A 115,343-nucleotide genomic window follows, 5' to 3' on the forward strand; every position below is an offset into this window, starting at 1 on the left:
GTCCAGCCGGCCTCCATGGCGATCGCCGAGGTGTACGGCTCCACGCCGTGCGCCTCGTCGTCGTGCGGCAGCGCGTACGCCACCGCCCTGTCGCACAGCAGGTGGTCGCTCATGTCGACGAAGGGTTCGGCCAGGGCCTTGTTGATCAGCAGCCCGCGGAAGCCCGAGCAGTCGATGAACAGGTCGCCGTCGAGGACCGCCCCTGACTTGGTGCGCAGCGCCGTGACGTGCCCGCGCTCGTCGCGCAGCGCCTCCGTCATCTCGTCCTCGACGTGGACGACGCCCTGCTTGTCGGTGGCGTACCGGCGCAGGAAGTCGGCCACCAGGTGGGCGTCGAAGTGCCAGGCGTAGCGGGTGACGGGCTTTCCCTCGTGGTCGCGCGGCGACCTGCGCTCGTCCATGATCGCCACGCCGGGGAAGCAGGAGTAGTCGAACGGGAGGTCCGTGACGCCGTGCTTGCGGTTGTGGACCCAGTAGTGCGAGAGCGGAAGACCGTCGTGCTCGGGCAGCAGACCGAAGGGGTGGTGGAAGTGGTCCGGGCGGCCGTCCCTGTCGCGGGCGGTCGCCTCGCCCGGCCCCGGAGTGGTCCAGTTGACGAATTTGACGGCCACTTTGTAGGCCGCGTTGCATTCGGGCATCCACTCCTCCTCGGAAAGTCCGAGGTGGTCGAAGAACACCCTTTGGAGGTTCGGCACGGTGGCTTCGCCGACGCCGATCTTCGGAATGGAAGGCGCCTCAAGGACCGTGATGTCCACGGTCCCTGCGAATGATTTGGCGAGATAGGCGGCGGACATCCAGCCCGCCGTTCCGCCGCCCAGAATGACGATCTTTCTGATCCGCCGGTCCTGGTTTTCCTGGTCCCCGCTGGTCTGGCCCATGACAGAACCTCTCGAATCGCGACTCGTCGTCTTCCGGATAGCCGCTCGATGGAAACCTGTGCGGCTGGACGCGAACCAGCGTAGGCACGGGTCACGGGGCCTGGACGCAGTCGCCCCCGCAACCTACTTGAACGCGCGGGATGCCTTCCGGCCTGCGTGAACACGCGTCTTCGGGACGTCCGGACGCCTTTCTCCGGCACACTCGTCCAAGGGATGTGGCGGGCCGGGGAATGGCGCACAGTCGTCTGCCATGTGGACAACAACTCCAGCGGAACGGAATGCGTCCGAATCGGCACCGCCGACGGATCCCCGTGCGCACATCGCGGTTCTCGGTGCGGGCATCGCGGGTCTGGTGGCGGCCTGCGAACTGGAGTCGCTCGGATATCGCGTGACGATCCTGGAAGGCAGCGAACGGATCGGCGGCCGGATCTACACGCACCGTTTCGGAACCACGCCCGGCGCCCCCTACGCGGAACTCGGCGCGATGCGCATTCCCGCCACCCACGAACTGACTCTGCGCTACGTCAAGGAACTCGGCCTCGAACCGGATCTGCACCCGTTCCGCACCATCCTCAGCGACGAGAACAATTACCTCGCCACCAAAGAGGGCCACGTACGAGTGAAGGACGCCTCCGGTCCGCTGCTCGCGGACCTCAGGCGCGAGATCCCCACGGAGTCCTACCGGACGGCCACCGTGCTGTTCGGGGCGTGGCTGGCGGCCATGGTCCGCGCGGTCGCCCCGGCCGAGCTGCGCGACAATCTCGTCTCCGACCTGACGGCACTGCTCCCGCTCGCCGACAGCATCGATCTGACGCCGTACGTGTACGGCGACGAGGCCGACCGGATCCGGCTCGGGCCCGTCTTCCGCGACCATCCCGAGCTGCGGGCGGCCTGCAGCCCGCGGCTCTACGGCTTCCTCGACGACCTGCTGCTGGAGACCGACACCGACCTGTTCCACCTCGCGGGAGGCATGAGCCGGATCGTCGACCGCCTCGTCGCCCGGATCCGCGGCCCGATCCTCCTCGGCCACGAGGTGACCGGAGTGCACGCCGGCGGCGACGCGGCCGGCGTCGAACTGCGCACGGGCGGCCGGACCGAGACCCTGCGGTATCCGGCCGTCCTGTGCACCCTGCCGTTCTCCGTACTGCGCGGCCTGACGCTGACCGGTTTCGACGAGGACAAGCGCGACATCGTCGCCGGCGTCGAGTACGGGGCGGCGACGAAGGTGGCGCTGCACTGCCGGGACGCCTTCTGGGAACGGGACGGCATCCGCGGCGGGGCGTCGGCGACGGGCGGACGCACCCGGCAGACCTACTACCCGCCCCGGGAGGGCGATCCGGCCGAGGGAGCGGTGCTGCTCGGCTCGTACGCCATCGCCGAGGACGCCGACCTGCTCGGGCTGCTGCCCGCCGAAGCCCGGCACGCCGCCACCGTCGAGGAGCTCGCCCCGCTGTACCCCCAACTCAAGGAGCCGGGCGCGGTCCTGGGCGCGGCGAGCATCGCCTGGGCCGGGCACCCGTGGAGCAAGGGGTGCACCGCACGCCGCTGGCGCTGGGGCAACGACGCCGACGGGTGCGCGCGGGAGGTGCGGCGCGCTTCCCGTCCACAAGGGCGGCTGTTCTTCGCCGGGGAGCACTGCTCGACGACCCCGGCGTGGATCAACGGCGCCATCGAGTCCGCGCTCGCCGCGGTGGCCGGGATCGGGTCGACGCTGAAGGGAGCGCGGTGAGCGTCTTCGACCTTCCCCGGCTGCACTTCGCCGGTCACGCGGTCACCCGGCTCCCCACCGGACCGCGCGGCGGGCTGTACGACCTCGCGCGCCACCGCGCCCTGACCGGCGACGGCCGGCCCTTCCCCGTGGACCGCCCGGCCGAGGAGTACCACCGCCATCTCGACGGGCTCGGCGACCGCTTCGAGCCGGACGGACGGAGCGCGCCCGACGGCCGGTTCGGCACCGTCAAGGGCTGGAACTTCGGCGGCAACGGCCACTTCTGGCTGGACGCCCGGATCACCGGCTGGGAGCGCGCCGCGGGCGACGTCGACACCGGCGACCCGGTGGTCGGCCGGCACGTGGACGTCTGGGGCCACTACAACGACCACCTGGCGACCACGCACAACCGCGCCCGCGTCTTCGACGTCGACCCGGCGTCCGACTGGACGACCACGGTGCTGGCCGGACAGTTCGGCTTCGGCCGGCGGGACCGCTCGCACGAGACCGGCTATCTGGCGATGGGCGCGGTGACCGGGCCGCAGCCGCCCCGCTGGCACAACTCCCGGTACGTCCTCGACGTCGGCGAGCACCCGCTGGCCGACCGTTTCCGGCGCTCGGTGGTCCACCAGTTCGCCGTCGACGCCGACGACGGTCTCGAATGGTTCGCCGGTACGGAGACCTCCGAAGCGGCCGGACTACTGCGAGCACGCGTCACCGGGGACGACTTCGCGGGCCTCGTGGTGCGCTACGCGCTCACCAACATGGCCACCCCTCGGGCCAACGACGCCCCCGACGTGTGGCAGGTGCGGGGCACCATCGCGCCGTGGCGCCGCGAGGAGGAGCGGACCTGGCCGGCGGGCCGCCTGCTCAGCGCCCGCGGGCCGCGCCGGTCGGGCGCCGCGACCCCGCTGCACAACGCCGCGGTGCATGTCACCCCCGGGCACACCACGTTCGACCTCGTCACCGCCGTCCCGGTCACCCACCGGGCGCCCGCGGCCGGGCCAGGACCCGTGCACCGGCTCGGTCCGCGCCTGGACGTCGGGGACCTGGAGCTGCGCACCCGTGACTCCGGCCGGCTGGTCGCCCGCGTACCGGCCGCCGCCTACCTCGCCGACACCGATCCCACCGGCGGCCTGGTCACCGTCCCCACCGACCCCGTCCTCGCGGCCCAACTCGCGGAAGACGCGGGGCCGGACGAGCCCCTCGTCCTGATCGCCGCCACCCCGGGAGAGCCGGCCGGGGTGCTGCTGACGGAAGAGGAAGTGGTGATCAGAACCGACGACTGCGCGCTCTTCCTGGAGCCAACGGATGCCCCGGATTTCCTGGACCCGCGGCACGCCTCGGTTCTCCGGGAGCCGCCGCACGCCCCGAATCGCCTGGGGCCCCGGCACACCCCGGCCGACGGCGACCACGGCACCTGCGTGCGCCTGCGCGCCTACCGTCTGGGCCGCCCCGCGCCGGCGACCGAACTGCGGGTCGCGCAGTTCTTCAACCCCCGCGCCCTGCCCGCCGATCCGCGAGCGGGCGGCGGCGCGAAGTCCGGCGACGTACGCACGGTGGACCTCCGTCCCGGTGCGCCGCCGCACGAGGGGGCCGACGACGGCGGGTGGGCCGCGGCGTGCGCCGTGACGACCGACGCGGACGGACGCGCGTCCTTCGCCGTCCGGTGCGCGTCCCCCGGCGCCGCCCGGCTGCTGGTCCTGCCGGCCGGGGACGACCTGCCGTGCGATCCGGCCGAGCCCGGCTCCGCCGCCCGCGCGTACGACGGTGACGACCGCCTCGGGTACTGGCCGGCGGTGTGCGCCGTGGACGTCCGCGTCCTGCCCGACACCCGGCACCTGGACTCCGTCCCCCGCGCCGAGGTCACCTTCGACCTGCTCCACCGCGAGGTGTTCGCCCCCTACGAACTGCTGTACTCGTTCATGAAGGACGAGATCTTCAGCCTGGCCGACGCCTCCCGGGTGGCCACGTACGCCCGGCTGATCTGGCTGATGTGCGATCCGGCCAACAAGGACAAGACGTACTACATGCCGTCCTCCCGCGACATGACGGCTCCTCAGGTCAGGCTGCTGCTCGCCTATTTGCGGCAGGACGAGGCGGGCCGCAGGCCACCGCCCCGTACGGTGCCCCGGCGCGCCCGCCCCGGCGCCCTCACCACCCGCGCCCAGCTCCACGAGGCGCTGCGCGAGGCCGCCACCGTCGAACTCGCCGTCATGCAGCAGTACTTGTACGCCGCGTGGTCGATCCCCCTGTACGGCGCGGGCCGCGAACTGGTCAGGCGCGGCGAGTGGAGCCCGCGCCAGCTCCGCCTGGCGTGCGGCGACGGCGGGGAGACCCTCAGCAACGGCATGCGGGGCAGCCTGCTGAACGTGGCCCGGGAGGAGATGACGCACTTCCTGGTGATCAACAACATCATCACCGCGATGGGGCTCCCCTTCCATCTGCCGCGGATCGACTTCGGAACCGTCAACCACCGGCTGCGGGTACCGCTCGACCTCAGCCTGGAGGGGTTCGGCCTGGGCAGCGTGCAGCGGTTCATCGCCCTGGAGCAGCCGCACGGCCTCGGCCCCGACCTCGCCGACGACGGCACCGCCCCCGTACGGAACGACGGGCGGCAGCCGTACGCGTACCAGTCGCTCAGCGATCTGTACGCCGCGATCCGCGAGGGCATCGCCACCGTGCCCGACCTCTTCCCTGTGCGGCGCGGACGGGGCGGCGGTGAACACCACCTGTTCATGCGCGAGTCGGTCAACTGGGCCCATCCGGACTACCAGTTGGAGGTGGACGACGTCGCGAGCGCGCTGTTCGCCGTCGACTTCGTCACCGAGCACGGCGAGGGCGATGTCCTGCGCGGCGCCGAGCACGACGAGGACTCCCACTACGAGACCTTCCTGCGGATCTCGGACCTGCTGATCGCCGAGCACCACGGGCACGGCCCGCACCGCGAAGCGGGCCCCCGGCGCCCGCCCTGGACCCCGGCCTATCCCGTGCCGCGCAACCCCACGCGCCACGCGGGCGACCCCGCACGGGAGTTGGTGACCGACCCGCGGGCCCGCGCGGCGATGGCCGTGTTCGACGAGGCGTGCCTCCTGATGAACCAGCTCATGGTCCAGCACTTCGGCGCGGCGGCCGACGCCAGCCTGCGGCGCTCCCGGCTGATGAACGGGGCGATCGACGTCATGACCGGCATCATGCGGCCGCTCGCCGAGCACCTCGTGACGCTGCCCGCAGGCCGGCCGGGGCGGACGGCGGGCCCCGCCTTCGAGCTCCCGGAGGACGCGGTCGTCATCCCCCGCCAGGACGTGGCGGCGCGGGTGCTCGGCCGCCGGTTCGCCGAACTCGCCGACCGCGCCGCCGGGTTGTCCGGCCTGCCCGCACGGGTCGCCGACCTCGCGCGCTCCTTCGCCGAGGACTTCGAGAAGGCCGGGGCGCAAGCCCCGTGAGCGGGACACGCCGTAGGGGCCTGCCGGGCGTCAACCTGCGTACACCGAAATTGCCGCGTCGCCTTGACGGGCGTCCGCGCGCCCTCAGACGATCTTGCTCCCGTTGACCTCACGTACCCCCCAGAGGAAGTGCGCTTGCCGTCCCCCCGCCATCTCCCGCACGGCGTCCCCGCGCCCGTCTCCCCCCGCTCCTCCCGTAGTTCCTCCCGTACGCAGGCCAATCGCACCCCGCCGGAATCCGCGGCCCCCCGCCTGCGCGGCCGGGAGCAGCAGTGGGCGCGGCTGCTGCGCCTCCTCGACACCGCCCGCGGCGCTCCCCGGCGCGGGGGCGTCGCGCTGGTCGAGGGGGTCGCGGGCAGCGGCCGCAGCAGGCTGCTGGGCGACGCCGGGGCCGTGGCGCGCCAGTGCGGTTTCTCGGTGGTGCACGCGACCGCCGACGAGGTCCGCCACGCCCTTCCCCTGGCGCCGCTGATCGACGCGCTGCACCACGGCCCGGGAGCCCGGCTCGCGGCACCTGACCCCGAGCAGGACCCTGCCGGGGCTGCCCGGCACACCTGGCAGATCGACCGGTTACAGACCTCCCTGGAGAAGCAGCTGTGCGACGGCCCGATGCTCGTCGTGGTGGACGACCTGCACTGGGCGGACCAGCTCACGCTCGCCGCGCTGCGCACCCTTGCGGCACGCTTCGCGGCCCGCCCCGTCGTGTGGCTGTTCTCCCGCCGCACCGGGAGGGCGAACCCGGCGCTCGACCGCCTGTTCACCCTGCTGGGCAGCGGGGAGCGGGCGGAACGGATCCTCCTTCCCCCGCTCGACGCCGCGGCCGTACGCGACCTGGTCGCCGACCGGCTCGCGGCCGAGCCCACCCCGGAGTTGCTGGCCTACGCCGAGGGCGCCGACGGCAACCCGGCCGCGCTCGCGGCGCTCCTGGACGGACTGGCCGAGGAACACCGGCTGCGGGTAGCCGACGGCCGGGCCCGGCTGGCCGGGGAAGGCGTCGGCGGCTACGTCCCGCGGCGGTTCGGCGCGCTCATCCGCCAGCGGGTGGCCGCCTTCCGGCCGGAAACCCGCCAACTGCTGGACGTGGCAAGCATCTTGGGGCGGGCCGTCCCGCCCGAGGACGTGGCGGAGATACTGGGTGAGACGACGGCCTCCGCACTGCCCGCGCTCCGGGAGGCACTGGACGCGCGGATCATGGTGTGCGAGGGCGACGACCTCGCGTTCTGCCACGAACTCGTCCGGCTGGCGCTGTTCACGACGCTCCCCGGACCGCTGCGCGGGGCGCTGCACCGGCAGGCCGCCAAGATGATCATTACCCGGGACGGTGGCGTGCTGCCCGCCGCCGCGCACCTGGTGCACGGCGCCCGGCGGGGCGACGCCGACGCGGTGACCGTGCTGTGCTCGGCCGCGACCTCCGTCACCGCGACGGAACCCGATACGGCGGCGCAACTCGCCCTGCGCGCCCTCGACATCACCGGCCCGGCGGATCCCGCGCGGCCCGAACTGGTCCGGATCGCCGTCGAGGCGCTGTCCCGCTCCGGCCCGCTGCCACGGGCCATCACCCTGGCGGAGGAGGCCCTGGCCAGGAGCCTGCCCCGGGAGAACGCGGCCGTCCTGCGCTGCCGGCTGACCTCGGCGCTGCTGCTCGCCGGCCGGCCCGCACAGGCCATCGCCGTCACGGACCAGTCGCCGCGTCCCCTGGACGCCTGCTCGACGGGCGGTCCGGCGGAGCGGATCTCCCTCATGCGGCTGCACAGCCTCGCCGACCTGTACCCGGAGGCCGCCGAGAAGGAGGCGTGGTGGCAGGCGGAGCGCCGCGGCACCCCGACGGCGGGGCTGCTGTGCGTACTGGCCCGCTGCCACTGGCGTACCGGTCAGATCGGCGAAGCGCTGCGGCTCGCCCGCACGGCGGCGGACCCGGACCGTCCGGGCGACGAGGAGCACAGCGCCTGTTGGCCGTTCCCGCCACGCCTCGCCCTGGCCGCCATGCTCACCCGGCTGCGCGAGACGGCGGAGGCCGAGGCCCTGCTGCGCACCCTCCACGCCGACATCGAGGCGGCGGGATGGCCGGTGCTCCGGGGCGCCGTCACCCTCCTCGAAGCCTCCCTCGCCCTCACCCGCGGCGACGTGGAGACGGCCGCCGAGCGGGCCACCGCCGGGCTCCGGGCGGGCGAGGAGGCCGGACTGCACCGGTACGCGCCGCTCGGCCGGCAGGTGCTCGCCGACATCGCGCTGCGCCGCGGCGACCTGGCCGCTGCGGACGGGCACGCCGAACGGCTGGCGCGGACGGCGGCGCGCCGGGGGCCGGGCACGAACGTCGCCGCGGAGGCGCTCTCCGTATGGACGGCGGGACGGCTCGCGGCGGCGCGCCACGACCCGGACGGCGTCGGCTCCGCGCTGGCCGTGTTCCGCGCGGACCGGACCGCGCTGCGCGTCCTGCTGACCGAGGAACCCGCGGCCGCCGCCTGGTTGACGCGCACCGCCATCGGGCGGGGCGACACGGAACTCGCCGGGACGACGGTGCGCGTCGCGCGGCAGCTCGGCGACGACAGTCCGAGCCTGCCGTCGCCGACGGCCGCCGCCGCGCACGCGGAAGGGCTGCACGCGCAGGACCCCGAGGCACTGCGGCGCGCCGCACGCACCCACCGCGACCCGTGGAGCCGGGCCTCCGCGGCCGAGGACCTGGGCTCGTTGTACGGGGCCGACCGCCCGGCCGCCGTACCGGAACTGGAGCGGGCGATGGCCGAGTACGCGCGGCTCGGCGCCGTGCAGGACGAGGCACGGGTGCGGAGTCGACTGCGTCGGCTCGGGGTCCGGCGGCGGCACTGGTCGCACGAGGACCGGCCCACGTCGGGATGGGGCAGCCTGACCGAGACCGAGCGCCGGGTCGCGGACCTCGTCGCCCAAGGGCTGACGAACCGTCAGGCCGCCGCGCAGATGTTCCTGTCCCCGCACACCGTCGGATTCCATCTGCGCCAGATCTTCCGGAAGCTCGGACTGCAGTCCCGCATCGACCTGGCCCGGACGCATCCCGGCACCGGCGGCGCCCCTCCCCGTAACGGGTGACGGCCCCTTCCATACCGGGCGGCGGCCCCTCCCCTACCGGTGACGGCCCCTCCCATACACCGGGCGGCGGCCCCTCCCATACCGAGTGACGGCCCGCCCGGGTGCCGCCAGCCCGCGCGTCACGGCGGGTCGCACCCCGGATCCGGGGCCCGCGTCCGCTCCCCGGGCGCCGCCCCGGGCGGCCGACCCTACGCAACCGCGCTGACCGACGGAGCCGCCCTTGTTCCCCGCCGGAACCGGTTGCTTGCATACAGGACGTGACAAACCAGGCCGTACCCGCCACCGCACCGCCCGGCCGCACGCCGGCGGCGGACCTCGCCCCCTCCCAGCCCAGCGCCGCACGCATGTGGAACCACTGGCTGGGCGGCACGCACAACTACGCCGTGGATCGCGCGGCCGGCGACCGGCTTGCCGCCGCCAACCCCGGCCTCGTGGAACGGGTCCGCACCACCCGCCACTTCCTCGACCGCGCCGTACGCCACCTGGCGCACGAGGCGGGCGTCCGGCAGTTCCTGGACATCGGCCCCGGCCTGCCCGCGGCCGGCAGCACGCACCAGATCGCCCAGCGGGCGGCGCCCGACGCGCGCGTCGTCTACGCCGACAACGACCCGGTGACCGTGGGCCACGCCCGCACGATCCTCGCCCCGTCGCCCCCCGGCGCCGTCACCTACCTCCAGGCCGATCTGCGCTCCCCCGAAGCTCTCCTGGAGGCCGTCTCCGGAACGCTGGACCTGAACCGGCCCGTCGCGCTCGTCCTCAGCGGCATCCTCGGCCACGTACCCACCTACGAGGAGGCCCGCGCCACGGTCCGGACGCTGATGGCCCAACTTCCCTCCGGCAGCCACCTGTTGGCGCACGACATCAGCGACACCGAGAGCGACTGGCGCGCCGTCCAGGCCCGCCACAACGCCGACGCCCCCGTCGCGTACCACCTGCGCACCCCGCGGCAGATCGCCGGCTACTTCGACGGGCTGCGGCTCGTCGACCCGGGAGTGGTCCCGCTGACCGACTGGCGCCCGGACGCCGAGTCACCCGCGTCCGCCGAATGGGCCGCACTCGTGGCCGATGTCGTGGGCGGGGTCGGCCACAAACCCTGAACACCCTCCCGATCCCCCGCAGTTGCCCCCGCCGTCCACCGCCGACCCACCGTAGATGCGCCGCCGCCCCGCCACCGATCCACCGCCGGTCCACAGCCGCCCCTCCGCTGCTCCACCGCCAGCCCGCCACCGATCCACCGCCGACCCGCCACCGGCCCACCGCCCGACCCGCCACCGGTCCGCCGCCGGGTCCGCCGCCGGTCCGCGAGGCGTCCGTACCCCCACCGGCCTGTCGCCCCGTCATCCCCGCCCCGCCCCTCCCTCGCCCCCCCGTCCTCCTGGAGCCCCGCCATGCACACCACCCGCGCCTGGGACCCGCAGCGGTACCTCGACAGTCCGGATCCGCGCACCCGTCCCTTCCACGATCTCCTCGGCCGCATCCCCGAACTGCCCGGCCGCCCCGCCCGCATCGCCGACCTCGGCTGCGGGACCGGCGTCGTCACCGCCGTACTCGCCGAACGCTGGCCCGACGCGCACATCACCGGACTCGACAGCTGCGCCGAGAGCCTGCGCGCGGCAGAGGCGCGGGCGGGCGAGACGGCCGCGGGCGGACGCCTGGAGTTCCAGCGCGCCGACATCGGCGACTGGAGCCCCGAGGAGCCCTACGACCTGATCGTCTCCAGCGCCGCGCTGCAGTGGATCACCGACCACGCCGAGCGCTTCAAGGACTGGACGCGGGCCCTGCGCCCCGGCGGCGTCCTCGCCTTCCAGGTCCCCGACAACGCCGCTTCCGCCGGGCACGCCGCGCTCCGCGCGCTGTGCGCGAGCCCCCGCTGGCGCGAGCGTCTTGGCACCGGCGTCCTGCCCGAGCACACGGTCCACGACCCGGCCGACTACCTGGACCGGCTCGCTGGCCTCGGCCTCGCGGTGGACGCCTGGGAGACGACGTACGGCCATGTCCTGCCCGCCGACGACCCGTTCGCGGGCTGGGTCACGGGCACCGGGATGCGCCCGCTCCTCGACGCCCTGGCCGATGACCCCGGGGACGCCGAGGAGTTCCTCGCCGAATACCGCGCCCGCCTCCGCGAGACGTATCCCGCCGCCCCGTACGGCACGGTCTTCCCGTTCCGCCGGGTCTTCGCGGTCGCCCGCAGGGAACGGGCGGCGTGAGGAGCGCGCCGGGGCGGCGCCGACGTGTCCGCTCAGCGGCGGACGGCGTGCAGGTACCAGGCCGGCCCGACGATCCTGCCCTCGCCGTCGACCCGCACCCGCTCCCTGTCGATCGTCACGCCAAGCCGCCGGAACCGGTCGAGGTCCGCGTCGGTGAGGCTGCTGGGGACCACGGCGGTGGTGAGGCTGGTGAGCCGAACGGCGGTGATGTCCCAGCAAGTGCCGATGACGGTACGCAGATTCTCCTCGCTCACCACCATCGGCTGGCGCACCCCGGCCGTTCCCTCGGCCCAGCAGATCAGGTGCAGCTCCGCGCCGGGCTCGGTGACACGGTGCAGCGCCGCGACGTACTCGCGCCGCTGCGCGTCGTCCAGGCAGTGGTACAGCGCGCTGTCCAGCACGGTCGCGAAGCGCCGCCCCTCCAACTCCGTCAGGTGCGTGGCGTCCGCCTCCACGAAGTCCACCCGCGCCCCGAGCGCGGCGGCGCGCTCCCTGGCCTCCCGCAGCGCGGCGGTCGAGCTGTCGAACGCCGTGACCTCGTGACCGCGCCGGGCCAGCAGGACGGCGTTGTCGCCAGGACCGCAGCCGGCGTCCAGGACCGGGCCGCGGAAGTCCGCGGCCTCGACCAGCTCGACCACCGCCGGCTGCGCCTCACCGATGTCCCAGGGCACCTGCGGATAGGCCACGTCCGTCTCCGCCGTGAGGGGCCGGCCCCGGTAGAACGCGTCGTAGTCGACGCTCTCCTTGTCGATCGTGATGTCCGTCGGGTCCTGTGCCATTGCGATTCCCTTCTACGCGCCACTCTTTGACGGCGGAACGGCACCCATCGTGGACTCGCGGCGGACGCGGCCGGAGCAGCGTCGGCCGCGGCGGACAGAGATCTACGCGACCACGTGGCATGGGCCGGGTGCCGACGGCACCCGGCCCATCACGGAAACCCGGAAACCCGGAAACCCGGATAGACGGAAACACGGATAGACGGAAAGGCAGAACGCCGAACATGGAACGCCTCTTGTCCGCCCACGAAAGCATGATGGTCGCCGGCGACATGCGCGTGGTGACCGTCTGGGAACTCCGGGGCGACCTGGACGAACCTGCCCTCGACCGCGCGCTGGAGCGGCTCGCCGAACGCTGTCCCGTACTCGGCGGGAGCCTCTCCTGCCAGGACGGACGCGCGTATCTGCGGATGCCGGAGCAGGGGCGGACCGCAGTGCCGCGGCTCCAGCACGCCACGGAACTGGGCCCGGAACTCGCCGCCGGGAGCGACTGGTCCGCGGGGCCGCTGCTGCGGATGGCCCTCGTCCCCGGGGAGCCCGGCCACCACCACCTCGTGACGACGCTGCCGCGCGCCTGCGTGGACGGCACCAGCCTCCTCTCCCTGCAGCGGGCGTTCTGGTCGTTCTACGCGGAGGCGTACGAGAACCGGCAGCACCCGGCACGACCGGCCGAACCAGTGCGGCCGGTCCAGCCCGTTCTCGCGCCGGCGATCGAGGAGCGCTTCGCGGACAAGTACACGCCGGACGATCTGCGGGCCTACGTAGACGAGCGCGCCCGGACCGATGCCCGGATGCCCTCCGTCGCCCTGCCCGCCCTGGCGGCGACGGGCGGGGCCCCGGGTCCCGACCCGACCTTCGGCGCCGTCCGCGTCGGCCTGGACGCCGCGAGGACCGCCGCACTCGCCGACCTCGCACACCACAACGAACTGTCCGTCAACTCCCTCGTGTGCGGACTGCTGCTCGCCGCCGTACGCCCCTGCCTGCGGCCCGACACCGGCCCGGTCCGGGTGTGCTGCGGCGTCGCGGTCGACATGCGCAGGAGGGTGGCGCCGCCGATCGCCGAGGATGTCCTGCAGTCGGCGGCGTCCGGATTCCCGGTGCGGGTCACGGTCGACACCGGCGCCGACCCCGTCGAGCTGGGCAGGGAACTGGCGGCGTCCGTACGCGAGAACCTGGACGCGGGGACCGCCGAGCGCGAACTGGCGGCCTTCTCCTACATGGCGCAGCAGTGCCCCCCGACCTTCTTCGTCACCAACCTGGGCACGATCCCCGCCCCGCCCCTCCCCGGGAACCTCGCCGTCACCGGCGTACGGGTGCTGCCGATGGCGCACATCCCCACGGTGTTCGCGGTCGTCACCCGGTTCGACGGAGAGCTCCACACCGACCTGACGTTCAGTCACGCCTGGTACACGGACGCCCAGATCGAGGAGTTGGCGTCCCGTACGCACGAGGTCGCCGACGCCGTCGTCGCCCGCCGCCCGGAGGCGGTCAGGGCCCGGCCGTGACCGCCGCCGCCCCGCCGCGCCGTACGGCGGCCCGCGGCCTGTGGTTGATCAGGAGGGCGGCGACCGCGGCGGCGAGGACGAGGAAGCCCGCGGCGCACCAGATCGCGACGGAGAAGCCGTGCACCACGCCCCTGACCCGCACCCCGGCCGCCGCCGCGGGGAGGGCGGGCAGGTGGTGCCGGAGATAGGACCCGGTGGCGGTGGTGGCGACCGTGTTGAGCAGCGCGGTACCGATGGCCCCGCCCAACTGCTGGGACGCGGTGACCATGGCGGAGGCGACGCCGGTGTCCCGCGCGTCCACCCCGAGCGTCGCCAGGCTCATCACCGGCATCAGGACCGCTCCGAGACCGAGGCCCATGACGAACGTGCCGGGCAGCACGATCCGGGCGTACGAACCGTCAGGGCCGATCTGGGCGAGGATCGCGAGGCCCGCGGCGCCGGTGAGGAAGCCGGGCACCATCAGCACGCGGGCGGGCACGCGGGGCACCAGCGGGGCGCTGATCCGCGTCGCGCCGATCATGATGCCGGCCGTCAGCGGCATGAACGCCAGGCCGCACCGCAGCGGGCCGAAGCCGAGGACGGCCTGGAGGTAGTAGGTCAGGAAGAGAAACAGCCCGAACATGCTGACGAAGGTGATCGCCAGGCAGAGATACGCCCCGCCGCGGTTGCGGTCCAGGACGACGCGCATCGGCAGCAGCGGCCGCGGCACCCGGCTCTCCAGCACCACGAACGCCGTCACGAGCAGCGCCGCGCCGCCGAGCAGCCCCAGGGTCGGCGCCGATGCCCACCCGTCGGACTCCGCGCGGGCGAGCCCGTACACCAGGCACACCGCCCCGCCGCACGCGAGCACGGCGCCGGGGAGGTCGAGGCCGCGGGCTCGGGACCGGAACCCGCGGCGGCGGCCCGGGGGCCGGCCCTCGACGAGCGACAGGACACCGGCCGCCGCGACGGCCGCGAACCCGATGTTGACCAACAGGGTCCAGCGCCAGTCCAGATACTCCGTCAGCACGCCGCCGAGCAGCAGGCCGATCGCCGCGCCCGCACCGGCGATGGCCCCGTAGACGCCGTACGCCCTGGCGCGTTCCCTGGCCTCGGTGAACAACAACGACAACAGGGACAGCGCGGCCGGGGCGAGCAGCGCGCCGAAGGCGCCCTGCAGGGCGCGGGCCGTCAGCAGCGTGGAGGTGTTCACGGCCGCGCCGCCCAGCGCGGACGCGGCGGCGAATCCGACCGCGCCCGTGACGAAGGCCCGCTTGCGGTCCCACAGGTCGGCGATGCGGCCACCGAGCAGGAGCAGGCCGCCGAAGGCCAGGGCGTAGGCGGTGACGACCCATTGCCGGTCGGCGTCGGAGAAGTTCAGGTCCCGCTGGGCCGCGGGCAGGGCGATGTTCACGATCGTCCCGTCGAGCACGACCATCAACTCGGCCAGGCAGAGGAACACCAGGGCCTTCCATCGCCGGGGATCGGCCGTCGTGGCGACGGACATGGCGGGGTTCCGCCTTTCAGCAGGAGACAGGAGACAGGAGGCAGGAGGCAGGAGGCAGGAGCGGCCGCCGCGGTCGTCCATGGGGCGGCGGGCGATCCACTGGGTGTAGTGGTGCGGGCCTCCGCAGGCGTCGGAGCTGTCGAAGAACCCGAGGACCCCCTGAAGGAACTCCTCGCTGTACACCTCCGCGAGGGCCGGGGCGACCTTTTCCCTGAAGATCTCCCCGAAGCGCGCGTAGGTCGGCGTCGACGTCTGCTCCGTCAGGTCGCGGAACTCCAGCAGGTCGAGGCCCGCGTCGCCGACCTGCCGGGCGATCCGCGCGGGCCCGGGGTACTCGCTGAGCAGCGCGATGCCCCGGAACGCCGCCGCGACCGCCTTCTGGGCCTCGTCGACGGAGTCGCGCAGGAAGTAGTCGTGCACCACCGGCCGGCCCCCGGCTTCAGCAGGAAACGGAGCCGAGGCAGGACCGTGGCGCGGTTCATGTGCCCCAGCGACTCGATGGCGACGATCTCGTCGAAGGACTCCTCGGGATACGTGAGGTGGTGGGCGTCGGCCACCTCGAACCGCACCTGCTGCCCGAGCCCTTCGCGGTCGGCCTGCTCGTTGGCCTCCTCGACGTGGCGCTCGATGACGGACACACCGAGCACCCGCGCCCCGGTCGCCCGCGCGATCCGCAGCGCCGGCAGCCCCGTGCCGCAGCCGAGGTCGAGCACCTTGGCCCCCGGCCCGGCGCCGAGCCGCGCGACGACCTGGTCCGTCAGGTGCTCCTGGGCCTCGGTGAGCGTCCTGGGGTCCTCGGGCGAGTCCCACCAGCCGCGATGGAAGTTCCCGCCCCCGAGCCTGAGCAGCATCTCGGAGGCGAACTCGTAGGAACTCTCGATGACTTGGGGAGGCGGTACGGCAGGGGGCGGATCCTGCGGAACCACGTGGGACGGCATGCGATGACCTTCCGTCGAATGGACATGTGCAGAAAATCAGCGCGCCGCGTCGACGACCAAGAGGACGCGAATCATTTACCGCGGTCGAGCGGTACCCCCCGGAGAAATTCCGGAATGGTACAGAAATTCGCCCCCGACCTCCCGCCCCGACCCCCCGCATCCACGCAGGATCACCAACCGGTACTACGCACTCTCACGCGATGCCGTTCACACCCATCAAGGAAGTCAAGTCGCGGTGAAATACAGAACATGTAGCGTTTCGAACAAGTCACCAAATGCGATCTGCACCCTGGGAACGGAGCGCGCCATGCAGAAGCGTCACGTCGACCTGGTAGGGCAGGAACTGCCGCGTCCGGCATATTCTGGAATTGACGCCCCCCTGCCTTATCCGACGGGTTGGTTCATGCTCGCCACCTCGAAGGAAATCCCGCCGGGCACCGTCGCCACCAGGCATCTCATGGGCGGTGACGTGGTCGTCTACCGCACGTCCTCCGGTCGCCTCAGAGTGGTCCGCCCCAACTGCCCGCACTTGGGGGCACATCTGGGATGCGGTAGCTGGGTGGAGGGAGAGAACATCGTCTGCCCCTTTCACCAATTCGCATTCGACCCGGACGGACAGGTCGCACAGGTCGGCCCCGGTTACTCCGGGCAGCCCGTCCAGAGCACGCTCGGTGTCGTCCCCAGCCAGGAGGTCAACGGCGCCGTTTTCGCCTGGTCCGGCCCGCGTACCGACCAGCCCCACTGGCGGATTCCCCAAATGCTGGACCCCAGGAGCTCACCCATGCGCTTTCGTTCGGTGGCCCTGGACACCCACCCACAAGAAGTCTTCGAGAACATCGTCGACGTCGGGCATCTCTTCGCCCTGCACAAACTCCCCCACGCGGAACTGCTTCGACCCCCCGTAGCCGACGAACACAGCTACACGATCGACCTCAGACTCAGTCGCCGCATTCCGGCCATTGGCACCATCGGACAGAATATGAAGCTCACGATGTTCGGCCTGGGTTTCCTCCACGTCGAACTCCGCGCCCCCAAGGTGGGGATGACGCTGACCAGCCTGGTCGCGCCGCGGCCCGTGGCTCCATGGCGGACCTACGTACAAATCGGAACCAGCGTCCTTCTGGCTCCCCCCGACGGGCCGCTGCACCACACCCTCAAACCAGCACTGGCGGCCGCGGCCCGCGCCGTGACCCACGTAGGCGAACGCGCGGTCTTCGCGGCCTTCGCCGCCGACTTCCCCGTCTGGCACCGCAAGCGCTACCTCAGCCCGCCCCGGATCGCGAAGGGCGACGGCCCCATCGGCGCGTACCGCCAGTGGGCGCACCAGTTCTACCCCCAGGGCGACCCGGCGTAGCGCTCCGCCGGGAGCGGGTCAGCGCCCCTTGTCCACCGGCTCAAGGATCGCGACACACTCCACATGATGCGTCATCGGGAACAAGTCGAACGCCCGCAACGTCCGCACCCGGTACCCACCCTCCCGGAAGTACCCCAAGTCCCGCGCCAGCGCCGCCGGATCGCACGCCACGTACGCGATCCGACGCGCGCCCAGCGTCGTCAGATGGCTGACCGTCTTCTTGCCGGCGCCGGCGCGCGGCGGGTCCAGGACGATGAGGTCGACCTCGGAGATGCCGGTGCGCGGGAGGACCGATTCGACCTTGCCCTGTTCGATGCGGACCCGGTCGAAGGATTCGAGGTTGTGCCGCGCGTCCTCGACGGCGCGCTTGCCGGACTCGATGCCGAGGACCGCGCCCTTGTCGCCGATCCGGTCCGCGAGCGCGCCCGCGAACAGGCCGACGCCGCAGTACAGGTCGAGCGCCATGTCGCCCTTGCGCGGCAGCAGACCCTGCATGACGGCGCGCATCAGCGTGTCCGCCGCCTTCGGGTGCACCTGCCAGAAGCCACCGCTGCCGACCCGGTACGTACGGTCGTCGGCGCGCTCGCGTACGAAGGGGCGGCCGTGGACGCGGTGCACGCCGCCGTCCTTCTCGCCGACGCGCATCACGGAGACCGGCTTGTCGAGCTCGACGATGGGGAGGCGGGCGCCGGCCCGAGGCGTGAGGATCACCTGGCGGTCCTGCGAGCCGCTCGCCGCGATCGCCTCGACGGACTCCATGCCGGACCAGTCGCGCTGCTCGATGCCGAGCTCGCTGACGCCCTCGGCCGCGATCATGCAGTGCTCGATCGGCTCGACCTCGTGCGAGCGGTGGCGGCGCAGGCCCGCGTTGCCGTCGGCGTCGATCGCGTACTGGACGCGGGTGCGCCACTGCGGGACCTCGCCCGCCGGGAGCTTGTCGCCCTCGGCCGGCATGACCGTGCCGTCCCAGCCGGCCTCTTCGGGCGTGAGACCCGCGAGGCGCAGCAGCTGCTCGGCGATGACCTCGCCCTTGAGGCGGCGCTGGGCGCCGGGCTTGGCGTGCTGCCAGTCGCAGCCGCCGCAGCGGCCGGGTCCCGAGTAGGGGCAGGGGGCCTCGACGCGGTCCTTCGCCGCTTCGAGGACCTGCACCGCGTCGGCGCGCAGGAAGCGCGCGCCCTCCTCGCCCTCGGTCACCCGCGCCACGACGCGCTCGCCGGGCAGCGTGTGCCGCACGAAGAGGACCTGGCCCTCGGCGGTGCGCGCGATGCAGTGGCCGCCGTGCGCGACGGGCCCGACCTCGACCTCGTACTCCTCCCCCACCAGTGACTTCGTCGGTTCTGCCTGCATGGCGGGGCTCCAGTACGTAAGGGGAAGATCGTCGGCCGTCGCGGCCACGGAAGAGCGGCCGGACAACAGCCGACCAGTTTACGTCGCCATCGTCCGGCCGCTCACCACGGCACGTAGCTCCCCCGCCTACTTCGAGCTGGGCTCCTTCGGGCGCTTCTCGACCGGTCCGCGCCGCACGGCACCCGGCGCGTTCCACTCGGAGCGCCTGCGGGCCCGCTTCTTCGCGACCTCGGAGGACTCCAGCTGGTACGGGACGGACGTCACCATGATGCCCGGCGTGAACAGCAGCCGGCCCTTGAGCCTCAGCGCGCTCTGGTTGTGCAGCAGGTGCTCGTACCAGTGGCCCACGACGTACTCGGGGATGATCACGCTGACCGCGTCGCGCGGCGACTCCTTGCGGAGGTTCTTGACGTACTCGATGACGGGCCGGGTGATTTCCCGGTACGGCGAATCAAGAACCTTGAGCGGTACGTCAATACCTCGACGCTCCCACTCCTCCCTCAATGCCTTCGTCTCCGCTGGATCAACATTGACGCTCAATGCCTCAAGGGTGTCCGTACGCATCAACTTGGCGTACGCGATCGCGCGCAGCGTCGGCCGGTGGATCTTCGACACGAGGACCAGCGAATGGACCCGGGAGGGGCGCACGCTGTCGTCGGAGGGGACCTCGGGGGCGGCGATCTCGTCGGCGACGCGGTCGTAGTGCTTGCGGATCGCGGTCATCGTCACGAAGAAGATGACCATGCCGAGCAGGGCGACCCAGGCGCCGTGCGTGAACTTCGTAAGAAGGACGACCACGAGGACGAGGCCGGTGAAGAACGCGCCGAACGCGTTGATCGCGCGGGACCGGATCATGCGGCGGCGCTCGGCCGGGTCGCGCTCCGTCCTCAGGTGCCGGTTCCAGTGCCGGACCATGCCGGTCTGGCTGAGCGTGAACGACACGAAGACGCCGACGATGTAGAGCTGGATCAGGCGGGTCGAGTCGGCGCCGTAGATGACGACCAGGAGGGCCGCGGCGCCCGCGAGCAGCACGATGCCGTTGGAGAACGCGAGGCGGTCGCCGCGGGTGTGCAGCTGGCGCGGGAGGTAACGGTCCTGCGCGAGGATCGAGCCGAGCAGCGGGAAGCCGTTGTACGCGGTGTTGGCGGCCAGGAAGAGGACGAGCGCGGTGGCCGCCGACAGGATCAGGAACATGAAGCTGCCGCCGCCGAACACGGCCTCGGCGACCTGTGCGATCACCGGGTCCTGCACAAAGCCGGAGCCGACCGCGACGCCGTTGTGGATCAGGTCCTTGGCCGGGTTCTCCGCCATCCGCACATCGGTCGCGAGGGCGAGCCCGATGATGCCGCAGAACATGGTGACGGCGAGGGCGCCCATCAGCGCCAGCGTGCTCGCCGCGTTCTTCGACTTGGGCTTGCGGAACGCGGGGACGCCGTTGGAGATCGCCTCGACGCCGGTGAGCGCCGCACAGCCGGAGGAGAAGGCGCGCAGCAGCAGGAAGACGAGCGCGAAGCCCGCGAGCCCCTGGTGCTCGGCCTTGATGTGGAAGTCGGCGGTCGGGGACTCCATGGTGTCGCCGAGGACGAGGCCCCGGAAGGCGCCCCAGGCGATCATGATGAAGACGCCGGCCACGAAGACGTACGTGGGAATCGCGAAAAGCTTCCCCGACTCCTTCACACCGCGCAGGTTCATCAGCGTCAGCAGCACGATCACGGCGACCGCGCACAGCACCTTGTGCTCGACCACGAAGGGGATCGCGGAGCCGAGGTTCTCGATGCCGGAGGAGATCGACACGGCCACGGTCAGCACGTAGTCGACGAGGAGCGCGCTGGCGACGGTGAGCCCGGCCTTCGGGCCGAGGTTGGTGTTCGCCACCTCGTAGTCGCCGCCACCGCTCGGGTAGGCGTGCACGTTCTGGCGGTAGGAGGCGACGACCGTGAACATCAGCACGACGACCGCGACCGCGATCCATGGGCTGAAGTGGTACGCCGACACGCCCGCGATGGAGAGGACCAGCAGGACCTCGCCGGGCGCATACGCCACGGAGGACAGCGGGTCGGAGGCGAAAACGGGGAGGGCGATGCGCTTCGGCAGGAGCGTTTCTCCGAGCCGATCACTGCGCAGAGCGCGCCCGATCAAGATCCGTTTGGGCACGTCGGTCAGTTTGGACACGGAGAGGATCGTAAGCGTTCGAACGCGGGGCCGCCCACCCACCACCCCCATTCGGCTTCGTGCTCTGCGCCACGCCCCCGGCGATCTCGCCGTGGACGCGGAGGACGAGATCTCCGACATTGCCGATACGGTGTTCCAGAGCGCGAGCCGCACTGCAGCCCGCACCGTGCCCGAGATCGAGCCGCACCGGCTGGACCACGCCGCGAGAGAGAGCCATGAGCAGGACGTTTACGCAGGTCAATAGGCCTATGAGGAGTGCGGGGTAGGGCCGTGCATATCGTGATCATGGGCTGTGGCCGAGTAGGGTCCCAACTCGCCCAGACCCTGGAGCAGCAGGGGCACACGGTCGCCGTGGTCGATCAGGACCCGACGGCGTTCCGTCGACTGGGTTCGGGTTTCGGCGGCCGTCGCGTCACCGGCGTCGGTTTCGACCAGGACACCTTGCGCGAAGCGGGTATCGAGGAGGCGGGCGCCTTCGCCGCCGTCTCCAGTGGTGACAACTCGAACATCATCGCCGCGCGGGTCGCGCGCGAGATGTTCGGCATAGAGAACGTGGCGGCGCGCATCTACGACCCCCGCCGCGCGGAGGTCTACCAGCGCCTGGGCATCCCGACGGTCGCCACGGTCCGCTGGACCGCCGACCAGATGCTGCGGCGCCTGCTGCCGTCCGGCGCCGAGCCGCTGTGGCGCGACCCCACCGGGGGCGTACAGCTCGCCGAGGTACACGCGTCGGAGTCCTGGATCGGCCAGAAGATCAGCCGCCTCCAGGAGGAGACCGGCGTGCGCGTCGCGTTCCTGACGCGGCTCGGCGAGGCGATCCTGCCGACGTCGCAGACGGTGCTGCAAGAAGGCGACCTCGTACACGTGATGATGCGTACGGACGACGTCGAGAAGGTCGAGGCGGCGTTCGCCGAGGGCCCTGAGGAGGGCGGTCACTGATGAGGGTCGCCATTGCCGGAGCCGGCGCCGTCGGTCGTTCGATCGCGGGCGAGCTCCTTGAGAACGGTCACGAGGTCCTCCTCGTCGACAAGGCCCCGACGGCCATCTCGGTCGAGCGCGTGCCGCAGGCGGAGTGGCTGCTCGCCGACGCCTGCGAGATCACGTCCCTGGACGAGGCGGCGCTGCAGCGCTGCAACGTGGTCATCGCGGCCACCGGCGACGACAAGGTCAACCTGGTCGTCTCGCTGCTCGCGAAGACCGAGTACGGGGTCCCGCGGGTCGTCGCCCGCGTCAACAACCCCAAGAACGAATGGCTGTTCAACGAGTCGTGGGGCGTGGACGTCGCCGTCTCCACCCCGCGCCTCATGTCGGCCCTCGTCGAAGAGGCGGTCAGCGTGGGCGATCTGGTCCGCCTGCTCCGCTTCAGCCACGGCGACGCGAACCTGGTCGAGCTGACGCTCCCCGAGGAGTCGGCCCTGGCCGGCACGCGCGTGGGCGACGTCCAGTGGCCCCAGGACACGTCCCTGGTGACCATCATCCGCGGCACCCGCGTCCTGGCCCCCAGCCCGGAGGACTCGCTGGAGGCGGGCGACGAGCTGCTGTTCGTCGCGGCGCAGGCGCGCGAGGAGCAGTTGGAGGACCTCCTTTCGGTCCGCCGCGAAGACGCATAAAAAGCGGGAAGCGCCCCCACGAGCAGAGCTCGTGGGGGCGCTTCCCGCTTTTTTGCTTTCAGGGGCGCGGGGAACTGCGCAACCCCAGCCACGGCCGACGCCGAACCCGCACCCCGGTCTCACACCTCGCGGCGATGGCGGGCGCCGCCCTCGGAACGGGACGCCTCCGCCCGCTCACGGTCGGCCTCACGTTCCCGCTCGGCCTGCTCCATCTCCGCGAACACATCGATCGGCGCGGGCGCCTTCGCGAGGAATACCCAAGTGAGCCACACGGCCAGCAGGAACGGCGGGATCTTCAACGCGACGAGCACCCACCCGAATTGGGTCGTGTCCGCCCACCAGTACAGCGGGAACAGAATCGCGCACTTGGCCAGCAGGATGAGCCCCCAGGCCCAACTCGCCTTCGCGTACGCCTTCTTGCGCCCGGGGTTACGCGTCCGCCAGGACAGGTTCTCCTTGAAGACCGGCCCGAGGATGAGCCCGATCAACGGAACGCCGCACAAGGTCGTCACGATGTACGCGAGCGCGAGCCCCAACGTGTAGAGCATGCCCGGCAGATAGAAGTCCTTGGCGTTGCCGGTCATCATCGCGAAGACGACACCGAAGGCGACGCCGAAGACGCCACTGAAGGCGTGCTTGACGGTGTCCTTCATGACCAGCCGCACGGCGACGAGGACCAGGGACACCGCGAGCGCCGCGATGGCCGACATGTGCAGGTCCTTGTTGACCGTGAAGATGCTCACGAAGAGCAGGCCCGGCAGGACCGTCTCCACCATGCCCCGCACGCCGCCGAAGGCCTCGAAGAGCGCGGCCTCGGTCACGGACTTGTCCGTGACGTCCTGGCCCTCCTGGCCGTCCTGGCCCGTGATGTCGCGGTCGGTCGGCTTGTCGAGGGACGTCACCGGCTACTCCCGTCCAAGCGGTCTGAGTTCGTACTTCGGATTGAACAGCACCCTACGGCCCCGGCTCATCGAGACCCGGCCGGAAGCTATGAGCTTGCGGCCCGGCTCGATCCCGACGATCGAACGCCGGCCGAGCCACACCACGTCCAGCGCGGCCGAGCCGTCGAACAACTCGGCTTCCAGAGCCGAGACTCCGGCGCGTGGCCGGAGGGTGACCGTGCGCAACGTACCAGTAACGGTGACTATTTGTCGGTCCGTGCAGTCACCGATGCGCGTGCAGCCGGTGGTCTCCGAGTCCTCGCGCAGCTCCTCCGACTCCAGGTCCTCCTGGGAACTGGACAGCCTGTCGAGCATGCGCCGGAATCGGCCCGCCGGCTTCTCGGTCGCCCTGTCGGAACGCGGAACAGCACTCATACTGGAAGCGTACCTGGGCCCTGTGACAGCGTCGTACCCGCTGGTGTACCCCGCTTTCGCCCGCTCTCACCGCCCCTTGTCGCCCTTCATCGCCCTTCATCGCCCTTCATCGCTCGAAGCGGTAGCCCATCCCCGGTTCGGTCACGAAGTGCCGCGGATGCGAGGGGTCGGTCTCCAACTTGCGGCGCAGCTGCGCCATGTACACCCGCAGATAGTTGGTCTCGGTCCCGTACGAGGGCCCCCACACCTCCTGAAGCAGCTGCTTCTGGCTGACGAGGCGGCCCGTATTGCGCACCAGGACTTCCAGCAGGTGCCACTCCGTGGGGGTCAGGCGTACGTCGTGCCCGCCCCGGTTGACCTTCTTCGCGGCCATGTCGACGGTGAAGTCCGAGGTCTCGACGATCCCCTCGTCCTCGGCGGTGCCCGTGGGCTCGGCGCGGCGCACGGCGGCCCGCAGCCGGGCGAGGAGTTCGTCCATGCCGAAGGGCTTGGTCACGTAGTCGTCGGCGCCCGCGTCGAGCGCCTCGACCTTCTCGTCGGACGAGTGCCGCGCGGACAGCACGAGGATCGGTACGCGGGTCCAGCCGCGCAGTCCCTTGATCACCTCGACGCCGTCCATGTCGGGCAGGCCCAGGTCGAGTACGACCACGTCGGGGTGGCGGGCGGCGGCGAGTTGCAGCGCCTGCGCCCCGTCCACGGCGGCGTCCACCTCGTACTTGCGCGCCTTCAGGTTGATGACGAGGGCGCGGACGATCTGCGGCTCGTCGTCGACCACGAGCACCCGGGTCATACGTTCCTGCCTCTCTGGGGTGCGGCCGCCGGTGCGGCTGTCTGTACGGCGGGTTCTGCGGGTTCTACGGGTTCTACGGCGGTGTGGGCGGCCCGCAGGGTCAGGACCATGGTGAGCCCGCCTCCTGGAGTGTCCTCCGCACTGAGCGTGCCCCCCATCGCCTCTACGAAGCCGCGCGCCACGGCGAGCCCGAGGCCCACACCGGCGCCGCGCGGAGCGTCACCGTAGCGCTGGAAGGGCGCGAATATCCGGTCCTTGGCGTCGTCGGGGACGCCGGGCCCGCGGTCCACCACACGTAGTTCCACGCGGTCGCCGAGCGCGCTCGCGGACACGAGCACGGGTTCGTCGGGCGGGCTGTACTTGACGGCGTTCTCGACGATGTTGGCGACGGCCCGCTCCAGGAGGCCCTTGTCGACGCTCACCATGGGCAGCGTCTCGGGGACGTCGAGGTCGACGCTGAGGTCCGGGTCCGGCACGCCGACCAGCGCCATCGGCACGACCTCGTCGAGGTCGATCTCGCGGATGAGCGGGGTGACGGTGCCGGTCTGGAGGCGCGACATGTCGAGCAGGTTGCCCACGAGGTGGTCGAGCCGGTCGGCGCCCTCCTCGATCCCGGCGAGGAGCTCCGCCTGGTCCTCGGGCGACCAGTCGACGTCCTCGGAGCGCAGCGAGGACACCGACGCCTTGATGCCCGCGAGCGGGGTGCGCAGGTCGTGCGAGACGGCCGCGAGCAGCGCCGTACGGATGCGGTTGCCCTCGGCCAGGGTGCGGGCCTGGTCGGCCTCGGACTGGAGGCGCTGGCGGTCGAGTACGACGGCGGCCTGCGCGGCGAAGGCGGCGAGCACGCGCCGGTCCTCCGCGGGCAGCACACGGCCGGACAGGGCGAGCGCCATGTGGTCGCCGACCGGCATGTCGACGTCGGCGTCCTCGGGCCGGCCCAGGGGTCGCGGCCCGACGCTCCCCGCGCAGGTCCAGGGCGCCGTGTCGCGCTCCCGCTCCAGCAGCGCCACGGACTCCATCGCGAAGGTCTCCCGTACGCGTTCCAGGAGCGCCTCCAGGCTCGTGTCGCCGCGCAGCACGCTGCCCGCCAGGAACGACAGGATCTCGGACTCCGCGCGCAGCCGGGCCGCCTGGTGGGTGCGGCGCGCCGCGATGTCGACGACCGAGGCCACGGACACCGCGACGCCCACGAAGATCACGATGGCGACGATGTTGCGTGGGTCGGCGATGGTCCACAGGTGCAGCGGCGGCGTGAAGAAGTAGTTCAGGAGCAGCGAGCCGAACGCCGCCGAGGCCAGCGCCGGGAGCAGCCCGCCGACGAGCGCCGCGGCGACCGTCAGGGACAGGAACAGCAGCATGTCGTTGGCGAGGCCGAGGTCGCTCTCGGCGTGCGTGAGGATCAGCGAGAGCAGCGCGGGGCCGCCGACGCCGATGAGCCAGCCCCACACGACCCGGGAGCGGCCGAACCGGGCGCCGCGTGCCACAGGCAGCCCGCGCCCCTTGGCGACCTCGTCGTGCGTGACGATGTGCACGTCGAGGTCGGGCCCGGACTCGCGGGCGACGGTGGCGCCGACGCCGGGGCCGAACATGTACTGCCAGGTCTTGCGGCGCGAGGAGCCCAGGACGATCTGGGTGGCGTTGACGCCGCGGGCGAACTCCAGGAGGGCCGCGGGGATGTCGTCGCCGATGACGTGATGGAACGTTCCGCCGAGGTCTTCGACCAGGGTGCGCTGAACCGCGAGCTCCTTGGGCGAGGCGGCGGTGAGGCCGTCGCTGCGGGCGATGTACACGGCGAGCACCTCGCCGCCGGCGCCCTTCTCGGCGAGCCGCGCCGCGCGCCTGATCAACGTACGGCCCTCGGGCCCGCCGGTGAGTCCTACGACGATGCGCTCGCGGGCCTGCCACGTGGAGCGGATGTTGTGCTCGCCCCGGTACTCCTGGAGGTACTCGTCGGCCCGGTCGGCGACCCAGAGGAGGGCCAGCTCACGCAGGGCGGTGAGGTTGCCGGGGCGGAAGTAGTTGGAGAGCGAGGCGTCGATCCGGTCCGGCTTGTAGATGTTGCCGTGCGCCATGCGGCGGCGCAGCGCCTGGGGCGACATGTCGACGAGCTCGATCTGGTCGGCACGGCGGACGACTTCGTCGGGAACCGTCTCCCGTTGACGTACACCAGTGATCGAATCAACCACGTCACCCAACGACTCAAGATGTTGAATGTTGACGGTCGATACGACATCGATGCCCGCACCAAGCAGTTCCTCCACGTCCTGCCAGCGCTTGGCGTTGCGCGAGCCCGGCACGTTCGTGTGGGCCAGTTCGTCGACGAGGGCGACGGCGGGGGCGCGGCGCAGCACGGCGTCCACGTCCATCTCCTGGAAGACGGTGCCCCGGTACGTGAGTTCCTTGCGGGGCAGCTGCTCCAGGCCGTGCAGCATCACCTCGGTACGCGGCCGGTCGTGGTGCTCGACGAACGCCACCACGCAGTCCGTGCCCCGCTCCACCCGGCGGTGCGCCTCGGACAGCATCGCGTACGTCTTGCCGACGCCCGGTGCGGAACCGAGGTATATCCGAAGCTTGCCGCGTCCCATGGCCCCATTGTCTTCCTGTGACTGCTCTGCGCAGCGTCGAGCCTACGGCCGCCGAACTGGGCAAATGGGGCGGAGGGCGGCTGGGCGGGCGGCTTTGACACAACCCTGATGCGTCTCAGTGCTCGGCTCAGTGTTCGGCGATCTCCCCGTCGCGCAGCTCCAGGACGCGGTCGGCGAGGTCGAGGAGCGCGGCGTCGTGCGTGGCCACGAGCGCGGTGACGTGCTCGCTGCGCACGACCGCCCGCAGCAGTTCCATCACGGCGAGCCCGGTCTCCGCGTCGAGCTGTCCGGTGGGCTCGTCGGCGATCAGCAGGGCCGGCTTGTTGGCGAGCGCGCGGGCGATGGCCACGCGCTGCTGCTGCCCGCCGGACAGCTCGCCGGGCCGCTGCGCGGCGTGCCCCGCGAGGCCCACCAGGGAGAGCAGCAGCTCGACCCGCTCCTCACGCGCGCGTGGCCGCTCCTTGCGCAGCCGCATCGGTACGCCGACGTTCTCGGCGGCGGACAGGATCGGGATCAGCCCGAAGGACTGGAAGATGAAGCCGACCCTGTCGCGGCGCAGCGCGAGCAGCCCGTCCTCGCCCAGCTCGGAGAGGTCGAGCCCGTCCACGACGACCCGCCCCCGGTCCGGCCGGTCGAGCCCGCCGACGAGGTTGAGCAGCGTGGTCTTGCCGGATCCCGACCGCCCCTTGAGGGCGACGAGTTCGCCGCGCGGCACCTCGAAGGAGACTCCGCGCAGGGCGTGCACGGCGGCGGCGCCGGTCCCGTACGAGCGGTGCAGGCCGTCCACCCGGACCATCGGCCCGCTGCCGCCCTGCTCCAGGACGGCGGTCCCCGCCTCGGTGCTCTCGGTCATCGCGCCCGCTCCCCCGCACGTACGTTCCCGGTCGGCCGTCAGTATGGCCGCGCGGCTCGGGGCCGGGCAACGGTCGGGGCGGGTGGGCGGCTTGTGCCCCATGACGAAGGCCGGTGCCGCGCACCCCTACGGATGCGCGGCACCGGCCTTCGTACAACAGCTGAGGCGGCTCAGCGGACCTCGGTGATCTCCGGGCCGCGGGCCAGCTGGCCCATGCCTCCGGAGAAGCGCGAGGCTTCCTGGGACTCGCCCTGGGCGCTCTCGGCGACCATCTGCGCGTCGTCCGGGAGCTTGAGGACGATCGGGTCGCGCGGGGCCATCGGGCCCTCGCCGCGCACCACGACGGTGTCGCGGAAGATCTGCTCCAGGAGACCGGCCGCCTGCGGCTGCACGGCGCCCTGGCCGGAGATCACGCCGCGCAGGAACCAGCGCGGGCCGTCGACTCCGATGAACCGTACGACCTGGAAACCGCCCGTGCCGTCCGGCAGTTGGACCGGCACCTGGGCCCGCAGCTCCCAGCCGAGCGGGCCCTCGACCTCGTCGATCACGCCGCCCTGTTGAGTGATGCCCGAGGCGATCTCCTCGCGGACCTCGCCCCAGATGCCCTCCTTCTTGGGCGCGGCGAAGGCCTGCAGCTGGATCGCGCTGTCCTGGAGGACGACGGTCGCGGCGACGATCGCGTCGCCCGCAACCTCCACGCGCAGCTCCATGCCCTCCACGCCGGGGACGAAGACCCCGCCCAGGTCGACCCGGCCCTCGCCGGGCTCCCGGGCCTCGGAGGCGTCCCAAGGGCCGTCGGGACGGGGCTCCGGCTCGAGCCGGACGCGCTCCGACTCCTCGGCGTCCGTGTCGGCGCTGGCAGCGTCCTCAGCGAACTGCTCGGTCTCGCCGGCCGCATCCTCGGCGGCGCCGTCCTTGTTACGACGTCCGAACACGTCACTGTCCTTCCCGGTCGGATACGACCGAAGCGTATCGATTCCCACCCATTTGACCGTCCGCGCCGCTGTCGGCAACGGTCGGACCACCTACGGAAGAGTGCCCGCCGGTGGACCCGAAGCCCCCCTCGGCCCGCACCGATTCGGGAAGTTCCGCGACCTCCTGGAAGCGGACCCTCTCGACCTGCTGGACGACCAGTTGGGCAATCCGGTCGAAACGCTCGAACCGCACGCTGTCGCGCGGGTCGAGATTCACCACGATCACCTTGATCTCCCCACGGTACCCGGCATCCACCGTCCCTGGGGCATTCACCAGAGCCACGCCGCAGCGCGCTGCGAGGCCGGATCTGGGGTGCACGAAGGCCGCGTACCCCTCGGGCAGGGCGATCGACACTCCAGTGGGCAGAACGACCCGCTCGCCGGGCGCGAGTTCGCACGCCTCGGTGGTCCGCAGATCCGCTCCGGCGTCACCGGGGTGCTCGTACGAAGGCAGCGGCACGTCGGGGTCGACGCGCCGTACGAGCACGCCGAGTTCGCTGCCGGGGCCGCCATGGACAATGCTCACGGGTTCACCTCGAAGGCGCGGGCGCGCCTGACCTGATCGGGGTCGCTCATGGCCGCCTGGATCTCTTCCTCGCGGCCGTTCTCGATGAAGTGGTCGACCTTGACCTCGATGAAGAGGGCGTCGGCGCGCACCGCGACGGGCCCGTCGGGGCCGCCGATCCGGCCGGTCGCGGTCGAGTAGATCTTGCGCCCGGCGACGGCCGTCACCTCGGCGGACAGGAACAGCAGCGTGTCCACGGGGACGGGCCGCACGAAGTCGGTCTCCAGGCGACCGGTCACGGCGATGGCCTGGAGCAGCCAGTTCAAGGAGCCGAGCGTCTCGTCGAGCGCGGTCGCGAGGATCCCGCCGTGCGCGAGCCCCGGCGCGCCCTGATGGGCGGGGCGCACGGTGAACTCGGCGGTGACGGTGACGCCTTCACCGGCCCGTGTCTCCAGGTGCAGCCCGTGCGGTTGCTCGCCGCCGCAGCCGAAACAGTGTCCGTAGTGCGCGCCGAGAAGCTCGCCCGGTGCGGGAGCGTCGGGGTGCCGCACCGGGGCTATGGCGTCGGCGGGGGGCGTCAGAGCTGCTGAAGTACCACTCACAGGCGCAGACCTTACCCGCGCGTCCTATCAGTCCACGCATCATGCCAAGCTTGACCCCATGGAGCTCTCGACGACGCCTTACGACGAACGACTCACCGCGCCCCGTTCGTGGTGGCTCATCACCTTCATGGTCGGCGTCGTCGGAGCCATCATCCTGCTGCCCTTCGGCACGTTGCCGCTGCTCGGCGGCTTCGTCGGCGGTCTGCTCATCGCGGCCGTGATCACCAGCTCGTACGGCTCGGCGCGGGTGCGTGTCGTGGCCGACTCGCTGGTCGCGGGCGACGCGAAGATCCCGCTCTCCGCGCTCGGCGAGGTGGAGGTCCTGGACGCGGAGGAGGCCGTCGCCTGGCGCACCTACAAGGCCGACCCCCGCGCCTTCATGCTGCTGCGCAGCTACGTCCGCACGGCGGTCCGGGCGGAGATCACCGATCCCTCGGACCCGACCCCGTACGTGTACGTGTCGACGCGCGACCCTGAAGCTTTGGCAAAGGCTCTGAGCCGCGCCTGAAGGAAGGCAAAAACGCCGAGCGGGCGAGGCCGTCAGGCCCCGATGTCCAGCGCGTCCGGCGGCTCTTCCAGGGGCGGCAGTTCGGGCAGCGCCTCCCAGGGCACCTGCTGCCCCCGCAGGTCCTGACGGACCCGGTCGGCGAGCTTCTTGGTGTCGCGCCGGTTCATGAACGCCCCCACGGCCGCGCCGATCATGAACGGCGTCAGGCTCGGCAGGTTCCGTACCGTCCGCTTCATGATCTGCTGCCGCAGCTCGCGCTTCATCTGCCCGCCGAGCGCCGCGTTGATCGTCACGGGCTTGGCCACGTCGATCCCGCGCTCTTCCGTCCACGCGGTCAGATAGGCGGTGCTGCGGGTCTTCAGGTTCCCGGGCGGCCGCAGCCCGTAGACCTCGTGCAGTTCGGCGATCAGCTTGAGCTCGATCGCGGCGACGCCGGTCACCTCGGCGGCCAGCTCGGCCGGCATCGCGGGTGGCACGGGCAGCATCGCGGCGGCACCGACTCCCGCGCCCACGGTCGATGTGGCGGCGCTGGCGCCCGTGACGAGCTTGTCCGCGAGCCGCTCGGGCCCGAGGCCGGGGAACTGCTTGCGGAGGGTCGCCAGGTCCCGCACGGGGACGCGCGGCGCGTTCTCGATGATCCGGTCGGCGATGTAGCCGACGCCGGCCTTGGCGGCGGCGCCACTCTTGGCCAGCCCCGCTCTGGCCGTTCTGGCGCCTCTCGCGACGGTGCCGCCGCTGCGCGCACCGTCCTTGCCGGCCACTTCGAGGGCGTCCGCCGATTCGAGCGAGGCCTCTTCTCCGGGGGCACCGGGCTCACCAGGTGCACCGGGGAAAGAGCCTCGCTCGTCGTCACGCACGGCCTCTGACGGGCCTTGTGCCGCCCCGCGGAGCTTCTTGCGGGACCGGCGCTTCCAGGGCGGGGTCGAGCTGGTCATGCCCGACCCTGCCCTAGTCGCAGTCGCGGCAGATGGGCTGCCCGTTCTTCTCCCGCGCGAGCTGGCTCCTGTGGTGAACCAGGAAGCAGCTCATGCAGGTGAACTCGTCCTGCTGCTTGGGCAGGACGCGGACGGCCAACTCCTCGTTCGAGAGGTCGGCGCCCGGAAGCTCCAGGCCCTCGGCGGCCTCGAACTCGTCCACGTCGACGTTCGACGCGGACTTGTCGTTCCTCCGGGACTTCAGTTCTTCGATGCTGTCCTCGTTGAGGTCGTCATCGGTCTTGCGTGGGGTGTCGTAATCCGTTGCCATGTCGCTCTCCCCCTCTGGGTGTCTGCGGTGTCTCAAGCGCCGTAACGCATGAGAGGCCGGACTTGTGCCCGACCTGAGGCGGAGATTTTGCCTCACATCAAGGTCTGTTACTCAATCGACACCCAACCGGACCCCTCACGAGTGATCATCTTGGGTGGCGAACGGGACCGTACACGGTCCGATTGCCGCACCGCACGGGCGCCACCCCGTGTACTTCCCGTGATCAAGGCGCCCGAAAACCCGGATTTTCCGGGCTTTCACACGGCTTTCGCGATCACGGAGAGTGGACGGCCGAAAAACCGCCCATGTGATCGATCACACACGACAGCCTCCGGCGCAGGTCCGGAAAATTCAGCCAAAAGCGAACTTCCCCCAGCGCGTCGGCGGCAGCATGTCAGATCCGTGGACGGCACGCACGTCGAACCGACCTAGATCGGCAGGGTGACTCGCATCACGAGCCCACCACCCTCACGCGGCTCGGCGGTGATGCGCCCGCCGTGCGCGCGGGCGACGGACCGGGCGATGGAGAGCCCGAGGCCCACGCCCTTGTCGCTGCCGGTGCGCTCGGTACGCAGCCGCCTGAACGGTTCGAAGAGGTTGTCGATCTCGTACGCCGGGACCACCGGGCCCGTGTTCACCACCACCAGGACCGCCTGGCCGTGCTGGGCCTCCGTGTCGACCTCCACCCATCCCCCTTCGGGGATGTTGTAGCGGACGGCGTTCTGTACGAGGTTCAGGGCGATGCGCTCCAGGAGCACGCCGTTGCCCTGGATCACCGCTTCCTTGCGCTCACCGCGGATCTCCACGCCCTTCTCGTCGGCCTCCGTCCTGGCCTGGTCGATCGCCTGCGAGGCGACCTCCGCCAGGTCCACGGGCTTGCGCTCGACGATCTGGTTGTCGCTGCGGGCGAGCAGCAGCAGGCCCTCCACGAGCTGCTCACTGCGCTCGTTGGTGGCCAGCAGCGTCTTGCCGAGCTGCTGCAGCTCCACAGGGGCGCCCGGATCGGAGAGGTGCACCTCCAGGAGGGTGCGGTTGATGGCGAGCGGCGTACGCAGCTCATGGGAGGCGTTGCCGACGAAGCGCTGCTGGGCCGTGAAGGCGCGCTCCAGGCGGTCCAGCATCTCGTCGAAGGTGTCGGAGAGCTCCTTGAGCTCGTCGTCCGGGCCGTCCAGCTCGATGCGGCGCGTCAGGTCCGTGCCGGCGACCCGGCGGGCGGTGCGCGTGATCCGGCCGAGCGGGGAAAGGACGCGGCCCGCCATGGCGTAACCGAAGGCGAAGGCGATCACGGCGAGCCCCATCAGCGCCATCAAGCTGCGGCTGAGGAGCGTGTCGAGGGCGTGCTGACGCTGCTGGTTCACGCAGTCGTTCATCAGGTCGTTCAGCTCGCTCGCCGAGATGTTCCCCGTCGGGAAGTTGCAGCTGGTGCTGATGACGTGCCCGTCGGTGACCTTGAACGGAAGCGTGCCGCCCACGTCGAGGGCCTGCGCCGCCAGGAGGTAGATGATCGACAGCAGCAGGATGCCCGCGATGAGGAACATGCCGCCGTAGAGCAGCGTGAGCCTTATCCGGATGGTCGGGCGGAGCCAGGGGAAGGGCGGCTCGGTCTTCGCCCCTGGCTTCCATGTCGGTTTCGGTGGCGCCGGAGAGGGGGGCGCGGGTGCGGCGGCCATCGAGGGATCAGATCCGGTAGCCCGAGCCGGGCACGGTGACGATGACGGCGGGCTCGCCCAGCTTGCGGCGCAGGGTCATCACGGTGACCCGCACGACGTTCGTGAACGGGTCCGTGTTCTCGTCCCAGGCCTTCTCCAGGAGCTGCTCGGCCGAGACGACGGCGCCCTCGCTGCGCAGCAGCACCTCGAGGACGGCGAACTCCTTGGGGGCGAGCTGGATCTCCTTGCCGTCCCGGAACACCTCACGGCGGTTCGGGTCGAGCTTGATCCCGGCGCGCTCCAGTACGGGCGGCAGCGGCATGCTGGTACGCCGCCCCAGAGCCCGTACGCGGGCCGTCAGCTCGCTGAACGCGAAGGGCTTGGGGAGGTAGTCGTCGGCCCCGATCTCCAGGCCCTCCACGCGGTCGCTGACGTCGCCGGAGGCGGTCAGCATCAGGATGCGGGTGGGCATGCCCAGCTCGACGAGCTTGCGGGCGACGTCGTCGCCGTGCACGAGCGGGAGGTCGCGGTCGAGAACGACCACGTCGTAGTCGTTGACGCCGATGCGCTCCAGGGCGGCCGCACCGTCGTACACGACGTCGACGGCCATGGCCTCCCGGCGGAGTCCGGTGGCCACCGCATCGGCGAGCAGTTGCTCGTCCTCGACGACGAGTACGCGCACGTCGCTTTCCTTCCTCTGGTCACCCGCCGGCGCGTTTCTCGGGCGCACGGGCGGGTCCGGTCTTGGGGTGTGCTCCCCATCCTGCCCCTTTCGGCCATAAACCGGCTGTAAGACGGCCGGGCGTCCGGGGAATGCGGGATTTTCTGCGTGGGTTGAGGTTTCTGCGGAAGGGACCTTGGGGAGGACGGCTGTACACCCGCGATCACGCTTTGTATGTGGCATGCCACGAGCCGCTGTCGAGACCCGCACATCCGTCAGAGGCCACTCGGGACGTGATCGACCCTTCCTAGGGCACACCCCCGTGCCATCGACCCACGACCCAGGACGAGGGGGCGCAACCATGGACGCATTCACCGCAGGACTGCTGCAGCGCATTAGGGCGGCCGAGTCCGACCTGACGCGGGCGCGCGAGACCGGCGACGACTTCCTTGCCGAGGTCGAGCAGGGCGAGCTGGAAGACCTCCGCCGCCTCGCCGCCGAGCACGGCGTGGAGGTTCACGCCTCGAGCGTCTCCAGCGTCTGATCGCACACAGACCGCACAGCACACGGAAGGGCCCCGGCGCCTGGTCGATCCAGGCAGGCGCCGGGGCCCTTCCGTGTGCTGTGGCGACGGGTGCCGGAACGCTCAGTCGTGCCAGGCGCCGAGTTCTTCCAGCCAGTTCTGGAGCGGCTCGAAGACTCCGGGAGGCGCCGCGATCGTCAGTTCGGGCGAGAGGGGCTCTCCGGGGCGGCCGCCGGTGAGCGCGCCCGCCTCGCGCGCGATGAGGTCACCGGCCGCGAAGTCCCAGGGATTCAGGCCGCGTTCGTAGTAGGCGTCCATGCGGCCCACCGCCACGTCGCACAGGTCGATGGCGGCCGAACCACCGCGCCGGATGTCGCGCACGCGCGGCACGAGCTGCCCCACCACCTCGGCCTGGCGGGCGCGGCGCGCCTCCAAGTAGCCGAAGCCGGTGCCTACGAGGGCCTGGTCCATGGGCGGCGCCACGCGCGCGTGGGCGGGGCGGTCGTTCACGAAGGCGCCCTCGCCGAGGACGGCGCGGTAGGTCTCGGCGCGCATCGGGGCGGCGACGACGCCCACGAGGGTCTCGCCGTCCTTGCGGGCCGCGATGGAGACGCACCATTCGGGGCGCCCGTAGAGGTAGTTGACGGTCCCGTCGATGGGGTCGATCACCCACTGGACGCCGCTGGTGCCTTCCTTGGACGCGCCCTCCTCGCCGAGCACCCCGTCGTCGGGGCGGCGCTCGGCCAGGTGGTCCGTGATCAGCTTCTCGGAGGCGATGTCCATTTCGGTGACGACGTCGACGGCGCTCGTCTTCGTGGCGGCGACGCCGAGGTCCGCGGGCCGGCCGTCACGCAGGAAGACACCGGCGCGGCCGGCCACCTCCAGGGCTATCTCCAGCAGTTCGGCCTTGAGGGCCGTGAGGTCGTCGGCGGCGGGGGTCGCCTTGGCGGCCTTGGCGGCCTGGGAGTCGGTCACGTGACTTTCCTTATACGTACGGGCTGTCGGCGCCGGCGGCGGCCGGCTTGGAAGCGCGGGCGGGGCAGCAGCCCACGGGGCACAGGTCGTGGCTCGCGCCGAGGGCGCCAAGAGCGCAGGGTGTGACGTTCCTGCCGCTCTCGGTCGCGGCCCGCTCCAGGACCAACTCCCGTACGGCGGCGGCGAAGCGCGGGTCGGCGCCCACGGTGGCGGAGCGGCGCACCGGAAGGCCGAGTTCCGCCGCCTTCGCCTCGGCCTCGGTGTCGAGGTCGTAGAGGACCTCCATGTGGTCGGAGACGAAGCCGATGGGCACCATGACGACGGCCGGGACGCCCGCCGCGTGGCGCTCCTCCAGGTGGTCGCAGATGTCGGGCTCCAGCCACGGGATGTGCGGGGCGCCGGAGCGCGACTGGTAGACGAGCTGCCAGGGGTGGGCGACGCCGGTCTCCTCTCGCACGGCGTCGGCGATGAGCCGGGCCACGTCCAGGTGCTGCTTCACGTACGCGCCGCCGTCGCCGTGCTCCTCGGTGCGCCCGGAGGTGTCGGCCGCCGCAGTCGGAATGGAGTGCGTGGTGAAGGCGAGGTGGGCGCCGGCGCGGACGTCATCGGGGAGGTCGGCGAGGGACTTCAGAACGCCGTCGATCATGGAGCGTACGAAGCCGGGGTGGTTGAAGTAGTGCCTCAGCTTGTCGATCTTCGGCGGTTCCAGGCCCTCGGCCTCCAGGGCCGCGAGCGACTCCGCGAGATTCTCGCGGTACTGGCGGCAGCCCGAGTACGAGGCGTACGCGCTGGTGGCGAGGACGAGGACGCGGCGACGCCCGTCGGTGACCATTTCGCGCAGCGTGTCCGTCAGGTACGGCGCCCAGTTCCGGTTGCCCCAATAGACCGGCAGGTCCAGGCCGTGGTCGGCGAAGTCCTTGCGGAGGGCGTCGAGCAGGGCCCTGTTCTGGTCGTTGATGGGGCTGACCCCGCCGAACAGGAAGTAGTGCTGCCCGACCTCCTTGAGCCGCTCCTTGGGGATGCCTCGGCCGCGCGTCACGTTCTCCAGGAACGGGACGACGTCGTCGGGGCCCTCCGGGCCTCCGAACGAGAGCAGCAGCAGGGCGTCGTAGGGGCGGGCATCTGGGCTGGCAGCGTGCGCTTCTGGCATGCGTTCGATCCTGCCACTCGCCACTGACAGGCGGGAAACCGCCATGTGCGCGGGTCGCGGGGAACGTAAGCTGTATCGACCGCTTTCACGCCTTACCGGTTACCGGAGTCCCGTTGCCCAGCCCCTACCGCGCCATCTTCGCCCTGCCCGGAACCAAGAGCTTCTCCATGGCCGGGCTCCTCGGGCGGATGCCCCTGTCCATGATGGGCATCGGCATCGTCACCATGGTCTCCCAGCTGACCGGGCGCTACGGCCTCGCGGGCGCCCTGTCCGCGACCGTGGCGCTGTCCACGGCGCTGATCGGGCCGCAGATCTCCCGGCTCGTCGACCGGCACGGGCAGCGCCGGGTGCTGCGGCCCGCCGCACTGGTCTCGCTCACCGCCGTGACCGCGCTCCTGTTGTGCGCGAAGTACGCGGCGCCGGACTGGACGCTCTTCGTGTGCGCTGCGCTCATCGGTTCGGTGCCGAGCGTGGGGTCGATGATCCGGGCGCGGTGGGCGGCCCTGTACCGGAACGTGCCGCGCCAGTTGCACACCGCGTACTCCTTCGAGTCCGTGCTCGACGAGGTGTGCTTCGTCTTCGGGCCGATCATCTCGATCGGCCTGTCCACGGTGTGGTTCCCGGAAGCGGGGCCCCTCCTCGCGGGCTGTTTCCTCGCGGCCGGCGTCTTCTGGCTGACCTCGCAGCGGGCCACGGAACCGGTGCCGCACCCCCGTGAGCAGCACAGCCGCGGATCGGCGCTCCGCGCGCGCGGGTTGCAGGTTCTGGTCGCCACCTTCGTCGCCACAGGGGCGATCTTCGGATCGATCGACGTGGTCACGGTGGCGTACGCGGAGGAGCTCGGGCACAAGTCGATGGCCAGCGTCGTGCTCGCCGTGTACGCGGCGGGATCGTGTCTCGCGGGCGCCCTGTTCGGCCTGTTGCACTTCAAGGGCGCACCCGCTCCCAGGTGGCTGGTGGGTGTCGTCACGATGGCCGTGAGTATGATCCCCCTCCAACTGGTCGGGAACCTGCCACTCCTGGCCGTGGCGCTCTTCGTCGCGGGCCTGTCCGTCGCACCGACGATGATCACGACGATGGCCCTCGTCGAGCAGCACGTACCTCGCGCGAAGCTGACCGAGGGCATGACCTGGGTGAGCACCGGACTCTCGGTCGGCGTCGCGCTCGGCTCCTCCGTGGCCGGCTGGGTGATCGACGCGGCCGGGGCGGACGTCGGGTACGCGGTGCCGGGAGTCTCCGGCGCCGTCGCGGTCCTCGTCGGGCTCCTGGGCTACCGCCGGCTGAAGCGGCCGGTCACGCAGCGGGGAGGAAGCACGGATGGGCACGGCACTGACGGGCGGCCGGAAGAGCAGCGAAGCCTGGCGTAACTGGGCGGGGAACGTCACCTCACGCCCCGTGCGCGAGGTGACACCGGCGTCCGTGGAGGAGCTGACCGCGACGGTGCGGGGCGCCGCGCAGGACGGTCTGAAGGTGAAGGCCGTCGGCTCGGGCCACTCGTTCACGGCGGCGGCCGCGACCGACGGGGTATTGATACGCCCTCAACTGTTGACCGGAATCCGCAATATTGACCGGGAGAACGGGACCGTCACGGTAGAGGCCGGTACCCCGCTCAAGCGACTCAACATGGCCCTGGCCCGCGAGGGCCTGTCGCTCACGAACATGGGCGACATCATGGAGCAGACGGTCTCCGGCGCCACCAGCACCGGCACCCACGGCACCGGCCGCGACTCCGCCTCGATCGCCGCGCAGATCACGGGACTTGAGCTGGTCACCGCGAGCGGCGAACTCCTCACCTGCTCCGAGAAGGAGAATCCCGAGGTCTTCGCCGCCGCCCGGATCGGCCTCGGCGCCCTCGGCATCGTCACGGCGATCACCTTCGCCGTGGAGCCGATCTTCCTGCTCGCCGCGCGCGAGGAGCCGATGAGCCTCGACCGGGTGCTCACGGACTTCGACGCGCTGCACGCCGAGAACGAGCACTTCGAGTTCTACTGGTTCCCGCACACGGGCAGCTGCAACACCAAGCGCAACAACCGCAGCGCGGGCCCCGAGGCGCCGGTCTCCAGGGTCAGCGGTTTCGTCGAGGACGAGCTGCTCTCCAACGGCCTGTTCCAGGTGGTCAATTCGATCGGCCGCGCCGTGCCCGGCACGATCCCGACGATCGCCAAGATCTCCAGCAAGGCGCTGTCGGCCCGGACGTACACCGACATCCCCTACAAGGTCTTCACATCGCCGCGCCGCGTGCGCTTCGTGGAGATGGAGTACGCGGTTCCCCGCGCGGCCCTCGTGGACACGTTGCGCGAGGTGAAGTCCATGGTTGACCGCTCAAGGCTGCGGATCAGCTTCCCCGTGGAGGTCCGCACCGCCCCGGCCGACGACATCGCGCTGTCCACGGCGTCCGACCGCGACACCGCCTACGTAGCCGTGCACATGTACAAGGGGACGCCGTACCACCGGTACTTCACCGAGGCGGAGCAGATCTTCACCGCCCATGAGGGCCGGCCGCACTGGGGCAAGATGCACACGCGCGACGCCGAGTACTTCGCGCGCGCGTACCCGCGCTTCGGTGAGTTCACGGCGCTGCGCGACCGCCTGGACCCGGACCGCGTGTTCGGCAACGCCTACTTGCGGCGGGTCCTCGGCGACTGACCGACGCCTCCCCGAAGGGGAGGCGGGTCACTGCGGCTGCTGCTGCGTGTCCGATCCCTGCGTGGGCGCGGGGGTCGGGTTCGTACCGCCGTCGTCGGAACCGGAGTCCGAGCCGCTGTCGGAGCCGGAGTCCGAGCCCGAGTCGGAACCGCTGTCCGAGCCGCTGTCCGAGCCGGAGTCGGAACCCGAGTCCGAACCGGAGTCGGAGGACCCGCTGTCCGAACCGGAGTCCGTGCCCGTGCCACCGGTGTCGCCGGTCGTCGGCGTGGCGCTCGGGTTCGGCACGGTGCTGCCGGTGTCGTCGTTCTGCTGCGTACCGGTGTCCGAGCCGGTGTCGCTGTCGCCGGACGGCGTCTGCGTGGTGTCGGTGGGCGTGGTGTCGTCGTTGTCGGACGACGAGTGGTTCTTGCCCTTGAAGGCGTCGCCGATGGTGGTCCCGCCGCCGCCACCGAAGGCGTGGCCCGACACCAGTTCGTACGTCGTGATGCCGCACATGGTGACGCCGAAGACGAGCGCCGCGGCGATCAGCGGCCGCTTCCAGCTCTTGATCCGCGAGCGGTGCACGGTGCCCTCGGTGAACTCGTCGTCGAGGCCCTCGCCCGCGGCCACTTCTTCTGCCACGTCCGAGGAGCGCAGCACGCGCGTGGCCTCGTCGACCGCCTCGGGCCTGATCAGCTGGGTCTTCTCGGGGTCGGCCGCGGCGTTCGCGGCCGCGGCGCCGAGCAGTCGCGTCTTGTCGGTGTCCTCGTCGGGCCACAGGTCCGCCACCGCGCCCGTGTCGAGGAGCTGCGTGCCCTCGGTCGCGGAGACCTGCGGCAGCGCCGTCGTCTCGTCGGCGTCCGCGGGCGGGGTCTTCGGCATCCCCCAGGTCGTGGTGGTCGGCAGCGCCGGCACGGCGGGCAGGGCCGTCACCGCGGGCGGCGCCGCGGGCGGCTCGTCGCCCGTGACCATGGAACTCGTGGCGTCCATCGAGGAGTCCGAGCGGAACGTACGGGGCACGGGCGTGCCCTGCGCCGTCACCGGCACCTGCCGCCCCTTCGTCTTCGGTCGGACGTCGCGTATCTGCTCACCGGTGCGCCTGAAGAAGTGCTGGAAGAGCGTGCCTCCGCAGGTGGCGAGGGCGCTGACCACGCCGGCACCGAGGATCGTCCCGTAGACGCCGAGGCCGGAGGCGAGCTTCGCGGCCACGACGGCGGCGACCGCACTGCCCGCGACCTGCGGCACGCTCAGGTCCAGCCGCTTCTCCTTGGGCTTCTCCTCTATGTCCCCGGAGGATTCCGGCTTCTTGCCCATAGTCGGACCTTGCCTGCCTTTCTCGACATAACCACCCACGCCCCCGCGAAGCTCTCAAGCGTAAGCGAACTCCTCGGGATGCAAGAGAAAGGACGTATCGCGGGAGGGATCAGTTCCAGTTCCGCAGATTTCGTGAAGCACGACACGCGAAGCCCACACATTCCAGGCGAAGATCAAGGGCCCGCGGCCCCAACTCCCGCCCCCGGAGAGAACTTCGGCGGCGCGCCGATCCACGCGCGTGGCCCGAATGGAGTACTGTTGCGAGCCCTGGGTCCGGTCTCCCGCCAGGGTGCTCGGGTCCTGCCAGGACCGTGGGGAGGGGGTTCGCTGCACAGGGTGACGGAGTCCGTCACTTAGCGTTGCGAATAGGTAACCGTGCCATAACGGCGCTCCAGGGCCCATGCCCGACACGCCGGGCAATTAGGCAAGGTTGTGGCAGGCTGCACCCGGGCAGGCCACACTCGACTAGCGGAAGCAGCGACGCACGTGACGTCGGCAGGCACCACCCGGGAGGTCCCCATGCCCGAACTGCGTGTCGTGGCCGTCTCTAACGACGGCACACGGCTGGTGCTGAAGGCTGCGGACAGCACGGAGTACACGCTGCCGATCGACGAGCGCCTCCGGGCCGCCGTGCGCGGCGACCGTCCGCGCCTCGGCCAGATCGAGATCGAGGTGGAGAGCCACCTCCGCCCGCGCGACATCCAAGCGCGTATACGGGCAGGCGCGACCGCGGAAGAGGTCGCCCAGTTCGCCGGCATCCCGGTCGACCGGGTGCGCCGCTTCGAAGGCCCCGTGCTCGCGGAGCGCGCCTTCATGGCCGAGCGCGCCAGGAAGACCCCCGTGCGCCGTCCCGGCGAGAACACCGGCCCCCAGCTCGGCGAGGCGGTGCAGGAGCGACTCCTGCTGCGCGGCGTCGACAAGGACACCGTCCAATGGGACTCCTGGCGCCGCGACGACGGCACCTGGGAGGTCCTGCTCGTCTACCGGGTCGCGAGCGAACCGCACTCTGCGAGCTGGACGTACGACCCGCCGCGCAGGCTGGTCCAGGCCGTGGACGACGAGGCGCGCTCGCTGATCGGCGAGTCCGACGACATCGCCGCGCCCGAGCCCACGTTCCCGTTCGTGCCGCGCATCGCCCGGCTGCCCAGGGACCGTCCGCTGGACCGCGCCCTGGACCGGCAGTTGGAGCGGCCGACGCCGCCTCCGGAGCCGGAGCCCGAGGAGAGCGACCTGCCGGCGATCGCCTCGTCCGCGGCGCCGGAGCGCGACTCGCTGACCAGCCTCCTGGAGGCCGTGCCCAGCTACCGCGGCGACCTCGCGGTGCCCGAGCGCCCCGCGGTGGCCCCCGAGCCGCCGGAGGAGGAGCCCGAGCCGCCCGCGGCCGCCGAGGTGGAGGAGCCGCCGGCACCCGCCGCGTCGGCCGGTGCCGGATCGGCGTACGCGGACATCCTGATGCCGCGCGCCGTGGCCGGTCACCGCGACCGCCTGACCGGCACCACCGACCGCCAGGCGGAGGCCGACGGGGTGCGCCCCGGTCGCCGTGCCGCCGTGCCGAGTTGGGACGAGATCGTCTTCGGTACGCGTCGCAAGAAGCAGGAGTAGCCCTGAAGCAGGAGTAGCCCTCTCTTGTACGTGAATGGGGCCCGCGCAGTTCAGTCGGCGCGGGCCCCACTGCGTACCTACGTACGAAGGACTACTGCGGGTCCGGGCCGGTCGCCACCGGGCGGGACTCGTCCGCGGACCACTGGGACCAGGACCCTACGTAGAGCTGCGCTTCGTAGCCCGCCACCGCGAGCGCCAGGATCTCGTGCGCGGCGGAGACGCCCGAGCCGCAGTAGACGCCCAGCTTGGCCGGATCGCCGTTCGCGCCAAGGGACTTGAAGCGCTCGGCGAGCTCGGCGGCCGGGCGGAAGCGGCCGTCCGCGCCGACGTTCTCCGTGGTCGGGGCGGACACGGCGCCGGGGATGTGGCCGCCGACCCGGTCGATGGGCTCCACGTCGCCCCGGTAGCGCTCGGCCGCGCGGGCGTCCAGGAGGAGCCCGGAGCGGGCCAGGGCCGCGGCGGCGTCCGCGTCCAGCAGGCCGGTGGCACCGGGTGCAGGTTCGAAGGTGCCCGGCTCCGGTGCCGGAACCGTGGTCTCCAGGGGGCCGTCCCACGCGGCGAGCCCGCCGTCGAGGACCCGCACGGACGGGTGACCCGTCCAGCGCAGCAGCCACCAGGCGCGCGCGGCGGCCCAGCCCTGCCCGCCGTCGTACACAATGACGTCACGGTCCGCCGAGACGCCGGCCGCCCGCATGGCCGCGCCGAATTCCGACGGCTCGGGCAGGGGGTGGCGGCCGTCGCCCGGTCCCGCGTGACCGGCGAGTTCCGTGTCCAGGTCGATGTAGACCGCGCCCGGCAGGTGGCCCGCCGCGTATTCGGCCCGGCCGTCGAAGGCGGGTACTCCCGCGGCCTTGGCGGCGCTGAGCTGCCAGCGGACGTCGAGCAGTACGGGAGGACGCTCCCCCGCCAACTCGCTCGCAAGTTCGGATGCGGAGATGATGGCATTCATGGGCCCATCCTTGCTCATGCTCTGGCCCGCGCGCCCATGGTCGTATAGCGTGCTCGATCGACTACCGAGCGTCGCGTGACCGGACAGGTCCGGGGCACGGCGCCGCAACGTATGCGAAACACCGTTCCGGGCATCCTCAGCGGGGAGTCCGGTGGTTTCGGCGCGGCCGAGGAGCGCAGCGCGGCACCGAGTGCCACCATCAGCACGGGCGTCAGCGACACATGGGATCCCGAGCCGAGGGCCCCGGGGGTTCCGTTTCCGAGGAGAGAGTGACGATGACCGAGGCAGCAGCCCGGCGTGCACCGGGCACACCTTGCTGGGTGAGCCTGATGGTGCACGGCATGGCGGCGACCCAGGAGTTCTACGGGGCGCTGTTCGGCTGGGAGTTCAGGCCAGGGCCACAGCAGCTCGGCCCGTATGTGCGGGCTCTCCTCGACGGCAAGGAGGTCGCCGGGATCGGCCAGCTGCCGCCCGACCGCCGGCTGCCGGTCGCCTGGACCCCCTATCTGGCCTCGGACGACGTGGACGCCACGGCCGAGACGGTGCGGCACTGCGGAGGCACGGTGGGCGTGGGTCCGCTGGACGCCGGGGAAGCCGGCCGGATGGCGATCGGCTCCGACCCGGCGGGCGCGGTGTTCGGCCTGTGGCAGGCCGCCGGGCACCGGGGTACGGCGGTGACCGGGGTGCCGGGCGCGATGGCGTGGAACGAGCTGGTGACGCGGGAGACCGCGAGCGTCGCGAAGTTCTACCAGGCGGTCTTCGGGTACGCCGAAGAGGCCGTCGTCTCCGCCGACTTCGACTTCGTGACCCTCCACCTGGCGGGCCACCCGGTGGCCTCCGTACACGGCGTAGGGCACGCCCTGCCGCGCGACCAGGGGCCGCACTGGATGACGTACTTCGAGGTCGCGGACGTGGACGAGGCCGTGGAGCGGGTGGCCGACCTGGGCGGGCATGTGGTGTCCCCCGCGCGTGAGGGTGCGCATGGACGGGTGGCGACGGTGGCCGACTTGGAGGGGGCGGAGTTCTCCGTGGTGACGTCGCGGGCTGCGTAGGCGAGGCCTTCGAGGGGCGCGTCACCTCTCCTCATCTGTTCGCGGGTTCTCCGCAGGGGGGATACGACGGCTGCTCCGAGGAACCGCTCTCCGATCGCGGGCTGTTGCCGTGGCCCTGCGGGGAGTCCTCCGCGCGAGGACGGGCGGGGAGATCGTTCGGGCCCGGCTTCACGGGCCGCCGGGCCGCGCAGTCGACCAGGGTGTTGACCCGTGCGGCGAACTGCGGTCCTGGCATGGGCAGATCGACGTCCGGCTCCCGCAGGTATCCCGACGCGACGGCCGTGGGGATGTAGTTCATGAGATCACGCACGACCGCGGAGCGCGGTCGGTGGGTCGAGCGCGTGAGCTGCCGCAGCACACGCAGGAGCGTGCCCGTGGAGGACTGACAGTCCTGCCGTGGCGCGGGCCGGACGTCCTCGGACTGGGTGTGCCACCAGGCGGCGGTGTCCCGTTCACCGAGCGCGAGGTGGTGGAGGTAGAGGCAGTAGGCAGCGGCGGGCATCCCGGCACCGGCGGCGTACTCCCACCAGGAGCGGGCCCCGTCGTTGGTATCGGTCAACTGGAGCACGCAGGCCAGCACCAGGGCGCTGCGCGGTTGCGGCACCTGCTCGGTGACGAAGTCGGCGACGGCGGAGGCCGGCGTATGCGTCACGAACGTCTCGCAGAGGGCACGCAGGTCCTCGGCGGCCGAGACGGCCGCTTCCGCCTTCCCTTCCTGCGGGGCGGGCCGGGAGTTGCTCTGGCGGGGCGGAACCACGTCACGGGGCACGGTCCGGACCCGGACGAGTAGAGCCCTGGAGAGCAGGTCGTCGATGTAGCTCATACCGAGGGGTTCCCTTCGATGGTCGGCGGGCAGTGGATCTCCAGGAATCTGCGGGCGTGGCGCTCGTCCGACCGCACCGCGGCCGGCGAGACGCCCAGGAGCGCGGAGGTCTGCCGGGGCGACAGACCGCACAGATGGCGCAGGACGACGACGTCCTGCTGCTGGGCGGGCAGCCGGCTGATCGTCCTGAACAGCCGCACGCTCTCGTCGAACTGGCACTCGCCGGCTTCCTGGGTGCCCGCTTCCCACAGCGCGACCGTGTCGAAGGCCGCCACGGCCAGTTCGGGCCGGCCGTTGAGGTGGGGAGTGCGGGACATGACGGTGGCTCGTACCACCTGCCAGCAAAAGCGCCTGGTGTCGGGGCTGGCGAGGGCGTCGTTCCAGCACAGCCACAGGACGTCGAAGCAGTCCGCGACGGTGGATTCGCAGATCTGATCGTCGAGGAAGCACTGGGCGTATCGCAGGTAGTGCTCCTCGACGAGCTGACGGAAGGCGAGGTGATCCATCGGCGGGGCGGTGTGCGAGGTGGTCAGCGACGCCTTTTCGCCGGACCGCTCGACCCAGTCGCGGCTCTTGTGCGCGTCCAGCGCCGCCCGGCGCCACAGCCGGTACAACGGGCAGTCGGGGAGCCCGAATTCGGCGGCCAGGCTCAGAACTATCTCCCAGCGGGGGTAAAGACCGGTGCCCCGCAGCAGTTCGGAGAGCTTGGACTTGGCGAGCCGGACGCTCACGCTGAGGTCGCCCAGGGTCCGGCCGCTGGCGAGATGGGCCTCGCGGACCGGTTCCAGCCACGCCCGGTGTGCGCCGCCGACACTGTCCGCGATCGGCCCGAGCTTGCGTCCGGGGCGGGTGCCGCCCGGTCTTCCGGGCGGGATCGGCGGGGTCGGAGTCATGGGGCTCGTCACGGGGCGTGGCCCTCCTTGTCCTGGAGCGCCACCCCGGCGTCGGCCCGGCCCCTGGCGCGGTCGCCACGGGATGCCTGCACGATCTGTTGAATGGTCAGCCCGAGCACCGGCGCGAGCGTGGCGACAGCCGCCTGCTGCCCCAGCGCGACCAGGACGATGCTCCAGGTCAGCACGGCCGCCGTGGCCGCGATCAGCCCTAACTGTTTACGTTCCATATCGACTCCATCGGGTCGGCCTGCGATGAGGCCCCGCGGCCCATCCGGAAGCCGCGGGGAGTCCCCGGGAGTCGGGTGCCGGCCGCCCTCCGGAGAGGTCAACCAGCTTGCTAGGGCGGGGAGTTGCACGCCACTCAGTCATGAATTCACGGAACAATGGGAGTCACTCGACGCTCACAGGGCGGGCGGACCCGTCCGATTACGGGCACGCCGCGGCACCGCCGGGTGAAGGTTCCGGGTTTTTCTTGCACTTGGCCGTGCCGCACCCGTCAAATGGAAGCGGACGCCATCGGCGTCGGCCTTCCATCCGGAAGGGCTTGCTCCTGTGCCGAGCAGTTTGGGAGCGGGCACACCGCTCTCGCCCGGCTGCCCTCGGGTACCGGGCGAGAGCGGCCCCGAGTCGGCACGGAACCGAACCGCCGCGCCACCGAGCCCGGCCGGACGCCGGGGGCGTCGGTCTCAGGCCGAGGTCACCGGCAGTACGTCCGGAGACAGGGCCGCCGCGTGGGCCGAGGTGCTCGTCATCCGCCTGCGGTGATGCCGTCGGCACAGCACCTCGTAGCCGACCTCGTCCGCCGTGCCGGTCACGTCGCCGACGACGACCTGGGCGCCCTCGACGACCATCGCGCCGTTGACGGTGCGGGCGTTGTGGGTGGCGCGGGCGCCGCACCAGCACAGCGCCTCGACCTGCAACACCTCGACGCGGTCGGCGAGTTCGACGAGGCGCTGCGAGCCGGGGAAGAGCTTGGAGCGGAAGTCGGTCGTGATGCCGAAGGCGAAGACGTCGAGTTCCAGCTCGTCGACGACGCGGGCGAGCTGGTCGATCTGACCGGGCGCGAGGAACTGCGCCTCGTCGGCGATCACGTAGTCCACCTTGCCGCCGGTCGACAGGTGCTCGACCACGTACGCGTACACATCCAGGTCGTCCGCGACCTCCACGGCGTCCGTGACCAGGCCGAGGCGGGAGGAGAGCTTGCCCTCCCCCGCCCGGTCGTCGCGGGTGAAGATGAGGCCCTGGAGGCCGCGCGCCGAGCGGTTGTGCTCGATCTGCAGAGCGAGGGTCGACTTCCCACAGTCCATCGTTCCGGAGAAGAACACCAGCTCGGGCATGGGGAGTTGAGCACCTTTCGGGTTACGTGATTACGCGAGGGGAAGGAGGGCAGGGCGGCGGGGCTTCGGGGTCAGGAGCGGACTTCCAGCAGCGGTACGAGCTGCTCCACCGGGGTCATCGAGCCGTGGTTGCCGACCATCAGGGACTCCTTCGGCTCGGTCCGCGACGCGGTGATGAGGACGTCGTCGCGGGCCGCGGCGATGACGTCGCCGAGCCGGTCGTACACCCGTTGATCAACCTGTGGACCGAACCAGCCGGCCGCGATCGCCTCGTCGCGCGAAGCGATCCAGAACTGCTCGCCGAGCACCTCGCGCCAGACCGCGAGCACGTCGCCCGCCGCGCCCGGCACCGCGTACACATGGCGCGCGCGGCCCTCGCCGCCCAGCAGGGCGACGCCCGCGCCCAGTTCCCAGTCCTCGTCGAAGTCGATGCGGGACTGCTCGTCGAAGGGGATGTCGATCATGCCGTGGTCGGCGGTGACGTACAGGGCGCTGCGCGGCGGCAGTTGCTCGGCGAGGCGCTGCGCGAGCCGGTCGACGTACATGAGCTGTCCGCGCCAGGCGTCGGAGTCGACGCCGAAGCGGTGGCCCTTGCCGTCGACCTCGCTGTAGTACGTGTAGACCAACGAGCGGTCGCCCGCGGCCAGTTGCTCGGCGGCCAGGTCCATGCGGTCCTCGCCGGAGAGGCGGCCGTAGAAGGTGCCGCCGCTGAGCGCGATCTTGGTGAGGGGGGTCGTCTCGAAGTGCGGCGCGGACACCTGCGCCGTGTGCACACCCGCCTCGTGGGCGCGCTGGAAGATCGTCGGGTACGGCTGCCAGACCTGCGGTTTCGTCCACGGGTTCCAGCGGAGCTGGTTCATCAGCTCGCCAGTGTCGGGGTTGCGCACCGTGTAGCCGGGCAGTCCGTGCGCGCCGGGCGGCAGTCCCGTGCCGACGGAGGCGAGGGAGGTCGCGGTGGTCGCCGGGTAGCCCGCGGTGATCGGGCGTCCTGTGCCGCCGCGCGAGGACGGTATGAGCGAGCTGAGGAACGGGGCCTCGTCCGGATGCGCCCTGAGCTGCTCCCAGCCCAGGCCGTCGATGAGGAACACGCAGGCGCGGTCGACCGCCTTGAGTTCCGGGATGCCGGCGGTGCAGCCGGGCACGCCCAGGTGGGTGCCGAGGGTGGGCAGCAGATCGGCGAGGGATCCGGTGCCGTACGCCGGGACGGGAGCGGTGTGGACGGGCAGCGGCTCTACGTCGTCCCAGGCGGCCTGCGTCATCGGCGGCCCGCGTCCGCGATGGCCTCGGAGAGGGACTGGGAGAAGGTCAGGGCCTGGCGCACGGTCTCCGGGCCGTCCCCGGCCTCGCTGACGCGCAGGCTCAGGTCGTCGGCCGTCGTGTTGCCCGTGTAGCCGTGGTCCGCCTCGCAGTTGGGGTCGCCGCAGGTCGCGGGCTCCAGGTCGATGCGGGAGACGGCGCCCCAGCCGATGGTGAGGACGACCTCGCGGGGCAGCGACCCGGGGACGTACTTCTCGGGGTTGGCGACGACGCGGCTGAGCACGACCGAGGAGATCCGGCCGATCTGCACGGACTCCGTGGACGTCGTCGCGTACGGCGTCGGGGACGTGCTGTCGGCGGCCTGCTCGTCGGTGTGGCTGACGATGAAGCGGCTGTCGGTCAGGACCAGGACCGTGACGTGCCTGCGGACCTCGTTCGCGTCGAACGTGGTCTCCTGGTGCACCAGATACGACGAGATCGGCTCGCCGCCGACCGCGGCCTCCACCGCCTCGGCCACGAGAGCCGGGTAGTAGCCGCTGCGCTCGATCGCGGTTCGCAGCCCTTGGGTCGTCGTACTGGTCTTGGCCATGGGGTCCATCCTAAGGCCCTGATTGAGACTGTCGTTGCGCCTGTGGATAACTCTCCGTGAGGGGTTCGTACGAGGTCGTTCCGTACCTCGTTCAGTACGCGGCGGGCAGTGTGCGCGGGCCGAGATCGTCGCGGGCGGGTGGCGGCGCGAGCCGGACGGAGACGCCGAGGACGGTCAGTCCGCGCTCGGCGACGACGACCGGTTCGAGGGCGACGCCGACGACCTCGGGGTGGTCGTCGACCAGGCGCGACACCCGCTGCAGCAGCTCTTCGAGCGCGGGTGTGTCCACCGGGGCCGCGCCGCGCCAGCCGAACAGGATCGGGGACGTCTTGATCGACCGCACGACCGCCTGCGCGTCCTTGTCGGTCACCGGGATCAGCCGGTGCGCGGTGTCGCCGAGCAGTTCGGACGCGGCTCCGGCGAGCCCGAAGGAGAGCACGGCGCCCGCGGCCGGGTCTATGACGGCGCGTACGACGGTGTCGACCCCACGCGGCGCCATCGACTGCACGACCGGCCGCAGTTCGGCGGGGCGGCCGAGCCGCCGGGTCAGGTCTTCGTAGGCGCGCCGCAGCTCTTCCTCGCTGGAGATGTCCAGGCGTACGCCGCCGAGGTCGGGGCGGTGCCGCAGGTGCGGGGCCGTCGTCTTCAGGGCCACGGGGTAGCCGAGGGTGCGCGCGGCCTCGGCGGCCTCGTCCGGTCCTGGCGCGGGGAGGGTGCGGCGGACGTCGATGCCGTAGTGGGACAGCAGCGCGCGGGCGTCCTCCGGGGCGAGGTCGGTGCCGTGCGGATCGCTGTCCTTGGCGAGCAGTTCCGTGATGAGCCCGGCGGCCGCCTGTTCGTCGATGGCGTCGTATTCGGGGACCTTGCCGGGCTCTGCCGCGTCGCGCCGCCACTGGGCGTACTTGGCCACTTGGGAGAGGGCGTGGACGGCGCGCTCGGCGGCCGGGTAGGCGGGGATGAGGCGCGGGGTGGTGGCCGTGTCCGCGGCTGGGGGCGCGCCTTCGGAGTGGGGTTCGGGGGCGGTGCGCTGCGTCGGGGTGTCCGGCGCGTTCGGTCCCGTGCTGGCCGCGGCGGAGAGCGCTTCGGCGAGGCCGCCGAGTTCGACGTGGACGACGAGCACCGGCTTGGTGGGTCCGGTGGCGGCGGCCGCGCTCAGGGCGGCCGCGAGTTCCGCGTCCTCCGAGGGGCCCTCCCCCACGGCGGGGATCGCGGTGACCACGACGGCGTCCGTCCCGTCGTCGGCCAGGGCCTGTTCGAGCGCGGCCCGGAAGTCGGCGGCGGAGGCGGCGGTCGTCAGGTCCAGGGGCGTCTTGGGGCGCAGCCCTTCGGAGAGGCACACGTCGTACGTAAGGAGGCCGAGCGACTCCGAGTTTCCCAGGATGGCGACGCGCGGCCCGGCGGGCAGCGGCTGGCGGGCCAACAGGAGGCCGGTGTCCACGAGTTCGGTGATCGTGTCGACCCGGATGACGCCGGCCTGGCGCAGCAGCGCGGAGACGGTGGCGTACGGGAGGCGGGTGGCCCGCACCGCGTGCCCGGTGGGTGCGATGCCGCTGTGCCGGGCGCCCTGCACGACCACCAGGGGCTTGGCGGCGGCGGTGCGGCGGGCGAGGCGGGTGAACTTGCGGGGGTTGCCGATCGATTCGAGGTACATGAGGGCGACGTCGGTGTCCGCGTCGTCGTACCAGTACTGAAGGACGTCGTTCCCGGAGACGTCCGCGCGGTTGCCCGCGGAGACGAACGTGGAGACCCCGCTGGCGCCGGTGACTCCCCCGCCCCTGCGGTGCAGCCGGGACAGGAGGGCGATGCCGATGGCGCCGGACTGGGCGAACAGGCCGATGCGGCCGGGGCGCGGCATCTCGGGGGCGAGCGAGGCGTTGAGCCGCACCTCCGGTGACGTGTTGACGATCCCGAAGGCGTTCGGCCCGACGATGCGCATCCCGTAGGTGCGGGCCTGGCGGACCAGGGCGCGCTGGCGCTCGCGGCCCTCGTCCCCGCTCTCCGCGTAGCCGGCGGAGAGCACGACGAGGCCCTGTACGCCGCGCTCGCCGCACTCGGCGACGACCTCGGGGACGTCCGGGGCGGGCACGGCGACAACGGCCAGGTCGACGTGGTCGGCCGGGTCGATGTCGCGTACGGAGCGGTGGGCGGGCACGCCGTCGATCTCGGTGACGTCGTCCCCGAAGGCCTGGTTCACGGCGTACAGGCGGCCGGTGAACCCCGCGTCCTTCAGGTTGTCGAGCACGCTGCGGCCCACTCCTCCGGCCGCGCGCCCCACACCGATCACGGCGACGGAGCCGGGGGCGAGCAGGCGCTGCACTGAGCGGGCCTCGGCGCGCTGCTCGCGCGCGTGCTGCACCGCGAGCGAGGCCTCAGTGGGCTCGATGTCGAACTCCAGACGGACCACGCCGTCCTCGAAGCTGCGCTTCTGCGTGTATCCGGCGTCCCGGAACACCTTGATCATCTTGGTGTTGGCGGGCAGCACCTCGGCGGCGAACCGGCGGATGCCGCGCTCGCGCGCGACGGCCGCGATGTGCTCCAACAGGGCGGAGGCGACGCCGCGGCCCTGGTGGGCGTCCTGCACGAGGAAGGCGACCTCCGCCTCGTCGGCGGGCGCCTTGGCGGGCATGTCGTGGGCGTTGATCCGGTCGTAGCGCACCGTCGCGATGAACTCGCCGCCCACGGTCACCGCGAGGCCGACCCGGTCCACGTAGTCGTGATGGGTGAAGCGGTGCACGTCCTTGGCGGAGAGCCGGGGGTAGGGCGCGAAGAAGCGGTAGTACTTCGACTCGTCCGAGACCTGCTCGTAGAAACTGGTCAGGTGCTCGGCGTCCGCGGTCGTGATCGGCCTGATCCGCGCGGTGCCGCCGTCGCGCAGCACCACGTCGGCCTCCCAGTGGGCGGGGTAGGCATGGCGGTCCGGCGGAGTCTCCATGTCGCAAGCGTAGGGCCGGGCACTGACAGACGGTGCTCCGTCGTACAGGTCGCGGCCCGTGCGTACGGAGGGCACGCTATGGAGGACCGAAGGGCCGTGCCGGTGAGGACCTGGGTCCGCGTCACGCACGCCTCCCGGTATGGAACACTGGTCTAGACAACCGTGAGACACCTGAAGGGCAGCATCACATGGCTGAGCGCCGCGTCAACGTCGGCTGGGCCGAGGGCCTCCACGCCCGCCCCGCTTCCATCTTCGTCCGCGCGGCCACGGCGGCCGGCGTTCCCGTGACGATCGCGAAGGCGGACGGCAACCCCGTCAACGCCGCCTCCATGCTGGCCGTGCTCGGGCTCGGCGCCCAGGGCGGCGAGGAGATCGTGCTGGCCTCCGAGGCCGAGGGCGCGGACGCCGCGCTCGACCGCCTGGCGAAGCTGGTCGCCGAGGGGCTCGAGGAGCTTCCGGAGACCGTCTGACACACAGACGTACCGCAGTACGGCGAAGCCGTGCGTGGAAGCCGTACGTTGAAGCCGTGCGTTGAAGCCGTGCGTTCCCTTTTCGGGGCGCACGGCTTTTTCGTTTGCGCGGGACGGAATTTCCGCGCACCCTTGCAAGGCGCCTTCAATTCGGAGTGAATTGGGCAGCGGAAATCGATCCGCGACCCATTCGACGAATAGCGCACTTCTTTGTATACGGCCTCGCTGTTAAACCTGGTGCCCCACCGTGTTGACTGAATGTTGCGAAGTCCTCACACGCTCGCCCGCGCGGGGCACGCGCAGCTTGTGGGCGGCCGTCGCGCGCTCCGTGTGCAGGGTCGCCAGGGCGCGGGCCCGCTCCGCGTCGCCGCGCGCCACGGCATCGACGATGGCGCCGTGCTCGGCCCAGGACTCGGCCGGCTGGGCGGGGCTCTCCACGGCGTACATCCAGGCAATCTTGTGCCGGAGCTGGGTGAGCAGGGTGATCAGGCCAGGGCTGCCGGAGGCCTGCGCGAGCGTCTCGTGGAACCAGCTGCCCAGGGAGCGCAGATCCTCGCTCTGACCTCGCCTGGAGCGCTCCTGGCCGAGCCTGACCAGGCCGCGCAGGACCTTGAGGTGGGCCTCGGTGCGGCGCTGCGCGGCGCGGGCGGCGCCCATGGGTTCGAGCAGCATGCGGATCTCCAGGAGGTCGGCGGCCTCCTGCTCGGTGGGTTCGGCGACGCACGCGCCCGCGTGCCTGCGCGTGACGACGAAACCCTCCGCCTCCAGGGTGCGCAGCGCCTCGCGGACGGGGACGCGCGAGACCCCGTAGCGGCGCGCGAGCAGCTCCTCGGTGAGCCTGCCGCCACGTCCGTAGACCCCCGCGACGATGTCGTCGCGGATCGCCGTGCATACCGAGTGTGCGGGAATGCGCATGAGCCGACCTCCGCCTTAATCCCCGCGAAACGCGGTCGATTGACTCCCCTGCAAGCGCGAATGACACGCGGCCGGAGGGCTTGCTCAGTGACTCTATTCCACCGCCCTCGAATTTCCGACGAGAGAACTGAATCCGGGGATATTTTTTGGACACCGCGGACCCGCGCACGCGAAAGCCCCGGCTCGGTGAGCCGGGGCTTTCACTGCGTGTGCCGGGTGGGTCGACCGGGTGGGTCAGACGTTCACGCCGTGCTGGCGCAGGTACGCGACGGGGTCGATGTCCGAGCCGTAGTCCGGGCCGGTCCTGGCCTCGAAGTGGAGGTGCGGGCCCGTGACGTTGCCGGTCGCGCCGGAGAGGCCGAGCTGCTGGCCGGGCGTGACGTCCTGGCCGACGGAGACGCTGATCGACGACATGTGGCCGTACTGGGTGTACGTACCGTCCTTCATCTTGATCACGACGTTGTTGCCGTACGAGCCGCCCCAGCCGGCCTCGACGACGGTGCCCATGCCGACCGAGTGCACCGAGGTGCCGGTGGAGGCGTGGAAGTCGATGCCGGTGTGGCTGCCGGAGGACCACAGGCCGCTGCCGGCCTGGTAGCCGGTGGAGACGTACGAGCCGGAGATCGGCGCCACGAAGCTGTTCAGGCGCTTGCGCTCGGCCTCACGGGCGGCGCGCTCCTTGGCCTCGCGCTCCTTCTTGGCCTTCTCGGCGGCCCGCTTCTTGGCCTCGGCCTCGGCCTTGCGCTTGGCCTCCTCGGCCTTCTTCTTGGCCTCGGCCTCGGCCTTCGCCTTGGCGGCGGCCTTCTGCTGCGCGGAGGCCTGCGCGTCGATCTGGTCGGCGAGCGAGTCGCCGATGGCCACGGCCTGCGTGAGGCCGTCGTGTTCGGCCATCGAGGTGTCGGCGGCGAGCGCGGGAGCGGCGAGGCCACCCACCACACCCGTCGTGGTGATCGCGGCGACGCCGGCGACCTGTGCGGTGGTACGCGTCAGTCGGCCGGGACGGCGGTGCTTCCCGGTGGCACGGGTGAACCCCATGAAGTGGCTGGTCCTTTCCTTCCTTCTCGCCTACCGGGTTAGCTGACGGGTTCGGAGCAGGAAGGTCTCCTACAGGCCCCCTCCCCTTACGGGAAGAGCGCCCGATTCACCCCAGGGACTTCGGTGGGTCCCCGGCTCCCCTGGCTCACACCATGGGGACTCGGCGATGACTGTCCGGTGTCGCGGGCGCGACGTACGTCTGGCCGAACAGCCGGGGGGAACGCTAAGCGGGCCGTCTTTGAATCAACAAACAGAACTCGCCGTTTGTAGCGCACGCCACAGCCCAGAGAGGCAACCTCTATGCTAATTCGGACATTTACGACTCTGTCGTGATCGTTGACGGTCGTGACGCACGCCACGAAGCCCCGGATGCCAGGGGTCGGCTCCGGGGCTTCGTGGCGTGCTACGTAGAGGCGGCCTCAGCCCGCGACCACCGTGACTTCGCCGATGCCGAGCGCCTTGACCGGCTCCTCGATCTGCGCGGCGTCGCCCACCAGGATCGTCACCAGACGGTCCGCCGGGAACGCGTTCACGACGGCGGCCGTCGCCTCCACCGTTCCGGTGGAGGCGAGTTGCTGGTAGAGCCGCGCCTGGAAGTCGTCCGGCAGGTGCTGCTCGACCTGGTCGGCGAGGGTGCTCGCGACGGCCGCGGCGGTCTCGAACTTCAGCGGGGCGACGCCCACCAAGTTCTGTACGGCGGTGTCCCGTTCGGCGTCCGTGAGGCCCTCGGCCGCCAGCGTACGGAGCACCTTCCAGAGGTCGTCGAGCGCCGGACCGGTGTTGGGCGTGTCCACGGAGCCGCTGATGGCGAGCATCGCGGCGCCGCTGCCGTCGGGCGCCGAACGCAGCACCTGGGCGAAGGAGCGCACACCGTAGGTGTAGCCCTTCTCCTCGCGCAGGACGCGGTCCAGGCGCGACGTGAGGGTGCCGCCCAGGCAGTACGTGCCGAGGATCTGCGCGGGCCACACCCGGTCGTGCTTGTCGGGTCCGACGCGGCCGATGAGGAGCTGCGTCTGCACGGCGCCGGGGCGGTCCACGATGACCACACGGCCGGTGTCGTCGGCGACCACCGGCGGCACGGGGCGCGGCTCGCCGGCGCCGCCGGTCCAGGCGCCCAGCGTGTCGGCGAGGAGGGCGTCCAGGTCGATGCCCGTCAGGTCGCCGACGACGACGGCCGTGGCGGTGGCGGGGCGGACGTGCCGGTCGTAGAAGGCGCGCACGGCCGCGGCGTCGATGGCCGCGACGGTCTCCTCGGTGCCCTGGCGCGGGCGGGACACGCGCGCGTCGGCCGGGAAGAGCTGCTTGGAGAGCTCCTTGGCGCCGCGCCGGGCCGGGTTGGCGCTCTCGTGCGGGATCTCGTCCAGGCGGTTGCGTACGAGGCGCTCGATCTCGCTGTCGTCGAAGGCGGGGGCGCGCAGGGCGTCCGCCAGCAGGGCGAGGCCCTTGGCGAGGCGGGAGGCGGGCACTTCGAGGGAGGCGCGTACGCCGGGGTGGTCGGCGTGCGCGTCCATGGTGGCGCCGCAGCGCTCCAGTTCGGCGGCGAACTCCTCGGCGGAGTGCTTGTCGGTGCCCTCGTTGAAGGCGCGCGCCATGATCGTGGCGACGCCGTCGAGGCCCTTGGGCTCGGCGTCCAGCGGAGCGTCCAGGTGCACCTCCACGGCGACGACCTGCTGGCCGGGCCGGTGGCAGCGCAGCACCGTCAGGCCGTTGGGGAGCGCGCCGCGCTCCGGGGCCGGGAACGCCCAGGGCTTGGGCTCGCCGGCCTGCGGCCGGGGGTGGAAGTCCATGCTCGCGAGCTGCTCGGTCACTGGCCCGCCTCCTCGTGGCTCGCGTCGTTCTCGTCTTCGGGGTCGGCGGGCGCGGTGGGCTCGTACACGAGCACCGCGCGGTTGTCGGGCCGCAGGCACGCCTTGGCGACCTCCTGGACCTCCTCGGCGGTCACGTCCAGGACGCGCCCCACGGCCGTCAGGGCGAGCTGCGGGTCGCCGAACAGGACGGCGTAGCGGCACAGCTCGTCGGCGCGGCCCGCGACCGTGCCGAGGCGGTCCAGCCACTCGCGCTCCAACTGGGCCTGGGCGCGCTCCATTTCCTCGGGGCTCGGGCCCTCCTCGGCGAACCGGGCGAGCTCCTCGTCGACGGCGGCCTCGATGACCGGGACCTCGACGTCTCCGGAGGTCTTCACGTCGAGCCAGCCCAGGGAGGGCGCTCCGGCGAGGCGCAGCAGACCGAAACCGGCCGCCACGGCGGTGCGGTCACGGCGTACGAGGCGGTTGTAGAGCCGGGACGACTCGCCGCCGCCGAGCACGGTCAGGGCGAGGTCGGCGGCGTCGCACGCGCGCGTGCCGTCCTGCGGGAGGCGGTAGGCCGACATCAGGGCGCGCGCCGGGACCTCCTCCTCGACGACCTCGCGCAGCTGCCCGCCGAGGTTGCCCGGGAGAACGCCGTCGCGCGGGGCGGGCTTGCCGTCGTGGCCGGGGATGGAGCCGAAGTACCGCTCGACCCAGGCGAGCGTCTCCTCGGGGTCGATGTCCCCGACGATCGACAGGACCGCGTTGTTGGGCGCGTAGTAGGTGCGGAAGAAGTTCCGCGCGTCTTCGAGGGTGGCCGCGTCCAGGTCGGCCATGGAGCCGATGGGCGTGTGGTGGTACGGGTGGCCCTCGGGGTACATGAGGGCGGTCAGCTTCTCGAACGCGGTGCCGTAGGGGACGTTGTCGTAGCGCTGGCGGCGCTCGTTCTTCACGACGTCCCGCTGGTTCTCCATCGACTCGTCGTCGAGGGCCGTCAGGAGCGAGCCCATGCGGTCGGCCTCCAGCCACAGCGCGAGCTCCAGCTGGTGGGCGGGCATGGTCTCGAAGTAGTTGGTGCGCTCGAAGCTCGTCGTACCGTTGAGCGAGCCGCCCGCGCCCTGGACGAACTCGAAGTGCCCGTTGCCGTGCACCTGCTTGGAACCCTGGAACATCAGGTGCTCGAAAAGGTGAGCCAGCCCCGTACGGCCCTTGACCTCGTGGCGCGAGCCGACGTCGTACCAGAGGCAGACCGCCGCGACCGGGGTCAGGTGATCCTCGGAGAGCACCACGCGCAGGCCGTTGGCCAGCCGGTGCTCGGTCGCTTTCAGGCCGCCGGAGCCGGCCTCGGCGGTGGCCGTGTGACCCATGGGCATGTACGTCCCTTCGATCGCGGTGCAACGCGAATACGCGGTGAGCTCTGGACTGCGGCAGGTCCTGGAACACTGAACTGCTGCGAGTCCTGACACTGTATGCAAGCGTGCTGGCACCTGGCGAAGTTCCCGCCGGGGCTACGCCGTGAGCGAGCGGGCCGCCTTCCCGGGGCCGCGCGACACCCGGTACTGACGGGCCGCGAGCGGCGTTGTCAGTGGGGCGGTCCACAATGGTCCGCGACAGTTCCCGTTCATGTACCCGTTCTTGTAGGTGAAGGAGCCGCAGCAGCGATGGCCCGCCGCAGCACGAAGACGCCGCCGCCCGACGACTTCGAGGAGAAGATCCTCGACATCGATGTGGTGGACGAAATGCAGGGCTCCTACCTGGAGTACGCGTACTCGGTCATCTACTCGCGCGCCCTGCCCGACGCCCGCGACGGGATGAAGCCCGTGCACCGTCGCATCGTCTACCAGATGAACGAGATGGGGCTGCGCCCCGAGCGCGGCTACGTGAAGTGCGCCCGCGTCGTCGGCGAGGTCATGGGTAAGTTGCACCCCCATGGCGACGCGTCGATCTACGACGCCCTGGTGCGCCTCGCCCAGCCCTTCTCGATGCGCGTCCCGCTGGTCGACGGCCACGGCAACTTCGGTTCCCTCGGCAACGACGACCGCCCGGCCGCCATGCGGTACACGGAGTGCCGCCCGGACGCCGCGGCGTCCCTGATGACCGAGTCGATCGAAGAGAACACGGTCGACTTCGTCGCGAACTACGACGGCCAGGAGCAGGAACCGCTGGTTCTCCCGGCGGCGTACCCGAACCTGCTGGTGAACGGCGCGTCGGGCATCGCGGTCGGCATGGCGACCAACATGGCGCCGCACAACCTGGGCGAAGTGATCGCCGCCGCCCGGCACTTGATCCGGCACCCGGGCGCCGACCTCGACACGCTCATGAAGTACGTGCCGGGTCCCGACCTGCCGACGGGCGGCAAGATCGTCGGCCTGTCCGGCATCAGGGACGCCTACGAGACGGGCCGCGGCACGTTCAAGATCCGCTCGACTGTCTCCGTGGAGAACGTGACGGCGCGCCGCAAGGGCCTCGTCGTCACCGAGCTGCCCTTCGCGGTCGGCCCCGAGAAGGTCATCACGAAGATCAAGGAACTGGTCGGTTCCAAGAAGCTCCAGGGCATCGCCGACGTCAAGGACCTCACGGACCGCGAGCACGGCCTGCGCCTCGTCATCGAGATCAAGAACGGCTTCGTGCCGGAGGCCGTCCTGGAGCAGCTCTACAAGCTGACGGCCATGGAGGAGTCCTTCGGGATCAACAACGTGGCCCTGGTGGACGGCCAGCCGCTCACCCTCGGCCTCAAGGAACTCCTCGAGGTCTACCTGGACCACCGCTTCGACGTGGTGCGTCGCCGCAGCGAGTTCCGCCGCAGCAAGAAGCAGGACCGGCTGCACCTGGTGGAGGGCCTCCTCGTCGCCCTGGTGGACATCGACGAGGTCATCCGGATCATCCGCTCCAGCGAGAACAGCGCGCAGGCCAAGGAGCGCCTCATCGAGCGCTTCTCGCTGAGCGAGATCCAGACGCAGTACATCCTGGACACGCCGCTGCGCCGCCTCACCAAGTTCGACCGCATCGAGCTGGACGCGGAGCGCGACAAGCTCATGGGCGAGATCGACGAGCTGACCGGGATCCTGGAGTCGGACGCCGAGCTGCGCAAGCTGGTCTCCTCCGAGCTGGCCGCCGTGGCGAAGAAGTTCGGCACGGACCGGCGCACGGTGCTCCTGGAGTCTGCGGGCGCCCCGGTGTCGGCCGTCCCGCTCCAGGTAGCCGACGACCCGTGCCGCGTGCTGCTCTCCTCGACCGGGCTGCTCGCCCGTACGGCGAACGGCGATCCCTTCACCGAAGGTGAAGGCACCAAGCGCGTGAAGCACGACGTGATCGTCTCCGCCGTCCCCGCGACGGCGCGCGGCGAGGTCGGCGTCGTCACGTCCGAGGGCCGCCTGCTGCGCCTGAACGTGATCGATCTGCCGCAGCTCCCGGAGACGGCGGCCACGCCGAACCTCTCCGGAGGAGCCCCGATCTCCGAGTTCCTGTCCTCCCTGGAGCCGGACGAGACGGTCGTCTGCCTCATGACCCTCGACGAGTCCTCACCCGGCCTGGCGGTCGGCACGGAACAGGGCATCGTGAAGCGCGTGGTGCCCGACTATCCGTCCAACAAGGAGGAGTTGGAGGTCATCACCCTCAAGGACGGCGACCGCGTAGTGGGCGCCGCCGAGCTGCGCACCGGCGAGGAGGACCTGGTCTTCATCACGGACGACGCCCAACTGCTGCGTTTCCAGGCCTCCATCGTGCGTCCGCAGGGCCGCGCAGCGGGCGGCATGGCGGGCGTGAAGCTGGCGACGGGCGCGAAGGTCATCTCCTTCACCGCGGTCGACCCGGCGGTCGACGCGGTGGTCTTCACGGTGGCCGGTTCGCGCGGCACGCTGGACGACTCCGTGCAGACGACGGCCAAGCTCACGCCGTTCGACCAGTACCCGAGGAAGGGGCGCGCCACGGGCGGCGTCCGCTGCCAGCGCTTCCTCAAGGGCGAGGACTGTCTGAGCCTGGGCTGGGCGGGTCCGGCACCCGCGCGTGCGGCGCAGAAGAACGGTGCGCCGGCCGAACTGCCCGAGATGGACCCGCGCCGCGACGGCTCGGGCGTCTCCCTGCCGAAGACGGTGTCGGCGACGGCGGGCCCCGCCTAGGCCCCTACGGGATCTACGTAGTCCGCGACCTCCGCGGCCTCGCCCTTGTCCTGTACGTAGCGGAGAACGCCCCACATGCCCTGCTCGTCGGCGGTGTGGGGGGCGTCGCTCTTGGCGGCGTCGAGCTGTCGGCCGAGGCCGGCGGCGCCGATGTCGGATCCGATGAGTACGAGCTGCGTGAGGCGCTCCTGGCCGCTCGGCCACGGCTCCGGGTAGAAGCGCAGGAAGCGGCCCACGGCGTGCACGGCGTACCGGTTGCCCGGGTCGTCCGCGCCGAAGTCGACGTATCCCTTGATGCGGAAGAGCCCGTCGGGCCGGCTGTCGAGGAAGGCGATCAGTCGGCGGGGGTCCATGGGCACGTCGGAGGTGAACGCGACGCTGTCGTAGGCGGCGTGCAGATGCCCGTCGTGTGCCGCGTGGTCGTCATGATCGCCGTCGTGCCGGTGCAGGTCGTCGAAGGACAGCTGGCCGATCCGCTCCTCCGTGGGGCGGCAGTCGAAGAGCAGCTCCGGGTCGATCCGCCCGTACGACGCCGACACGACGGCGGCCCGGTCGGCCGCGGCCCGTACGACGCCCAGGACGCGCTCACGCTCGGCCGGCCCCACGCGGTCGCCCTTGTTCACCACGACCAGGTCCGCGATGCCCAAGTGCCGCTCCACCTCGGGGTGCTTCGCGCGCGTGGCGTCGAACTCGGCGGAGTCGACGACCTCGACCAGCCCTCCGTACACGATCCGCGGGTTCTCACTGGCGAGCACCATGCGCACGAGCTCTTGAGGCTCCGCGATGCCGCTCGCCTCGATCACGATGACGTCAATGGCATGGACGTCATTGACGGGCCGGGTCAACTTGTCCAGATACACGTCAAGTTCACTGGCATCCACGGCACAGCACAGGCACCCGTTGCCCAGCGAGACGGTCGAGTCGCCCAGTTGCCCGGCGACCGCCATGGCGTCGATCTCGATCGACCCGAAGTCGTTGACGATCGCCCCGATCCGCGTCCCCCCGCTGCGGTGCAACAGGTGGTTGAGCAGCGTGGTCTTCCCCGACCCAAGGAAGCCCGCGAGGACGACGACGGGGATCTGCTGCGGGCTGGCCTTGCTCAACGCGACCTCTCTCACACCGAAACACACCGGGTCACACGCCGCGGCGTGCGCCGGCCCAGGAACCGGCTCTCGTACGAAGAATGAATGCCGCCCCAGGATACGAGCGGGCGGAAAGGCCGCGAAGTGAACGATTGCTAACGGTGCCCGATGGGCACACGTTGGACATGGCGCCGGTTTTCGCGAACTGAGCATGTTTCCGTGCGCCTCCTCTCCGCCTCCCGCCGATCAGAGCCGCTCGGCATCCTGGGGGGTGGCAAGCGCGCCGCCCACCGCCGCCGGTCCACACCTGTCGCCCCGCACCCGACGACCGGCGCACGGTCGCCTGAATCGGGGGTTGACATGGCCACACAGAGTAAAGGGATTTGCCAGACGGTAGTCGCCGCCACCGTAGGCGGACTCGCGGGCAGCACCGCGACGCATCTGTGGCACCGCTTCGGCCCAGGGCCGAAGCGGGTCTCGGAGGAGCGCCGCCGCCTGGCCCGCGCCCATCAACAGCGCATGCACTGGGAGCTGCTGAGCAAGGCCATCGACGACCCCGACCTCGCGGCCGTGATCGATACGTTCGACGTGGATCTGTCTCCGGCGAAGCGCCGCCAGATGCTGTACGCCAACCTCTGGTACATCAACGCCTTCCACCTCTACGAATCCGGCCTGCTGGACCGGAAAGGTGTCTTCGGACACCTGCGAGAGCTCTTCCAGAGCCCCTACATCTGCGAGTACTGGGAAATCACCCGCCCCCACCGGGCAGCCCTGGACCCGACGTCCACCGAGGCGGAGATCGGTCGGATGGCCGAAGAGCTCTTCAACGAGATACAGGCCGCCTCCGACACGGAGGAGTGGTGGGTGGTCGGCGAGCCGCCGTCGGACTGACGCGCATGCGGTGCGGCGGTTCCCCCGTAGCGATGAAGTTGCGCACCAACTCCCGCTGACAACAGGGTAATCGGTACCCTCACGCCCCGATTGGCGCATTACTGTGACGGCGCCACGTCGCCCGCTGAGAAGGAACCGGTCCCTTGAAGATCGCACGCCGCACCGGAGTACCCCCGAGCGCCCGCGGCAGCGTCCCGCTGCCACCCCGCCGGGCGCCGGAGAGGGGGGCAGACCGATGACCCCCAACCCGAAGCGGCTGCTGATCACGCTCATTTGCGCCCTGATCTCGATCATCGCGGGAGGAGTCGCCGGAATCCTCCAGTACGCCTCCGAGCACGATCTCATTTCGGCGTTTCAGTACGGCGGCGGAGCGTTCGTGGTGACCATGACGCTCACGCTCATGGTGGCCGGCGCGCTCGAGTGGCTGTAAGCCCGACGGCAGTCAGCCGCAGCGAACCGTACACCCGTCGTAGTGAAGTTGGCCCACAACTGGCCTCAGTAGAAGGCGAATCGGTGCCCCCGGACCCCATTCGGCGCACTAATGTTGCGGCGTAACATCACCACGCCGCGAAGGAACCGGTTCCCTTGAAGATCGTACGCCGCATCGGAGTACCCCCGAGCGCCCGCGGCAGCGCCTCCGGCGCCACCTGCCCCGATGTCTTCGAACTCAGCGATGGGAACTTCGCCGTGATCGGCACGGAGGCCACCGCGGACCTGAAGGACGAACTCCCCTCAGACGCCGGGGTCGCCGACTACGAGCGCATCGTCATTGTGAACCGGGAGACGCTGGTGCGCGCCAAGGGGGACATCCCGGACAGCTGAGAGCCAGTGGCGGCTTCCGCCCCCACACCCTTTCGAGGCCCGGCAGGATCACCTGCCGGGCCTCGGCCGTACCCCGTCACGACACGCGCGGCACCGGCGCGGGCGGCACCGCCACCGGCGGCTCCACCCCCACATACCGCGCCGCCGGGCGAATGATCTTCGAGTCCTCGGCCTGTTCCAGGATGTTGGCGCTCCAGCCGACGACTCGGGCCGCCGCGAACGTCGGCGTGAACATGGTGCGCGGCAGTCCGCACAGCTCCATGACCACGCCCGCGTAGAACTCCACGTTCGTGTGCAGTTCACGGCCCGGCTTGAGCTCCGCGAGGATCGCCTCAACCCGGCGCTCGACCTCGACCGCGAAGTCCACGAGCGGGCCGCCGAACTGCTGCGCGATGCCGCGCAGCATGCGCGAGCGCGGGTCCTCGGTGCGGTAGACGGGGTGACCGAAGCCCATGATCCGCTCGCCCGCGAGCACCCGTTCACGGATCCAGGGGTCGATGCGGTCCGGGGTGCCGATCGCGTCCAGGGTGTCGAGTGCCCGGCTGGGCGCCCCTCCGTGCAGCGGCCCGGACAGCGCCCCGACCGCACCGACCAGGGAGGCCGCGACATCGGCCCCGGTCGACGCGATGACGCGCCCCGTGAACGTTGACGCATTGAATCCATGATCAATGGTTGAGATCAGGTATTGCTCGATGGCCCGCGCATGCGCGGGGTCCGGTTCCGAACCGGTCAACATGTACAGGTAGTTGGCCGCGTACGAGAGGTCCTCGCGCGGTTCCACGGGGTCGAGCCCCTCGCCGAGCCGGTGCAGCGCGGTGAGCATCGTGGGGACCACCGCCGTGGCCGCGACGGCGTCCGCGCGACGCCGGTCCGGGTCGATGTCGTACACCGGCCGGAAACCGCGGGCGGCACCGAACAGCGAGAGCGCCGTACGCAGCCCGGCGAGCGGCCCGGAGACCGCACCGGCCCGCGCGATCGCCGGCAGCGCGTCCCGCACGTCCGCGGGCAGCCCGCGCAGCCCCGCCGCCTCCCGCGCGAAGGCGGCCGACCGCTCCGCGTCGGGCAGTTCACCGTGCACCATCAGGTGCCACACGTCCTCGAAGCCGCGGGCACCCGCGAGTTCGACGGCGGAGTACTGGCGGTAGTGGTAGAAGCCCTCGCGCCCCCTGACGTCCCCGAGTTCGGTGTCGGTGACGACGACGCCCGCGAGCCCTCGCGGCACGTCGGCGACGGGGGTGGACGCGGTCCCATTGATCGACATGTTTCCTCCCTGGACTTGATTTGACTGTCCATGCTTGACTCATCTGCTGTCAATATTGATTGAGTCAATGCACTTCCATCCGGATACGGTGACGCGCATGAGGGATCAAGAACCCGCGCCCGCGCAGCAGGCCCGCCGCCTGACGACCAAGGAGACCGCCGAACTCCTCGGCGTGAAGCCCGAGACGGTGTACGCGTACGTGAGCCGCGGACAGCTCACCAGCAGGCGCGCGGAGAGTAGGCGTGGCAGCACCTTCGACGCCGCCGAGGTCGAGGCCCTCGCCCGCCGCAACAGGCGGGAGCCCACGACCGGTTCGGGCACGGGCGAGCTCTCGGTACGCACACGGATCACCCTCATCGAGGACGACCGGTACTTCTTCCGGGGGGTCGACGCGGTGGAGCTCGCGAACCGCCACTCGTACGAGGAAGTCGCGGAGTGGCTGTGGACCGGCCGGCTGCGCCCCGGCGTCCGGTTCACCGCGCCCAAGGAGTCGCTCGGCGCCGCCCGCGAGGCCGTGGCCGCCCTGCCCGAACTCAGCAGCCCCATCGACCGGTTGCGGGTGGCGGCCGTCGCCGCGGCGACCGCGGACCCGTTGCGCTACGACCTGTCCGAGGACTCCGTACTGGGCACCGCCCGGTCCCTCATCCCGACGCTCGCGGCGGCCCTGCCTCTCGTACGGACGACCTATGCGGACGGCGCGCCGATCGCGCAGCGGCTGTGGGGGCGGCTCACCTACAAGAAGCCCGACGAGGCGTCACTGCGCGTCCTGGACCTGGCACTTGGCCTGCTCGTCGACCACGATCTGGCGGCCTCGACGCTCGCGGTGCGGGTCGCCGCGTCCGCGCGGGCGCACGCGTACGCCGCCGTCTCGGCGGGCCTTGGCGTCCTGGAGGGGCCGTTGCACGGGGCGGCGAGCGGTCTGGCCCACCGGATGCTCCTGGAGGTCCTGGACCGGGGCAGCGCGGGAGCCGTGGTCGCCGATGAGCTGCGCGCGGGCCGCCGCGTTCCCGGCCTCGGCCACCGCCTCTACCCGCGTGAAGACCCGCGCGCGCAGGCGCTGTTCACGGCCCTGGAGGACCTGCCGGAGGCGGAACCGGCGCTGCTGGCCGCCCGTGACATCGTGGCGACCACCGCCCGCCACACCGACCTGCACGCCAATGTGGACCTGGCCCTGGCCGCGTTCACCGCCTCGTTCGGGATGGCTGCGGAGGCGGGCGAGACGATCTTCGCCGTCGCTCGCACGGCGGGCTGGATCGCGCACGCCCTGGAGGAGTACGACGAACGCCCGCTCCGTATGCGGCCAACAGGACACTACGTAGGGCTGCGTCCGCCGCAGCCCCTGCCACCGGTGTCCGCGGCGGAGTGACCGGGGCGGCCGGGTTAGGGTCACCCGCGTGAGTACGTGCACGACCGCCTCGCGGGATCTTCAGGAGCCCCTCGCCGGGACCGCGGCCACCGCCCGCACCTGGCTGCTGATCGAGCAGCCGGGGCCGTGGGGCGCGAAGGCCCTGGTCTCCAGCCACCTCGACCCGGAAGTGGGACGCGCCCTGGAGGCGGCGGCCGACGGGACGGGGGTCCGCGTCGCGCTCATCCGTCGTCCGGGGCGGCACGCGGACCGCCATGCCGCGCAACGCCGACGGGTGTACGCGGCCCACACGACTCCGGGAAACGCGTGGCTGCGCAGCACGACGGTCGACGCCCCTGAAGAGCTTCTGCGCCTCGACTTCGTCTCCTTGGGAGCGGGTCGGCACGGCGACTTCGGCGAGCCCTACGAAGGCACGCCACTCGCGTTCGTGTGCACCAACGGGAAGCGCGACCGGTGCTGCGCGCTCCTGGGCCGGCCCCTCGCCTCCGAACTCGCCGCCTCCGAAGCGGAAGGCGTCTGGGAGGTCACCCACCTCGGGGGCCACCGCTTCTCCCCCACCCTCCTTGTGCTGCCCCATGGCTACGCCTACGGAAGGTCCTCGGCCGCCGACGTCAAGGAGATCCTGGAGGCGGTGCGCTCCGACCGGATCGTGACGTACGGGTGCCGCGGCAACTCCGCCTGGGACCGCCCTGGGCAGGCTGCCGAACTGGCCGTGCGCCGGGCGACCGGGGCGTACGCCGCCGGCGTCCTGAGCGTCGTACACACGAAGTCGACGGACTCCTTCGGTGCCCCGAATTCCACCGGCTCCCCCGATGCCCCGCACTGGGAGGTGACGGTCGCCCACGTGGACGGCCGTCGCTGGACGGTCACCGTCGCCCAAGGGTCCTCGCTCCCACCCCGTCCGGAGAGCTGTGACGCCGCCCTTGGCTCGCCGGCCCGCATGGACGTCGTCGCTGTGCGTGAGGTTTCCGCCGCTCACGGCTGAGGCCGCGCGGCCCCGTCGAAGCGGCCGGGGAGATCCGCGCCACAAGGCCTTCGACCTGGGCCGACGGGCCCGTACGGTGCTGAGCCATGAGCTCGACTCCCCCTGCCCGCCGACTCCGCTTCGGCCTGCCCAAAAGGGTGTTCGCCCAGGTGCTGCTGATGCAGGTGGCGATCGCCGCGGGAGTGGCGGTGCTGGCCACCGGGCTCTTCCTGGCGCCGCTCAGCGACCAGCTCGACGACCAGGCGATGCGCCGGGCCCTGGCCATCGCCCAGACCACGGCCGCGGAGCCCCGGATCGCCGCCGAGCTGCGGTCCTCCCGTCCCAGCCCGGACGGTCCCGTGCAGGCCGCGGCTGAGCGGATCCGGCGGGCGAGTGGCGCCGAGTACGTCGTGATCATGAACAGGGAAGGCGTGCGCTGGTCGCACACCGACCGCGGCCGGATCGGGCACGTCGTGTCGACGGACCCCAGCGCGGCGCTGGCGGGCCACGCGGTCATGGAGATCGACGAGGGGACCCTCGGCCGCTCCGCGCGCGGCAAAGTGCCGCTCAGGGCCTCGGACGGGGCCATCGTGGGGGCCGTCTCGGTCGGCATCGAGTACGACAGCGTCCGCGCGCGCCTCGTCCACGCCATCCCCGGACTGTTCGCGTACGCCGGAGGGGCCCTGGCCGTCGGGGCGCTCGCCGCCTATCTGATCTCGCGCCGAGTCCAGCGGCAGACCCGTGACCTGGCCTTCTCCGATATCTCGGCGCTCCTGGCCGAGCGCGAGGCCATGCTGCACGGCATCCGCGAGGGCGTCGTCGCGCTGGACCGCGGCGGGCGGATCCGGCTGCTCAACGACGAGGCGCAGCGGTTGCTCGGCGTCGACGCGAAGGCCATCGGACAGCCACTGGACGAGGCGCTCGGCACGGGCCGCACAACGGATGTGCTCGCGGGGCACGTGACCGGGACCGACCTGCTGACCGTCCGCGGGCAGCGCGTCCTGGTCGCCAACCGGATGCCCACCGACGACGGCGGCGCGGTCGCCACTCTGCGCGACCGCACCGAACTGGAGCAGCTCGGCCGCGAACTCGACTCCACGCGCGGCCTGATCGACGCCCTGCGCGCGCAGGACCACGAACACGCCAACCGCATGCATACGTTGCTGGGGCTGCTGGAGCTGGAGATGTACGAGGAGGCCGTGGAGTTCGTCGGCGAGGTGGCCGGGTCGCGTCGGGTGACCGCGGAGCAGATCACCGAGCGGATCCAGGACCCGCTGCTGTCCGCCCTGTTGGTGGGCAAGGCGACGGTCGCCGCGGAGCGCGGTGTCGCGTTCGGCATCTCCGGTGACACCTGGCTGCCGGACCGGCTCGTCGATCCGCGCGGTCTCGTCACGATCGTCGGCAACCTGGTGGACAACGCCCTGGACGCGACCACCGGTTCGGACCGGCACGCGCGCGTGGAGGTGGTTTTGCGGGCGGAGGGCCGTAGCGCGGTCCTACGGGTACGTGATTCGGGTCCTGGCGTCCCCGCCGACCAGCGGGAAACGGTCTTCGTGGAAGGCTGGTCCACCAAGGAACCGCCTGCCCACGGCAAGCGCGGCATCGGGCTCGCCCTGGTGCGCAGGTTCGCCGAGCGGCAGGGCGGCGCGGCCGAGGTGGCGCAATCGCCCATCGGCGGCGCCGAGTTCGTCGTCGTACTGCCCGAGGCCCTCACCGACGAGGTGCCGGAAGCCGAAGAAGTGCCGGAAGCGACCGGGGAGGCCCGATGATCGACGTAATCGACGTACTGGTCGTGGACGACGACACCCGCGTGGCCGACGTCAACGCCGCCTATGTGGCGAAGGTTCCCGGCTTCCGCGTCGCGGCCACCGCGCACAGCGCGGCGGAGGCGCTCGACCGGATCGAGGATCGCCATGTCGACCTGGTGCTGCTCGACCACTATCTGCCGGACCGGACGGGCCTCGCACTCGCCCGGACGGTGCGCGAACGCGGCCACCAGATCGACGTGATCATGGTGACCGCGGCGCGGGACGTGGGGACCGTACAGGCCGCGATGCGCCATGGGGCGCTGCAGTACCTGGTCAAGCCGTTCTCGTTCGCGGGCCTGCGGGGCAAGTTGGAGGCGTACGCGACGCTGCGGCGCACCCTGGACGGCGGTGGCGAGGCGGAGCAGGCGGAGGTCGACCGGATCTTCGGCGCGCTCTCCTCCGGGCCCGCGCCTGAGCTGCCCAAGGGACACTCCCCCACCACCGCCGACCTGGTACGCAGGGCGATGATGACCGCCGAAGGCCCGCTCTCGGCGCAGGAGTTGGCCGACGTCACCGGGCTGAGCCGGCAGACCGCCCAGCGCTATCTGAAGCTCCTGGAGCGGACCGGGCGGGTGCGGCTCAGCCTGAAGTACGGCGACACCGGGCGGCCCGAGCACCGCTACGAGTGGGCGGCCAGCCTCTGACGATGCCCGGGAGGGGCTGCCCATGGCCCGGGAGGGGCCGCCCGCGCCCCGAAAGGGCCGCGTCAGACCGCCCCGGCGCCGGTGAGCGCCCTTACCTCGGTCTCCGCGTGCTTGGCCTCGTCCGGCTCCTCCGGGGACGTCACGGTGCCCAGCCAGCCCGCGAGGAAGCCGAGCGGAATCGAGACGAGACCGGGGTTCTCCAGCGGGAAGAACTGGAAGTCCACTCCGGGGAACAGCGAGGCGGGGCTCCCGGAGACCACCGGCGACAGCACCACGAGCACCAGCGCGGGCACCAGACCGCCGTACACCGACCACACGGCGCCCCGCGTCGTGAAGCCGCGCCAGAACAGCGAGTAGAGCAGCACCGGCAGATTGGCCGACGCGGCGACGGCGAACGCGAGACCGACCAGGAACGCCACGTTCAGATCCCGCGCGAGCAGCCCAAGACCGATCGCGAGCGCGCCGACACCGGCCGCGGCGACCCGCGCCACCGCGACCTCGCTGTACTTCGATCCGCCGCCCCGGCCGCCCCTGCGGAGCGAGGCGTACAGGTCGTGCGCCACGGACGCCGAGGACGCCAGCGTGATCCCGGCGACGACGGCGAGGATCGTGGCGAAGGCGACCGCGGCGACGATCGCGAACAGCGCCGTCCCGCCCGTGGAGTCCGCGCCGCCGCCCAGGTCGAGGGCGAGCAGCGGAACCGCCGTGTTCCCCGCGGCGTTCGACCCCCGTACGGCATCGGACCCCACGACGGCCGCGGCACCGAACCCGAGCACGATCGTCATCAGGTAGAAGCTGCCGATGAGCCCGATGGACCACACGACCGAGCGGCGCGCGGCCCGTGCGGTCGGCACGGTGTAGAAGCGCGACAGGATGTGCGGAAGGCCCGCCGTGCCGAGCACGAGCGCGAGGCCCAGGCTGATGAAGTCGAATCGCGCGGTCCAGCTTCCGCCGTACTTCAGACCGGGCACGAGGAAGTCCGAGCCGTGCCCGCTGCGTGCGGCGGCGGTGCGCAGCAGCTGGTCGAAGTCGCCGTGGAAGCGCGCCAGGACGAGCACCGTCAGGGCGATCGCCCCGCCCATGAGCAGGACGGCCTTCACGATCTGGATCCACGTGGTGGCCCGCATCCCTCCCAACGACACATAGATGACCATGAGCGCGCCCACGCCGACGACGGTCCATGCCTGCGCGGCGCCACTCGCCTCCCCCAGCAGCAGCGCGACCAGGCTTCCCGCGCCCACCATCTGCGCCACCAGATAGAGAACGGACACGGTCACCGAGGAAGTTCCCGCGGCGATCCGCACGGGCCGCTCCCGCATCCGGGCCGCGACGACGTCGGCGAGCGTGAACCGGCCGCAGTTGCGCACCAGTTCGGCGACGAGGAAGAGCACGACGAGCCAGGCCACGAGGAAGCCGACCGAGTACAGCAGCCCGTCGTAGCCGAACAGTGCGATGAGGCCGGAGATGCCGAGGAAGGACGCGGCCGACATGTAGTCGCCCGCGATGGCGAATCCGTTCTCCATGGGCGAGAACAGTCGGCCGCCCGCGTAGAACTCCTCCGCCGAACCGTGCCGCTTGCGGCTCGCCCAGGTCGTGATGGCGAGCGTCACCGCCACGAACACGCTGAACAGGACCAGGGCCAGGGTCTGATGCGTCCCCGTCACCGCTGGCCGCCCTCGCCGCGTGCAGCACCGTTTCCGCTCGTGCGTGCCTGCTCGCCGATACCGCGCGTCATCTCCTGCGTGTCCCACCGCAGTTCGAGCGCCGCCCGGTCGCGGCGCAGCCTCGCATGGCGTACGTACAGCCAGGTCAGCAGGAACGTACTGGCGAACTGCCCGAGCCCCGCCAGCATCGCCACGTTCACGGCGCCCGCGACCGGTTCGGCCATCAGGCCGGGCGCCGTTGTGGCGGTGACGACGTACGCGACGTACCAGACGAAGAAGATCACAGCAGCCGGGACGACGAACCGCCGGTAGCGCCCGCGCACTTCCTGGAACGCCGCGCTGCGCTGCACCTCCAGATAGACCCCCGCGGTGCTCCGCTCGGCGGCCACGGCGCGGGCCGGCGCGGCGGACGTCCGCGTCCGCCCGTCAGGCGCTCGCCGCTCGCCCCACGCCGAGTCCAGCGGGTCGTACCAAGGGTCGCCGGTGCCCGCCGCGGCACCGGCCCTGGGCCGCGCGGTCGCGCGCCCGTCGTGCTTGTCCACCGAACTCTCCTTGTCCGCGGCCCACTTCGGCCGCGTGCCAAGGATGGACAGACCGGGAAGATCCCGGACTCTCCTCGCAGACCCTTCACCCCATTAGGTGATGGCCGTCCCCGGCGGCTTCGCGAGCCCGTGCCGGTACGCGTAACGGACCGCCTGGGCGCGGTCCTTGAGCCCGGCCTTCGCGAACAGGTTGTTGATATGGGTCTTCACCGTGGCCGTGGAGACGTGCAGGGACCGGGCGATCTCCTGGTTCGTCAGGCCGTCCGCGATCAGCACCAGGACCTCGGCCTCCCGCACCGTGAGTCCGTCCGGCGGCTCCTGGGGCTCCGGCACGGTGGCCTCGGGCTGCGAGAGTCTCTCCAGCAGCCGCCGCTGGATCTTCGGCGAGAGTCCCGCGTCACCGGACAGCACATCCTCCACCGCCCGGACGATCTCCTCCCCTCCCGCGTCCTTCGTGAGATAGCCGCGCGCTCCCGCCTTGAGGGCCGGAAAGAGCGAGTCGTCGTCGGCGTACGTGGTCAGGACGACGACCTGGGTGCCGGGGTACTCCTGCCGAATCCGTCTGGTCGCCTCCGCACCGTCGCAACGCGGCATCCGCAGATCCATCAGGACGACGTCCGGGGCCAGTTCGGCCACGAGTGCGACCGCCTCGTCACCGTCTCCCCCGGAGCCGACGACCTCGATCCCGGGCAGCAGCCCGAGCAGCATCACGATGCCTTCGCGCACCACCGTCTGGTCGTCGACCACCACCACGCGGGCCGGTGGCCTCCCCGCGCTCGCCCCCGCCTCGACCCCGCTCATACCGGAACCTTCAACCTGACCACGAAACCCTCCTCGCACGGCCCCGCCTCGAACGTGCCGCCCAGCAGCTCGGCGCGCTCCTTCATCCCCAACAGACCGTAACCGGAGCCACTGACAGTGAGCTCGTCATGCGCCCTGGCCGCACCCGAATCGCGTATTTCCAGGGCCACTTCGCTCGGACCGTACTCGAGCCGCAGATCCGCCTTCGCCCCCGGAGCGTGCTTGCGTACGTTCGTCAGCGCCTCCTGCGCGACTCTGCGCACGGTCTGGGACGCCTCGGCGGGCAGCGGCCGGCGCTCGCCTCCCACCGTGAGCGTGGCTCCGTCCGAGGACGCGACCAGCTCCCGCAGAAAGTCCTCCAGCGGCGTCATCTCGCCCCGCAGCGCCGACAATGCCTGCCGGGTCTCGTCGAGTCCGTCCCTTGCCATGCCGCGGGCCGCCACGACGCGCTCCAGGATCTGCTCCCGGTCCGCCCCGCGCTCGATGAGGAGCCGGGCGGCCTCCAGGTGCACGAGCTGGGCGGAGAGGCTGTGCGCGAGGACGTCGTGGATCTCGCGGGCGATCCGCGAGCGCTCGGCGAGCGCCGCCGACTCGGCCTCGGCGGCACGCGCGGCACGCTCCTGCGCCAGGGCCCGCTGCGCGCTGCCCCGCGCCTCGGCGTCCAGCCGCAGCACGTACCCGGAAAGGCTCAGGCCGATGGCGACGACCGCGGTGGTCAGCCAGGCGTCGTCGTTGACCACCGCGAACCCGGTGAGCGCCACGGCGGTGGCGGGCACCGAGGCGGCCAGCGGCAGTCGCTCGAGGGCGGAGACCGCGCAGCCGCACCACAGCACGATGGCCGGCCCGATGAATCCCGCCCACTGGGCCAGCACCGCCACCGCGACCAGAAACGCCAGCAGCCCGAGAGAGGGCCACAGCCGGTGGTCGAGCGTGGTGCGGAAGAAGGCCCAGGCAGCCGCCGCGCACGCGACCAGCAGCACAGGGGCGAGGATCAGCGCCCAGTGCCCGACATCACGCTGTGTGACGGCGGTCCACACCAGGACCGCGATCACGACCACCCGCACGGCGCGGGCGAGCATCCGTCGGGCACGGGTGACTCCCTCGCGGGAGAGCGCCTCCCGTGAGGGCCAGGCCATCCAGTGTCCGCGGTTCACCTGCGGTCCTCCCACGCCGGCTGCGCGATGGGACCAACGTACGCCGAGCGCTCACGGTCGGCCCGCAGCATCAGCAGGCCGGAGCGGACCAGCAGCGAGACGGCGAAGCCGAGCATGAGGCTGGAACTGCCGAGGTGGATACCCATCGCCAGGCCGATACCGACCACGCACGCGCGGGCCGCGACCCCACCGAGCCAGGCCCCGGCCGTCGCGACGGTGCCCTTGGTCCACGCGTCGCCCCGCTCATCCGTCCAGACGCGTGTCGTGAACGCCCACCCGACGCCTATGCCAGCGCTCACCACCAGCTGGACGGCGAGCAGCACCACCGACCCCGTCACGTGGTGCGGGTCCGTCACCGCGCCGTCCCGCACGGCGAGGACCGCGAGGATCGCGGGCAGCAGCCACCACTTCCGGTCGCCGGCCAGGCGCTCCGTCCTGAACTGGCGCACGAGGACGAGCGCGACGACGGCGACGATCACCAGGACGGTGGGGAACCCGGACATGACTGCCTCCGTGAGCGGTCGGGAGCGAGGTGTTTCAACGCCCTCGACGCTACGGAAAGCAGCAGGTCAGGAAATCGGAGCCGGGGTGGATCGCGGGTGGATCATGCGGCTCCACCCGTGGGTGGAGCCGCATGACGTGCGCCGAGAAGCCAGGACCGCGAAGACAGAGTCACGAGTGCGGGGGCGCGAGACCCCGCCCTCCCCCGCACCCACGCTCAGGTGTCGATGCGCGACCGGTCGAGGGTCGAGGCGGAGCTGCTGATGAACTCCTTGCGCGGCGCCACGTCGTTGCCCATCAGCAGGTCGAACACCTGCTCCGCCGCCTCCAGCTCGCCGATGTTGATCCGGCGCAGCGTGCGGTGGCGCGGGTCCATCGTGGTCTCCGCGAGCTGGTCGGCGTCCATCTCACCGAGACCCTTGTACCGCTGGATCGAGTCCTTGTACCGCACGCCCTTGCGCTGGAGTTCCAGCAGCGTCTCGCGCAGTTCGCGGTCCGAGTACGTGTAGATGTACTTGTCCTGGCCCTTCTTCGGCTGGACCAGTTCGATGCGGTGCAGCGGCGGCACGGCGGCGAAGACGCGGCCCGCCTCGATCATCGGCCGCATGTAGCGCTGGAACAGCGTCAGCAGCAGCGTCCGGATGTGCGCGCCGTCCACATCGGCGTCGACGAGCAGGATGATCTTGCCGTAGCGCGCCGTGTCGATGTCGAAGGTCCGGCCGGACCCGGCTCCTATGACCTGGATGATCGCGCCGCACTCGACGTTCTTCAGCATGTCCGAGACGGACGACTTCTGAACGTTGAGGATCTTGCCGCGGATCGGAAGGAGGGCCTGGAACTCGGAGTTCCGGGCGAGCTTGGCGGTGCCGAGCGCGGAGTCGCCCTCGACGATGAACAGCTCGCTGCGCTCCACGTCGTCGCTGCGGCAGTCCGCGAGCTTGGCGGGCAGCGACGAGGACTCCAGGGCCGTCTTGCGGCGCTGCGCGTCCTTGTGCTGACGCGCGGCGATGCGCGTACGGGCCGCGGCGACGGCCTTCTCCATGACGGCGCGGGCCTGCGCCTTGGCGTCACGCTTCGTGGACGACAGGAACGCCTTGAGTTCCTTGGCCACCACGTTGGCGACGACCCTGTTGGCCGCCGAGGTACCGAGGACCTCCTTGGTCTGGCCCTCGAACTGCGGCTCCGCCAGACGCACCGTGACGACGGCCGTGAGGCCTTCCAGGGCGTCGTCCTTGACGATGTCGTCCTCGGCGACGCGCAGCACCTTCTGGGCGCGCAGCACCTCGTTCATCGTCTTCGTGAGCGAGCGCTCGAAGCCCGTCACATGGGTGCCGCCCTTGGGCGTGGCGATGATGTTCACGAACGACTTGATCGTCGCGTCGTAGCCGGTGCCCCAGCGCAGCGCGATGTCCACGCCGAGCTCGCGCTGGACCTCGGTGGGCGTCATCTGGCCGTGCTCGTCGAGCACCGGGACGGTCTCCTTGAAGGTGCCCTGTCCGGTGAAGCGGAGGACGTCACAGACCGGCTTGTCCTGCGCCAGGTACTCGCAGAACTCACTGATGCCGCCGTCGAAGCGGAAGGATTCCTCACCCTTGCTGCCGCCCTCGCCGAGGCCGAACTCGTCGCGGACGACGATGGTGAGGCCCGGCACCAGGAAGGCGGTCTGCCGCGCGCGCTGGTGCAGCTCTCCCAGGGAGAGCTTGGCGTCCTTCAGGAAGATCTGCCGGTCCGCCCAGTAGCGCACGCGCGTGCCGTGCCGCGACTTCGGGACCTTCTTGACCTTGCTCAGTCGTGCGGAGGGGTCGAACGACGCGTCGGGACCGGGCTTGGCGAAGGCGCCGGGGACGCCGCGCCGGAAGCTGATGGCGTGCGTGTGCCCGCCGAGGTCCACCTCCACGTCGAGGCGCGCCGACAGCGCGTTCACCACGGAGGCGCCCACGCCGTGCAGGCCGCCGGAGGCCGCGTACGCGCCGCCGCCGAACTTGCCGCCCGCGTGGAGCTTGGTCATGACGACCTCGACTCCGGAGAGGCCGGTCTTGGGCTCCACGTCCACGGGGATGCCGCGGCCGTTGTCCCGCACCTCCACGGAGGCGTCGTCGTGCAGGATCACCTCGATGCGGTCGCAGTAGCCACCGAGGGCCTCGTCGACGGAGTTGTCGATGATCTCCCAGAGGCAGTGCATCAGGCCACGGCTGTCGGTCGAGCCGATGTACATGCCCGGACGCTTGCGTACGGCTTCGAGCCCCTCAAGGACGAGCAAGTGCCGCGCGGTGTAGTTGGAACCGTCCCGGTCTGCTCCGGTCAGCAGCGCTGTGGACGGCACGGACGTATCGGCGGTCACGCGGTTCGCTCCTCGCTGAATTTCAGATGGGGCCCTCTTGAATGAAGGGCCGGCGTCGGTCGCCGTTCAGAGGGTACCGAGGCCTGGTAGAGCCTTTGTCACGCCACCCTCACCTCAGCCCAGACTAGTCCAGGATCGTATGAATGTTCGATCCCTCGATGGAGTGAAGCCCACATCACGTTCCCTTCCAGGCATGAACCATTTAGGCTCCGGGCACGTCCTCATGAACAAACCGGCAACCCAGCCGGGGGAGGACCGACCTGACAGAACGCGCGAACCCGTAAGACGTTAGAGACGCAATACGGCACATTCGCCGCCACCCGGCGACAGACAGCCGGCCTCGGAGAAATTTTTTCGAGGAAAAGCCGCGAGCGGGAACGTTTTCGGCCTGGTTGGATGTTGACCCTGGTACGACAGCTCGTCGAGCTAGAGAAGAGGCGACGTGACTACTGTTCTGACCCCCGCGAGCCCGTTGACGGCCGCTGACCGCTGCGACCGTTGCGGCGCCCAGGCATATCTGCGCGTCGTCCTGATCAGCGGTGGTGAACTGCTCTTCTGCGCCCACCACGGTCGCAAGTTCGAGCCGGAACTCAAGAAGATCGCCGCTGAGATACAGGACGAGACGGAGCGGCTGACCGCCGTTCCGGCAAGCGCCGAGACCGAGGAACGCTGACACCTCGCACACACGACGAGCCAGCTCCGGCATCAGGCCGGTGATCGGGCGGCTGCCCCTGACCCCAGGGGCAGCCGCCCGTCCTCGTATCCGTACGACGCGTCAGGCGTGCTGCCGCAGGACCCGCAGCACCTCCGACGCGCGCGTGTAGACGCCCGGGCTTCCCGCGCGCCCACAGCCGCTCCCCCAGGACACGAGACCGATGAGCTTGCCCTTGGCGACCAGCGGGCCACCGCTGTCCCCCTGACAGGCGTCCTTGCCGCCACCCGGCTCCCCCGCGCACAGCATCGACGACGACTCGTACGTCCCGTCGGTGCCGCCCTGCGGGTACGCGCGCTCGCACTCGGAGTCGGCGAGCACCCGCACCTGAGCGGCATGCAACGTACGCGCGTAGTCACCCGCTCCCGTCGTGTCGCCCCACCCGTAGACGGCCGCTCCGGTGCCGGACCGATAGGCCGGGTCCCCCGTGTCGGCCATAGGGATCACGTATCCCTCGGGTAGCGGTGCGGACAGTGTGAGGACCGCCACATCACCTGCGTTGGTCCGGCCGTCGTAGGCCGGGTTGACCCACTCACCGCTGATGGACACTTCGGCTCCGGCCGTCTCGCCGAGGTCGCCGCGGCCGACGATCGCCTTCAGATCGTGCACCTGGTCGCGCGGCACACCGAGCACGGCCTCGCTCAGACAGTGCGCCGCGGTGACGACCGTCGAGCGTCCGACGACCACGCCCCCGCAGAACTGCCCGGCACGGGTACCGCCGAACCGGTCACGGCTCCCGAGCGCCACCGCCCAGGGGCTCTTGGACGCATCGACCTGATGCCCGCCGACGATTCCCTCGTCGGCGACCGCGGACTGCGGCGAAGCCAAGGGCAGCACCGCGGCCGCGGCCAGCACGGCCAATGGAGCGGTCAGCGCTCTCACGAAAGGACGACGCATACGGGCTCCTCACTCTGGGTTGCAACGGCAGACCCAGAGTGGTCCAGCACGACACCCCACGCACCGCGAGGTTTTGCCCATGGGCACCCACGACGAAGGCCCGGCACCACCCGCGGGGCGGGTCGTGCCGGGCCTTCTGAGCGGCGTACAGCGCCTGTGACTAGTCGAGGTAGTCGCGCAGGACCTGGGAGCGCGACGGGTGGCGCAGCTTCGACATCGTCTTGGACTCGATCTGGCGGATGCGCTCGCGCGTCACGCCGTACACCTTGCCGATCTCGTCGAGGGTCTTCGGCTGACCGTCGGTGAGACCGAAGCGCATGGAGACGACGCCCGCCTCGCGCTCGGACAGGGTGTCGAGCACGGAGTGCAGCTGCTCCTGGAGGAGCGTGAAGCTGACGGCGTCGGCCGGGACGACGGCCTCGGAGTCCTCGATGAGGTCACCGAACTCGCTGTCGCCGTCCTCGCCCAGCGGGGTGTGCAGGGAGATGGGCTCGCGGCCGTACTTCTGGACCTCGATGACCTTCTCGGGGGTCATGTCGAGTTCCTTGGCCAGCTCCTCCGGGGTGGGCTCGCGGCCCAGGTCCTGGAGCATCTGGCGCTGCACGCGCGCGAGCTTGTTGATGACCTCGACCATGTGCACCGGGATACGGATGGTGCGGGCCTGGTCGGCCATGGCGCGGGTGATCGCCTGACGGATCCACCAGGTGGCATACGTCGAGAACTTGTAGCCCTTGGTGTAGTCGAACTTCTCGACCGCGCGGATCAGACCGAGGTTGCCCTCCTGGATGAGGTCCAGGAAGAGCATGCCGCGGCCGGTGTAGCGCTTTGCCAGGGAGACCACCAGACGGAGGTTGGCCTCCAGGAGGTGGTTCTTGGCGCGGCGGCCGTCCTCGGCGATGATCTCCAGCTCGCGCTTGAGCTTGGGGGCGAGCTTGTCGGCGTTGGCCAGCTTGTCCTCGGCGAACAGCCCGGCCTCGATGCGCTTGGCGAGCTCGACCTCCTGCTCGGCGTTGAGCAGCGGGACCTTACCGATCTGCTTGAGGTAGTCCTTGACCGGGTCGGCGGTGGCACCGGCGGCGGCGACCTGCTGGGCCGGCGCGTCGTCCTCGTCGTCGTCGGACAGGACGAAGCCCTGCCCCTCGGGGGTCTCCTCGCCCTCCTTGGCCGGAGCGGCGGCCGGGGTCTCCTCGGTCGCCTCGTCCTCGAGGAGGTCGTCGTCCTTCTTGGCGGCGGTCTTCTTCGCGGCGGTCTTCTTGGCGACCGTCTTCTTCGCGGCGGCCTTCTTGGCCGGCGCCTTCTTCGCCACGGCCTTCTTGACCGGCTCGACCTCCTCGTCGACGGCCTCGACGACCGGCGGCTCGGGAGTGGTGGTGGCGGCGACCTTCTTGGCGGTGACCGTCTTGGCCGCGACGGTCTTGGTCGCGGTGCGCTTGACCGGACTCTTGGCTGCGACGCTGCTCTTTCGGGGACGCTTGGGCTCAGCGGCACTGACCATCAGCGTCACACCCTCTTCCTCGAGGATCTGGTTGAGGCTGCGCAGAACGTTCTTCCACTGAGTGGCCGGAATCTGGTCGGCTTCGAACGCACGGCGCACGTCGTCGCCGGCGATCTGGCCATCAGCCTTTCCCCGCTCAATGAGCGCCATGACAGAGACGGACTCGGCGATCTCCGGCGGGAGCGTACGGGATGTGCTGGCCGACACGAACAACCTCTCGGAACGTTGGAAAACGGCTTCCGGCCCCGTCCTGTGTGGACCGGAGCCGACGTCCGCCGACTTGGGGATGGGCCGACGGCGCGGGCAGGAGCCTGGGAGATGCACAGCGCCACAAGCGGCCGCTGTATTCCTTCCTCGGCTGTTACCTCTTAGGTCATCGCGCTGCCCTGAGGAGCGTTACGCCCAATCCGCGTGGCCCGAGTCACACCCCGTTATCGGTCAAAGACGGACCGACACGGACAGAATCGGTCACGCAGCTGATTTCATCCGGGCAAGCAACGACCTTCGAGGAGCGGATCCCTGCGCGAATCCCCTACCGGGGAAAGGGCCGTCCGCCTACGCCCGAGTCGCCGGATGGCGCCTTCCTACACATGGTTCGCGTCCACATGCTTCGCGTCCACGCGCACATGAGGAACCGTCCGGCGACGTCCGATCCGCCCTCCCCGGCCCCGCCGCACCCCTGGCGCGGTCAGTGCTCGCGTGGTGCCGGCACCACGCGCTCCACCTCGGGGTGGACGGTGAGCAGCTGCCGCATGGCCGCCTCGGCGCCCGAGCCGTCGCCGGCGGCGAGCGCGTCGACAATGCGCGCGTGGTGGGAGACGGCCGCCTCGTTGGGCCGGTCACATCCGGTGACCGGACCGCCGGACACCTGAAGGGCGGCGGACACGATGCCGGAGAGGTGCTCGAGCATCCTGTTGCCCGCGAGCTGGATGAGCAGCGAGTGGAACTCCGCATCCGCGCGCGCGAAGGTGATCGGGTCCCCCTGCCCCAGGGCGTGCCGCATGATCTCCACCATGTCGGCAAGGCGCTGCTGGGCGTCCTCCCTGCCGTGTCCGGCGGCGAGCCGCGCGGCGAGCGGCTCGATCGTCCAGCGCAGCTCGCTCAGCTCGCGCCGCTGGTCGTCGCGCTGCGGCCCGAAGGCGCGCCATTCGATGATGTCCGGGTCCAGCAGGTTCCAGTCACTGACCGGCCGCACGCGCGTGCCGACGTTCGGCCGGGCGCTGACCAGGCCCTTGGCCTCCAGTACGCGCAAGGACTCGCGGACGACGGTGCGGGACACCTCGAATCGCTGGCCGATCTCCTCCGGAACCAGCGGGCGGTCGGCGCCGAGGTCGCCGGAGACGATCATCTGCCCCAACTGCTGTACGAGTTGGCCGTGCAGGCCGCGCCCGCGGCTGCCCGTGGGACGGCGGCCCACCCGGCCGAGATCCGGGTCCGCGCTCTCCCATGCGGGGCTGCCGACGCGCTCGGCGGGCGACTCCGCATAGGGGTAGCGATCGAGTTCGCCCGGTCCTGCGAGGCCGGAGTCGGCGGAGCGGGCGGCGGTCATCATGGTGTGCGCAAGGGTAGTCACGGAATCTGTTGTCGGCGCCGTCCCCAACTCCCTTGAGGTCTTTGGTGAAAAGCACACGAAAGGGTGATCTCCCTCCTCGCCGCACTTGACGCCTTATCGGAAAGAAATGGGCGTTCCACGGGGAGTTGTGCGCAGCGAGGGATCGGAAGGCGTCGGGCGGTCGTCACCGCACCCGCGTACGCAGCGCTGTGAGCAGATACGCGCAGAGCAGAGCGCTCAACGACAACACCAGCGCACCACCCACAGGTTGAGCGATCAGCCGCACTCCGGCGGCCGCGAACCGATCGGCCCCGAACGGCCAGTCCACCAGGGCAAGATCACGCAGCCGCACCGGAAGTCCCGCCGCCGTTCGCACAGATGGTCCCTCAAGGGCCTTCTGTACGAGCGGCACGATGATGATCGGAACAGCCACCACCGCGGCCAGTCCCGCGGCCGTCGACCGGAACAGCCCCGCCGCGAGAACGCCCGCCCAGGAGCACCCGACGACCAGCGCGAACCAACTCGCGGTCAAGGAAGGCCAGTCGGCGGGAACTTGCGTGAGCTCCGATCCGTATACGAGGTAGAGCGACACGGCATCGGCGGCGACGGCGAGCAGGCCCACGAGGAGCGCGGTCGCCGCGCCGACCAGCAGTTTCGCGGCGAGAAGTCCCAAGCGGCGGGGGACGGTTCCGCGGTCCGCGGCGAGCGCGGGGTGACGGAACTCCTCGCCGAAGGCGAAGGCGCCGAGCAGCCCCGCGCCCAGGGCGGCCGGCGGCAGGGGGAGTTCCCGCGGCCAGGCGGCGAGCAGGCGCGGCTGCGGCGTGTGTCCGGAGCGGGCGAGCAGCACGGCAAGAAGCGCGGAGACGGCGAGAACCAGTGCGACGGTGACGTAACCGGTGGCGATGCCGGTCGCGCGACGCAGTTCGTAGCGCACCGGACGCAGCGGTCCGCGGGCGGTCCGCGTGACGATGGGGGGTGGCAGCGGCGGCAGCGCGGTGGAGGGCCGACGCGCTGAGTCGGCGCCCGGAGCACGGCCGTTCGACGCGGCGGCACGGGTGTGGGGTTCCGGACGGCCCTGCGACGCGGAGCCGGTATGCGCTGCCCGGATCGACGACGTCGGGTCCGTGAGCGGCACGAACGTGCTTGTGGGGGCGGAGTCGTCGAGGGGCGCGGGGCACGCTGGAACACTCGTACGACCGTCGGCGTCGGCGTCGGCGTCGGCGTCGGCCGCAGGTTCGGCGGCACGGGCATCGTCGTCAGCGGCAGCGCGGGGTGCCGCCTTTGAAGGGCCCGCGTCGCCGATCTCGTCGGCGAGTTGGTGAACGAGGATGCCGTGCCGGAACGCGATCTCTCCCACATCCGCACAGGTGCTGCCGTACACCGACAGTCGGCTGCCGTCCTCCGTGACCACTTCGACGGAGCGCCTGGCCGTGCGCGCCTCCTTCGCGAGGAGGACGCCGAACCGCGCGGCGTGCGGGGTGCGGACCGCGACCCGAGGGCGCAGCCGCGTGCGCGCGAAGTCGGCGACGTCCTGGTCCGCGACCACCTTGCCCGCGTCGAGCGTGACGACGCGGTCTGCGACCCGCGCGGCCTCCTTGGCGTCGTCGGTGGTGAACAGGACCGTGCCGCCGAGCTCGGCGCGCGCCCTCAGGATGTCGTGCAGCCACCGGCTCTCCCGGCCCGAGAGGCCGGCAGCGGGCCCGTCGAGCACCAGCGTGTGCGGATCGGCGAGCAGCGCGCAGGCCAGCCCGAGCCGCCGGTCCATGCCGCGCGACAAGGTGCCCAGGCGTTCGTCGCGCAGGCTCACCAGGCCCACCACTTCCAGCACTTCGTCCGCGCGTCGTACGGGCACGCCGGCCGCGGAGCACAGCATGCGCAGATGACCACGGACCGTACGTGCCGGGTGGCCGGGCACATCGCCGAGCAGCACGCCGACTTCTCGCGCGGGGTGGGCGATGCGGTGCAGCGGACGGCCTCTGAAGTAGGTGATGCCACGGCCCTGTTGCAGTTCGAGCATCAGACGTACGGCGGTCGTCTTGCCCGACCGGCGTGTGCCCAGCAGGGCGGTGACACGGCCGACGGGCACGTCGAAGGACACGTCGTCGACCGCGGGCGGGTTCCCCTTACGTGCGTTACTGGTCAGTCCGATGGCCTGGATCATCGCTTCCCTCGCAGGACGGGCGACCGCTCGGCGGCCGGGACCCGTCCGCCGGCCGGGCGACGGGCGAATCCCTCGGGTACTCCAGCAAGATAACGCGATATTTAACGCATTTCGGGCACCGTGCTTACGTGAGTGCCCGCGATTCCACGCCCCGTTCGGGCCCATGGCGGCTCAACGAGCGCCACCCGCGACACCCGCACGCCACGGCCGCGGCATCGGCGAGTTGATCAGGCCTCCGGGCGCAGCATCGGCGGATTGAGCAGCGTCGCGCCACCGGCCCGGAAGAGCTGGGCCGGGCGGCCTCCCTGGCGGGTGGTGGTGCCGCCGGTCGGCACCAGGAAACCCGGCGTGCCCGTCACCTTGCGGTGGAAGTTGCGCGGGTCGAGGGCGACGCCCCACACGGCTTCGTAGACGCGGCGCAGCTCTCCGACGGTGAACTCCGGCGGGCAGAACGCCGTGGCGAGCGAGGAGTACTCGATCTTGGAGCGCGCCCGCTCCACCCCGTCGGCCAGGATCTGCGCGTGGTCGAAGGCCAGCGGTGCCGCCTGTTCGCCCTCGCGCCCGTAGCCACCACGATTCAGCAGCGCCTCGACCGGGGCCCACCGCGCACTGTGCGCGTCGCCGCCCGGGCGGGGCGCGGGCAGGTCGGGAGCGAGTGCGAGATGGGCGACGCTGACCACACGCATCCGTGGATCCCGCTTCGGCTCGCCGTATGTGGCCAGCTGTTCCAGGTGCGCGCCGTTGTCCTGAGCCGGCGCCATCGGGTCGTGGGCGCACAGCCCTGTTTCCTCGATCAGCTCGCGCGCGGCCGCCGCCGTCAGGTCCTCGTCGTCCCGCACGAATCCACCGGGCAGGGCCCAACGCCCTTGGAACGGCGGTTCACCACGGCGTACCGCCAATGCGCACAGCGCGTGACGGCGCACGGTCAACACGACCAGATCGACGGTGACTGCGAAGGGCGGAAAGGCCGACGGGTCGTATCGCGACATGGAACGATCATAGTCGTCTGCCTGACGATAAACACTCCCTTCGCTCGTCTGCTCCGCCCCGCTCCAGGCGGCCCGTACCAGTCCTGTTGTGTCGTGAGCCGCTCCCGTCACACCCCCAACTGCAGTTCCTCCGCGGCCTCCTCCACCATGGCGAGGCCGAGCCTGCTGACGCGTACCGAGAATGCCTGACCCGCGACCCGCAGTCCGGTCAGCCCGATCTCCCCCAGCGGAGCGCCGCGCATCGGCGTCAGCGTCACGGTGCGGGCCGGTACGTCGGGTCGGACGCCCGCGAGAGTGGCCAGGATGTGCACTCCGGAGGCGGCCGCGACGGCGGCGGGTCTGCACGCGGCGGGGTGCGGCAACGGAGCACCTCCCTCGACCCGCTGCAGCCCCGCGTACATCTCGGGAAGCCTGCTGTCGAAGGCGTCCGCCGCGGCCAGGAGGCCCCTGATCAGGGACGCGGCCTCCTTCTCGTACCCAGCGGCGGTCAGGCCCGAGGCGGCGATCGCGGTGTCGTGCACCCGCACGGCTCCCGAGCGGTGCCCGAACGGGTTGTACGACGCCTCCTTCACCCCCAGGCTTCTGAGCCCCCATCCGGAGTCGAGCCCCGGCCCGCCGAGCAGTCTCGCGAGCTGCTCGGTCTGCACCTTGTCGAGCAGGCCCGGTGCGCACACGCCCGCGCCGAGCAATCCGGTGTCCAGAAGGTGGGCGGCGCCGCTGCCCAGCCGCGCGGCCCGCCTCCCGTCCGCCGTGCGTACGGCCGCCGGCCTGCCCCCGCCGCGGTCCTCCACCCAGAAGTCCTCCCGGAAGCGCCGCCGCAGTTCCTCGGCCCATTGGCGCAGTTCACCGCCGCCGGGCCGGTCGTGGGCGTCGAGCAGTTCGGCGCCGAGCAGGGCCGCGCGGTACGCGTGTGCCTGGGTCTCGCACCGCTGGACGCCTCCGGGGCCGGGGTCCGGGATGTACGGGCCTTCGCGCGCGGTGGTCCGCAGCCACCGCAGGCAGCGCTCGGCGGCGGGCAGCAGCTCCGCCACTTCGTGCTCGGCGAGGCCCCACCGTCTGGCCTCGGCGAGCACGACCGGGAACAGGAGCGTGGCCTCGATTCCGGTGCAGTGGGGCGGCAGTTGCGCGCCCGCCTGCCGTCGCGGCCCGGGCAGCTTCCCGAACTCCGCTCCCGGCTCCCGCAGTTGGGTACGCGCGAGGGCGCGCAGGGTGCCCTGGGCCAGCCGCGTCCCCAAGGGCAGGGCCATCCGGGCGGCCGCCAGCGCCTCGGCCGGTGCCGGACCGCAGCGCCACGGTGCGCCCGCGGCCACTGAGACGTCCGAGGGATGCGAGGGGTCACGCACCAGGAGCGCCTGGAGGTCGGCGATGCTGCCGCGCAGCAGCGGTCCCACGCGCGGGTCGTCCCCCTGCGCGACGGCGGGGGCCATCGGCCGTAGCGAACCGTGTCCCGCCGATCTGCCGTCGCCCCCGTCGCCCGTCCGCACGCGCAACCGCACCGTGCACCTGCCGCCCGGCGGCACGTCGAGCTCCCAGCGCAGCAGGCCGGCGGACGCGAGGGCGTCCGTGGGCGGCGGTGTCACCGTGACCAGGACAGTCGGTCCACCACCGGCCGGCGACGACCAGCGAAGCCCGGAGTCGTGGACCATGGCGGGCAGTTCGCGCCCGCCGCGCCCCGCCGACACGGCGCCGAGCTCGGCGAGGTCGGTGCCGAGGGCGAGCTCGAGCGGCAGCCGCAGGGGACGCTGCGCGGAACTGTGCAGCGTGATGCTTTCCGTACCGTCCGCGCTCCGGGTCCGCTCGACCACGACGTCCGGGTCGGGTCCGGCGGTGGCGGACGCCCGTACCGTCGCCATGAAGCAGGCCCGGTCCGCCGAGATCATGCGCGCCTGCACTGCGAGCGGTTCGCGTCCCGCCACCCGGATCTGACAGCGCGACAGCAGACGCCTGCCTCCGTGGTAGAAGCCGTCGAGTCCTTGGCCGGTGAGCTGCCCCTGGGCCGAGGAGATCGCGAGGCCGGGCAGCGCGACGCAGATCAACGCCTGGTGGACCGAAGGGAGTTCCACGTCCCTCGGCAGCGTGCGGGCGGGTCCCGTGGCCGGTGCCTGGAGGCCGGGGTGTCCCAGAGGCGTACGCGGTCGTCCCGGCGAAGGCTCTGGCGGCCCGACACCGGGGCCGCTGTTCGGGGGTGGCGCTCCCGGCGCCTCACGTACCGCTATGGAGGTACAGGGCACATCGGCATCAGGCACCGTAGGTGCGTACTGTCGCGAAGCGTTGGACGTCATCCTCGCTCCCCTCCCCCTGCGCGTACGGCATTGCGCCGGACTGCTGTGCACCTCGGCGGCGCGGCCCGGCCGTCGCCACCGTCCACTGAGATGAACGGGGCGCACCCACCCCAAGTAACGCCGCAGGGCGGCGAAGCGGGGCAGCGGGGCCGCGCGGTGGTCGGGCCTCATCCGTCGCCCCTGCTCCGCTGCCGCCTCGGGCGGCGCTGCTCCGTGGGGCGCCGAGGTGCACGCGCGCCCGCACGCGCAGGTCGTGTCCCTGCTCCGGGACGCCGCTCGCCCCGTCGGCGCAGGGCCGCCTCCAGGCCGCGAGCCGCACGGGACATTCCCGGGTCGGCGGCGCCTCCGGGGACGACCGCCGCCGAAGGTCGAGGCGCGCCCGCGCCGGTGGGGTCGCTGTCCACCGACCCGGCGGACACGTCGAGTGCGTCCGGTCCCGGTTCAGGGGCTGTTCGGCTCGCCCTCAGGGAGTGCCGAATGGGTTCGGGGTCGAGCCCGTCGGCCCGTGCTTCGTTGAGCAACCGGGCGAACACGTAGCTCGGGTCCACGCCCAAGGCCATCTCCAGCGCCTGGTCGGCCTCTACGGTGTCGCCGAGCGACCAGGCCACCCAGCCCGCGAGTGCCAGCGGCGCGGCGGCGTACTCCCGGTACGAGCCGACGCACCGACGCGCCAGTGCCCGCCAAAGGCGCAGTGCGTGGGCCGCCTCCTCGCCCTCCATCCACTCCGCGGCCCGATCCCTGGTCACCCGGTCCTGGAGGCCGAGAATCAGCGACGCGGCCTCGTCGTGCGCCAGCAGCTCGTCGTCCTTGAGGTCCGCCGAAAGCGCGTCGTCCGCTCCCGAAGCATCCGCGAGGCGCCGCATGAGCAGGCGGGCGAGATCCAGCGTCGCCGCCTCCACCTCCTCGCGAGGAGTCCCGGCAAGGATCCTCGGCACGAGGTCCATCGCCGCCGCGTCGAGGGCCCGCGTCTGGTCCGCGACCAGCGCCGTTTCCAGGGGAGCGAGGCGCGCCCTCATCCTCCCCAGGGAATCCCGTACTCGAATGCCGGCGAAGGCGGCCGTGGCGGCCATCACCGAGGTGCCCTCGCTCGCGATGACGTTGCCCTCCGCGGGGCAGCACTCGGCGCGCGGGCAGCAGTAGGACCAGTACCTGCCTTCCGAGAGACACAGGGCTTCCGTCACCGGCACGTCGAGGCTGCCGCACTCGGTACGCAGGAGTTGGGCGAGCGGCCTGAGGCGTTCCATGAGCCGCTGTCCCGCATCGGGGCCCGGAGTCGTGGCGTCCTGGCAGAGGAACGCGACGATGCTGTCGGGGTGTCCGTCCCTGCGCTCGCACTCGCCGATCAGGCACTGGGCCATCTGTCGCGCCACGGCCGCCCAGTCCTCGGTGCGCTCGGGAATCCCGAGGCGCACGCGACCGCCGAACCGCCCTTTGTGCAGGGCGACCAGGACGACGCTGTCCTCGGGCCGGAACCCGAGCAAGTACGGGAGCGCCTCGGCGAGTTCGCCTGCCGTGCGGAGGGTGATCTTCGCTTCGCCGGCCGTCCCGGCGGGTTCGCTGTGATTCGTCATACGCCGACCATGCCGCGGAACGCGATGCTCCGGTTTTGCCTGTGGATAACCCCGAGCAGGGACACGACAGGAGTTGTCCACAGGTCGGCGGGGTCGTTCGCGCGATGTCAGTGCCATCGGGTTGCATGGGGGCATGAGCAACGAAGAGCTGCGGACAGCCGCCGATGCCGTCCTCGCCCGCCTCGTCGGCGATCCGAGCGGCGGGGCCAGACTGCGCGAGGACCAGTGGCGGGCCATCGAGGCCCTGGTCGCCGAGCACCGGCGGGCCCTCGTCGTGCAGCGCACCGGCTGGGGCAAGTCCGCGGTGTACTTCGTCGCGACCGCGCTGATCCGCCGGCGCGGGGGCGGGCCGACCGTGATCGTCTCCCCGCTGCTGGCGCTCATGCGCAATCAGGTGGAGGCGGCGGAGCGTGCGGGCATCCGCGCCCGCACCATCAACTCGTCGAACACCGAGGAGTGGGACGCCGTGCGGGCCGATGTGGCGGCCGGTGACGTCGACGTTCTGCTGGTCAGCCCCGAGCGGCTCAACAACCCGGACTTCCGGGACAACGTACTGCCCCAACTCGCCGCCGCCACGGGCCTGCTCGTCGTCGACGAGGCGCACTGCATCTCGGACTGGGGGCATGACTTCCGCCCCGACTACCGCCGCCTGCGCACGATGCTGGCCGAGCTGCCGCAGGGCGTGCCCGTGCTGGCGACGACGGCGACGGCCAACGCGCGCGTGACGGCGGACGTCGCGGACCAGCTCGGCACCGGTTCCGGTTCGGACGACGCCCTGGTGCTGCGTGGCCCGCTCGACCGCGAGAGCCTCAGCCTCGGCGTGCTGCAACTGCCGGACGCCGCGCACCGTTTGGCCTGGCTCGCCGACCACCTGGACGAGCTGCCGGGCTCCGGGATCATCTACACCCTCACCGTCGCCGCGGCGGAGGAGGTCACGGCCTATCTGCGACAGTGCGGCCACACCGTGTCCTCGTACACGGGGAAGACGGAGAACGCGGACCGCCAGCAGGCCGAGGAGGACCTGCTGGCGAACCGGGTGAAGGCCCTGGTCGCCACGTCCGCGCTGGGGATGGGCTTCGACAAGCCGGACCTCGGCTTCGTCGTCCACCTGGGCTCCCCGTCCTCGCCGATCGCCTACTACCAGCAGGTGGGTCGCGCCGGGCGTGGCGTGGACCACGCGGAGGTGCTGCTGCTTCCCGGCAAGGAGGACGAGGCGATCTGGCGCTACTTCGCCTCGCTCGCCTTCCCTCCGGAGGATCAGGTGCGGCGCACCCTGGATGTGCTCGCGCGGTCCGAGCGGCCGCTCTCCCTGCCCGCGCTCGAACCACTCGTGGAGCTGCGCCGCTCCCGCCTGGAGACCATGCTCAAGGTCCTCGACGTGGACGGCGCCGTGCACCGGGTGAAGGGCGGCTGGATCGCCACCGGACAGCCCTGGGCGTACGACACCGAGCGGTACGCGTGGGTGGCCAAGCAGCGCGAGACCGAGCAGCAGGCGATGCGGGACTACGCGACGACGACCGGCTGCCGTATGGAGTTCCTGCGCCGTCAGCTGGACGACGAGGAGGCGGCTCCCTGCGGCCGGTGCGACAACTGCGCGGCGCCGCGGTTCTCGGACGCCGTCTCGCCCGAGGCGCTGAACTCGGCGCGCGGTGAACTCGGCCGCCCCGGCGTCGAGGTGGAGCCCCGGAAGATGTGGCCGACCGGCCTCGCGGCGGTGGGCATCGACCTCAAGGGCCGCATCCCCGCGGGCGAGCAGGCGTCGGCGGGGCGGGCGCTCGGCCGCCTCTCGGACATCGGCTGGGGCAACCGGCTGCGCCCGATGTTCACGCCGCAGGCCCAGGACGGGCCGGTGCCGGACGACGTGGCGGGTGCCGTCGTCGACGTGCTCGCCGACTGGGCCAAGGGTCCGGGCGGCTGGGCGTCCGGGTCCCCCGACGCGTCACCGCGCCCCGTGGGCGTGGTGACGATGGCGTCGCACACCCGCCCGCAGCTGATCCACTCCTTGGGCGCGGGCATCGCGCAGGTCGGCCGCATGCCGCTGCTGGGCAGCCTCTCGTACGCTCCGGGCAGTGACACCGCGCACATCTCGCGCAGCAACAGCGCACAGCGACTGCGCGCCCTCGACGGCACGTTGACGCTCCCGCCCGAACTGTCCGAGGCGCTCGCACGCGCGGGCGGCCCGGTGCTGCTCGTCGACGACTACACGGAGACCGGCTGGACGCTGGCGATGGCCGCGCGGCTGCTGCGCCGGGCGGGCGCCGAGGGGGTGTTGCCACTGGTCCTGGCGGTACAGGGCTGAAGCACGCGTCGGGCGAGCGACCTTTGGGCAGGGATATTGACGACGCATCGCCAGATACGGGAACGCGGTCCCAATTGCTCGTTGCCGTCTGCCACGACGACGGGAAGAATTGGAATCGCTCCCCGCGCGGCTCCCCGTGGCCCCGTAGAGCTCTGCCGCGGTGCGCCCCCACCCTCAGTCCGACCCCGCCCTCCGTGTGGGCGTGTAGCCGAAGGGAGGACCGTGGCCTTCGGATTCGCTCCGTACTCGGCGGCGTCAATGTCCGCGTCCTCGATGCGTACCGAGAGGTCCGCCGATTCCGTCAACCGACCGACGAGGCTGCTCGAACCCGCGGAGTGGGCAGCCGCCGGCATCCCGCTGCTGCGCAATCCGCGCGAGGTCGTCAGCGGGCTGCACACCCGCCACCGACCGATCCCCCGGACCGCCGTCGTAGCCGTGCTCGACCCCGAGGAGCGGCTGCGGGCCAGCGCCTCGTTCGTGCGCCGTGAGAGCGCCACCGACGGCTGGACGTTCCGCAACGCCCTGCTGTCCCAGCTGCGCCGGGTCATCCCGCACGACCTGCGCCGCCGCACCCCGGTCCGCACCGCGGTGCTGCTGTACTGCCGCGAGGGGGACACCCGTTGGACGGAGGAGGACGGGGCCTGGATGTGGGGGCTGCGCGACGCGTGCACGCTGCACGGCCTGCGCTGCGGGGCGTACATCACGATGACGCGGGACGGCTGGCAGGTGCTCGGCGAAGGCAGGGCGGGCCGCCGCCCGAGCGTGGGCTCCGTGGCCGAGGCCCTGGGCCGGGGCGAAGCGTCGGCGGCGCCACGCACCGGCGGCGCCGCAACGGAAGTGCTCCGCCGCGCCGCGGCACGCTGAACCGCGCCACCGCGGCCGCGCGCCCGCCTGCCGGACTCCCCTGACACCGCTTCGCGGTGCGGGCAGCCGGCAAGCGGCGCGTCAGACCCCGGCGCCCAGCGCCGAGTTGATGCGCTGCGGGTCACCGCACACGATCAGCAGGGCACCGGCCCGGCCGAGCGCGAGCGGCAGCGCCGCGGTGGCGACCTCGTCGGCTCCGCCGTTCACGGCGACGACGACCACCGGGCGGGCCGCGGCGCGGTCCAGGGCGGAGGCGTCGGCGTAGAAGACGTCGTCGCGGGCGTCGTGCTGCGCCCAGTAGGAGTCCTCGCCGAAGGACAGCTCGTGGGCCGCCCACGGGTGCGGGTCACCGGTGGTGATCACCAGGACGTCGCCGGGCCCGCGACCCGAGTCGAGCAGCAGGTCGAGGGCCTCCTCCGCGGCGTCCAGCGCACCGTCGGCCGAGGCCGGGATGAGCTGGATCTGCGGCTGAGTGTCCGAAGTCGGCGTGGCAGCGGGGGCGTTCGGCCCCGGCTTGGGGACACCCGCCGACTCGCGCGGAGGTCGCTGCGCGGACGGCGTGGGCCTTGAGGGACCCGGACGTCCGGGTCGCGGGGGCGCCGCGGGACGCGGGCCGGGTACGGGGCGGGGGGTCGGCGCGGTACGGCCGCTGGCGGGCGTGGCGCGGGGACCCTGGGCACTCTCGTGAATCTGAGGCTCCTCGGGACTGAGAGGCATGAGCTGATATCTATCAAACGCAGGTGCGACTCGCGTCAGCGGGTGGCACGTCAGTGCGAACGCGGTGGTCAGAAGTCGAAGCCGAGCTGGCCCTCGATCTCCGGAACGCCGACATCCGCCCAGCTGCGGGCCTTCTTGAGGTGTCGCCACTGGGGCAGCGCATCAAGATACGCCCACGAAAGCCGGTGGATCGGGGTGGGCCCCCGCTCCTCCAGCGCGGCGCGATGCACCGGCGACGGGTATCCGGCATTGGCCGCAAACCCGAAGTCTGCATGGTCGATGCCCAGTTCGGCCATCATTTTGTCGCGGCGGACCTTGGCGATCACCGACGCCGCGGCGACGGCGATGCAGGAACGGTCCCCCTTGATCACCGTACGAACCTGCCAGGGGGCACCCAGGTAGTCGTGCTTCCCGTCGAGGATGACCGCCTCCGGCCGCACCGGCAGCCCTTCGAGGGCGCGCACGGCGGCGAGCCGCAGGGCGGCGGTCATTCCCAGGTCATCGATCTCCTCGGGCGAGGCGTGCCCGAGGGCGTGCGCCGTCACCCAGCTCTCCAGCTGGTCCGCGAGGGACTCGCGGCGCTTGGGGCTGATCAGCTTGGAGTCGGTGAGGCCCTCCGGCGGACGGCGCAGCCCGGTGACGGCGGCGCAGACGGTGACCGGACCGGCCCAGGCACCGCGGCCAACCTCGTCGACACCGGCAATGATCTTGGCACCGGTGGTTGCGCGCAGTGAGCGCTCGACGGTGTGGGTGGGTGCTTCGTACGGCATGGCGGCAGACAGCGTACGCCGCCCGGGTACCGCCGCGACACCCGGCTCGCCTCAATCCGTGTGCCGACGCAACAACGGGACCATCACGCGGTCGATCATCTCCACCAGATCCCCCTCTTCCCATTCGCTTCCGCACACCTTCGAGCGGTACATCATCAACGCCGGAATCACGTCACACACGCTGGCCTCGTCGACGTCGGGACGCACCTCTCCCCGCTCAACACCACGACGTACGACTTTCTTGATCAGTTCGACGCTGGGCTCGACGACCCCTTCGGTGATCACACTGTGGAAGCGCTCGGCGGTCAGGGTGTCGCATTCGTGAAGCACCGAACGCAGCGCGTAGCCGGACCGGGAGTACATGGCCGACCGCATGCGGCGGCACAGCTCCAGCAGGTCCTCCCGTACGTTTCCGCACTCCGGCGCCGAGTCGAGGGCGGGCAGCCCCGCCTGGAGCGCGTCGACGACGAGGTCCTCCTTGGAGGGCCAGCGCCGGTACACCGCGGCCTTGCCGGTCTGCGCGCCCGCGGCGACGCCTTCCATGGTCAGACCGTTCCAGCCGACCGTACTGAGCTGATCCAACGTCGCCTCCAGGATGGCCCGTTCGAGCACGGGGCCACGCCTGCGAAGGACGGCGGCCGCCTGAGCGGGGGCGGCCGTCCGACGTGAACTAACCATCTTCATCTCTCCGTTGAGCGGTCCGAGAGCGGTTCGAACGCGCGGCAGCGGGCTTCGGCGGACAACGGCGTCCGCCGATGGGGAGCCACTACCGAGCATGTCAGGCGTGCCCCGTCCTTTCGACGGTTCGGCCACGAGGACCTTTCGCGACGCGGCCAATTCCGGCGAGGAACGCCCGTGTTCGCGACGCGCTCGACCGGACGGCGGCCCGCGCGGTCACGGCACGAGCACGAGCTTGCCCACGGAGCGCCGCGCCAGCAGATCCTCATGGGCGCGCCCGGCATCGGCCAGTGGATAGCTGCCGCCCGCCAGGGGCCGCAACCGCCCCTGCCGGGTCAGCGCGATCATCTCCTTGAGCGGACCGCCGACCGCGCCCGGACCTGCCAGCACCGGCCGCAGCCAGAAGCCGATCACCGCGGCGTTGCGTCGGCCGAGCGCCATCGGATCGACACGCGCGACCGGGCCGCGCGAGGCATTGCCGTACGAGACGATCCTGCCGAAGCGAAGAGCTCGCCGCCCGTGGCATCGAGAATCACGTCCGGCCTCTCGTCGAGCGGATAGCGGGCGACGGCATCCGCGCCCAGCTCCAGGGCGAGCGCCTCCTTGTCGGGCGTGAACGCCTGGGCCAGCACCCGCCCCGCCCCGAACTCCTTGGCGAGTTGCACGGCGAGGCTTCCCACTCCGCCGGCCGCCGCATGCACCAGGACGCTCTCGCCCGCCCGCAGTCGCGCGGCCGTCCGCAGCAGATGCCAGGCGGTCAGGCCCTGCATCAGCAGGGCGAGGGCCGACGCCGGAGCAAGACCCTCGGGGACGTCGACGAGCGCGGAGTCCTTGGCGACGGCGTACTCCGCGTACCCCTGCGAGACCCGGGCGAGGACGCGCCGGCCGGTCGGGGTGCGGCCGACGACCTCACTGCCCGGGATGTACGGCAGGGCGCCGGCATCGAGGTAGGAGCCGTCGACCTGGTGGGTCTCGGCGAAATTGATCCCCGCGGCTTCGACCCTGAGCAGGGTCTCACCGGACTTCGGGACAGGGGTGGGCACCTCGACGACGGTGAGGACCTCAGGGCCGCCGAAGCGGTCGAACCGAACAGCGCGCATGGGACTGTCACTTACCCTCACTGGTTGGGGCCGTGAGCCGGCCGACGACGGGGAGTCCGCTCGGTGCGTCAGAGCGCTGAGCCGCCACTCACGCTGATCCACTGCCCGGTGATCCAGCGCGCGTCGTCGGAGACCAGGAAGGCGACCGCGTCGGCGATGTCCGAGGGACGCCCCATCCGGTTGAAGACCGAGAACGCCGCAAGCCCCGCCGCGGCCTCGGGAGTCTGCCTCAGTTCGGCGTTCATCTCCGTCTCCGTGAAGCCGGGAGCAACGGTGTTGACCGTGATGTCGCGGTCCCCCACATGCTTGGCGAGCGCCAGCGTGAGGACATCGACCGCGCCCTTGGACATGGAGTACGCGATCGACTCCGGGAAGGCGCTTCGGGTCACCGCCGAGGAGACATTGACGATGCGGCCCCCCTTGCGCATCCGCGCGAGCCCGTACTTGGCGAGGAAGAAGGGGCCCCGCGTATTGACCGTGAACACCTCGTCGAAATGCTCCTCGGTGGCCGCCTCGATGTCGCCGAGCGGGCCGATCGCCGCATTGTTGACGAGGATGTCGAGGCCGGCGTCGAGCCCGAGCTCCGCGAGTGCGGCGTCGAACTCCGCGTAGAGCACCGGGGCGGCGTCCGGGGCGCGCAGGTCCGCGCCGACCGGGAAGGCGGTACCGCCCGCCCGCCGTATCGCGTCTACGGTGCCGTGCGCCGCCGCCTCGTCGCTGCCGTAGTGGACGGCGACGACCGCCCCATCAGCGGCCAGTCGCTCGGCCACCCCCGGCCTATCCCCCGACTCGCCCCGGTGACCAGCGCTGTCCTGCCCTTGAGAGCGCCCATGGATGATCTTCCCCCCTGTGGCACGAGGTCGATACGGAGCAGTGGTGCGAGTGGGCCGCGGAGCTGCTGCGGACACGGTCCCGCACACCGACCCCTGGCACGCCGGCCCCGGCCACACCCGCCCCTGCCACGCCGCAGACGGATTCCCGCTGACCGAGCCTCAACCTCACGCGGCGGCGCGGCGTCAACTCCCTTAGAGAACGCTTGTGTTCACTTGCGACGGCCCGCTAGTCTCCCCATAGAGAACGGAACCGTTCACTAATCTGCCCCGGGGGACTTCCCGTGACGCAAGATCAGATACAGGTCCATCCGACCTCACCCAGCGCGCCGGTACGCACTTCGCGCCCCGCGCGCCCCGCCATCGCCCTCACGGTGATCGCCGCGTGCCAGCTGATGGTCGTGCTCGACGCGACCATCGTGAACATCGCCCTGCCGCACATCCAGACGGCTCTGGGCTTCTCCACCAACAACCTGACCTGGGTGATCAATGCCTACGCGCTCACCTTCGGCGGACTGCTGCTCCTGGGCGGCCGGGCCGGGGACCTGCTCGGGCGCCGCCGCATGTTCATCACCGGAATCGGCCTGTTCAGCCTGGCCTCGCTCTTAGGCGGATTCGCCCAGGAACCCTGGCAGTTGCTCGCGGCCCGCGCCCTTCAAGGGGTCGGCGGCGCGATCGCCTCGCCCACCTCGCTGGCCCTCATCGCCACCACGTTCCCCGAAGGGCCCGAGCGGAACCGGGCGTTCGGGGTCTTCGCCTCCGTTTCGGCCGGTGGCGGCGCCGTCGGGCTGCTCGCGGGCGGCATGCTCACCGACTGGCTGGACTGGCGATGGGTGCTCTTCGTCAACGTCCCCATAGGCGTACTGATCGCCCTCCTCGCCCCTCGCTACATCAACGAATCGCAGCGCCATCCCGGCCGGTTCGACCTCCCGGGCGCCCTCACCTCGACCCTCGGCATGGCCGCCCTGGTGTACGGATTCATCCGTGCCGCCTCCGAAGGCTGGAGCGACACCCTCTCCATCACGTCCTTCGGTGCGGCCGCCCTGCTGCTGCTCTCCTTCATCGCCATCGAGAGGCGCACCAGTCAACCGATCACGCCGCTGCGGCTGTTCAAGGACCGCAACCGGTCGGGCACCTACGCGATGATGCTCAGCCTCGCCGCGGCGATGTTCGGCATGTTCTTCTTCATCGTGCTCTTCGTGCAGAACGTGCTGCACTACAGCCCGGTCAAGGCCGGCCTCGCCTTCCTTCCGGTGACGGCCGCCATCGTGCTCGGCGCCGGGATCGCCACGAACCTGCTGCCCCGGCTCGGCCCCAAGCCCTTCATGGTCGTCGGCTCCCTGCTGACCGCCACCGGCATGGGCTGGCTGACGCTCATCGACCCCGGCAGCTCCTACCTCGGCGGGATTCTCGGCCCGATGCTCCTGTTCGGCTTCGGCATGGGCCTGAACTTCGTCACGCTCACCCTGACCGCCGTCTCCGGCATAGCCGACAGCGAGTCCGGCGCGGCATCCGGCATGCTCAACACCACGCAGCAGGTCGGCGGCGCCCTCGGGCTCTCGGTCCTCACCACGATCTTCAGCAGCGCCAGCACGGACGAGGCCAAGAAGCAGGTTCCGAAGTTCCTCGCCGAAGGCTCACCGGAGCAGAAGGCGGAGTTCGCCAGGACCCACCGGCTGCCCGCCCCGTGGAACGACACGGTGCTCGCCCACGGCATCGGCAACGCCTTCGTAGCCGCCGCCACGCTGGCAGTGGCCGCGGCGCTCATCGCCCTGTTCGTCATCCAGGTGCGCAAGAGCGACCTGGAGGCGCTGAGCGGGCGGTCGGGCACCTCGGGGGCCTCGGTCTGAGGACACCCCGGTCTACGCGGTCGGCGCCCAGGCCGGCAGTGGCTCGGTCCGCCCGAGCCACTCGGCCGAGGGCGCCCCGTCCTTGCCGGAGGCGACGACGCCGCCCACGATCGCGCAGGTCGTGTCCATGTCGCCGCCGACCTGGGCCGTGTCCCAGAAGGCCCGCTCGAAGTCGCCGAGGCCGCGCGCCGCCGACCAGAGGGCGAAGGGGACGGTGTCGTGCGCGGTCGTCCTGCGGCCACAGCCGAGGACGGCCGCCACGGTGGACGGGTCCCCGTAGTCGAGCATGTCCTTGGCCCGGCGCAGCCCCGCGCCCACCGCGCTGCGCGGCACGAGCGCGATCACGCCGTCCAGCAGCTCCCGCGGCGTCGGAGGCCCCGAGGGGTCCGCGACCAGGGCGGTGGCGGCGGCCACCGCCATCGCGCCCACGACGGCCTCCCGGTGCTGGTGCGTCGGGTACGCGGAGATCTCGGCCTGGTGCGTGGCCTGCTCGGGATCGTCGGCGTAGTAGGCGCCGAGCGGCGCGATCCGCATCGCCGCGCCGTTGCCCCACGACCCCCGCCCGTTGAACAGCGCGGAGGCCAGGGACCTCCAGTCGCCGCCCTCGCGGACCTGCCGCAGCACCTTGGTCACGGCGGGGCCGTATCCACGCCCGTCGTCGTGGTGCTCCGCGAACATACGCGCCAGCTCGTCCTGGTCGACACGCTCGTGAGCGGCCAGGACGGACACGACGGAGCAGGCCATCTCGGTGTCGTCGGTCCACTGCCACGTACCGTCCGGCAGGGCGCGGCGCTTGAGCAGCGGATAGTTCGCGGGAACGAAGAATTGGGATCCCAGCGCGTCCCCCACGGAGAGTCCGCGCAGGCTGGACAGGGCGCGGTGCAGGCGCCCGTCGGGAGAGGAGTCAGCGGTCATCGCCCTGCCACTCTATCCGGTGACCCCGTACGATTCCGGTTCGCGCCAGCGGTCGAAGGGACGGTCCAGGGTGTACTTGCCGTTCTCCCCGAGAACGAGCAGCCGGCTCTCCGCGTTCCCCGGGTTCGACAGCGACTCGAAATCCCCGACGGTCCAGTGGAACCAGCGCATGCAGAACAGCCGCATGGTCAGTCCGTGCGTCACGAGCAGGACGTTCGGCGGGTGGTCCGGGGCCTCGAAGCTGCGGTGCAGGCTCTCCAGGAAGGCGCCCACCCGGTCGTACACGTCCGCCCCCGACTCGCCCTGGGCGAACCGGTAGAAGAAGTGCCCGTAGGCGTCGCGGTACGCCTTCTGCAGCCGTACGTCCTCGCGGTCCTGCCAGTTGCCCCAGTCCTGCTCCCTGAGCCGGGGCTCCTCCCGTACCCGTACGAGATCGGGGTCGAGCCGGAAGGCGCGGAAGGTCTCGTGGGTGCGCCGGTACGGCGAGACGTACACGCTCACCCGCTCGCGTCCGAAGAGCCGCCGGAGGTCCTCGCCGGTGGTCTCGGCCTGCCGCCACCCCTTGTCGGTGAGCGTCAGGGCGTGATCGGGCTCGCGCTCGTAGATGGTGTCGTCGGCGTTGCCTTCGGATTCGCCGTGCCGGACAAGAACGATGCGCCGCGGTCGTGCCATGCACACGACCCTAGATCGCCTCGGGCGTTTACACCGTCCAGGTCGACTCCAGTTGCACGATGTCCCCGGTGATGGCCGCGATGTCGACGTCCGTCTGGGCCCGCGCCGACAGCCGCTCCACCCGGTCGACCTGGTACTTGCCGTGCTCGGCCGCCGAGCTCCACATGGACAGGACGAGGAATTCGTCGCCCGGGGCGTCGCCGAACAGCCCCCGGACCATGCCGGGCGAGCCGGCCATCGCCGGGTTCCACACCTTCTGCTGCATCAGCGTGAAGTGCTCGGCCCGCTCGGCGTGCACCTTGCAGTGCGCCACCCGCACGACGTCCGCGTCCGTGAACCGCGGCTCGAACCCGGTCTTCACATCGAAGCGATGGTCGAACAGCTTGGCCTGGATGTTCTTGTACGTTCCCGACTGCGCGGCCGCAAGCCGGTCATGGGAGCGCGCCATGAAGGAGTCGTAGAAGGCACGGCTCTCCCAGAAGCCGAAGACGTGGGCCACTTCGGGGCGTTGCCTGCTCCAGCCGCCACCCTGCCCTCGGAATCCCGGCTCTCCCAGTAGCCCCGCCCATTTCCGCTGTCCCCGCTCGAAACCCCGACGGTCCACCACAGTGCAACGAATCCACTTGACCAGCACCGCGCCATCGTACGGCGCGCGTGCCGCCTGTCGTGGTGGTCCCGAACCCACGGTCGAGCACTCTCTGAGGGAGATGGCCGTGTTGTTGTCAGTGGGACCACGTAGCGTATCCAGTGCAATCAACATCGCACCGAGGAGGGGGAGTTCGGTGAGCAGCCTCCGCAAGGGGATCGAGAAGATCGAGGTCGGTCTGAAGTGGGACCCGAGTCCGATGGGTTCTCCTCCCCATGACCTGGACCTGATCGCCGCGACGTACACGAGCGACGCCCCGCACGGCAGCCCCGCGTACATCGTTCACTTCGACAGCCGTTCGCCCGACGGGACCATCACGCTCAACCGCGACAGCAGAACCGGCCAGGGCTTCGGCTTCGACGAGGTCATGACGCTCGAACTGGAGCGGCTCGCGCCCCAGTACGCGCGCGTGGTCGTGGGCGTGGCCATCCAGCAGAGCGAGCAGGAGCCCGGCGGCGCCAAGGTGTTCGCGGACATCCCGAACACCGCCGTACGCATACGAGAGGGCTACACCGACCTGTCGCAACACGACCTGTCAGTGGTCTCCGGCTCCTCGGCAGCCACCATCGCGGAGTTCACCCGGGACGCCGACGGCGAGTGGCAGTTCCGCGAGGCGGTGCGGGGCTTCGGCGACGGGGATCTGAACGGGTTCGCGGCTGTGATGGGCGCCCTGTAGGCGCATCCGGTTCGCCCACGCCGAAGGGCGGCGGAACCGTAGTGGTTCCGCCGCCCTTCGGGTCAGGCGTCAAGCCTGGTCAGGCAAGGCCCGGATCAGCTGCAACCGCTCGTCGAGCCGCAGCCCTCGCAGATGTAGCAGGAGCCGGCCCGCTGCATCTTCGTGCCGCAGGAGAAGCAGAGCGGGGCGTCGGCCTGGATGCCCAGCTGCATTTCCACGAGCTCGGCGCTGGTGTGCGCCTGCTGCGGCACGGACTGCGCGGAGTCGTCCCCGGCCTTCGACGCCTCGACGGCCTTCAACTCCTGGGCGCGCGGCGCCGACTGGGACAGGCCCTCGACGTCGACCTCGGCATCGTCGACGGACGGCTCGTAGGAGCCCGTCTCCAGGTGACGCTGGCGCTCCTCGGCGGAGTGGATGCCGAGCGCGGAGCGCGTCTCGAAGGGCAGGAAGTCGAGCGCCAGGCGGCGGAAGATGTAGTCGACGATCGACTGCGCCATCCGCACGTCCGGGTCGTCCGTCATGCCGGCCGGCTCGAAGCGCATGTTGGTGAACTTCGAGACGTAGGTCTCCAGCGGCACGCCGTACTGGAGGCCGACCGAGACGGCGATGGAGAAGGCGTCCATCATGCCCGCGAGGGTGGAGCCCTGCTTGGACATCTTCAGGAAGACCTCGCCGAGACCGTCGTCCGGGTAGGAATTGGCGGTCATGTAGCCCTCGGCGCCGCCCACCGTGAAGGAGGTGGTGATGCCGGGACGGCCCTTGGGGAGGCGCTTGCGGACCGGGCGGTACTCGACGACCTTCTCGATGGCCGTACGGATCTCGCCCTCGGTCTTCTCGGCGACCTGCTCGGCCTCCTTCTCCTTCTTCTTGGCGGAGAGGGGCTGGCCGACCTTGCAGTTGTCGCGGTAGATGGCGAGCGCCTTGACGCCCATCTTCCAGGCCTCGAAGTAGACCTCCTCGACGTCCTCGACCGTCGCCGTCTCCGGCAGGTTGACGGTCTTGGAGAGGGCGCCGGAGATCCACGGCTGGATGGCGGCCATCATGCGGACGTGGCCCATCGCGGAGATGGAACGCTCGCCCATGGCGCAGTCGAACACCTCGTAGTGCTCGAGCTTGAGGCCGGGAGCGTCCACCACATTGCCGTGCTCGGCGATGTGGGCGACGATCGCCTCGATCTGCTCCTCCTGGTAGCCCAGGCGACGCAGGGCCTGCGGCACGGTGCCGTTGACGATCTGCATCGAGCCGCCGCCGACCAGCTTCTTGAACTTGACCAGGGCGAGGTCGGGCTCAAGGCCGGTGGTGTCGCAGGACATCGCGAGACCGATGGTGCCGGTCGGGGCGATGACCGACGCCTGGGCGTTACGGAAACCGTTCTTCTCGCCGAGCCGGACCACGTCCTGCCAGGCCTCCGTGGCGGCGGCCCAGATCGGGGTGTCCAGGTCGTCCATGCGGACGGCCTCGGTGTTGGCGTCGGCGTGCTGCTTCATGACGCGGTTGTGCGGGGTCGCGTTCTTCGCGTAGCCGTCGTACGGGCCGACGACCGCGGCGAGCTCGGCCGAGCGCTTGTAGGACGTACCCGTCATCAGCGAGGTGATGGCGCCGGCGAGGGCGCGGCCGCCGTCCGAGTCGTAGGCGTGGCCGGTCGCCATGAGCAGGGCGCCCAGGTTCGCGTAACCGATGCCGAGCTGACGGAAGGCGCGGGTGTTCTCGCCGATCTTCTGCGTCGGGAAGTCCGCGAAGCAGATGGAGATGTCCATCGCGGTGATGACCAGCTCGACGATCTTCGAGAAGCGCTCGACGTCGAAGGACTGGTTGCCCAGGCCGTCGTCCTTCAGGAACTTCATCAGGTTCAGCGAGGCGAGGTTGCAGGACGTGTTGTCCAGGTGCATGTACTCGCTGCACGGGTTCGAGCCGTTGATGCGGCCGGACTCCGGGCACGTGTGCCAGTGGTTGATGGTGTCGTCGTACTGGATGCCGGGGTCGGCACACGCCCAGGCGGCCTCGGCCATCTTGCGGAAGAGGGACTTGGCCTCGACCTCCTCGATGACCTCGCCGTCCATGCGGCCGCGCAGGCCGAACTTCGAGCCGGACTCGACGGCCTTCATGAACTCGTCGTTCACACGGACCGAGTTGTTGGCGTTCTGGTACTGGACGGACGTGATGTCGTCGCCGCCCAGGTCCATGTCGAAGCCCGCGTCACGCAGGGCGCGGATCTTCTCCTCTTCCTTCACCTTGGTCTCGATGAAGCCCTCGATGTCGGGGTGGTCGACGTCGAGGATGACCATCTTGGCCGCGCGGCGCGTGGCGCCACCCGACTTGATCGTTCCTGCAGAGGCGTCGGCACCGCGCATGAAGGAGACGGGGCCCGAGGCGTTGCCGCCGGAGGAGAGCAGCTCCTTGGAGGAGCGGATCCGGGAGAGGTTCAGGCCGGCGCCGGAGCCGCCCTTGAAGATCATGCCCTCTTCCTTGTACCAGTCGAGGATCGACTCCATGGAGTCGTCGACGGACAGGATGAAGCAGGCCGAGACCTGCTGGGGCTGCGGGGTGCCGACGTTGAACCACACCGGCGAGTTGAAGCTGAAGATCTGGTGCAGGAGGGCGTAGGCCAGCTCGTGCTCGAAGATCTCGGCGTCGGCGGGCGAGGCGAAGTACTTGTTCTCCTCACCGGCCTTCCGGTACGTCTTCACGATGCGGTCGATGAGCTGCTTGAGGCTCACCTCGCGCTGCGGGGTGCCGACCGCGCCCCGGAAGTACTTGCTGGTGACGATGTTGACCGCGTTCACCGACCAGAACTCGGGGAACTCGACGCCACGCTGCTCGAAATTGACCGAGCCGTCGCGCCAATTGGTCATGACGACGTCACGATGCGCCCACTCCACCTCGTCGTACGGGTGCACGCCGGGGGTGGTGTGGATGCGCTCGATACGCAGACCCTTGCTGGCCTTGGCTCCCTTGGCTCGGGAGCCTCGTGCCGGGCCGCTCGCCGTCTCTGTCATGCCGCCTCCCATATATCGGGCTAAAACGCCCTAAAGTGCCCGGATCTTCCCGTGCACGGTGTGTGTCTTGATGTTGCGGCCGCCGCTCTTGCCGCCCGCAACAGGTCTTTGGGTCGCCGCCCGCCCGGCCCGTGGCCGTCAGTCGGCGGCGTGGGCGGGCACGGGGACTTCTACAGTCCCTCCGGGCCCGCTCTCGGTCTCAGCGCGCTCTGCGCCCGCGCGGTCCGCTTCCGCGTCAGGCGTTTGTTCCCTCAGTTCCGCGATCGCCGACTCGAAGTCCTCCAGCGAGTCGAACGCCCGGTACACGGACGCGAACCGCAGGTAGGCGACGAGGTCCAGCTGCTGAAGCGGGCCGAGTATGGCCAGGCCCACGTCGTGCGTGGTCAGTTCGGCGCTTCCGGTGGCGCGCACCGCCTCCTCGACCCGCTGGCCGAGCTGGGCGAGGGCGTCCTCGGTGACCGGACGCCCCTGACACGCCTTGCGTACGCCGTTGATGACCTTGGTGCGGCTGAAGGGTTCGGTCACCCCGCTCCGCTTCACCACCATCAGCGAGCACGTCTCCACCGTCGTGAAACGACGGGAGCAGTCCGGACACTGACGGCGCCGGCGGATCGACGTGCCGTCGTCGGTGGTGCGGCTGTCGACGACACGACTGTCGGGATGCCTACAGAAGGGGCAGTGCATGAACTCCCAACCCTCCTTCACGGCACGACTCGATAGCTCCGAGGGGCTGGTCACGCCTCTCGAAGCAGCCCCAAGCATAGGCGATGGCCACGGCCGAGATGGACCGGGGACCACAACTTCTGGGCTGCGGATCCAATCCAACCACTACATCTGGGGTTTGGCTGCGTATTGAGCCCTAGCGCGTGTCGCGCGCGGAAACCGGCACGGCGCAAGAAAGTCCGAGGGCGGTGCCTGGTTGACGGAGGGACGAGTGGCAGACTGGGGGACCCACGGGCCGAGCCTCGACTCCAGCGCTGAAGCGTACCGGATTGAGCTGAATTGCCACTCCACTTCACGTCCACTTCGAGGCGGCCATACACCCGGGCACATGATCACGACAAGCAATCTACGATTTTTCACTCGAACGTGTGTTTGGCGCAACCTTTCGAAAGGAACTACCGTTGGCTAGCTAGGGAGACATTCTCGAGAGGGGCCGACCGACGTGACCACGACCGCAGACAGTGCCACCATCACTGCCCAGGGCCGCTCCCAGGGCCGACTCGAGCCGGTGCATGCCATGAATGACGCAGCCATGAGCCAGGAGGGGCCCAAGCCCGGGCGCTCCCTGCCCGGCCGACCTCCAGGCATCCGGGCCGACAGCTCGGGCCTCACGGACCGGCAGCGCCGCGTGATCGAGGTCATCCGGGACTCGGTGCAGCGTCGGGGGTACCCGCCGTCCATGCGGGAGATCGGCCAGGCGGTCGGCCTGTCCAGCACGTCGTCGGTCGCGCACCAGCTAATGGCACTCGAGCGCAAGGGCTTCCTGCGCCGTGACCCGCACCGCCCGCGCGCGTACGAGGTACGTGGCTCGGACCAGCCCAGCGCGCAGCCCACGGACACCGCGGGCAAGCCCGCCGCGTCGTACGTGCCGCTGGTGGGCCGGATCGCCGCCGGTGGGCCGATCCTGGCCGAGGAGTCGGTCGAGGATGTCTTCCCGCTCCCCCGGCAGCTCGTCGGTGACGGTGAGCTGTTCGTCCTGAAGGTCGTCGGTGACTCCATGATCGAGGCCGCGATCTGCGACGGGGACTGGGTCACGGTCCGCCGCCAGCCCGTCGCGGAGAACGGTGACATCGTCGCCGCGATGCTGGACGGCGAGGCCACGGTCAAGCGCTTCAAGCGCGAGGACGGCCATGTCTGGCTCCTCCCGCACAACTCCGCGTACCAGCCGATTCCCGGCGACGAGGCGACGATCCTCGGCAAGGTGGTAGCCGTTCTGCGGCGCGTGTGAGGCTCTTCCCTGACCGGGCCCCGGAACCTACTGCGCCGGTTCCGGGGCCCTGCGCTGTCCGCGCCAGGGCTCCATCCGCACAGGCCGGGTCCTACTCCGCAGCCGCCTTCTCCTCGTCCGCCTTCTCCGCGTCCGCCTTCTTCGCCGCCGCGTCGATCGCCGAGAGCGAGCGCCGCACCTGGTTCCGGTCCGTGGTGAGCCAGAAGTCCGGCATCGAGGCCTTCAGATAGCTTCCGTAGCGTGCCGTCGCGAGGCGGGGGTCCAGGACGGCGACCACGCCGCGATCGCCCGTCGCCCGGACGAGACGGCCCGCGCCCTGCGCCATCAGGAGCGCCGCGTGCGTCGCGGCCACGGCCATGAAGCCATTGCCTCCCGCCTCCTCGACCGCCTTCTGGCGCGCGCTCATCAGCGGGTCGTCGGGGCGGGGGAACGGGATCTTGTCCATCACGACCAGCTGACAGTTCGGGCCCGGTACGTCCACGCCCTGCCACAGCGACAGGGTGCCGAACAGACAGGTCTCCGGGTCCGCCGAGAAGTTCTTGATCAACTCGCCCAGGGTGTCCTCGCCCTGCAGCAGGATCGGGAACTCCGGGATGCGCCCCCGCAGCTCCTCGGCCGCGGCCTGGGCCGCGCGCATCGAGGAGAAGAGGCCGAGTGTGCGCCCGCCGGCCGCCTGGATGAGCTCGGTCAGCTCGTCCGTCATGTCCGTGCGCGTGCCGTCACGCGTCGGCTTCGCCAGGTGCTTGGCGACGTACAGGATGCCCTGCTTGCGGTACTCGAAGGGCGATCCGACGTCGACGCCCTTCCATACGGGAAGGTCCTCGCCCTCCGTGCCCTCGGGGGCGAGCCCCAGGGAGGCGCCCACGCCGTTGAAGTCGCCGCCCAGCTTCAGCGTCGCCGAGGTCAGGACGACGGAGCGCTCGCTGAAGAGCTTCTCGCGCAGGAGGCCGGACACGGACATGGGGGCCACGCGCACGGAGGCGCCGAAGCGGTCGTGGCGTTCGTACCAGACGACGTCCCACTCCGAGCCGTTCGTGATCCGCTCCGCGACATCGTGGATGTTCTCCACGGAGGCCTGGGCCTGCTTGCGCACGGCGTCCTCGTCCTGGACGGACTTGTCGCGGGTGTTGCCGAGTGCGGTGATCACCGTACGGGCCGCGTCGCGCAGGGCCATGAGCGCGTAGCCGAGGTCCTCCGGGACCTCTTCGAGGCGGCCGGGCAGGGCCAGCTCCATCACTCGCTCAAAGCCTTCGGAGGCGGTCTGCAGCTGGTCCGCCGCCTTCTCGTTGACGAGCTTGGACGCGCGCTTCACCGCGCGGTTGACCTGGCCTGGGGTCAGCTCGCCGGTGGCCACGCCGGTCACCCGCGAGACGAGTTCGTGCGCCTCGTCCACGATCAGCACTTCGTGCTGGGGAAGGATGGGCGCGCCTTCGATGGCGTCGATCGCCAGCAGCGCGTGGTTGGTGACGATGACGTCCGCGAGCTTGGCGCGCTCGCGGGACATCTCGGCGAAGCACTCCTGGCCGTACGCGCACTTGGACGCGCCCAGGCACTCGCGCGAGGAGACCGATACCTGGGACCAGGCCTTGTCGGAGACGCCGGGCGTGAGGTCGTCCCGGTCGCCCGTCTCCGTCTCGTCCGCCCAGTCGCGCATGCGGAGCAGGTCCTGGCCCAGCTTGCTGGTGGGCGCGGCCGCCTCGAACTGGTCGAAGAGGCCTTCTTCCTCCTCCTGCGGCGCGCCCTCGTGCAGCCGGTGCAGGCACAGGTAGTTCGACCGGCCCTTGAGCATGGCGAAATTGGGGCGGCGGCGCAGCAGCGGGTGCAGCGACTCCACCGTGCGCGGCAGGTCCCGCTCCACGAGCTGTCGCTGCAGCGCCAACGTGGCGGTCGCCACGACGACGCGCTCCCCGTGAGCCAGGGCCGGCACGAGGTAGCCGAGCGACTTGCCTGTGCCGGTGCCCGCCTGGACGAGCAGATGGGAACCGTCGTCGATCGCCTCGGCGACGGTCTCGGCCATGGTCACCTGGCCAGGGCGCTCCGTGCCGCCGACTGCGGTGACGGCGGCGTGCAGGAGCTCGGGGAGTGAGGGCTTCGTCATAGCTCGACCACCCTAAACGGACCCACTGACAATCCGGCGATCACGGCTGGTGCAGCGGATTGGCGACGCTGCCGTGCACGGCGGCGTGCGGGCGGTCGGCGCGGTCGCGGTAGCCGTCGAGGTGCAGCCGGTTGCGGTTGAGGCACAGGCGCTCGATCTCCGGCGTGAGCAGGTCGAACGTCTCGTACCGCTCCTTGCACTCGGGGAAGCGCGCGTGGTGGCGGAGGATCTCGGCGCGCACCATGGACCAGAACTCGGCTTCGGCGACCCCGAGTTGCTCCTCGTACAGCGGCGCCAGATAGCGGAAGACGCCCACGAAGAGTCCCGAGTGGATGAACTGGGTCAGGAACGCGGGCTCCTCCGTGAGCAGGACCTCACGTACGTCGTCGGGCATGGAGCCGTGCTCGGGCAGCGCTTCCGAGCTGATGTTGACGTCGTCCACGAAGTCCTTGACCGCGAGCCGGGCGGGCACGTCCTGGTCGTCGAAGACGACGATGGCGTTCTCTCCGTGAGGAGAGAACACGGTTCCGTAGCGGTAGAGGAAGCGCAGCAGTGGGGGCAGCAGTGCGGCGAAGAGCCTCTGGAGCCATGCCTTCGGGGCGAGCCCCGAGCGGGCGACGAGTTCCGCGACGAACGCGCGTCCTTCGGAGTCGGTGTGCAACAAGGAGGCGAGCGTTCGGGCCCGCTCTCCGGGGGCGAGATGCCGGGAGACGGGCTCGCGCCAGATGGCGCCCAGCAATTCCTTGTACTGGTAGGGCACTTCGTCGAGCCCGTCGTAGAGCGGGTGTTCCACGGTCACCGAGGCGACCTCGCCCAGGAGGATGACGCCGCATTCGTCGCGCAGGAAGGAGTCGCCGTCGCGCAGCGCGTGCACCCATGCGGTGACGGCGGGGGCGGCCCAGGTGCGCTCGGTCGGAAGGCCGCGCCATACAAGGGTGTTGAAGATGGACAGCGGCAGCTTCACCGTGTGCCGTTCCGGATGCGCCGTGTTCAGGAACGTACGGATGGACTGCTGGGGCAGTCGCAGGTCGCCGTCCGTGGGGAGGGGAACGATGTCGTTCGTGGCGATGGACGGCGCGAAGAGCGGCAGCACGATGTCGCTCCACTGCCAGGGATGTACGGGGAGGTAGAGGTAAGCCGCCGGGTCCAGGCCACGGGAACGGAGTGCCTGCGCGAACAACGCCCGTGTCGGTTCGTCGAGTTCACGGGCGTAGAGGGAGGCGGGGTCGGCGAGGCCCGCCACGCCCCGGTAGGTGGCGAGGCCGGTGTGCACGGCGATCCACGGGAGGCGGGTGGGGCGACGCGCCTCGGGCGCCCAGCGGGAGGCGTCGGTCGCCGTGAATCCGAGACGGCCCTTGTTCAGTACGAGCCAGGGGTGGCCGGTCTGATGCCCCTCCAGCTCGGCGTATCCCAGGTCGGCCAGCTGCGCCGCGGTGAGCGCGGTGTGGTCGAGGCGGGCGTCGGCGGCGAGGGTGACGGTGAGTTCGCGGATGAGGTGGCCGAGGGTGCTGCCGTCGAGGCCGAGGGCGTGCTTGGCGCGGAGGAGGAAGGCGAGCGGGTCGGTGAGGGGTTCGCGTCCGCGGGGGACGGGGGCCGGTTCTCCCTCGTGGCCGGTCGTCCCGGGTTCCCATTCCATGCTTTCGGGGTCCACGCGCCAACTGCCGTACGCGCCGCGGCGGGCGCGGAAGTGGAAGGTGCCACCGCCGTCGCCGGCCCCGCCACCGTCCCCTCCGTCCCCGCCGTCGCCGTCGGCCGGGTCGGCGGGGAGGTGCAGGGAGTACGGGTGGGACGGGTCGGACAGGTGGGGGCCGGGGGCGGCCGGGGCGAGCGGCTTTGGCCGCAGGATGTCCTCGTAGGCGAACTCGCCGATCAGCTTGGCCAGCAGTCGGGCCCCCGCCCTGTCCCAGTTCTCGGACGTGAGCTCGGGCGGGTCGTACAGCTCGGTCGGCTCTTCGGAACTCGGGGCGGCGGACGAATTCGGCACGGAAACTCCTCGGACGGGAACTGGAGCGGGTCGAGGTTCGTTACTGAGAGTGACCGGCCTGGAGCACGGTGCGCAGGGCGCGGTCACGGACCATGAGCGCGGCCCGCTTGTCGGGGAGTTCCACCTCGGCGGAGAAGCGGAATCCCGCGCCCAGGAAGGCGGAGACGGAGGGGGTGTTGCGAAGGTCGGGTTCCGCGATGACCCGCGCACAGCGCGGGCGATGATCCAGTACGAGGTCGGCGACGGCTGCGAGCAGCGTGGTGCCGAGCCCTCGTCCACGGTCGGCGACGCCACCGATGAGGAGGTGGATTCCGGTGTCGTGCGGGCGGGCGGGGTAATGGCGGGCCAGCGGGTCGAGGTCGGCGCGGTAGATCTCCCAGTAGCTCATGGGCGTGCCGTCGAGGACGCCGAGGCACGGAACGCTGCGTCCGTCGCCGTCGAGCTGGGAACGCATGTGGTCCGCGGTGACGGCATCGGGACCCGCGAGTTCCCAGAAGGCGGCCACGGCGGGGTCGTTCATCCAGCGGCTGACGAGTGCCAGGTCCCGCTCGATGCGCACCGGGACGAGCTGGAACACGCCTGAGGGAGTGGTGACCGGTCCCCACTCCCCCACGTCGTCCAGCAGGTCTCGCTCGGCCAGGGCGTCGAGGTCCGCGGTGTGCTGGTGGTCGGTGCGGTGGTCGGCGGTGTGCTGGTAGTCGGCGTCCCGCTCCGCGATGAGCGCGAGCAGCTCGTCGGGGAGGCGCAGGTCCAGGGTGTCCTGGACGTCCGCGGCGTCGGCGGCGTCGGCGGCGTCGGCGCCCTTCGTGCTCTTCGCGGCTGGCGACGTGTCGTTGGGGTCGGTGGCGGGAGTGGTGTCGGCGTCGGTGCTCGCATCGGTGGGAGGCACGGCGACACTCCTCTCTCAGGATTCTCAGGTACGGCGGGAATGAAAGGGGTTGGCGATGGTGACGTAGACGGACTGGGTGTCGACGGGGCCGACGAGTTCGTCGAGGCCGTGCAGCCGGGTGAGCATGTTCGCCTTGCAGCGCAGCGTGGGCGAGTCGAGCAGCAGGCTCGGCAGCGTGCTGCGCAGCCGGGTCGGGCCGGCGGCGGCCTCGCCGAGGAAGCGGCGGAACGCGGCGAGCAACAGCGCTTCGTCGGCGAGTCGTTGGGAGCCGAAGGCTCCGATCAGGCCGAGGACGTTGTTGATGGCGAGGTAGTAGGCGAATCGCTCGTCTGTGACGTCGTCGTCGACGAAGGTGTCGCTGTGGGTGCCGATGCCGGGCAGTCGTCGGTCGAGTTCGGCGCGGCGGGACTCGCGGAAGTAGTAGCCCTGGTTGTCCCGGTAGCGGCCGCCGGCGGGCCAACCGTCGGCGTCCAGGAGCAGCACGGTGTTCTGCTGGTGGGCCTCCAGGGCGACACCGGCCTCGCCGTCGAGCCAGAGCACGGGGCGGACGACGTGCTCCAGATACCGCAGGAACCACTCGGCCGCCACGGCCCCGTGAGGGCGTCCGCTGCGGGCCGCGAGCCGGGTCACGGTGTCGGCGAGGCGGGAGCTGATGGCCGGGTGGCCGGTGCGATCGGCGCGATCGGCGCGATCAGCGCGGTCATCGGCTCTGTCGTGGGTGCGGCCCGCACCGTCGGCCGGGGCGGTGGTCGGCCGGGGCGAGACGAAGCCGGCGACGCAGGACGCGTCGTCGTGGGAGCGGAAGGGGTTGGCGCGGATCATCACATCCAGGCCCGGCACCGGCGCGCCGTCCGGGTCGTCGACCGCGAGCCAGGCCGGGTCGCGGACGATGTCGAAGCCGGGGTGCGCGGCGTGCCACTCCTCGGCGAGACCGGTGCCGAGGAGCCGGTGCGCCTCGACGCCCCGGTGGAGTTCCTTGCGGAGGTTCTCCCGGCGGGAGTTGGTGATGCGCAGGCCGAGGGAGAGCTTGAGCATGGCGGGCGCGCCGGGCTGGTACAGCGTGCGGACGGAGGAGGTGGGGAACCAGGGCTCGCCGTGCGGGCCGAGGTCGCGCAGCAGACCGGCGTCCAGGAGGGCGGCGGTGGCGGGGCGCTGCCGTAGCTCGCGCAGCTGCCACGGGTGCACGGGCAGGGCGGCGTGCCCGTGCGGCAACGGAAGGTTGGAGCCTGCCAGTTGGGAGGTGAGGTCGGCGGCGGTGCGGGCCCGGCCGCCGTCGGTCCAGGCGGAGTCCTGGGCGAGGACGTCGGGGGCGACGGAGATCCAGTGCAGCGGGAAGGAGCCACGCAACTCCGGTGAATAGCGGCCGGCTTCGGCCTCGGAGAGCCCTTCGCGGCTCTTCGGTGTCGGGTGCAGCGGGTGCCCGAGGACGAGCGCCTGTTCGGCGGCGAGGAAGGGGTCGGCCGCGTCGGTGGGACGGCGTCGGCGGTCCGCGATGAACTCGATGGTGCGGCGCATCGAGTCGGCGACGCGGACCACCAGTTCACCGTCGTCGCCGACGGGGGTGGCGTCGGGGCCGTGGTCGAGGTCGGGGGCGACGTCGGGGGCACTGCCCGTGGGAACGGGGGCGTCGGCTTCACCTCGCGCGGACTCGGCCGCACCGCGAGCGGACTCGGCTTCGGCTTCGTCCCGGGAGGGCTCGGCCTCACCCCGGGTGGACTCGGCCTCGCCGCGGGCGGATTCCCTGCTCAGGAGGGCCGCGAGGGTGACTGCGTCCACGCGTGGGGCGTGGTGCGGGGCGTTCTCCAGGCAGGGCAGGCCGAAGCGGTGCCAGCCGGAGGGTGACCAGTAGTGGACGGGGACGAGGAGGGCGGTGCCGCTCGCGGGCAGCGGGATGCGGAGGGCGCCGAAGGAAGGAGGAGCGATGTTGTTCTCGCGTACCCAGCAGCGCAGCAGATTCTCGACTGCCGCGGCCTGGGCGGCGGTTGCGGGGTCCGGGTGCTCCAGGAGGTCCACGGTGGGGGTGTGCGGACGCTCGGTCTGCTGGTCGCCGCCCTTCTGCCGCGGGATCGAGTCGCGCTCCTGGGGGTGCGGGGCTTGCGTGTCACAGGATCCGCCGGCGGTGGGACGGGGACGGCCGTCGGAAGCGGGGGTGGCGTTCAAGACGTTTCCTTGCGTGGGGGTGTTGGGCTCCATGGCGCGGTGGGCCGGCCGGTCCGGCGGGTCACCGCCGTCGCTGGTGGGGATGGGTCGTCGGGTGCTCCTACGCCTCGTGGCGGTGCTCGCGGGCGACGGCTGCCAGGGCGTCCGCGAGCCGGTCCACGACGGCCGCGGCCTGCTCGTCGGTGATGGTGAGGGGAGGCAGCAGGCGTACGACGCTGGAGTGCCGGCCGCCGAGTTCGACGATCAGACCGCGGTGCAGGCAGGCGTCGCGCACGGCGGCGGCGAGTCGGGGTGCGGCGGGGAGCGGGGCTGCGGCGCCCGTGAGCAGCGGGTCGTCGAGGGGTTCGGCGGCGGCAGGGGTGGCGCCGTCCGGGTCGACGAGTTCCACGCCGATCATGAGGCCGCGCCCACGGACCTCGCCGACGCACGCGAACTCGTCGGAAAGCCGCCGGAGTTGGCCGAGCATGCGGCCGCCCAGGGCGGCGGCGCGGTCGGCGAGGGCGTTCTCGCGGACGTACGCGAGGGTGGCCGCGCCCGCGGCCATGGCCAGCTGGTTGCCGCGGAAGGTGCCGGCGTGCGCGCCCGGCGGCCAGACGTCGAGGTCGTCGCGGTAGACGAGCACGGCGAGCGGCAGGCTGCCGCCGATGGCCTTGGACAGGACCATCACGTCGGGCACGACGCCGCTGTGTTCCACGGCCCAGAAGGCGCCGGTGCGGCCGACGCCGGTCTGCACCTCGTCGACGACCAGGGGGATCGAGCGGCGCTCGGTGACGGCTCGCATCCTGCGCATCCAGGTGTCGGGGGCGGGGATGACACCGCCCTCCCCCTGCACCGGTTCGAGGATCATGCCGGCCGGGTCCGGCACCCCGGACTTGGTGTCGTCGAGCAGCGACTCGGTCCACCGGGCGGCGAGTTCGGCTCCGCGCGGGCCGCCGATGCCGAAGGGGCAGCGGTAGTCCTGCGGATACGGCAGGCGCGTCACGCGGACGTCCTGCGCCCCGCCCGAGGCTTCGAGCGCCCCCGCGGTCATCCCGTGATACGCGCCGGTGAAGGCGAGCAGGCCCGAGCGCCCGGTGGCGGTGCGGACCAGTTTCAGCGCGGCCTCGACGGCGTCGGTGCCCGCGGGGCCGCAGAACTGGATGCGGGCGCGGTCGGCGAGGCCGGGCGGCAGCGTGCTGAACAGCTCCGTGGTGAAGGCGTCCTTGACCGGGGTGGCCAGGTCGAGGACGTGCAGCGGCGCCCCCGAGTCGAGCACCTTGCGGATGGCTTCGAGCACCACCGGGTGGTTGTGGCCGAGCGCGAGGGTCCCGGCGCCGGACAGGCAGTCCAGATAGCGGCGGCCGTCGGCGCCCTCGATGGTGAGCCCGCGCGCCCGCACCGGCACGATCGGCAGGGCGCGCGCATAGGTGCGCGCCGCGGACTCCCGCGCGCACTGCCGGCGCAGGATGCCTTCGTGCTGAGTGGTATGAGTCGTGTGAGTCGACTCAGTGGTGTCGTGGGCCGCGGTGCCGGGTGCCCCGCCGACGTGCGGGTCGGGCACCGCCACGGTCTCAGGATCGGTCACAGGCACAGGATCGGTCACCGCCACGGCTGTTGGTCCTCCCGCTGGATATACGGCCGAAAAGGTTCCTCGACTCACCGATCCGTACGGCGAGTTGGCGTGCGCGCAGCCGTGGACCGTCCTGCCGGTGGGCCAGGACGGTCCGGGGCTGAACGTCGACTGCGGTTCCCCCGTACGTACCAACGACGGGGCGAGCGGAGGAACACGGCTCGTACGGGACTCATGAGCAGACCTTTGCCCGGTGTCCGCGCCCGGCGCCTCGTGGGCCCCCACGCGCCGCGCTTCAACGATCCGTACAGGCAGGAAGATCCCTCCGTGACGGAACCGTTGCGGCTTTGTCGGTCGTCGCCTACGGCACCGGCATAGGGTGGTGTGCCGTTCGGGGGGAGAGGCAGTGCCTCGCGTCCACCGCACACGCAGGCAGTTCCACCATTTCGAAACCCAGGGGGATTCACGACATGCGACCCATACGCCCGCAGTTCGCCGCACGCCGTTCTCGGGGCGTGCGCAGCAGAACGTCCCCCGTGGCGGCGGCGGTTGCGCTCGGTGCGGTACTCGCCCTGACCGCCACGGCGTGCGGTCCGGGCGAGGACAACGCGAACGACAAGCCGACCGCCTCGGCGACCGCGGGCGGCGGCGGCACGTTCAAGATTCCGGACGACATCAAGGACCGGCTCAAGGAGCACGGGATCGATCCGGACAAGTGGAAGGACGGCGAGTGGAAGAACTGGGACAAGGACAAGTGGCTGCGTGAGGCGCAGGACTTCGTCAACCCGATCATCGCCGGCCTGTGGGACTCGGCCCGAATGCGGGACGCGGACAAGAACCCCGGTGGCGAGGTCGACGAGAACGACCTCTCCGGCGACCAGGGTGTGACGGACCCGGAGCCGAGGCCGGTGTCGGCGGCGGGCGTCGGCACCCCGTACCACGCGAACGCTCCGTACGCGGGCAAGCTGTTCTTCGACGGGCCCAAGGGTTCGATGGTCTGCTCGGCGACCGTGGTCACCGATCCCGCGCACCCCGGCAAGTCCAACATGCTCTGGACGGCGGGCCACTGCGTGCACGCGGGCAAGAACGGCGGCTGGTACCGCAACATCGCGTTCGTACCCTCGTACAACAACGGTGGAAAGTCCGCGCAGGAGCTGCAGGGCGCGCCCAGGAGCGAGGTCGCTCCGTACGGCGTGTGGTGGGGCGACGCGGCGCTGACCTCGGACCAGTGGATCGCGCAGGGCGGGCCGAGCGGCGGCGCGGGCGCGCCGTACGACTTCGCGGTCATCCATGTGACGCCGGAGAAGGGCGGCACCACCAAGTCCCTGGAGGAGACGGTGGGTGCGGCGCTTCCGGTTGACTTCAACGCACCGGCGGTGCCGAAGATCTCGCGGCTGACGGCGAAGGGCTACCCTGCCGCCGCGCCGTTCGACGGGCAGAAGCTGTACCAGTGCGCGGACCGGCCGGGCCGGCTGTCGCTGAACGACACGGACCCGACGATGTACCGCGTCGGCTGCACCATGACCGGCGGTTCCTCCGGCGGTGGCTGGATCGGCACGGGCTCGGACGGCAAGCCCGCCCTGGTGTCCAACACCTCGATCGGCCCGGTGACGGCGGGCTGGCTCGCGGGCCCGCGGCTCGGCAAGGAGGCCAAGGGGATCTATGACTCGGTGAG

At 71.2% G+C, this 115,343-nt stretch carries 95 protein-coding genes, 1 pseudogene and 1 riboswitch (2 of these 97 cut by a window edge); of the genes and pseudogenes, 32 read left to right on the forward strand and 64 right to left on the reverse strand.

Annotated features, from left to right (window positions below):
• On the reverse strand, positions 1-878 hold the 5' portion of the coding sequence (locus RBJ65_RS10565; RefSeq protein WP_306318150.1) for a tryptophan halogenase family protein. 748 nt of this gene lie to the left of the window's left edge; only the first 878 of its 1,626 coding nucleotides appear in the window; it begins with the start codon at positions 876-878; the stop codon falls past the left edge of the window.
• Positions 879-1,128: 250 nt separating this feature from the next.
• Between RBJ65_RS10565 and RBJ65_RS10570 the strand changes: the two genes are divergently transcribed.
• The 5 genes from RBJ65_RS10570 to RBJ65_RS10590 all read left to right on the forward strand — a co-directional run bounded on the left by RBJ65_RS10570 (position 1,129) and on the right by RBJ65_RS10590 (position 11,302).
• Positions 1,129-2,607, forward strand: coding sequence for an NAD(P)/FAD-dependent oxidoreductase (locus tag RBJ65_RS10570; protein ID WP_306318149.1), 1,479 nt, complete (start codon positions 1,129-1,131; stop codon positions 2,605-2,607).
• A complete protein-coding gene (locus tag RBJ65_RS10575; protein WP_306318148.1) occupies positions 2,604-6,032 on the forward strand; it encodes a ferritin-like domain-containing protein in 3,429 nt (1,142 codons plus the stop codon). Before RBJ65_RS10570 ends, RBJ65_RS10575 begins: the two co-directional genes overlap by 4 nt.
• Before the next feature lie 135 nt (positions 6,033-6,167).
• On the forward strand, positions 6,168-9,095 hold the full coding sequence (locus RBJ65_RS10580; protein ID WP_306318146.1) for a LuxR family transcriptional regulator: 2,928 nt from the start codon (positions 6,168-6,170) through the stop codon (positions 9,093-9,095).
• 257 nt (positions 9,096-9,352) lie between these two features.
• Complete coding sequence (locus RBJ65_RS10585) at positions 9,353-10,192, forward strand: SAM-dependent methyltransferase (protein ID WP_306318145.1); 840 nt, start codon at positions 9,353-9,355, stop codon at positions 10,190-10,192.
• Positions 10,193-10,483: 291 nt separating this feature from the next.
• A complete protein-coding gene (locus RBJ65_RS10590; RefSeq protein ID WP_306318144.1) occupies positions 10,484-11,302 on the forward strand; it encodes a methyltransferase domain-containing protein in 819 nt (272 codons plus the stop codon).
• Between the two features lie 32 nt (positions 11,303-11,334).
• Here RBJ65_RS10590 and RBJ65_RS10595 read toward each other — a convergent pair whose 3' ends face one another.
• The gene (locus RBJ65_RS10595) at positions 11,335-12,081 is read right to left on the reverse strand and encodes a class I SAM-dependent methyltransferase (RefSeq protein WP_306318143.1); all 747 of its coding nucleotides are present in this window, start codon (positions 12,079-12,081) and stop codon (positions 11,335-11,337) included.
• A gap of 233 nt (positions 12,082-12,314) precedes the next feature.
• On the opposite strand from RBJ65_RS10595, the gene RBJ65_RS10600 reads away from it, so the two are divergent.
• Positions 12,315-13,583 (forward strand): condensation protein, encoded by a 1,269-nt coding sequence (locus RBJ65_RS10600; RefSeq protein ID WP_306318142.1) that lies wholly within the window; start codon positions 12,315-12,317, stop codon positions 13,581-13,583.
• Here RBJ65_RS10600 and RBJ65_RS10605 read toward each other — a convergent pair.
• Together RBJ65_RS10605 and RBJ65_RS10610 are read right to left on the reverse strand one after the other, a co-directional pair.
• Positions 13,567-15,069, reverse strand: coding sequence for an MFS transporter (locus RBJ65_RS10605; protein WP_306318332.1), 1,503 nt, complete (start codon positions 15,067-15,069; stop codon positions 13,567-13,569). The two genes, RBJ65_RS10600 and RBJ65_RS10605, sit on opposite strands and share 17 nt — an antisense overlap.
• 260 nt (positions 15,070-15,329) lie before the next feature.
• The gene (locus tag RBJ65_RS10610; protein WP_306318141.1) at positions 15,330-16,007 is read right to left on the reverse strand and encodes a cyclopropane-fatty-acyl-phospholipid synthase family protein; all 678 of its coding nucleotides are present in this window, start codon (positions 16,005-16,007) and stop codon (positions 15,330-15,332) included.
• A 307-nt stretch (positions 16,008-16,314) separates the two neighbouring features.
• On the opposite strand from RBJ65_RS10610, the gene RBJ65_RS10615 reads away from it, so the two are divergent.
• The gene (locus RBJ65_RS10615) at positions 16,315-17,361 is read left to right on the forward strand and encodes a Rieske 2Fe-2S domain-containing protein (RefSeq protein ID WP_306318140.1); all 1,047 of its coding nucleotides are present in this window, start codon (positions 16,315-16,317) and stop codon (positions 17,359-17,361) included.
• Between the two features lie 18 nt (positions 17,362-17,379).
• Here the strand turns inward: RBJ65_RS10615 and RBJ65_RS10620 are convergent, their stop codons facing one another.
• Positions 17,380-18,708, reverse strand: a complete 1,329-nt coding sequence (locus RBJ65_RS10620) for a class I SAM-dependent RNA methyltransferase (RefSeq protein WP_306318139.1) — start codon at positions 18,706-18,708, stop codon at positions 17,380-17,382.
• Positions 18,709-18,834: 126 nt separating this feature from the next.
• Positions 18,835-20,880, reverse strand: coding sequence for an APC family permease (locus RBJ65_RS10625; RefSeq protein ID WP_306318138.1), 2,046 nt, complete (start codon positions 20,878-20,880; stop codon positions 18,835-18,837).
• 91 nt (positions 20,881-20,971) lie between these two features.
• Between RBJ65_RS10625 and RBJ65_RS10630 the strand changes: the two genes are divergently transcribed.
• Genes RBJ65_RS10630 through RBJ65_RS10640 form a run of 3 tightly spaced genes read left to right on the forward strand, consistent with a single transcriptional unit; the run spans position 20,972 to position 22,490 of the window.
• Entirely contained in the window at positions 20,972-21,124 is a 153-nt protein-coding gene (locus RBJ65_RS10630) for a hypothetical protein (RefSeq protein WP_306318137.1), read from the forward strand.
• 26 nt (positions 21,125-21,150) lie between these two features.
• Positions 21,151-21,819, forward strand: coding sequence for a TrkA family potassium uptake protein (locus RBJ65_RS10635; RefSeq protein WP_306318136.1), 669 nt, complete (start codon positions 21,151-21,153; stop codon positions 21,817-21,819).
• Entirely contained in the window at positions 21,819-22,490 is a 672-nt protein-coding gene (locus tag RBJ65_RS10640; protein WP_306318135.1) for a TrkA family potassium uptake protein, read from the forward strand. Before RBJ65_RS10635 ends, RBJ65_RS10640 begins: the two co-directional genes overlap by 1 nt.
• A 119-nt stretch (positions 22,491-22,609) precedes the next feature.
• Here RBJ65_RS10640 and RBJ65_RS10645 read toward each other — a convergent pair whose 3' ends face one another.
• From RBJ65_RS10645 to RBJ65_RS10680, 8 genes are all read right to left on the reverse strand, one after another.
• Positions 22,610-23,392: a DUF3159 domain-containing protein gene (locus tag RBJ65_RS10645; protein ID WP_372341231.1), complete on the reverse strand. Its 783-nt coding sequence runs from the start codon at positions 23,390-23,392 to the stop codon at positions 22,610-22,612.
• 3 nt (positions 23,393-23,395) lie between these two features.
• Positions 23,396-23,806: an OB-fold nucleic acid binding domain-containing protein gene (locus tag RBJ65_RS10650; RefSeq protein ID WP_306318134.1), complete on the reverse strand. Its 411-nt coding sequence runs from the start codon at positions 23,804-23,806 to the stop codon at positions 23,396-23,398.
• 106 nt (positions 23,807-23,912) lie between these two features.
• Positions 23,913-24,596: a response regulator gene (locus RBJ65_RS10655; RefSeq protein ID WP_306318133.1), complete on the reverse strand. Its 684-nt coding sequence runs from the start codon at positions 24,594-24,596 to the stop codon at positions 23,913-23,915.
• Complete coding sequence (locus tag RBJ65_RS10660; RefSeq protein ID WP_306318132.1) at positions 24,593-27,181, reverse strand: sensor histidine kinase KdpD; 2,589 nt, start codon at positions 27,179-27,181, stop codon at positions 24,593-24,595. Before RBJ65_RS10660 ends, RBJ65_RS10655 begins: the two co-directional genes overlap by 4 nt.
• A gap of 127 nt (positions 27,182-27,308) precedes the next feature.
• On the reverse strand, positions 27,309-28,034 hold the full coding sequence (locus RBJ65_RS10665; protein ID WP_306318131.1) for an ABC transporter ATP-binding protein: 726 nt from the start codon (positions 28,032-28,034) through the stop codon (positions 27,309-27,311).
• 170 nt (positions 28,035-28,204) lie between these two features.
• The gene (locus RBJ65_RS10670; protein ID WP_306318130.1) at positions 28,205-28,969 is read right to left on the reverse strand and encodes a DUF3710 domain-containing protein; all 765 of its coding nucleotides are present in this window, start codon (positions 28,967-28,969) and stop codon (positions 28,205-28,207) included.
• 1 nt (position 28,970) lies between these two features.
• Positions 28,971-29,528 carry a dUTP diphosphatase gene (dut, locus tag RBJ65_RS10675; RefSeq protein ID WP_306318330.1) on the reverse strand — a complete coding sequence of 186 codons (558 nt, stop codon included), beginning with the start codon at positions 29,526-29,528 and terminating at the stop codon, positions 28,971-28,973.
• Between the two features lie 2 nt (positions 29,529-29,530).
• Positions 29,531-30,115 carry a PaaI family thioesterase gene (locus tag RBJ65_RS10680; protein WP_306318129.1) on the reverse strand — a complete coding sequence of 195 codons (585 nt, stop codon included), beginning with the start codon at positions 30,113-30,115 and terminating at the stop codon, positions 29,531-29,533.
• Between the two features lie 58 nt (positions 30,116-30,173).
• Between RBJ65_RS10680 and RBJ65_RS10685 the strand changes: the two genes are divergently transcribed.
• On the forward strand, positions 30,174-30,623 hold the full coding sequence (locus RBJ65_RS10685) for a DUF3093 domain-containing protein (protein WP_306318128.1): 450 nt from the start codon (positions 30,174-30,176) through the stop codon (positions 30,621-30,623).
• Between the two features lie 32 nt (positions 30,624-30,655).
• Here RBJ65_RS10685 and RBJ65_RS10690 read toward each other — a convergent pair whose 3' ends face one another.
• The 4 genes from RBJ65_RS10690 to RBJ65_RS10705 form a co-directional block, all read right to left on the reverse strand.
• Positions 30,656-31,558: a hypothetical protein gene (locus RBJ65_RS10690; protein WP_306318127.1), complete on the reverse strand. Its 903-nt coding sequence runs from the start codon at positions 31,556-31,558 to the stop codon at positions 30,656-30,658.
• A gap of 13 nt (positions 31,559-31,571) precedes the next feature.
• Entirely contained in the window at positions 31,572-31,868 is a 297-nt protein-coding gene (locus RBJ65_RS10695) for a DUF4193 domain-containing protein (protein WP_018535993.1), read from the reverse strand.
• 428 nt (positions 31,869-32,296) lie between these two features.
• Positions 32,297-33,538, reverse strand: coding sequence for a HAMP domain-containing sensor histidine kinase (locus RBJ65_RS10700; RefSeq protein WP_306318126.1), 1,242 nt, complete (start codon positions 33,536-33,538; stop codon positions 32,297-32,299).
• 7 nt (positions 33,539-33,545) lie between these two features.
• Positions 33,546-34,199, reverse strand: a complete 654-nt coding sequence (locus RBJ65_RS10705; protein WP_266714992.1) for a response regulator transcription factor — start codon at positions 34,197-34,199, stop codon at positions 33,546-33,548.
• A 340-nt stretch (positions 34,200-34,539) separates the two neighbouring features.
• Between RBJ65_RS10705 and RBJ65_RS10710 the strand changes: the two genes are divergently transcribed.
• Positions 34,540-34,722 carry a hypothetical protein gene (locus tag RBJ65_RS10710; protein ID WP_306318124.1) on the forward strand — a complete coding sequence of 61 codons (183 nt, stop codon included), beginning with the start codon at positions 34,540-34,542 and terminating at the stop codon, positions 34,720-34,722.
• A 102-nt stretch (positions 34,723-34,824) separates the two neighbouring features.
• Here the strand turns inward: RBJ65_RS10710 and RBJ65_RS10715 are convergent, their stop codons facing one another.
• Both RBJ65_RS10715 and RBJ65_RS10720 read right to left on the reverse strand, forming a co-directional pair.
• Positions 34,825-35,601, reverse strand: a complete 777-nt coding sequence (locus RBJ65_RS10715) for an inositol monophosphatase family protein (RefSeq protein ID WP_306318329.1) — start codon at positions 35,599-35,601, stop codon at positions 34,825-34,827.
• A gap of 85 nt (positions 35,602-35,686) precedes the next feature.
• The gene (locus RBJ65_RS10720; RefSeq protein ID WP_306318123.1) at positions 35,687-36,826 is read right to left on the reverse strand and encodes a ferrochelatase; all 1,140 of its coding nucleotides are present in this window, start codon (positions 36,824-36,826) and stop codon (positions 35,687-35,689) included.
• A gap of 113 nt (positions 36,827-36,939) precedes the next feature.
• Between RBJ65_RS10720 and RBJ65_RS10725 the strand changes: the two genes are divergently transcribed.
• A complete protein-coding gene (locus tag RBJ65_RS10725) occupies positions 36,940-38,193 on the forward strand; it encodes an MFS transporter (protein WP_306318122.1) in 1,254 nt (417 codons plus the stop codon).
• The gene (locus tag RBJ65_RS10730) at positions 38,144-39,472 is read left to right on the forward strand and encodes a D-arabinono-1,4-lactone oxidase (RefSeq protein ID WP_306318121.1); all 1,329 of its coding nucleotides are present in this window, start codon (positions 38,144-38,146) and stop codon (positions 39,470-39,472) included. Before RBJ65_RS10725 ends, RBJ65_RS10730 begins: the two co-directional genes overlap by 50 nt.
• A gap of 27 nt (positions 39,473-39,499) precedes the next feature.
• Here RBJ65_RS10730 and RBJ65_RS10735 read toward each other — a convergent pair whose 3' ends face one another.
• Positions 39,500-40,765 carry a hypothetical protein gene (locus tag RBJ65_RS10735; RefSeq protein WP_306318120.1) on the reverse strand — a complete coding sequence of 422 codons (1,266 nt, stop codon included), beginning with the start codon at positions 40,763-40,765 and terminating at the stop codon, positions 39,500-39,502.
• Between the two features lie 519 nt (positions 40,766-41,284).
• Between RBJ65_RS10735 and sepH the strand changes: the two genes are divergently transcribed.
• Complete coding sequence (sepH, locus tag RBJ65_RS10740) at positions 41,285-42,367, forward strand: septation protein SepH (RefSeq protein WP_306318119.1); 1,083 nt, start codon at positions 41,285-41,287, stop codon at positions 42,365-42,367.
• 91 nt (positions 42,368-42,458) lie between these two features.
• On the opposite strand, the gene RBJ65_RS10745 is transcribed toward sepH, so the two are convergent.
• On the reverse strand, positions 42,459-43,316 hold the full coding sequence (locus RBJ65_RS10745) for a sulfurtransferase (RefSeq protein ID WP_306318118.1): 858 nt from the start codon (positions 43,314-43,316) through the stop codon (positions 42,459-42,461).
• A gap of 275 nt (positions 43,317-43,591) precedes the next feature.
• Between RBJ65_RS10745 and RBJ65_RS10750 the strand changes: the two genes are divergently transcribed.
• Complete coding sequence (locus RBJ65_RS10750; RefSeq protein ID WP_306318117.1) at positions 43,592-44,368, forward strand: VOC family protein; 777 nt, start codon at positions 43,592-43,594, stop codon at positions 44,366-44,368.
• Positions 44,369-44,399: 31 nt separating this feature from the next.
• Here RBJ65_RS10750 and RBJ65_RS10755 read toward each other — a convergent pair whose 3' ends face one another.
• From RBJ65_RS10755 to RBJ65_RS10785, 7 genes are all read right to left on the reverse strand, one after another.
• Entirely contained in the window at positions 44,400-45,191 is a 792-nt protein-coding gene (locus RBJ65_RS10755) for a hypothetical protein (RefSeq protein WP_306318116.1), read from the reverse strand.
• The gene (locus RBJ65_RS10760; protein WP_306318115.1) at positions 45,188-46,096 is read right to left on the reverse strand and encodes an RNA polymerase sigma factor; all 909 of its coding nucleotides are present in this window, start codon (positions 46,094-46,096) and stop codon (positions 45,188-45,190) included. The genes RBJ65_RS10755 and RBJ65_RS10760 overlap by 4 nt, the downstream gene beginning before the upstream one ends.
• Positions 46,093-46,311: a hypothetical protein gene (locus tag RBJ65_RS10765; RefSeq protein WP_306318114.1), complete on the reverse strand. Its 219-nt coding sequence runs from the start codon at positions 46,309-46,311 to the stop codon at positions 46,093-46,095. Before RBJ65_RS10765 ends, RBJ65_RS10760 begins: the two co-directional genes overlap by 4 nt.
• 459 nt (positions 46,312-46,770) lie before the next feature.
• Positions 46,771-47,421 carry a thymidine kinase gene (locus tag RBJ65_RS10770; RefSeq protein ID WP_306318113.1) on the reverse strand — a complete coding sequence of 217 codons (651 nt, stop codon included), beginning with the start codon at positions 47,419-47,421 and terminating at the stop codon, positions 46,771-46,773.
• A gap of 71 nt (positions 47,422-47,492) precedes the next feature.
• The gene (locus tag RBJ65_RS10775; RefSeq protein ID WP_306318112.1) at positions 47,493-48,680 is read right to left on the reverse strand and encodes an alkaline phosphatase family protein; all 1,188 of its coding nucleotides are present in this window, start codon (positions 48,678-48,680) and stop codon (positions 47,493-47,495) included.
• Positions 48,677-49,276 carry a DUF5998 family protein gene (locus RBJ65_RS10780; protein WP_306318111.1) on the reverse strand — a complete coding sequence of 200 codons (600 nt, stop codon included), beginning with the start codon at positions 49,274-49,276 and terminating at the stop codon, positions 48,677-48,679. The genes RBJ65_RS10775 and RBJ65_RS10780 overlap by 4 nt, the downstream gene beginning before the upstream one ends.
• 82 nt (positions 49,277-49,358) lie before the next feature.
• On the reverse strand, positions 49,359-52,199 hold the full coding sequence (locus RBJ65_RS10785; RefSeq protein WP_306318110.1) for a bifunctional GNAT family N-acetyltransferase/acetate--CoA ligase family protein: 2,841 nt from the start codon (positions 52,197-52,199) through the stop codon (positions 49,359-49,361).
• 188 nt (positions 52,200-52,387) lie between these two features.
• On the opposite strand from RBJ65_RS10785, the gene RBJ65_RS10790 reads away from it, so the two are divergent.
• Complete coding sequence (locus tag RBJ65_RS10790) at positions 52,388-52,669, forward strand: HPr family phosphocarrier protein (RefSeq protein WP_018535977.1); 282 nt, start codon at positions 52,388-52,390, stop codon at positions 52,667-52,669.
• A 228-nt stretch (positions 52,670-52,897) separates the two neighbouring features.
• On the opposite strand, the gene RBJ65_RS10795 is transcribed toward RBJ65_RS10790, so the two are convergent.
• The 4 genes from RBJ65_RS10795 to RBJ65_RS10810 form a co-directional block, all read right to left on the reverse strand.
• Positions 52,898-53,584, reverse strand: coding sequence for a GntR family transcriptional regulator (locus RBJ65_RS10795; RefSeq protein WP_306318109.1), 687 nt, complete (start codon positions 53,582-53,584; stop codon positions 52,898-52,900).
• A 234-nt stretch (positions 53,585-53,818) separates the two neighbouring features.
• Positions 53,819-54,619, reverse strand: a complete 801-nt coding sequence (locus RBJ65_RS10800) for a M23 family metallopeptidase (RefSeq protein ID WP_306318108.1) — start codon at positions 54,617-54,619, stop codon at positions 53,819-53,821.
• Between the two features lie 12 nt (positions 54,620-54,631).
• A riboswitch (cyclic di-AMP (ydaO/yuaA leader) is annotated at positions 54,632-54,795 on the reverse strand.
• A 243-nt stretch (positions 54,796-55,038) separates the two neighbouring features.
• The gene (locus RBJ65_RS10805) at positions 55,039-56,406 is read right to left on the reverse strand and encodes a pitrilysin family protein (RefSeq protein WP_306318328.1); all 1,368 of its coding nucleotides are present in this window, start codon (positions 56,404-56,406) and stop codon (positions 55,039-55,041) included.
• A gap of 17 nt (positions 56,407-56,423) precedes the next feature.
• Entirely contained in the window at positions 56,424-57,773 is a 1,350-nt protein-coding gene (locus tag RBJ65_RS10810; protein ID WP_306318327.1) for a pitrilysin family protein, read from the reverse strand.
• A gap of 294 nt (positions 57,774-58,067) precedes the next feature.
• On the opposite strand from RBJ65_RS10810, the gene RBJ65_RS10815 reads away from it, so the two are divergent.
• On the forward strand, positions 58,068-60,524 hold the full coding sequence (locus tag RBJ65_RS10815; protein ID WP_306318107.1) for a DNA topoisomerase (ATP-hydrolyzing) subunit A: 2,457 nt from the start codon (positions 58,068-58,070) through the stop codon (positions 60,522-60,524).
• Here RBJ65_RS10815 and RBJ65_RS10820 read toward each other — a convergent pair.
• Positions 60,521-61,627, reverse strand: coding sequence for a GTP-binding protein (locus RBJ65_RS10820; RefSeq protein ID WP_306318106.1), 1,107 nt, complete (start codon positions 61,625-61,627; stop codon positions 60,521-60,523). The genes RBJ65_RS10815 and RBJ65_RS10820 overlap by 4 nt on opposite strands.
• A gap of 339 nt (positions 61,628-61,966) precedes the next feature.
• On the opposite strand from RBJ65_RS10820, the gene RBJ65_RS10825 reads away from it, so the two are divergent.
• The 3 genes from RBJ65_RS10825 (at position 61,967) to RBJ65_RS10835 (ending at position 63,319) form a co-directional block, all read left to right on the forward strand.
• Positions 61,967-62,497 carry a DUF6082 family protein gene (locus tag RBJ65_RS10825; RefSeq protein ID WP_306318105.1) on the forward strand — a complete coding sequence of 177 codons (531 nt, stop codon included), beginning with the start codon at positions 61,967-61,969 and terminating at the stop codon, positions 62,495-62,497.
• Positions 62,498-62,732: 235 nt separating this feature from the next.
• Positions 62,733-62,927, forward strand: a complete 195-nt coding sequence (locus RBJ65_RS10830; protein ID WP_306318104.1) for a hypothetical protein — start codon at positions 62,733-62,735, stop codon at positions 62,925-62,927.
• A 155-nt stretch (positions 62,928-63,082) separates the two neighbouring features.
• On the forward strand, positions 63,083-63,319 hold the full coding sequence (locus RBJ65_RS10835; protein WP_306318103.1) for a hypothetical protein: 237 nt from the start codon (positions 63,083-63,085) through the stop codon (positions 63,317-63,319).
• A 76-nt stretch (positions 63,320-63,395) separates the two neighbouring features.
• On the opposite strand, the gene RBJ65_RS10840 is transcribed toward RBJ65_RS10835, so the two are convergent.
• Complete coding sequence (locus tag RBJ65_RS10840) at positions 63,396-64,580, reverse strand: citrate synthase/methylcitrate synthase (protein WP_306318102.1); 1,185 nt, start codon at positions 64,578-64,580, stop codon at positions 63,396-63,398.
• 97 nt (positions 64,581-64,677) lie between these two features.
• Here RBJ65_RS10840 and RBJ65_RS10845 point away from each other — a divergent pair, with 97 nt between their 5' ends.
• The 4 genes from RBJ65_RS10845 to RBJ65_RS10860 all read left to right on the forward strand — a co-directional run bounded on the left by RBJ65_RS10845 (position 64,678) and on the right by RBJ65_RS10860 (position 69,362).
• The gene (locus tag RBJ65_RS10845) at positions 64,678-65,946 is read left to right on the forward strand and encodes a citrate synthase (RefSeq protein WP_306318101.1); all 1,269 of its coding nucleotides are present in this window, start codon (positions 64,678-64,680) and stop codon (positions 65,944-65,946) included.
• A 28-nt stretch (positions 65,947-65,974) separates the two neighbouring features.
• Positions 65,975-66,931, forward strand: coding sequence for a sucrase ferredoxin (locus RBJ65_RS10850; protein WP_306318100.1), 957 nt, complete (start codon positions 65,975-65,977; stop codon positions 66,929-66,931).
• Positions 66,932-67,017: 86 nt separating this feature from the next.
• A complete protein-coding gene (locus RBJ65_RS10855) occupies positions 67,018-68,679 on the forward strand; it encodes a sensor histidine kinase (protein ID WP_306318099.1) in 1,662 nt (553 codons plus the stop codon).
• On the forward strand, positions 68,676-69,362 hold the full coding sequence (locus RBJ65_RS10860; RefSeq protein ID WP_306318098.1) for a response regulator: 687 nt from the start codon (positions 68,676-68,678) through the stop codon (positions 69,360-69,362). Before RBJ65_RS10855 ends, RBJ65_RS10860 begins: the two co-directional genes overlap by 4 nt.
• A gap of 62 nt (positions 69,363-69,424) precedes the next feature.
• Here RBJ65_RS10860 and RBJ65_RS10865 read toward each other — a convergent pair whose 3' ends face one another.
• From RBJ65_RS10865 to RBJ65_RS10890, 6 genes are all read right to left on the reverse strand, one after another.
• Positions 69,425-71,026 carry a cation acetate symporter gene (locus tag RBJ65_RS10865; protein ID WP_306318097.1) on the reverse strand — a complete coding sequence of 534 codons (1,602 nt, stop codon included), beginning with the start codon at positions 71,024-71,026 and terminating at the stop codon, positions 69,425-69,427.
• Complete coding sequence (locus RBJ65_RS10870; protein ID WP_306318096.1) at positions 71,023-71,568, reverse strand: DUF485 domain-containing protein; 546 nt, start codon at positions 71,566-71,568, stop codon at positions 71,023-71,025. Before RBJ65_RS10870 ends, RBJ65_RS10865 begins: the two co-directional genes overlap by 4 nt.
• A gap of 93 nt (positions 71,569-71,661) precedes the next feature.
• Positions 71,662-72,369: a response regulator transcription factor gene (locus RBJ65_RS10875; RefSeq protein WP_306318095.1), complete on the reverse strand. Its 708-nt coding sequence runs from the start codon at positions 72,367-72,369 to the stop codon at positions 71,662-71,664.
• Positions 72,366-73,523 carry a sensor histidine kinase gene (locus tag RBJ65_RS10880; protein ID WP_372341230.1) on the reverse strand — a complete coding sequence of 386 codons (1,158 nt, stop codon included), beginning with the start codon at positions 73,521-73,523 and terminating at the stop codon, positions 72,366-72,368. The genes RBJ65_RS10875 and RBJ65_RS10880 overlap by 4 nt, the downstream gene beginning before the upstream one ends.
• Entirely contained in the window at positions 73,520-74,026 is a 507-nt protein-coding gene (locus RBJ65_RS10885) for a DUF1453 domain-containing protein (RefSeq protein ID WP_306318094.1), read from the reverse strand. Before RBJ65_RS10885 ends, RBJ65_RS10880 begins: the two co-directional genes overlap by 4 nt.
• 215 nt (positions 74,027-74,241) lie before the next feature.
• On the reverse strand, positions 74,242-76,365 hold the full coding sequence (locus RBJ65_RS10890) for a type IIA DNA topoisomerase subunit B (protein ID WP_306318093.1): 2,124 nt from the start codon (positions 76,363-76,365) through the stop codon (positions 74,242-74,244).
• A gap of 442 nt (positions 76,366-76,807) precedes the next feature.
• Here RBJ65_RS10890 and RBJ65_RS10895 point away from each other — a divergent pair, with 442 nt between their 5' ends.
• Positions 76,808-77,038: a hypothetical protein gene (locus RBJ65_RS10895; RefSeq protein ID WP_207826496.1), complete on the forward strand. Its 231-nt coding sequence runs from the start codon at positions 76,808-76,810 to the stop codon at positions 77,036-77,038.
• 102 nt (positions 77,039-77,140) lie between these two features.
• Here the strand turns inward: RBJ65_RS10895 and RBJ65_RS10900 are convergent, their stop codons facing one another.
• The 7 genes from RBJ65_RS10900 to RBJ65_RS10930 form a co-directional block, all read right to left on the reverse strand.
• Entirely contained in the window at positions 77,141-77,974 is an 834-nt protein-coding gene (locus RBJ65_RS10900; RefSeq protein ID WP_306318092.1) for a serine protease, read from the reverse strand.
• A gap of 160 nt (positions 77,975-78,134) precedes the next feature.
• A complete protein-coding gene (locus RBJ65_RS10905; RefSeq protein ID WP_306318091.1) occupies positions 78,135-79,676 on the reverse strand; it encodes an RNA polymerase sigma factor in 1,542 nt (513 codons plus the stop codon).
• A gap of 481 nt (positions 79,677-80,157) precedes the next feature.
• Positions 80,158-81,042 (reverse strand): FadR/GntR family transcriptional regulator, encoded by an 885-nt coding sequence (locus RBJ65_RS10910; protein ID WP_306318090.1) that lies wholly within the window; start codon positions 81,040-81,042, stop codon positions 80,158-80,160.
• 163 nt (positions 81,043-81,205) lie between these two features.
• Complete coding sequence (locus RBJ65_RS10915) at positions 81,206-83,182, reverse strand: ATP-binding cassette domain-containing protein (RefSeq protein ID WP_306318089.1); 1,977 nt, start codon at positions 83,180-83,182, stop codon at positions 81,206-81,208.
• 227 nt (positions 83,183-83,409) lie between these two features.
• A complete protein-coding gene (locus tag RBJ65_RS10920) occupies positions 83,410-84,171 on the reverse strand; it encodes an NUDIX domain-containing protein (protein WP_306318088.1) in 762 nt (253 codons plus the stop codon).
• 107 nt (positions 84,172-84,278) lie between these two features.
• A complete protein-coding gene (locus tag RBJ65_RS10925) occupies positions 84,279-86,234 on the reverse strand; it encodes a glycogen debranching N-terminal domain-containing protein (protein ID WP_306318087.1) in 1,956 nt (651 codons plus the stop codon).
• A gap of 386 nt (positions 86,235-86,620) precedes the next feature.
• The gene (locus tag RBJ65_RS10930; RefSeq protein ID WP_306318086.1) at positions 86,621-88,024 is read right to left on the reverse strand and encodes a DUF4192 domain-containing protein; all 1,404 of its coding nucleotides are present in this window, start codon (positions 88,022-88,024) and stop codon (positions 86,621-86,623) included.
• Positions 88,025-88,157: 133 nt separating this feature from the next.
• On the opposite strand from RBJ65_RS10930, the gene RBJ65_RS10935 reads away from it, so the two are divergent.
• The gene (locus tag RBJ65_RS10935; protein WP_306318085.1) at positions 88,158-90,323 is read left to right on the forward strand and encodes a RecQ family ATP-dependent DNA helicase; all 2,166 of its coding nucleotides are present in this window, start codon (positions 88,158-88,160) and stop codon (positions 90,321-90,323) included.
• A gap of 222 nt (positions 90,324-90,545) precedes the next feature.
• Positions 90,546-91,187, forward strand: coding sequence for a hypothetical protein (locus RBJ65_RS10940; RefSeq protein ID WP_306318084.1), 642 nt, complete (start codon positions 90,546-90,548; stop codon positions 91,185-91,187).
• Between the two features lie 81 nt (positions 91,188-91,268).
• Here the strand turns inward: RBJ65_RS10940 and RBJ65_RS10945 are convergent, their stop codons facing one another.
• The 6 genes and pseudogenes from RBJ65_RS10945 to RBJ65_RS10970 all read right to left on the reverse strand — a co-directional run bounded on the left by RBJ65_RS10945 (position 91,269) and on the right by RBJ65_RS10970 (position 95,284).
• Entirely contained in the window at positions 91,269-91,904 is a 636-nt protein-coding gene (locus RBJ65_RS10945) for a hypothetical protein (RefSeq protein ID WP_306318083.1), read from the reverse strand.
• Between the two features lie 68 nt (positions 91,905-91,972).
• Positions 91,973-92,674 (reverse strand): ribonuclease HII, encoded by a 702-nt coding sequence (locus RBJ65_RS10950; protein WP_306318082.1) that lies wholly within the window; start codon positions 92,672-92,674, stop codon positions 91,973-91,975.
• A gap of 51 nt (positions 92,675-92,725) precedes the next feature.
• Positions 92,726-93,352, reverse strand: coding sequence for a TetR/AcrR family transcriptional regulator (locus RBJ65_RS10955; protein ID WP_306318081.1), 627 nt, complete (start codon positions 93,350-93,352; stop codon positions 92,726-92,728).
• Positions 93,353-93,568: 216 nt separating this feature from the next.
• Positions 93,569-93,844, reverse strand: a complete 276-nt coding sequence (locus RBJ65_RS10960; RefSeq protein ID WP_306318325.1) for a zinc-binding dehydrogenase — start codon at positions 93,842-93,844, stop codon at positions 93,569-93,571.
• Complete coding sequence (locus RBJ65_RS10965; RefSeq protein ID WP_306318080.1) at positions 93,763-94,452, reverse strand: zinc-binding dehydrogenase; 690 nt, start codon at positions 94,450-94,452, stop codon at positions 93,763-93,765. The genes RBJ65_RS10960 and RBJ65_RS10965 overlap by 82 nt, the downstream gene beginning before the upstream one ends.
• 68 nt (positions 94,453-94,520) lie before the next feature.
• Positions 94,521-95,284, reverse strand: a pseudogene (locus tag RBJ65_RS10970) (SDR family oxidoreductase).
• A 297-nt stretch (positions 95,285-95,581) separates the two neighbouring features.
• Between RBJ65_RS10970 and RBJ65_RS10975 the strand changes: the two are divergent.
• Positions 95,582-97,132 carry an MFS transporter gene (locus tag RBJ65_RS10975; RefSeq protein ID WP_372341237.1) on the forward strand — a complete coding sequence of 517 codons (1,551 nt, stop codon included), beginning with the start codon at positions 95,582-95,584 and terminating at the stop codon, positions 97,130-97,132.
• 12 nt (positions 97,133-97,144) lie between these two features.
• Here the strand turns inward: RBJ65_RS10975 and RBJ65_RS10980 are convergent, their stop codons facing one another.
• The 3 genes from RBJ65_RS10980 to RBJ65_RS10990 are packed head-to-tail and all read right to left on the reverse strand — an operon-like array spanning position 97,145 to position 99,353.
• On the reverse strand, positions 97,145-98,047 hold the full coding sequence (locus tag RBJ65_RS10980) for an ADP-ribosylglycohydrolase family protein (RefSeq protein ID WP_306318079.1): 903 nt from the start codon (positions 98,045-98,047) through the stop codon (positions 97,145-97,147).
• A 12-nt stretch (positions 98,048-98,059) separates the two neighbouring features.
• The gene (locus RBJ65_RS10985) at positions 98,060-98,719 is read right to left on the reverse strand and encodes a histidine phosphatase family protein (protein ID WP_306318078.1); all 660 of its coding nucleotides are present in this window, start codon (positions 98,717-98,719) and stop codon (positions 98,060-98,062) included.
• Between the two features lie 28 nt (positions 98,720-98,747).
• Entirely contained in the window at positions 98,748-99,353 is a 606-nt protein-coding gene (locus tag RBJ65_RS10990; RefSeq protein ID WP_306318077.1) for a YdbC family protein, read from the reverse strand.
• A 148-nt stretch (positions 99,354-99,501) separates the two neighbouring features.
• On the opposite strand from RBJ65_RS10990, the gene RBJ65_RS10995 reads away from it, so the two are divergent.
• On the forward strand, positions 99,502-100,041 hold the full coding sequence (locus tag RBJ65_RS10995) for a TerD family protein (RefSeq protein ID WP_306318076.1): 540 nt from the start codon (positions 99,502-99,504) through the stop codon (positions 100,039-100,041).
• A 95-nt stretch (positions 100,042-100,136) separates the two neighbouring features.
• Here the strand turns inward: RBJ65_RS10995 and RBJ65_RS11000 are convergent, their stop codons facing one another.
• Both RBJ65_RS11000 and nrdR read right to left on the reverse strand, forming a co-directional pair.
• Positions 100,137-103,037: a vitamin B12-dependent ribonucleotide reductase gene (locus tag RBJ65_RS11000; protein WP_306318075.1), complete on the reverse strand. Its 2,901-nt coding sequence runs from the start codon at positions 103,035-103,037 to the stop codon at positions 100,137-100,139.
• Between the two features lie 138 nt (positions 103,038-103,175).
• Complete coding sequence (gene nrdR, locus RBJ65_RS11005; protein ID WP_306318323.1) at positions 103,176-103,721, reverse strand: transcriptional regulator NrdR; 546 nt, start codon at positions 103,719-103,721, stop codon at positions 103,176-103,178.
• Between the two features lie 481 nt (positions 103,722-104,202).
• On the opposite strand from nrdR, the gene lexA reads away from it, so the two are divergent.
• Positions 104,203-104,988 carry a transcriptional repressor LexA gene (gene lexA, locus RBJ65_RS11010; RefSeq protein WP_306318074.1) on the forward strand — a complete coding sequence of 262 codons (786 nt, stop codon included), beginning with the start codon at positions 104,203-104,205 and terminating at the stop codon, positions 104,986-104,988.
• 91 nt (positions 104,989-105,079) lie between these two features.
• On the opposite strand, the gene RBJ65_RS11015 is transcribed toward lexA, so the two are convergent.
• From RBJ65_RS11015 to RBJ65_RS11035, 5 genes are all read right to left on the reverse strand, one after another.
• Positions 105,080-107,086 (reverse strand): ATP-dependent DNA helicase, encoded by a 2,007-nt coding sequence (locus RBJ65_RS11015; protein ID WP_306318073.1) that lies wholly within the window; start codon positions 107,084-107,086, stop codon positions 105,080-105,082.
• 40 nt (positions 107,087-107,126) lie between these two features.
• Positions 107,127-109,070: an IucA/IucC family siderophore biosynthesis protein gene (locus RBJ65_RS11020; protein ID WP_306318072.1), complete on the reverse strand. Its 1,944-nt coding sequence runs from the start codon at positions 109,068-109,070 to the stop codon at positions 107,127-107,129.
• 40 nt (positions 109,071-109,110) lie between these two features.
• The gene (locus tag RBJ65_RS11025; RefSeq protein ID WP_306318071.1) at positions 109,111-109,959 is read right to left on the reverse strand and encodes a GNAT family N-acetyltransferase; all 849 of its coding nucleotides are present in this window, start codon (positions 109,957-109,959) and stop codon (positions 109,111-109,113) included.
• Between the two features lie 24 nt (positions 109,960-109,983).
• Positions 109,984-112,119, reverse strand: coding sequence for an IucA/IucC family siderophore biosynthesis protein (locus tag RBJ65_RS11030; RefSeq protein ID WP_306318070.1), 2,136 nt, complete (start codon positions 112,117-112,119; stop codon positions 109,984-109,986).
• A 100-nt stretch (positions 112,120-112,219) separates the two neighbouring features.
• On the reverse strand, positions 112,220-113,566 hold the full coding sequence (locus RBJ65_RS11035; RefSeq protein ID WP_306318322.1) for a diaminobutyrate--2-oxoglutarate transaminase family protein: 1,347 nt from the start codon (positions 113,564-113,566) through the stop codon (positions 112,220-112,222).
• A 572-nt stretch (positions 113,567-114,138) separates the two neighbouring features.
• On the opposite strand from RBJ65_RS11035, the gene RBJ65_RS11040 reads away from it, so the two are divergent.
• Positions 114,139-115,343, forward strand: the 5' portion of a protein-coding gene (locus RBJ65_RS11040; protein WP_306318069.1) for a serine protease. 22 nt of this gene lie beyond the right edge of the window; 1,205 of the gene's 1,227 nt are visible here — the first part of the coding sequence; its start codon is at positions 114,139-114,141; the stop codon falls past the right edge of the window.

Source organism: Streptomyces sp. KL109B (assembly GCF_030766935.1).
Classification (GTDB): Bacteria; Actinomycetota; Actinomycetes; order Streptomycetales; family Streptomycetaceae; genus Streptomyces.

Bases quoted from the DNA above. Each gene is read 5' to 3' on its own strand.
- RBJ65_RS10845 (WP_306318101.1), top strand. From the start codon at position 64,678: ATGAGGGATCAAGAACCCGCGCCCGCGCAGCAGGCCCGCCGCCTGACG.
- RBJ65_RS10620 (WP_306318139.1), bottom strand. From the start codon at position 18,708: ATGCAGGCAGAACCGACGAAGTCACTGGTGGGGGAGGAGTACGAGGTC.
- RBJ65_RS10595 (WP_306318143.1), bottom strand. From the start codon at position 12,081: ATGGCACAGGACCCGACGGACATCACGATCGACAAGGAGAGCGTCGAC.
- RBJ65_RS10950 (WP_306318082.1), bottom strand. From the start codon at position 92,674: ATGCCGTACGAAGCACCCACCCACACCGTCGAGCGCTCACTGCGCGCA.
- RBJ65_RS10805 (WP_306318328.1), bottom strand. From the start codon at position 56,406: ATGGACTTCCACCCCCGGCCGCAGGCCGGCGAGCCCAAGCCCTGGGCG.
- RBJ65_RS10885 (WP_306318094.1), bottom strand. From the start codon at position 74,026: ATGTCCGGGTTCCCCACCGTCCTGGTGATCGTCGCCGTCGTCGCGCTC.
- RBJ65_RS10570 (WP_306318149.1), top strand. From the start codon at position 1,129: ATGTGGACAACAACTCCAGCGGAACGGAATGCGTCCGAATCGGCACCG.
- RBJ65_RS10770 (WP_306318113.1), bottom strand. From the start codon at position 47,421: ATGCCCGAGCTGGTGTTCTTCTCCGGAACGATGGACTGTGGGAAGTCG.
- RBJ65_RS10930 (WP_306318086.1), bottom strand. From the start codon at position 88,024: ATGACGAATCACAGCGAACCCGCCGGGACGGCCGGCGAAGCGAAGATC.
- RBJ65_RS10855 (WP_306318099.1), top strand. From the start codon at position 67,018: ATGAGCTCGACTCCCCCTGCCCGCCGACTCCGCTTCGGCCTGCCCAAA.
- RBJ65_RS10700 (WP_306318126.1), bottom strand. From the start codon at position 33,538: ATGGCCGCCGCACCCGCGCCCCCCTCTCCGGCGCCACCGAAACCGACA.
- RBJ65_RS10920 (WP_306318088.1), bottom strand. From the start codon at position 84,171: ATGTCGCGATACGACCCGTCGGCCTTTCCGCCCTTCGCAGTCACCGTC.
- RBJ65_RS10665 (WP_306318131.1), bottom strand. From the start codon at position 28,034: ATGACCGAGAGCACCGAGGCGGGGACCGCCGTCCTGGAGCAGGGCGGC.
- RBJ65_RS10795 (WP_306318109.1), bottom strand. From the start codon at position 53,584: ATGCGCATTCCCGCACACTCGGTATGCACGGCGATCCGCGACGACATC.
- RBJ65_RS10745 (WP_306318118.1), bottom strand. From the start codon at position 43,316: ATGAATGCCATCATCTCCGCATCCGAACTTGCGAGCGAGTTGGCGGGG.
- RBJ65_RS10955 (WP_306318081.1), bottom strand. From the start codon at position 93,352: ATGGTTAGTTCACGTCGGACGGCCGCCCCCGCTCAGGCGGCCGCCGTC.
- nrdR (WP_306318323.1), bottom strand. From the start codon at position 103,721: ATGCACTGCCCCTTCTGTAGGCATCCCGACAGTCGTGTCGTCGACAGC.
- RBJ65_RS10800 (WP_306318108.1), bottom strand. From the start codon at position 54,619: ATGGGGTTCACCCGTGCCACCGGGAAGCACCGCCGTCCCGGCCGACTG.
- RBJ65_RS10660 (WP_306318132.1), bottom strand. From the start codon at position 27,181: ATGGGACGCGGCAAGCTTCGGATATACCTCGGTTCCGCACCGGGCGTC.
- RBJ65_RS10775 (WP_306318112.1), bottom strand. From the start codon at position 48,680: ATGACGCAGGCCGCCTGGGACGACGTAGAGCCGCTGCCCGTCCACACC.
- RBJ65_RS10650 (WP_306318134.1), bottom strand. From the start codon at position 23,806: ATGAGTGCTGTTCCGCGTTCCGACAGGGCGACCGAGAAGCCGGCGGGC.
- RBJ65_RS10825 (WP_306318105.1), top strand. From the start codon at position 61,967: ATGGCCACACAGAGTAAAGGGATTTGCCAGACGGTAGTCGCCGCCACC.
- RBJ65_RS10785 (WP_306318110.1), bottom strand. From the start codon at position 52,199: ATGGAGACTCCGCCGGACCGCCATGCCTACCCCGCCCACTGGGAGGCC.
- RBJ65_RS10815 (WP_306318107.1), top strand. From the start codon at position 58,068: ATGGCCCGCCGCAGCACGAAGACGCCGCCGCCCGACGACTTCGAGGAG.
- RBJ65_RS10685 (WP_306318128.1), top strand. From the start codon at position 30,174: ATGGAGCTCTCGACGACGCCTTACGACGAACGACTCACCGCGCCCCGT.
- RBJ65_RS11000 (WP_306318075.1), bottom strand. From the start codon at position 103,037: ATGACAGAGACGGCGAGCGGCCCGGCACGAGGCTCCCGAGCCAAGGGA.
- RBJ65_RS10875 (WP_306318095.1), bottom strand. From the start codon at position 72,369: ATGAGCGGGGTCGAGGCGGGGGCGAGCGCGGGGAGGCCACCGGCCCGC.
- RBJ65_RS10980 (WP_306318079.1), bottom strand. From the start codon at position 98,047: ATGACCGCTGACTCCTCTCCCGACGGGCGCCTGCACCGCGCCCTGTCC.
- RBJ65_RS10900 (WP_306318092.1), bottom strand. From the start codon at position 77,974: ATGCGTCGTCCTTTCGTGAGAGCGCTGACCGCTCCATTGGCCGTGCTG.
- RBJ65_RS10605 (WP_306318332.1), bottom strand. From the start codon at position 15,069: ATGTCCGTCGCCACGACGGCCGATCCCCGGCGATGGAAGGCCCTGGTG.
- RBJ65_RS10765 (WP_306318114.1), bottom strand. From the start codon at position 46,311: ATGGAACGTAAACAGTTAGGGCTGATCGCGGCCACGGCGGCCGTGCTG.
- RBJ65_RS10720 (WP_306318123.1), bottom strand. From the start codon at position 36,826: ATGCCAGAAGCGCACGCTGCCAGCCCAGATGCCCGCCCCTACGACGCC.
- RBJ65_RS10615 (WP_306318140.1), top strand. From the start codon at position 16,315: ATGCAGAAGCGTCACGTCGACCTGGTAGGGCAGGAACTGCCGCGTCCG.
- RBJ65_RS10735 (WP_306318120.1), bottom strand. From the start codon at position 40,765: ATGGGCAAGAAGCCGGAATCCTCCGGGGACATAGAGGAGAAGCCCAAG.
- RBJ65_RS10860 (WP_306318098.1), top strand. From the start codon at position 68,676: ATGATCGACGTAATCGACGTACTGGTCGTGGACGACGACACCCGCGTG.
- sepH (WP_306318119.1), top strand. From the start codon at position 41,285: ATGCCCGAACTGCGTGTCGTGGCCGTCTCTAACGACGGCACACGGCTG.
- RBJ65_RS10640 (WP_306318135.1), top strand. From the start codon at position 21,819: ATGAGGGTCGCCATTGCCGGAGCCGGCGCCGTCGGTCGTTCGATCGCG.
- RBJ65_RS10830 (WP_306318104.1), top strand. From the start codon at position 62,733: ATGACCCCCAACCCGAAGCGGCTGCTGATCACGCTCATTTGCGCCCTG.
- RBJ65_RS10590 (WP_306318144.1), top strand. From the start codon at position 10,484: ATGCACACCACCCGCGCCTGGGACCCGCAGCGGTACCTCGACAGTCCG.
- RBJ65_RS10790 (WP_018535977.1), top strand. From the start codon at position 52,388: ATGGCTGAGCGCCGCGTCAACGTCGGCTGGGCCGAGGGCCTCCACGCC.
- RBJ65_RS11015 (WP_306318073.1), bottom strand. From the start codon at position 107,086: ATGACGAAGCCCTCACTCCCCGAGCTCCTGCACGCCGCCGTCACCGCA.
- RBJ65_RS10780 (WP_306318111.1), bottom strand. From the start codon at position 49,276: ATGGACCCCATGGCCAAGACCAGTACGACGACCCAAGGGCTGCGAACC.
- RBJ65_RS10695 (WP_018535993.1), bottom strand. From the start codon at position 31,868: ATGGCAACGGATTACGACACCCCACGCAAGACCGATGACGACCTCAAC.
- RBJ65_RS10840 (WP_306318102.1), bottom strand. From the start codon at position 64,580: ATGTCGATCAATGGGACCGCGTCCACCCCCGTCGCCGACGTGCCGCGA.
- RBJ65_RS10730 (WP_306318121.1), top strand. From the start codon at position 38,144: ATGGGCACGGCACTGACGGGCGGCCGGAAGAGCAGCGAAGCCTGGCGT.
- RBJ65_RS10945 (WP_306318083.1), bottom strand. From the start codon at position 91,904: ATGCCTCTCAGTCCCGAGGAGCCTCAGATTCACGAGAGTGCCCAGGGT.
- RBJ65_RS10965 (WP_306318080.1), bottom strand. From the start codon at position 94,452: ATGCGCGCTGTTCGGTTCGACCGCTTCGGCGGCCCTGAGGTCCTCACC.
- RBJ65_RS10750 (WP_306318117.1), top strand. From the start codon at position 43,592: ATGACCGAGGCAGCAGCCCGGCGTGCACCGGGCACACCTTGCTGGGTG.
- RBJ65_RS10610 (WP_306318141.1), bottom strand. From the start codon at position 16,007: ATGCCGTCCCACGTGGTTCCGCAGGATCCGCCCCCTGCCGTACCGCCT.
- RBJ65_RS10810 (WP_306318327.1), bottom strand. From the start codon at position 57,773: ATGGGTCACACGGCCACCGCCGAGGCCGGCTCCGGCGGCCTGAAAGCG.
- RBJ65_RS10710 (WP_306318124.1), top strand. From the start codon at position 34,540: ATGGACGCATTCACCGCAGGACTGCTGCAGCGCATTAGGGCGGCCGAG.
- RBJ65_RS10985 (WP_306318078.1), bottom strand. From the start codon at position 98,719: ATGGCACGACCGCGGCGCATCGTTCTTGTCCGGCACGGCGAATCCGAA.
- RBJ65_RS10690 (WP_306318127.1), bottom strand. From the start codon at position 31,558: ATGACCAGCTCGACCCCGCCCTGGAAGCGCCGGTCCCGCAAGAAGCTC.
- RBJ65_RS10755 (WP_306318116.1), bottom strand. From the start codon at position 45,191: ATGAGCTACATCGACGACCTGCTCTCCAGGGCTCTACTCGTCCGGGTC.
- RBJ65_RS10915 (WP_306318089.1), bottom strand. From the start codon at position 83,182: ATGATCCAGGCCATCGGACTGACCAGTAACGCACGTAAGGGGAACCCG.
- RBJ65_RS10655 (WP_306318133.1), bottom strand. From the start codon at position 24,596: ATGACCCGGGTGCTCGTGGTCGACGACGAGCCGCAGATCGTCCGCGCC.
- RBJ65_RS10935 (WP_306318085.1), top strand. From the start codon at position 88,158: ATGAGCAACGAAGAGCTGCGGACAGCCGCCGATGCCGTCCTCGCCCGC.